This window comes from Streptomyces buecherae, from assembly GCF_014295035.1.
GTDB classification, from domain to species: Bacteria; Actinomycetota; Actinomycetes; order Streptomycetales; family Streptomycetaceae; genus Streptomyces; species Streptomyces youssoufiensis.
Genome location: NZ_CP060404.1, coordinates 5,969,610 through 6,084,952 on the forward strand (window position 1 = coordinate 5,969,610; position 115,343 = coordinate 6,084,952).

At 73.2% G+C, this 115,343-nt stretch carries 91 protein-coding genes, 1 tRNA gene and 3 pseudogenes (2 of these 95 cut by a window edge); 55 read left to right on the forward strand and 40 right to left on the reverse strand.

The genetic code is table 11. The features are described 5' to 3' along the window. The 4 genes from H7H31_RS23640 to H7H31_RS23655 form a co-directional block, all read left to right on the forward strand. Nucleotides 1–1,172, forward strand: partial view of a CocE/NonD family hydrolase gene (locus tag H7H31_RS23640; protein ID WP_187063632.1) — the 3' portion only. It extends 973 nt beyond the left edge of the window; the window shows 1,172 of its 2,145 coding nt (coding positions 974–2,145); its start codon lies beyond the left edge, outside the window; the stop codon is at nucleotides 1,170–1,172. A 271-nt stretch (nucleotides 1,173–1,443) separates the two neighbouring features. Continuing rightward, entirely contained in the window at nucleotides 1,444–1,863 is a 420-nt protein-coding gene (locus tag H7H31_RS23645) for a phage holin family protein (protein ID WP_187063633.1), read from the forward strand. Further along, nucleotides 1,860–2,399: a DUF3618 domain-containing protein gene (locus H7H31_RS23650; RefSeq protein ID WP_187063634.1), complete on the forward strand. Its 540-nt coding sequence runs from the start codon at nucleotides 1,860–1,862 to the stop codon at nucleotides 2,397–2,399. Before H7H31_RS23645 ends, H7H31_RS23650 begins: the two co-directional genes overlap by 4 nt. Next, entirely contained in the window at nucleotides 2,396–2,662 is a 267-nt protein-coding gene (locus tag H7H31_RS23655; RefSeq protein ID WP_187063635.1) for a DUF4235 domain-containing protein, read from the forward strand. Before H7H31_RS23650 ends, H7H31_RS23655 begins: the two co-directional genes overlap by 4 nt. 300 nt (nucleotides 2,663–2,962) lie before the next feature. On the opposite strand, the gene H7H31_RS23660 is transcribed toward H7H31_RS23655, so the two are convergent. The 4 genes from H7H31_RS23660 to H7H31_RS23675 form a co-directional block, all read right to left on the reverse strand. Further along, complete coding sequence (locus H7H31_RS23660; protein ID WP_187063636.1) at nucleotides 2,963–3,415, reverse strand: hypothetical protein; 453 nt, start codon at nucleotides 3,413–3,415, stop codon at nucleotides 2,963–2,965. 7 nt (nucleotides 3,416–3,422) lie between these two features. Next, complete coding sequence (locus H7H31_RS23665) at nucleotides 3,423–5,093, reverse strand: restriction endonuclease fold toxin-2 domain-containing protein (protein WP_232110046.1); 1,671 nt, start codon at nucleotides 5,091–5,093, stop codon at nucleotides 3,423–3,425. Nucleotides 5,094–5,397: 304 nt separating this feature from the next. Beyond that, on the reverse strand, nucleotides 5,398–5,616 hold the full coding sequence (locus H7H31_RS23670) for a DUF397 domain-containing protein (RefSeq protein ID WP_187063637.1): 219 nt from the start codon (nucleotides 5,614–5,616) through the stop codon (nucleotides 5,398–5,400). Further along, on the reverse strand, nucleotides 5,613–6,440 hold the full coding sequence (locus H7H31_RS23675; RefSeq protein WP_187063638.1) for a helix-turn-helix domain-containing protein: 828 nt from the start codon (nucleotides 6,438–6,440) through the stop codon (nucleotides 5,613–5,615). Before H7H31_RS23675 ends, H7H31_RS23670 begins: the two co-directional genes overlap by 4 nt. 145 nt (nucleotides 6,441–6,585) lie before the next feature. On the opposite strand from H7H31_RS23675, the gene H7H31_RS23680 reads away from it, so the two are divergent. From H7H31_RS23680 to H7H31_RS23715, 8 genes are all read left to right on the forward strand, one after another. Further along, nucleotides 6,586–6,777, forward strand: coding sequence for a hypothetical protein (locus H7H31_RS23680; protein WP_187063639.1), 192 nt, complete (start codon nucleotides 6,586–6,588; stop codon nucleotides 6,775–6,777). Beyond that, nucleotides 6,770–7,153: a hypothetical protein gene (locus H7H31_RS23685; RefSeq protein ID WP_187063640.1), complete on the forward strand. Its 384-nt coding sequence runs from the start codon at nucleotides 6,770–6,772 to the stop codon at nucleotides 7,151–7,153. The genes H7H31_RS23680 and H7H31_RS23685 overlap by 8 nt, the downstream gene beginning before the upstream one ends. Continuing rightward, nucleotides 7,150–7,611, forward strand: a complete 462-nt coding sequence (locus H7H31_RS23690) for an NUDIX hydrolase (protein ID WP_187063641.1) — start codon at nucleotides 7,150–7,152, stop codon at nucleotides 7,609–7,611. The genes H7H31_RS23685 and H7H31_RS23690 overlap by 4 nt, the downstream gene beginning before the upstream one ends. 568 nt (nucleotides 7,612–8,179) lie before the next feature. Further along, complete coding sequence (locus H7H31_RS23695; protein ID WP_187063642.1) at nucleotides 8,180–8,596, forward strand: peptidase inhibitor family I36 protein; 417 nt, start codon at nucleotides 8,180–8,182, stop codon at nucleotides 8,594–8,596. A gap of 69 nt (nucleotides 8,597–8,665) precedes the next feature. Further along, nucleotides 8,666–9,616 (forward strand): hypothetical protein, encoded by a 951-nt coding sequence (locus H7H31_RS23700; protein WP_187118074.1) that lies wholly within the window; start codon nucleotides 8,666–8,668, stop codon nucleotides 9,614–9,616. Nucleotides 9,617–10,008: 392 nt separating this feature from the next. Further along, a complete protein-coding gene (locus tag H7H31_RS23705; RefSeq protein ID WP_187063644.1) occupies nucleotides 10,009–10,422 on the forward strand; it encodes a cupredoxin domain-containing protein in 414 nt (137 codons plus the stop codon). A gap of 215 nt (nucleotides 10,423–10,637) precedes the next feature. Further along, on the forward strand, nucleotides 10,638–11,162 hold the full coding sequence (locus H7H31_RS23710) for a hypothetical protein (RefSeq protein WP_187063645.1): 525 nt from the start codon (nucleotides 10,638–10,640) through the stop codon (nucleotides 11,160–11,162). Nucleotides 11,163–11,906: 744 nt separating this feature from the next. After that, on the forward strand, nucleotides 11,907–14,129 hold the full coding sequence (locus H7H31_RS23715) for an FUSC family protein (RefSeq protein WP_187063646.1): 2,223 nt from the start codon (nucleotides 11,907–11,909) through the stop codon (nucleotides 14,127–14,129). Between the two features lie 42 nt (nucleotides 14,130–14,171). On the opposite strand, the gene H7H31_RS23720 is transcribed toward H7H31_RS23715, so the two are convergent. The 4 genes from H7H31_RS23720 to H7H31_RS23735 all read right to left on the reverse strand — a co-directional run bounded on the left by H7H31_RS23720 (nucleotide 14,172) and on the right by H7H31_RS23735 (nucleotide 18,439). Next, nucleotides 14,172–14,678: a GNAT family N-acetyltransferase gene (locus H7H31_RS23720; protein ID WP_187063647.1), complete on the reverse strand. Its 507-nt coding sequence runs from the start codon at nucleotides 14,676–14,678 to the stop codon at nucleotides 14,172–14,174. A 250-nt stretch (nucleotides 14,679–14,928) separates the two neighbouring features. Then, nucleotides 14,929–15,687 (reverse strand): succinate dehydrogenase/fumarate reductase iron-sulfur subunit, encoded by a 759-nt coding sequence (locus H7H31_RS23725; protein WP_187063648.1) that lies wholly within the window; start codon nucleotides 15,685–15,687, stop codon nucleotides 14,929–14,931. Then, nucleotides 15,684–17,732, reverse strand: a complete 2,049-nt coding sequence (locus H7H31_RS23730) for a fumarate reductase/succinate dehydrogenase flavoprotein subunit (RefSeq protein WP_232110047.1) — start codon at nucleotides 17,730–17,732, stop codon at nucleotides 15,684–15,686. Before H7H31_RS23730 ends, H7H31_RS23725 begins: the two co-directional genes overlap by 4 nt. Before the next feature lie 2 nt (nucleotides 17,733–17,734). Further along, on the reverse strand, nucleotides 17,735–18,439 hold the full coding sequence (locus H7H31_RS23735; protein WP_187063649.1) for a succinate dehydrogenase cytochrome b subunit: 705 nt from the start codon (nucleotides 18,437–18,439) through the stop codon (nucleotides 17,735–17,737). An 84-nt stretch (nucleotides 18,440–18,523) separates the two neighbouring features. Between H7H31_RS23735 and H7H31_RS23740 the strand changes: the two genes are divergently transcribed. Next, the gene (locus H7H31_RS23740; protein WP_187063650.1) at nucleotides 18,524–19,456 is read left to right on the forward strand and encodes a LysR family transcriptional regulator; all 933 of its coding nucleotides are present in this window, start codon (nucleotides 18,524–18,526) and stop codon (nucleotides 19,454–19,456) included. Nucleotides 19,457–19,585: 129 nt separating this feature from the next. On the opposite strand, the gene H7H31_RS23745 is transcribed toward H7H31_RS23740, so the two are convergent. Continuing rightward, nucleotides 19,586–20,014, reverse strand: coding sequence for a GNAT family N-acetyltransferase (locus H7H31_RS23745; RefSeq protein WP_187060602.1), 429 nt, complete (start codon nucleotides 20,012–20,014; stop codon nucleotides 19,586–19,588). 378 nt (nucleotides 20,015–20,392) lie between these two features. Here H7H31_RS23745 and H7H31_RS23750 point away from each other — a divergent pair, with 378 nt between their 5' ends. Then, nucleotides 20,393–21,001, forward strand: a complete 609-nt coding sequence (locus tag H7H31_RS23750) for a flavin reductase family protein (protein WP_187060603.1) — start codon at nucleotides 20,393–20,395, stop codon at nucleotides 20,999–21,001. A gap of 128 nt (nucleotides 21,002–21,129) precedes the next feature. Here the strand turns inward: H7H31_RS23750 and H7H31_RS23755 are convergent, their stop codons facing one another. Continuing rightward, entirely contained in the window at nucleotides 21,130–22,551 is a 1,422-nt protein-coding gene (locus tag H7H31_RS23755) for a PKD domain-containing protein (protein ID WP_187060604.1), read from the reverse strand. A gap of 574 nt (nucleotides 22,552–23,125) precedes the next feature. On the opposite strand from H7H31_RS23755, the gene H7H31_RS23760 reads away from it, so the two are divergent. From H7H31_RS23760 to H7H31_RS23780, 5 genes are all read left to right on the forward strand, one after another. Next, nucleotides 23,126–26,185, forward strand: a complete 3,060-nt coding sequence (locus tag H7H31_RS23760; protein WP_187118075.1) for a helix-turn-helix transcriptional regulator — start codon at nucleotides 23,126–23,128, stop codon at nucleotides 26,183–26,185. 374 nt (nucleotides 26,186–26,559) lie between these two features. Then, on the forward strand, nucleotides 26,560–28,341 hold the full coding sequence (locus H7H31_RS23765; protein WP_187062055.1) for a S8 family serine peptidase: 1,782 nt from the start codon (nucleotides 26,560–26,562) through the stop codon (nucleotides 28,339–28,341). A 378-nt stretch (nucleotides 28,342–28,719) separates the two neighbouring features. Beyond that, complete coding sequence (locus H7H31_RS23770) at nucleotides 28,720–30,525, forward strand: S8 family serine peptidase (protein ID WP_187062056.1); 1,806 nt, start codon at nucleotides 28,720–28,722, stop codon at nucleotides 30,523–30,525. A 400-nt stretch (nucleotides 30,526–30,925) separates the two neighbouring features. Next, nucleotides 30,926–32,548 (forward strand): FAD-dependent oxidoreductase, encoded by a 1,623-nt coding sequence (locus H7H31_RS23775; RefSeq protein WP_187062057.1) that lies wholly within the window; start codon nucleotides 30,926–30,928, stop codon nucleotides 32,546–32,548. A gap of 27 nt (nucleotides 32,549–32,575) precedes the next feature. After that, a complete protein-coding gene (locus H7H31_RS23780) occupies nucleotides 32,576–32,956 on the forward strand; it encodes a hypothetical protein (RefSeq protein ID WP_187062058.1) in 381 nt (126 codons plus the stop codon). 69 nt (nucleotides 32,957–33,025) lie between these two features. Here the strand turns inward: H7H31_RS23780 and H7H31_RS23785 are convergent, their stop codons facing one another. Further along, nucleotides 33,026–34,000 (reverse strand): hypothetical protein, encoded by a 975-nt coding sequence (locus H7H31_RS23785; RefSeq protein ID WP_187062059.1) that lies wholly within the window; start codon nucleotides 33,998–34,000, stop codon nucleotides 33,026–33,028. A 150-nt stretch (nucleotides 34,001–34,150) separates the two neighbouring features. Then, nucleotides 34,151–35,533 carry a cytochrome P450 gene (locus H7H31_RS23790; protein ID WP_187062060.1) on the reverse strand — a complete coding sequence of 461 codons (1,383 nt, stop codon included), beginning with the start codon at nucleotides 35,531–35,533 and terminating at the stop codon, nucleotides 34,151–34,153. 1,034 nt (nucleotides 35,534–36,567) lie between these two features. On the opposite strand from H7H31_RS23790, the gene H7H31_RS23795 reads away from it, so the two are divergent. The 7 genes from H7H31_RS23795 to H7H31_RS23825 all read left to right on the forward strand — a co-directional run bounded on the left by H7H31_RS23795 (nucleotide 36,568) and on the right by H7H31_RS23825 (nucleotide 43,005). Next, the gene (locus tag H7H31_RS23795; RefSeq protein WP_187062061.1) at nucleotides 36,568–37,617 is read left to right on the forward strand and encodes a UbiA family prenyltransferase; all 1,050 of its coding nucleotides are present in this window, start codon (nucleotides 36,568–36,570) and stop codon (nucleotides 37,615–37,617) included. Then, a complete protein-coding gene (locus tag H7H31_RS23800; RefSeq protein ID WP_197995969.1) occupies nucleotides 37,604–37,846 on the forward strand; it encodes an acyl carrier protein in 243 nt (80 codons plus the stop codon). Before H7H31_RS23795 ends, H7H31_RS23800 begins: the two co-directional genes overlap by 14 nt. Beyond that, the gene (locus tag H7H31_RS23805; RefSeq protein WP_187062062.1) at nucleotides 37,836–39,092 is read left to right on the forward strand and encodes a beta-ketoacyl-[acyl-carrier-protein] synthase family protein; all 1,257 of its coding nucleotides are present in this window, start codon (nucleotides 37,836–37,838) and stop codon (nucleotides 39,090–39,092) included. Before H7H31_RS23800 ends, H7H31_RS23805 begins: the two co-directional genes overlap by 11 nt. 133 nt (nucleotides 39,093–39,225) lie before the next feature. Next, complete coding sequence (locus H7H31_RS23810) at nucleotides 39,226–40,695, forward strand: beta-ketoacyl synthase N-terminal-like domain-containing protein (protein WP_187118076.1); 1,470 nt, start codon at nucleotides 39,226–39,228, stop codon at nucleotides 40,693–40,695. Next, on the forward strand, nucleotides 40,692–41,519 hold the full coding sequence (locus H7H31_RS23815) for a thioesterase II family protein (RefSeq protein ID WP_187118077.1): 828 nt from the start codon (nucleotides 40,692–40,694) through the stop codon (nucleotides 41,517–41,519). The genes H7H31_RS23810 and H7H31_RS23815 overlap by 4 nt, the downstream gene beginning before the upstream one ends. A 94-nt stretch (nucleotides 41,520–41,613) precedes the next feature. Then, on the forward strand, nucleotides 41,614–41,973 hold the full coding sequence (locus tag H7H31_RS23820) for an ArsR/SmtB family transcription factor (RefSeq protein ID WP_187059571.1): 360 nt from the start codon (nucleotides 41,614–41,616) through the stop codon (nucleotides 41,971–41,973). A 108-nt stretch (nucleotides 41,974–42,081) separates the two neighbouring features. Continuing rightward, a complete protein-coding gene (locus H7H31_RS23825) occupies nucleotides 42,082–43,005 on the forward strand; it encodes an MOSC domain-containing protein (protein WP_187118078.1) in 924 nt (307 codons plus the stop codon). 13 nt (nucleotides 43,006–43,018) lie between these two features. On the opposite strand, the gene H7H31_RS23830 is transcribed toward H7H31_RS23825, so the two are convergent. From H7H31_RS23830 to H7H31_RS23840, 3 genes are all read right to left on the reverse strand, one after another. Further along, nucleotides 43,019–43,213 carry a DUF7848 domain-containing protein gene (locus H7H31_RS23830; RefSeq protein WP_187059498.1) on the reverse strand — a complete coding sequence of 65 codons (195 nt, stop codon included), beginning with the start codon at nucleotides 43,211–43,213 and terminating at the stop codon, nucleotides 43,019–43,021. A gap of 151 nt (nucleotides 43,214–43,364) precedes the next feature. Continuing rightward, nucleotides 43,365–44,483 carry an alkene reductase gene (locus H7H31_RS23835; RefSeq protein ID WP_232110048.1) on the reverse strand — a complete coding sequence of 373 codons (1,119 nt, stop codon included), beginning with the start codon at nucleotides 44,481–44,483 and terminating at the stop codon, nucleotides 43,365–43,367. A 38-nt stretch (nucleotides 44,484–44,521) separates the two neighbouring features. Beyond that, the gene (locus H7H31_RS23840) at nucleotides 44,522–44,950 is read right to left on the reverse strand and encodes a RidA family protein (RefSeq protein WP_187059940.1); all 429 of its coding nucleotides are present in this window, start codon (nucleotides 44,948–44,950) and stop codon (nucleotides 44,522–44,524) included. Between the two features lie 141 nt (nucleotides 44,951–45,091). On the opposite strand from H7H31_RS23840, the gene H7H31_RS23845 reads away from it, so the two are divergent. Continuing rightward, nucleotides 45,092–45,688: a TetR/AcrR family transcriptional regulator gene (locus H7H31_RS23845; RefSeq protein ID WP_187059941.1), complete on the forward strand. Its 597-nt coding sequence runs from the start codon at nucleotides 45,092–45,094 to the stop codon at nucleotides 45,686–45,688. A gap of 127 nt (nucleotides 45,689–45,815) precedes the next feature. Here H7H31_RS23845 and narI read toward each other — a convergent pair whose 3' ends face one another. The 5 genes from narI to H7H31_RS23870 form a co-directional block, all read right to left on the reverse strand. Then, entirely contained in the window at nucleotides 45,816–46,607 is a 792-nt protein-coding gene (gene narI, locus H7H31_RS23850; RefSeq protein ID WP_187059942.1) for a respiratory nitrate reductase subunit gamma, read from the reverse strand. A gap of 144 nt (nucleotides 46,608–46,751) precedes the next feature. After that, nucleotides 46,752–47,351 (reverse strand): nitrate reductase molybdenum cofactor assembly chaperone, encoded by a 600-nt coding sequence (gene narJ, locus H7H31_RS23855; protein WP_187060830.1) that lies wholly within the window; start codon nucleotides 47,349–47,351, stop codon nucleotides 46,752–46,754. Nucleotides 47,352–47,520: 169 nt separating this feature from the next. Next, on the reverse strand, nucleotides 47,521–49,140 hold the full coding sequence (gene narH, locus H7H31_RS23860) for a nitrate reductase subunit beta (protein ID WP_232110049.1): 1,620 nt from the start codon (nucleotides 49,138–49,140) through the stop codon (nucleotides 47,521–47,523). Then, nucleotides 49,140–52,742, reverse strand: coding sequence for a nitrate reductase subunit alpha (locus H7H31_RS23865; protein ID WP_187060833.1), 3,603 nt, complete (start codon nucleotides 52,740–52,742; stop codon nucleotides 49,140–49,142). Before H7H31_RS23865 ends, narH begins: the two co-directional genes overlap by 1 nt. 188 nt (nucleotides 52,743–52,930) lie before the next feature. Next, on the reverse strand, nucleotides 52,931–53,977 hold the full coding sequence (locus H7H31_RS23870) for a tellurite resistance/C4-dicarboxylate transporter family protein (protein ID WP_187060831.1): 1,047 nt from the start codon (nucleotides 53,975–53,977) through the stop codon (nucleotides 52,931–52,933). 598 nt (nucleotides 53,978–54,575) lie between these two features. Here H7H31_RS23870 and H7H31_RS23875 point away from each other — a divergent pair. After that, a complete protein-coding gene (locus H7H31_RS23875) occupies nucleotides 54,576–55,031 on the forward strand; it encodes a tellurite resistance TerB family protein (RefSeq protein ID WP_187064574.1) in 456 nt (151 codons plus the stop codon). Nucleotides 55,032–55,357: 326 nt separating this feature from the next. Here the strand turns inward: H7H31_RS23875 and H7H31_RS23880 are convergent, their stop codons facing one another. After that, nucleotides 55,358–55,933: a snapalysin family zinc-dependent metalloprotease gene (locus H7H31_RS23880; protein ID WP_187064575.1), complete on the reverse strand. Its 576-nt coding sequence runs from the start codon at nucleotides 55,931–55,933 to the stop codon at nucleotides 55,358–55,360. A 422-nt stretch (nucleotides 55,934–56,355) separates the two neighbouring features. Next, nucleotides 56,356–57,735: a GlxA family transcriptional regulator gene (locus tag H7H31_RS23885; RefSeq protein WP_187064576.1), complete on the reverse strand. Its 1,380-nt coding sequence runs from the start codon at nucleotides 57,733–57,735 to the stop codon at nucleotides 56,356–56,358. 142 nt (nucleotides 57,736–57,877) lie between these two features. Between H7H31_RS23885 and H7H31_RS23890 the strand changes: the two genes are divergently transcribed. The 4 genes from H7H31_RS23890 (at nucleotide 57,878) to H7H31_RS23905 (ending at nucleotide 61,542) form a co-directional block, all read left to right on the forward strand. Continuing rightward, a complete protein-coding gene (locus H7H31_RS23890) occupies nucleotides 57,878–58,753 on the forward strand; it encodes a S1 family peptidase (protein WP_187064577.1) in 876 nt (291 codons plus the stop codon). A gap of 95 nt (nucleotides 58,754–58,848) precedes the next feature. Continuing rightward, nucleotides 58,849–59,826: a GlxA family transcriptional regulator gene (locus tag H7H31_RS23895; RefSeq protein WP_187064578.1), complete on the forward strand. Its 978-nt coding sequence runs from the start codon at nucleotides 58,849–58,851 to the stop codon at nucleotides 59,824–59,826. 41 nt (nucleotides 59,827–59,867) lie between these two features. Then, nucleotides 59,868–60,635 (forward strand): GNAT family N-acetyltransferase, encoded by a 768-nt coding sequence (locus tag H7H31_RS23900; protein WP_187064579.1) that lies wholly within the window; start codon nucleotides 59,868–59,870, stop codon nucleotides 60,633–60,635. Between the two features lie 466 nt (nucleotides 60,636–61,101). After that, on the forward strand, nucleotides 61,102–61,542 hold the full coding sequence (locus H7H31_RS23905) for an antibiotic biosynthesis monooxygenase family protein (RefSeq protein ID WP_372455048.1): 441 nt from the start codon (nucleotides 61,102–61,104) through the stop codon (nucleotides 61,540–61,542). Between the two features lie 141 nt (nucleotides 61,543–61,683). Here H7H31_RS23905 and H7H31_RS23910 read toward each other — a convergent pair whose 3' ends face one another. Further along, nucleotides 61,684–63,291 carry a S8 family peptidase gene (locus H7H31_RS23910; RefSeq protein WP_187064580.1) on the reverse strand — a complete coding sequence of 536 codons (1,608 nt, stop codon included), beginning with the start codon at nucleotides 63,289–63,291 and terminating at the stop codon, nucleotides 61,684–61,686. 524 nt (nucleotides 63,292–63,815) lie between these two features. Between H7H31_RS23910 and H7H31_RS23915 the strand changes: the two genes are divergently transcribed. After that, on the forward strand, nucleotides 63,816–66,980 hold the full coding sequence (locus H7H31_RS23915; RefSeq protein ID WP_232110050.1) for an ATP-binding protein: 3,165 nt from the start codon (nucleotides 63,816–63,818) through the stop codon (nucleotides 66,978–66,980). 261 nt (nucleotides 66,981–67,241) lie between these two features. Further along, nucleotides 67,242–67,576, forward strand: a pseudogene (locus H7H31_RS23920) (alcohol dehydrogenase catalytic domain-containing protein); the annotation flags it as partial. 443 nt (nucleotides 67,577–68,019) lie between these two features. Here H7H31_RS23920 and H7H31_RS23925 read toward each other — a convergent pair. Beyond that, the gene (locus H7H31_RS23925) at nucleotides 68,020–68,556 is read right to left on the reverse strand and encodes a flavoprotein (RefSeq protein ID WP_187064581.1); all 537 of its coding nucleotides are present in this window, start codon (nucleotides 68,554–68,556) and stop codon (nucleotides 68,020–68,022) included. Nucleotides 68,557–68,676: 120 nt separating this feature from the next. Here H7H31_RS23925 and H7H31_RS23930 point away from each other — a divergent pair, with 120 nt between their 5' ends. From H7H31_RS23930 to H7H31_RS23950, 5 genes are all read left to right on the forward strand, one after another. Then, nucleotides 68,677–69,852: a helix-turn-helix domain-containing protein gene (locus tag H7H31_RS23930; protein WP_232110051.1), complete on the forward strand. Its 1,176-nt coding sequence runs from the start codon at nucleotides 68,677–68,679 to the stop codon at nucleotides 69,850–69,852. Between the two features lie 114 nt (nucleotides 69,853–69,966). Continuing rightward, complete coding sequence (locus tag H7H31_RS23935) at nucleotides 69,967–70,380, forward strand: hypothetical protein (protein WP_187064582.1); 414 nt, start codon at nucleotides 69,967–69,969, stop codon at nucleotides 70,378–70,380. Further along, nucleotides 70,377–70,802: a hypothetical protein gene (locus tag H7H31_RS23940; protein WP_187064583.1), complete on the forward strand. Its 426-nt coding sequence runs from the start codon at nucleotides 70,377–70,379 to the stop codon at nucleotides 70,800–70,802. The genes H7H31_RS23935 and H7H31_RS23940 overlap by 4 nt, the downstream gene beginning before the upstream one ends. Nucleotides 70,803–70,807: 5 nt before the next feature. Beyond that, nucleotides 70,808–71,089, forward strand: coding sequence for a DUF7848 domain-containing protein (locus H7H31_RS23945; protein ID WP_187064584.1), 282 nt, complete (start codon nucleotides 70,808–70,810; stop codon nucleotides 71,087–71,089). Between the two features lie 607 nt (nucleotides 71,090–71,696). Further along, nucleotides 71,697–72,359, forward strand: coding sequence for an HAD family hydrolase (locus tag H7H31_RS23950; RefSeq protein ID WP_187064585.1), 663 nt, complete (start codon nucleotides 71,697–71,699; stop codon nucleotides 72,357–72,359). Here the strand turns inward: H7H31_RS23950 and H7H31_RS34320 are convergent. Next, nucleotides 72,340–72,534, reverse strand: a pseudogene (locus H7H31_RS34320) (transcriptional regulator); the annotation flags it as partial. The gene H7H31_RS23950 and the pseudogene H7H31_RS34320 overlap by 20 nt on opposite strands. 632 nt (nucleotides 72,535–73,166) lie before the next feature. After that, nucleotides 73,167–74,000 carry a helix-turn-helix transcriptional regulator gene (locus H7H31_RS23955; RefSeq protein WP_187064586.1) on the reverse strand — a complete coding sequence of 278 codons (834 nt, stop codon included), beginning with the start codon at nucleotides 73,998–74,000 and terminating at the stop codon, nucleotides 73,167–73,169. A 141-nt stretch (nucleotides 74,001–74,141) separates the two neighbouring features. Between H7H31_RS23955 and H7H31_RS23960 the strand changes: the two genes are divergently transcribed. Further along, nucleotides 74,142–74,408 (forward strand): Atu4866 domain-containing protein, encoded by a 267-nt coding sequence (locus H7H31_RS23960; RefSeq protein ID WP_187064587.1) that lies wholly within the window; start codon nucleotides 74,142–74,144, stop codon nucleotides 74,406–74,408. Further along, the gene (locus tag H7H31_RS23965) at nucleotides 74,405–75,139 is read left to right on the forward strand and encodes an SDR family oxidoreductase (protein ID WP_187064588.1); all 735 of its coding nucleotides are present in this window, start codon (nucleotides 74,405–74,407) and stop codon (nucleotides 75,137–75,139) included. The genes H7H31_RS23960 and H7H31_RS23965 overlap by 4 nt, the downstream gene beginning before the upstream one ends. Nucleotides 75,140–75,790: 651 nt before the next feature. Here H7H31_RS23965 and H7H31_RS23970 read toward each other — a convergent pair. After that, nucleotides 75,791–76,666, reverse strand: coding sequence for a GNAT family N-acetyltransferase (locus H7H31_RS23970; protein WP_187064589.1), 876 nt, complete (start codon nucleotides 76,664–76,666; stop codon nucleotides 75,791–75,793). A gap of 103 nt (nucleotides 76,667–76,769) precedes the next feature. Then, nucleotides 76,770–77,945 carry a Dyp-type peroxidase gene (locus H7H31_RS23975; RefSeq protein WP_187064590.1) on the reverse strand — a complete coding sequence of 392 codons (1,176 nt, stop codon included), beginning with the start codon at nucleotides 77,943–77,945 and terminating at the stop codon, nucleotides 76,770–76,772. Nucleotides 77,946–78,034: 89 nt separating this feature from the next. On the opposite strand from H7H31_RS23975, the gene H7H31_RS23980 reads away from it, so the two are divergent. Next, nucleotides 78,035–79,387 (forward strand): right-handed parallel beta-helix repeat-containing protein, encoded by a 1,353-nt coding sequence (locus tag H7H31_RS23980; RefSeq protein ID WP_187064591.1) that lies wholly within the window; start codon nucleotides 78,035–78,037, stop codon nucleotides 79,385–79,387. 7 nt (nucleotides 79,388–79,394) lie between these two features. Here H7H31_RS23980 and H7H31_RS23985 read toward each other — a convergent pair whose 3' ends face one another. The 3 genes from H7H31_RS23985 to H7H31_RS23995 form a co-directional block, all read right to left on the reverse strand. Next, nucleotides 79,395–80,075, reverse strand: a complete 681-nt coding sequence (locus H7H31_RS23985; protein ID WP_187064607.1) for a hypothetical protein — start codon at nucleotides 80,073–80,075, stop codon at nucleotides 79,395–79,397. Nucleotides 80,076–80,452: 377 nt separating this feature from the next. After that, nucleotides 80,453–82,987 (reverse strand): SdrD B-like domain-containing protein, encoded by a 2,535-nt coding sequence (locus H7H31_RS23990; protein ID WP_232110052.1) that lies wholly within the window; start codon nucleotides 82,985–82,987, stop codon nucleotides 80,453–80,455. A gap of 1,068 nt (nucleotides 82,988–84,055) precedes the next feature. Further along, nucleotides 84,056–84,733 (reverse strand): HAD family hydrolase, encoded by a 678-nt coding sequence (locus H7H31_RS23995; protein WP_187064593.1) that lies wholly within the window; start codon nucleotides 84,731–84,733, stop codon nucleotides 84,056–84,058. Between the two features lie 67 nt (nucleotides 84,734–84,800). Between H7H31_RS23995 and H7H31_RS24000 the strand changes: the two genes are divergently transcribed. The 4 genes from H7H31_RS24000 (at nucleotide 84,801) to H7H31_RS24015 (ending at nucleotide 87,405) form a co-directional block, all read left to right on the forward strand. Beyond that, nucleotides 84,801–85,982 carry a helix-turn-helix domain-containing protein gene (locus H7H31_RS24000; protein ID WP_187064594.1) on the forward strand — a complete coding sequence of 394 codons (1,182 nt, stop codon included), beginning with the start codon at nucleotides 84,801–84,803 and terminating at the stop codon, nucleotides 85,980–85,982. 111 nt (nucleotides 85,983–86,093) lie between these two features. Then, nucleotides 86,094–86,546: a hypothetical protein gene (locus H7H31_RS24005; RefSeq protein WP_187064595.1), complete on the forward strand. Its 453-nt coding sequence runs from the start codon at nucleotides 86,094–86,096 to the stop codon at nucleotides 86,544–86,546. After that, nucleotides 86,543–87,133 (forward strand): hypothetical protein, encoded by a 591-nt coding sequence (locus tag H7H31_RS24010; RefSeq protein WP_187064596.1) that lies wholly within the window; start codon nucleotides 86,543–86,545, stop codon nucleotides 87,131–87,133. Before H7H31_RS24005 ends, H7H31_RS24010 begins: the two co-directional genes overlap by 4 nt. Beyond that, nucleotides 87,130–87,405: a DUF7848 domain-containing protein gene (locus H7H31_RS24015; protein ID WP_187064597.1), complete on the forward strand. Its 276-nt coding sequence runs from the start codon at nucleotides 87,130–87,132 to the stop codon at nucleotides 87,403–87,405. Before H7H31_RS24010 ends, H7H31_RS24015 begins: the two co-directional genes overlap by 4 nt. A 66-nt stretch (nucleotides 87,406–87,471) precedes the next feature. On the opposite strand, the gene H7H31_RS24020 is transcribed toward H7H31_RS24015, so the two are convergent. Together H7H31_RS24020 and H7H31_RS24025 are read right to left on the reverse strand one after the other, a co-directional pair. Continuing rightward, nucleotides 87,472–88,062 carry an allene oxide cyclase barrel-like domain-containing protein gene (locus H7H31_RS24020; RefSeq protein WP_187064598.1) on the reverse strand — a complete coding sequence of 197 codons (591 nt, stop codon included), beginning with the start codon at nucleotides 88,060–88,062 and terminating at the stop codon, nucleotides 87,472–87,474. Between the two features lie 249 nt (nucleotides 88,063–88,311). Next, entirely contained in the window at nucleotides 88,312–89,709 is a 1,398-nt protein-coding gene (locus tag H7H31_RS24025; RefSeq protein ID WP_197995970.1) for an MFS transporter, read from the reverse strand. Between the two features lie 1,210 nt (nucleotides 89,710–90,919). Here H7H31_RS24025 and H7H31_RS24030 point away from each other — a divergent pair. The 4 genes from H7H31_RS24030 (at nucleotide 90,920) to H7H31_RS24045 (ending at nucleotide 94,588) form a co-directional block, all read left to right on the forward strand. Then, complete coding sequence (locus tag H7H31_RS24030; protein WP_187064599.1) at nucleotides 90,920–91,120, forward strand: MbtH family protein; 201 nt, start codon at nucleotides 90,920–90,922, stop codon at nucleotides 91,118–91,120. A 227-nt stretch (nucleotides 91,121–91,347) separates the two neighbouring features. Beyond that, on the forward strand, nucleotides 91,348–92,283 hold the full coding sequence (locus H7H31_RS24035) for an ornithine carbamoyltransferase (protein ID WP_372455996.1): 936 nt from the start codon (nucleotides 91,348–91,350) through the stop codon (nucleotides 92,281–92,283). 71 nt (nucleotides 92,284–92,354) lie between these two features. After that, on the forward strand, nucleotides 92,355–93,356 hold the full coding sequence (sbnB, locus tag H7H31_RS24040; protein WP_187064601.1) for a 2,3-diaminopropionate biosynthesis protein SbnB: 1,002 nt from the start codon (nucleotides 92,355–92,357) through the stop codon (nucleotides 93,354–93,356). Between the two features lie 26 nt (nucleotides 93,357–93,382). Continuing rightward, the gene (locus tag H7H31_RS24045) at nucleotides 93,383–94,588 is read left to right on the forward strand and encodes a LuxR C-terminal-related transcriptional regulator (RefSeq protein WP_187064602.1); all 1,206 of its coding nucleotides are present in this window, start codon (nucleotides 93,383–93,385) and stop codon (nucleotides 94,586–94,588) included. 37 nt (nucleotides 94,589–94,625) lie between these two features. Here the strand turns inward: H7H31_RS24045 and H7H31_RS24050 are convergent, their stop codons facing one another. The 6 genes and pseudogenes from H7H31_RS24050 to H7H31_RS24075 form a co-directional block, all read right to left on the reverse strand. Further along, nucleotides 94,626–95,648 (reverse strand): aliphatic amidase, encoded by a 1,023-nt coding sequence (locus H7H31_RS24050; protein ID WP_187064603.1) that lies wholly within the window; start codon nucleotides 95,646–95,648, stop codon nucleotides 94,626–94,628. A gap of 328 nt (nucleotides 95,649–95,976) precedes the next feature. Further along, the gene (locus H7H31_RS24055; protein WP_187059868.1) at nucleotides 95,977–96,447 is read right to left on the reverse strand and encodes a hypothetical protein; all 471 of its coding nucleotides are present in this window, start codon (nucleotides 96,445–96,447) and stop codon (nucleotides 95,977–95,979) included. A 113-nt stretch (nucleotides 96,448–96,560) separates the two neighbouring features. Next, nucleotides 96,561–99,659 (reverse strand): tetratricopeptide repeat protein, encoded by a 3,099-nt coding sequence (locus tag H7H31_RS24060; protein WP_187118079.1) that lies wholly within the window; start codon nucleotides 99,657–99,659, stop codon nucleotides 96,561–96,563. Then, nucleotides 99,649–100,089, reverse strand: coding sequence for a hypothetical protein (locus H7H31_RS24065; protein WP_187059577.1), 441 nt, complete (start codon nucleotides 100,087–100,089; stop codon nucleotides 99,649–99,651). Before H7H31_RS24065 ends, H7H31_RS24060 begins: the two co-directional genes overlap by 11 nt. A gap of 1,653 nt (nucleotides 100,090–101,742) precedes the next feature. After that, nucleotides 101,743–102,798: pseudogene (locus H7H31_RS34325) on the reverse strand (GTPase); the annotation flags it as partial. Nucleotides 102,799–103,865: 1,067 nt separating this feature from the next. Next, nucleotides 103,866–105,881 carry a GTPase domain-containing protein gene (locus H7H31_RS24075; protein WP_187118080.1) on the reverse strand — a complete coding sequence of 672 codons (2,016 nt, stop codon included), beginning with the start codon at nucleotides 105,879–105,881 and terminating at the stop codon, nucleotides 103,866–103,868. Nucleotides 105,882–106,258: 377 nt separating this feature from the next. On the opposite strand from H7H31_RS24075, the gene H7H31_RS24080 reads away from it, so the two are divergent. Beyond that, a tRNA-Arg gene (locus H7H31_RS24080) sits at nucleotides 106,259–106,331 on the forward strand. A 321-nt stretch (nucleotides 106,332–106,652) separates the two neighbouring features. Here the strand turns inward: H7H31_RS24080 and H7H31_RS24085 are convergent. Then, nucleotides 106,653–109,496 carry a BTAD domain-containing putative transcriptional regulator gene (locus tag H7H31_RS24085; RefSeq protein WP_187061913.1) on the reverse strand — a complete coding sequence of 948 codons (2,844 nt, stop codon included), beginning with the start codon at nucleotides 109,494–109,496 and terminating at the stop codon, nucleotides 106,653–106,655. A 229-nt stretch (nucleotides 109,497–109,725) separates the two neighbouring features. Here H7H31_RS24085 and H7H31_RS24090 point away from each other — a divergent pair, with 229 nt between their 5' ends. The 4 genes from H7H31_RS24090 to ettA form a co-directional block, all read left to right on the forward strand. Beyond that, the gene (locus H7H31_RS24090; RefSeq protein ID WP_187061914.1) at nucleotides 109,726–111,303 is read left to right on the forward strand and encodes an MFS transporter; all 1,578 of its coding nucleotides are present in this window, start codon (nucleotides 109,726–109,728) and stop codon (nucleotides 111,301–111,303) included. A 372-nt stretch (nucleotides 111,304–111,675) separates the two neighbouring features. Beyond that, the gene (locus H7H31_RS24095; protein ID WP_187061915.1) at nucleotides 111,676–112,179 is read left to right on the forward strand and encodes a single-stranded DNA-binding protein; all 504 of its coding nucleotides are present in this window, start codon (nucleotides 111,676–111,678) and stop codon (nucleotides 112,177–112,179) included. Nucleotides 112,180–112,394: 215 nt separating this feature from the next. Further along, nucleotides 112,395–113,852 (forward strand): thioester domain-containing protein, encoded by a 1,458-nt coding sequence (locus H7H31_RS24100; protein ID WP_187061916.1) that lies wholly within the window; start codon nucleotides 112,395–112,397, stop codon nucleotides 113,850–113,852. Nucleotides 113,853–114,351: 499 nt separating this feature from the next. Then, nucleotides 114,352–115,343, forward strand: the 5' portion of a protein-coding gene (gene ettA, locus H7H31_RS24105) for an energy-dependent translational throttle protein EttA (protein ID WP_176161649.1). It continues 673 nt past the right edge of the window; the window shows 992 of its 1,665 coding nt (coding positions 1–992); its start codon is at nucleotides 114,352–114,354; its stop codon lies beyond the right edge, outside the window.

Sequence of the window (115,343 nt, forward strand, 5' to 3'; positions counted from 1 at the left end):
ACGCGGAGCGCCCCGGCCGCTGGGTCGCCGAGCCGGGCTGGCCCTCGCCGCACATCCGCCAGGTCACCCACCCCCTCACCCGACACCGCATCGGCACCCCCGAGGAGGCCCCCGGTGGCATCGGCCGGCCCGGCGCGGCCGGCTCGGCGCCGGGGCCCGCCGCCGACGCCAGCGTGAGCGCGGACGCCGAGGCCAGCCCCCCGGTGGCGGCGGACGACGCGGACCGGCGCGGGGAGCCGGGCGAGGCGATGACGGTGCGCTCGCCGCTGTCCGTGGGCCAGTTCGCCGGAAAGTGGGCCTCCTACAACGCGCCCCCCGACCTGCCGTACGACCAGCGCGAGGAGGACGGCGGCTCGCTGGTCTTCGACACCGACCAGCTCACCGAGCGGGTGGAGATCCTCGGCTCGCCCACCGTGGAACTCGACCTCGCCGTCTCGGAGCCGGTCGCCCAGGTCGCCGCCCGGATCTCCGACGTGGCGCCGGACGGCAGCGCGACGCGGGTGACGTACGGCATCCTCAACATCGGCCGCGGCGACGGCACCGCGGACCCCACCCCGTTGGAGCCCGGACGCCGCTACCGCGCGGTCATCCAACTCAACGGCGTCGCCCAGGCGTTCCCACCCGGCCACCGCATCCGGCTCTCCCTGTCCACCTCGTACTGGCCGCTGGCCTGGCCGCCCCCGCGCCCCGTGCTGCTCAGCGTGTACGAGGGGACGAGCACCCTGACACTGCCGGTGCGCCCGGCGGACCGGGACGAGGAGCCGGCGCGGCCGTTCGGGGAACCGGAGGGAGCCCCGCCGCTGCGCACCACCCGGCTCAGCCCGGTCGAGGAGCGCTGGGACGTCAGGCGTGACCTGGTCGACTACAAGGCCGAGTTGGAGATCGTGAAGGACCGGGGCCTGGTGCGCTACGAGGACATCAACCTGGACGTGGGCAGCCGTGCCTACGAGCGCTACACGTCCGTCGCCGACGACTTCACCTCACCCAGCGGCGAGTCGGCCTGGACCATGCGCTTCCGACGTGACGACTGGGACGTCCGCGTGGAGACCCGCACGGTGCTGCGCTGCGACGAGCACGAGTTCCAGGTCGACGCCACGCTGGACGGATACGAGGGCGACCGGCGGGTCTTCTCCCGCAGTTGGAACGAGACGGTGCCCCGCGACGGCCTGTGACCCACCCGGGGCGGCTGCCCGACCGCGCGCGGCCTCGGCCCCGCCCGCAGCCCCACCCCACGCGGGCCGCCGCGCGAACCGTACGGCGACACATGTCACCCGCGCGTCGTAAGACGGCCCGACCGGGGTACCCGAAGCACCTACCGACAGCCGCACACCCAGCACACCCAGGGAGAGACGCCACATGGCCGCCGCCAAGGGGTACCCGTCGAACACGACGACCGACCCCAAGCCGCCGCCCGGACCGCCGAGGAAGGATGGGCGTACGCCGATGACCACAGCCGACTCCCCGCACCCGCACGACCGCACCACGGAACCCGTGGGCGAGTTGGTCCAGCGGGCCTCCCAGCAGTTGTCCCAACTCGTACGCGACGAGATGCGCCTGGCGCAGGCGGAGATGGCCCAGAAGGGCAAGCGCTTCGGCAAGGGCGGCGGCCTGTTCGGCGGCGCCGGCCTGGTGGGCGTCCTCGCCCTGCAGGCACTGGTCGCCACCGCGATCGCCGCCCTGGCCCTCGTGCTCGACGTGTGGGCCGCCGCGCTGATCGTCACCGCCGTGCTGGCCGGTGTCGCCGCGCTCCTCGCGGCCCTCGGCAAGCAGCAGATCAGGCGGGCGGCCCCGCCCGTGCCGGAACAGACGGTGGACAGCGTCAAGGCCGACGTGGCCGAAATCAAGGAGAGGGCACACCGATGACCAAGAGCAAGCCGCAGACGAACGAGTCCAGTCCCACCACCGAGACCACGAAGACCACCGGCGAGTCCACCGCCGAGTCAAACGCCGAGACCAACGCCAAGCCCACCACCGAGGCGTTGCGCGCCAAGGCCGAGGAGACGCGCCAGGAACTGGGCGAGACGGTCCAGTCCCTCGCCGAGAAGGCCGACGTCAAGGCCCGCGCACAGGAGAAGGCCATGGCCGCCAAGCAGCAGCTCGACGAGAAGACCGCGCAGGCCAGGACCCAGTTGCAGGACAAGGCGACGCACGCCGCCCACCTGGTGCGGGAGAAGACGCCGGAGCCCGTACGCGCCAAGGCGGTCGCCGCCTCCGAGCAGATCCGCGACAAGGCCACCCAGGTCGGCCAGCTCGCCCGGGACAAGGCGCCCGAGCCGGTGCTGGAGAAGGCCAGCCAGGGCGTCAACCTGGCCCGAGCCAACCGCACCCCGCTGTTCGCGGTGACCGGCGTGCTGGTCGTCACGCTGCTCGTCGCCCGCCGGGTCCGGCGGTCCCGATGAAGCCGGTCGCACTCGCCTACAAGCCCGTGGGCTTCGCCCTGGGCGCTGCCAGCGGCATCCTCGCCGGCATGGTGTTCGACCAGGTCTGGAAGCGGCTCGGGCACGAGGACGACGCGCCTGACGCCACCGACGAGCACCGCGCCTGGGGCGAGGTGCTGGCGGCGGCCGTCGTGCGCGGCGCGATCTTCGCCGGCGTCAAGACCGCCGTGGACCGGGCCGGCGCCATCGCCACCCGCCGCCTGACCGGCACCTGGCCCGACTGACCCCCACCTGGAACCTGGCCGGCGCCGGGCCCGCCCTCACCGAGGGCGGGCCCGCCGTGCGTTCGGGGTGGCGCGGATCAGTTCGGGTGGCGCGGGGGTGGGGGTGGGCCAGTCGGTGGGGCGTGCCGCTCGCACCCTGACCTCACGCGCTTTGGCCTCACGGTCACGCGGGACGGGCAGCGGGTGTGGCTGGATGCCCGGAGAAATCTCTTCCGGTGTGAGCAGCGAGGCCACACACGAGGCACTCCGAGCCAGCGAGGCTATGGCTGTCGGGGCACCTTGCCCGGTGAATCGCCGCGCTCAGGCGTCCACGGTGTTGAGATGCTCCTGAAGGACGGCGGCGATCTCCTCTAGTGAGCCTTGCGCGGGCAGAGGATCAGGGCCATGCCCGATCTCCACCCCAAGGTCGCTGTAGAACTCGATGAGGTTGGAGGCTGGGACGAAGTTGTCGCGCAGCGAGACGGCGAGTACGGCCGCCTCGCGGGCGGTGGCGTCCATGACCGACACCGCGCCGGAGTCGGCGCGAACCTGGGTAGCCAGGCCGCGCAGCCAGGTGCCATCCGGCAGTTGGATCTCGAAGGAGAGCCCGTTCGCGCGACCCGGACCCAACTGCTGTTCTGGCTTTGTCCACGCCCCTGGGAACTCGCGTTTCAGGTGAGCTGCCAGGGTATCCAGCTTGAAAGCCCAAGCGGTCGCGTCATCTGACGGTGGGGTGAACGCGAAGGTGGTGCGGCGGTCGGTCCAGGTGGTCATAGCGCTCCTACGGTACGTAGCGGGCGTCGCCCTTGACGCCGCTCGTGCTCATCATGAACTGCCAGTAAGCAGCCGAGTTTTTGTCGTTGGTGATGATCTCAAGGCCCTTTAGCTGGCTATTTTGCGGATTCCCTAAAGCGGCCCGATAGCGGGCCAACTCCGCGCCTTCCTTGGGGTAGGTGAACTCTAGGTGGAAGTCAAATTTCATCTTCCCGTCAGCGGCGATCTTCGGTGGTTTCGCTAACGCCTTATCCACTGCCTGTAGGCTGCGAAACGTCTTCGGGTTTTCACAGTTCGGCTCCTTGACATATTTGGAGTCGATTACGTATCCATCAGCCGGACGCAGTCCATCGGCCATCATGCCCTTGCCGCTGGGTCCGGTTGCCCTCTCCGGTAGCGGGAGCTCTCGTTCCGGATATCCGGCAACGCGTAACTGGTAGGCATTGGCTGGCGTGGCTGTGTCTCCTCCTCCGGCGAAGCCTCCCGGGGTAAGAGAGTTCATCCAGGTGCGGAACTGGGTCTGTTCGGACGAAGTGAGATAGCGGTGCCCTGAAGCTGGGTCTGGGGCAATCGGGTCTTTGGTGGGGACCGACGGATCGATGGGAGAGGAGGCCAGCACGAAGGGAACTCGCAATGGCACCGGCACGGGTATCGGAAACGCGGGCAGACCCCAGCCCGGGTCGTTGTCGGTGCCGGGCAGCTTCACCCGAGCCTGGGAGGTGTCCAGAGCATGTGCGACGCTGCCCAGCGCGGCGATGTGTGGGTCGCCGTTGACGGCGCTGTTGAGGCCGCCGTCATTGCCGTTGCCTCCAAACATCGGTGGGGAGGATATCTCGATTCCGAAGAGGTCGATCCTGTCCAGCTCGATTTGGCGGATGGCATCGTCGATGTGCTCGGCGTACTTGTCACATGCCTTGGCTAGTTGGCTGCAAGCCGCAACCAGGTTTGCCATCAACGTTTCACTCTCGTTCGCTGTCTCCGGTGGTGATGCGAAACCGACGCTGCGACGAAAGTAACGGTCGAATGCCTGGGAAGCTTCTCCGCCGTGAGCGTTGTTCGCAGTCAAGGCGTAAGTTTGAGCGTCGCTCAGCATTCGTTCCAGAATGCTGGCGGCATGCCGCCAAGAGCCGGCTACGTCCCGCACTTTGTTGGCGTCGCCGCGGTATCGTTCGCCACCGCCGGGTGCGTACTGGCGATACCAGGCGGTGTCGCCCACCACTTCTGGCAAGTCTTGCCCCAAGCCAAGGTACGAGGAGCTACAGTCCTCTCCAGGGTCGCCCATACCGGATATGAGGTCCTGCTGCTGGCCCATTAACTGGGCTGCTCTCCGGCTGTCCTCAGCGAGCAACTCGCGGGCGGTGCGCATCAGCCCGCGGCCAGTCTCGCCGAGGAAATACGTGCTTTCACCCATCTGGTCCAAAGTGGTGGTTGCCGCGGGTTTGTACACCTTGCGGAAGGCGCGCCCGGCGTCGTCGTCCCCAGCCATACCCTTCTGCTTCTCAAGCTCCGAGCCTAGGGCGATGGCCGTGTCGCGTACGCCTCTCATGACCTCGATCAGGCCGAGCGAACTGAGGACCATATCGTGCTTCGAGATATGAAGATCCGGTGTCGCGCTGCCGGGAGGGCGCCCGATGGGGCCACGTCCCCCGGTTCCGTCGTCCAGGCTGTTGATGCGCACGGACGCCGACTCCTTCGCCGCGGACATGCACTGCGCCCATTCCCTGTCGAACGACATTCGTCCCCCCAACTAGGCCGCCGTCAAAGAGATTTGACACTAGCGGCCATGTCGCGGCTGCGTCTATCGCGTCAGCGGTTGTGACTATTCCTGTCGTTGAGTGGCTGGTGGAACGAGGAACGGGCGTGGCTGGATGCTCCGGGGAACTCCTGGCCGGTGTGAGGAGCGACACTACGCACGAGGCGCCCCGAGCGAGCCAGCCGGCCAGGCTGTGGCTGTCGGGGCGCCTTGCGCACTGGCTGGCCGGTTAGCCGGTGAAGTCGCCAGCCTTGACGGCGGTGATGAACGCGCTCCAGGCGGCCGGCTCGAAGGTGAGGGCTGGGCCGTGGGGGTCCTTGCTGTCGCGGACGGGGACGGCCCCGGTGGTGGCCGCCTGTGTGGGGGCCCATTCGACGCAGGCGTTCGCCTCGACGCCGCTGTACGAGGACTTCGCCCAGCCATCGAGCTGGGAGGAGTTGGAGATCATCGTTCGTACTCCTTCAAGTAGGTGCGGATCAGTGCCAAGGACGCGGGCTGAGGTAGCGCCTGAGCGCGTGCTTTGTCGAAACGCTGCTCCAGGTCGACGAGGTCGCGAGGTGTGTCGATCACTACCCCGGTACCAAAGCTTTCCACGAGGCTGGTCTTCCGAGAGCCGTCCTTCATGGTGAGCAGGGTCACGCTGCCTCCGGGGAAGGGATGCAACCCCCCGTCAAATGGCAGTACCTGGACCTCCGTGTACGGCTCCTGCGCGTATTGCAGGAGCCGTTTCATTTGGTTCGCCATTACGCTTTTGCTGGCGACCGACCGGCGAAGTGCCGCTTCATCGAAGATGGCCCAGAAGAAGGGTGGAGCGTCGCGTTCGAACATTTTCTGTCTTTCGAGCCGTGACTGAACACGTAGGTCGACCTCGTTAGCGAGGTCGGTAGGCAAGCTGGTCCTGAGTAGTTCCCGCGCGTAATCCTTTGTTTGCAGGAGCCCCGGGATGATCGAGCTTGTGAAGACCTCGATGCGCGCTGCACGCGACTCTTGGTCGATGAAGTTCTGTGAGTAGGCGGCGACCAAGGCTTCTTCGGCCATCGACCGCAGGTCCGCAAACAGCCCGAGCGTCCCAAAGTGTTCGTCCAAGGCGCGCGCGAGGGCTTCGGACGGCAACTGCTCATCGCGTTCGACGCGCGAGATGTACGAGCCCGGGTAGCCGATCGCATCGGCGAGTGCTCGCTGCGACAGGTTTCCGGCTGTCCGTCGTCGTCTGAGCTGCCGGCCGATCAGTGCTCTAGGGGTCGTCTTGTGGTCGTCCTCGTGCAACTCCACCCCTCGGCCCACCCTTCGTCTCTTTAGCCCCATACCAAGCGGCAGTTGGTCTCATGTCCAGCGTGGACCTTAAGGCATGACGCGGCAACGCTGTAAGCGAACGATCGCAATCCGTGATCGTCTGGTATGGCAGCAAGGACCGCGCATGAAACACACCATGACCATCAAGGTCTACCGCCAACGCCCCGGCGAAGAGCCGGTCCCCCTCGCCGCGCCGACGACCATCCGTGTGGACCCCGAGGCCATGACGCAAGGCGAGTGGGAGGCGCGGTTCTGCTCCACCGCCTGGGGGCCGTGCCGTTGCCCGCGCCACCGCGCGGCGGTGGCCGATGGGTGAGGTCGATCCGCGAGTCCGGGTGCTGACCGGGCAGCACACCGTACGGACCGTCTCCGGTGCCGTGTTGCGGTTCTTCCTCGCCGACGCGGTGCCGCTCGATCCCGCTGCGGCGCGGTGGAAGCCTGTCGCGGACGTCGAGTTCCAACTCGCGTACGAGGCGTCGCTGTTCGCGAAGGAGTCGAACGGCTCTGCCGCGCTCCGTCCCAACACCCAGCGCGTGCAGCTCACGCTCGACGCCCTCGCCGGGCCCGGCAGTTTCTTCTGGTCGGACGGGGACGCCGAGGCCGGCGTCATGACCACCAACGGCAAGACGCCCGACGCGTGCGGGATCGTGCCCGCCGCCCTGCCCGCGCACGCCTCGGGAGGTGCCTCGTGAGCACGCACGGCGTACGCGTCACCCTGCTGGTGTGGAAGCCGGTCAACGCCGACGCGCCCGGCGATGTGGCGGCCGGCTGGCCGCAGGTGCTCCAGGTGCGGGACGGGGCGGGCCCGTGGCAGGCGCCGAGCGTCGTACTGCGGGGCGGGGAGTTGGTGATGGGCGCGGCCGAGCGGGTGGCGCACGCCCTCGGCCTCACCCTGCCGAACGTGCACCGGGTGCTCGCCGTCGACCAGCGGCTCGCCACGCGCGGGCGGCCCGGCGAAGTGGTGCTGGTCGTGGACGGGGGATGGGTGGCGGGCGAGGACGCGGAGGTGACCGGCGGCGCCAACTCCTGTGCGCATCCGGGGCGGCATCGGCGGCGTTGGGCGGATGCGGACGCGCTGGCCGACGACCGGGAACTGGTCGTCGCCCTCGGCGCGGCCGTGGCCAAGCTCCCGCCGTTCGTCCTGGGCTAGGAAGCGCCGCCGAGGTGTGGCGAGCCGGCGCGGGCGGGTGCCTGCCCGTGCCGGGTAGGGGTGGTGTCGCAATGCATGAGGACATATGCGCCAACAAGCATGCATGGCGCGATAGTTCGTAGGCGGGCGCTCAGGCTCCGTGATTCGATGCGACGGCGCGACAGGAAGTCCCCATAAATGGCGATCTCTACGGGGTGCCCGAAAGCGGCCCGGGGCGAATGCGGCGACGTGCGTGGGGCATCCGCCCACACTCTGTGCCCCTCTATCTGTTCCGGGGCCGCCGCACCTCTCGATTGAACGGCGCGTTCCGTACCTGAGGCGAAGACTGGCGTGCGTTCCGCATTCCTCTCCAGCCATCGGCGTCACTTCCCGCTTTCGGCGAGCACGCGCAGTATCCGCCGTTTTCCCGCGTGGTGAGCGTCGAGGCGAGGAGAGCACAACCGGTCAGTGCGCCCACCTCTGTGGCCGTACGCCGTACCTCGGCGAGCCGATCAGTGTGGTGAACGACAGCACGTGCGCGGAAATGCAGGAAGCAGGAATTCAGGCATACGAACGGAATGAGACGGACATGAAGAAGAAGCTTCGCCTGCTCGCTCTGGGGATCTCCGGTATGACTGCCATGGGTATGACGTTGGCCGGGGTTCCCGCCTCGGCCGCTCCCAAGGCGGTAACGACGGGGGGATGCCAGGACAAGCACATCTGCCTGTACTACAACTCGGACCTCAAGGGAGCAATGTTCCAGCACCGCTACAACATCAGCAATTACGCGGGGTACGTGTTCACGGCCAGCGACGCCGGCAGTGCCGGCGCCGGTCAGCCCGTGAAGAACAACGTGGCTTCAGCGGATAACGCGGATGCGGGAAACGGGATCAGGATCTACGTGAACAGTAACTACGTGGGGGACTGGGACGGCGTCCCGCCTTGGACCTGGAGGAATCTCGACGTGGCCAAGAACAACAACGCGTCAGGCAAGTGGGACCACTGATTTCGAGTGTGGCTTTGTGCCCTGCCCGTCCGTCGGGCGGGGCACCTTCTATTGCTCTGAGAGATCGAGGTGGTCGCCCACATGCGAGCCCATATCCGGACAGCCTCCGCGCTGTTCCTGACGGCAACCGTGGCGACGGTCGGGTGTTCCGTCGATGCCACTCCTTCTGTCGATTCGCCCCCCTCCGTCAACAGCTCCGCGATTCCCGTGATCACGAAACCCGAGGACCGCCCCCTGCCCGCGGAGGCGTATGTGCTGACCAACCGGGAGGAGGACACTTTCGCGCGGGCCCGACATGTTCTGATCACACGGTGCATGGCTGGCTTCGGGTTCCGTTACGACCCTCCGCCCAAGCCCGGCTTTCGCCCACGTAACCGGACGCAGTACCGCTACGGCGTCAGCGATCCGAAAGTGACCGCGATGCACGGTTTCGCCCCACCGGGAAGCCCCCGTGGTGGAAAGCCGGAGCGCGAGACGCCGTCTCTTCCGGCTCGCATGTCCCTCGTGCTCAGCGGTACCGATGACCCCAAGGTCATGCCGGGTTCCGTCGAGGCGAAGGGTGGCCAGCGGATCAACGGGCGCACCGTTCCCAACGGTGGCTGCTTCGGGCGGGCGATGGACGCGCTCAAGGCTCGGGACGGTGACGGAGGCGGCGACGCCGAGTTGGCCAGACGCATCACCGCCAGGAGTTTCGACCGCTCGCGGCGCGACCCCCGGGTGCAGGAGGTCTTCACGCGCTGGTCCCGTTGCATGCGCGACCGGGGGTTCTCGTACGCCGATCCGGTCGCGGCCAGCAACGATCCCGCGTGGCGCACACCGACTCCGTCGGCGACGGAACGGCGCGCCGCGACGGCGGACGCGGTGTGCAAGCGGCAGGAGAACGTGATCGGCGTCTGGTGGACGGTCGAAGCCGCGTACCAGCAGCGCGAGATCGACCGACACCGCGGTGAACTGGCCGATATCCGAACGACGATCGACGAGCGCCAGCGCCTGGCCAAGGCGGCGGTGGCGGGCCGCTAGGGATCGCCACCGCTCCACTCCACTCCACTCCGCGCCTGACCGGGCCGGCGAGCGCCGGTCGGCCCGGGCGCCCGGCCCCGTGGCCCGGGCGGCGGCCCCCGTGCGCGCCCCGGCGCCGCTCTCGCGTGTCCCGTACAGACGGTGTGGTGCGACCCGTACGCGGTGCGGCGCGGCCCGCGCGACTGGTCGTGCCCGCCCCGTACGGCCCTACCGCGCACCCCCGCCGGTGCAGCGGTCGGACGCGGCGTTGCCGGTCAGGGGGGCTCGTCCGGGTGACGGCCCGTGTTGGCGGTCTCGCGCGCGGCGTTAGGGGAGTGCCACCGACGCCCGCGTGGGGTCGGTACCGGCGCGGAGGTCGGTCCCAGCGGACGGACTGTACGAAAGGCTGCCCCATGAAACGCCCCGCCGCTCCTCACCTCAGCCTCTACCGTCTCTTCACCGCCCTGGTGGCGGCGCTCTCGCTCGGCGTGCTCCTGCCGGGCCCGGCGACGGCCGTGGCCGGCGTACCCGTCGCGCCCGGCACAACCGCCGCGCCCGACGCGGCCCAGCGGTCCGCCGCCGAGGTGATCGTGATCATCGAGGACAACCGGTTCGTGCCGCAGACCGTCACCGTCAGACCCGGCGACACGGTGCGCTGGACCAACAACGACCGCTTCGGTCACACCGTCACCTCCGACGGCCCCGGCTGGGACAGCGGGGTCCTCACCCCCGGCCAGAGCTTCCGCCGGGTGTTCCCGGCGCGCGGCATGTTCCGCTACCACGACCGGCTCAACCCGATGATCACCGGCGTTGTCGTCGTCCGGTAATCCCCGACAGTCCCTTGGCCCTCGCTGCCCGGCCCGGTGCTCGCTGGGCCGAGCAGCGAGGTGATCGAGCACCGTCGCCGGGTGGGAGTGAAGATGTGGTCGGGCTCACAAACCGCTCAGCGAGCAGTGCAACCTTTCCGGCGACTTTCGTGTCTCTCCTAGTAACGCCACATAGGCGGGCTAATTGCCGCAAATCCGACACAGGGGTGATCGACATGTCGCACACTTCGCACACCGCGCACGGCTCGCGTACCTCGCACCGCACCAGGCGGCCGGCGCTGCTCGCCGCCACCTGCGTGACCGCCGTCGGGCTCGGGCTCGGCCTCGCCGCCGTGCCCGTGGCGGCTGCCGGACAGTCGGGCTCCGGTTCGGAAGCCGGCTCCGGGTCCGGGACGACCGGCCGCCAGTACGACGCCAAGGAGGTGCACCACTTCCTCAAGGGCTTCTACGGCAACCACGGCCCGAGCGCCTGGGAGCGGGAACACCTGGTGACCGAGGAACTCAAGGAGAAGGCCGCCCAGACGCCGGAGTACGACCTGCTGCTCTGCGCCCAGAACACCCCCGAGGCCATCGACATCGGACCGGTCACCACGGCCCAGTCGGCGGGCGTGGGGTGGGCGCCGGTGACGACCCACTGGGGCAAGGGGCAGGACACCCAGGTCTTCACCGCGTACGTCGGGCTCGACGCCAGCAAGCCGATGAAGCTGATGGACATCAGTTGCGAAGCCCCCAACGGGTGATCGCCTGCGGCGCGCCTCGGGTGGGTGGCTCGCCCTGTGGTGGGCCACCTGCCTGTGGGGGGCATCCCCGCGCGCGCGGGGACCAGATCGTCTCGCCCGGTGCCACGACCACTTCACCGGGACCATCCCCGCGCGCGGGGGACCAGAACTTGACGCTGGTGTCGGTGAAGCCACCGAGGGGACCATCCCCGCACGCGCGGCCGACCAGGTGCCGCCGGCGTGTTCCAGCACGCGGGCGAAGGGACCATCCCCGCGCGCGCGGGGACCAGAGCTGTCCGGGCAGCACGGAGGTCGTAACGCAGGGACCATCCCCGCGCGCGCGGGGACCAGAGCAATTGACCTGCGGGTTTAGCGCGGGCACACCCGGTTTTCTGCAACTTCTTGCGATCGCGACATAACGCACATCCCGCGCCTCCCTCCAACGCCCCATACCGCCAAGTCGCCCGGCGGCCAGCCCCCACCGTAGCGGCCGACCCCCGCACCGCGCGGCCCGCACCGCGCGCGGTTGCCCTCCCACCCGCGTACTCCGCGACTCGCGGACGCCGCGCGGACGGAGGCCGCACACGGGAGGCGGCGCGTGACAATGCGCCCGCTCCAGCCCGGCCCGAACTGCCCAGGGGGGCCGGCGCCGCCCGACCCGCCCCGGCCCAGTACGCGCAGGGCGCGTCGTCCCGACTGGCCCGCCGCCCAGGCGCCCCGTGGGCCCCAACACGTTTGCCGTGATCAGCGCCGTATTCTCGCCGTATGACCTGGTTGCGCGCCCTCAAGGAGACTGCCCGCACCGGACTGACCATCGAACGCACCAGACTTGAGCCGCTGGTGGCGCTGCGGGGCGCGTGTGGGGTCGCCATCGTCATCGGGCTGATCCTGTGGTGGGAGTCGCCGCCGCTGGCGGTGGCCTCCGCGTTCGGGGCGTTCGCCTCCGGCATCGCCACCTTCCAACGCAGTTGGCGGCCCCGCCCGGTGCTCGCGCTCGCCGCGGCGGGTGGCCTCGCGGTCAGTACCTTCCTCGGGTACGTGGCCGCGGCGCACCCGCTCGCCTTCGTCATCCTGCTCGGCGCGTGGTCGCTGCTGGCCGGCATGGCCTGGGCCGTGGGGCCGGTCTCGGGTCTGGTGGCCACCCAGATGGTGGCCGTCATGCTGGTCACGGTCACGCTGCCGACCTCGGTGCTCGGCGCCGTGCACCACGCCGCGCTCATCGCGTTCGGCGGCCTCGTACAGGCCGCGCTCATCGTGCTCGTACCGATCCGGCCGTGGGGCGCGCAGCGCGACGCGCTGGCCGACGCGTTCGCCGCCGAGGCCGACTTCGCGCGCCGGTTGCGCGAGGACCCGGTGGCGCCGTTCGACCCGCAACCGCTGATGGACGCCCGGCACGCCGCGTCCATGACGCCGCGCCAGGCCCGGCGCAGGCCGCGCCAGCTCCGCGGCTACCGGGCGCTGGCCGAGCGGATTCGCCCCGTACTCGCCTCGCTCGCCGACCCGGTGGTGGGCGCCCCGGCCACCGGGCCCGAACGCGAGCGGGTGCGCGACCTGCTCCAGGCGGCGGGCACGGTGCTGGACGCGGTCGCGCACGCGATCCGCTGGGGGAAACCGGTGCGGCTGCCCGTCGAGGCGATGGCGGTCCTGGAGGTGCCGGCGTCGGGGCCCATGTTGCACGGCGCGGCCCGCCGCTCCGCGCTGCGGCTGATGGCGCTCCTCGCGGAGGTGGTGGAGTCGGCCGACGAGCCGCTGGAGACCGTCGCACCGGCCCACCCCACGCCACCCCCCGCCGCGTCCGCGGCGGAGAGTCCGGCGGAGGATACGGCCGCCGCCCGGCCGGCCGACCGGGAGGCCGACCGGCCCGGCGAGCCGACCGGCGGCCAGCCGGTCGCCCAGGTCGCCCCCGCCCGGCACACGCTGCTGCGGCCCACCGTGCCGCGCCTGGTGCCCCTCGCACTGCGCGCGATCCACCGCGAGCTGCGCTGGGGATCACCGGTGCTGCGGCACGCCATGCGGCTGGCGGCCGTCGCCTGCGGCGGCTACCTGCTCGGCTCGCTGCTACCGCTCGGCCACGGCTACTGGGCGCCCATGGCGTCCGTGATGGTGATGCGGCCCGACTTCGAGCAGACGTACGCGCGCGGCGTGGCCCGGTTCACCGGCACGCTGGTCGGGGTGGTGCTCGGCGGCGCGGTGATGGCGCTGGCCCGTCCCGGTGAGTGGGTGAGCGCGGGCCTCGCGGTGGTGTGCGTGGGGCTGATGTACCTGCTGATGCGCACCGGCTTCACCGTCGCCTCGGCGTGCATCAGCGCGTACGTCGTCTTCCTGCTGGGCATCGCGGGGGAGGGCTGGTCGCAGACGGTGCAGGACCGGGTGGGGCTCACCCTGCTCGGCGGGTTGCTCGCGATGGCCGCGTACGCGCTGTTCCCGGCCTGGGAGACGCCGAAGCTACGGGATCGGCTCGCGGACTGGCTCCAGGCCAACGGCCGGTACGCGGTGGCCGTCTTCGGCGGCCACGCCCACCCGCTGGAACGCCGGCCCCGGCACGTACGCGACGCGCTCCTTGACGCCCGGGCGGCCCGGCTGGCCTGGGAACAGAGCGAGGCCCGCGCGCAGGCGGAGCCCGTACGCCACCGGGGGATCTCGCGCCGCTCGGCGGGCGCCGCCCAGACGGCGCTGTCCACGATGGGGCGGGTCACCATGCTCCTGGAGGCCCACCCGCCGGACCGGAGCGCGCCCGCCTCGCCGGCGGCCGAGGAGTTCGCGGCGGCGCTCCGGGTCGCGCTGCCGGACGCCGCCGACGCGGTCCGCGCGCGGCAGCCGCTGGACTGGACGGCGGTGCACGCCGCGCTGGACGCCTGGCGGACCCGCGAGGGCACCGAAGCGCTCCCGGTGCGCTGCGCCGAACTGCTGGTGGACGCGCTGGACGAACTCGCGGGCGCCCTCTCCCGAGGCCCCGGCGGCAAGAACCGGGCGCGGCGGCGGGTGTGAGCGCCGACCCGTCAGACCCGACCCCCGCGAGGTGCGGCCCCGTCAGGCTCCGGCGCCCGCGCCGGCGCGCGGTCGCACCCCCGTGCTGCGGTAGAAGAGTTCGGGGTCTCCCTCGTCGAGGCCGTGCAGCAGCCCGGCCGGCAGCCAGCCGGAGCGGCGCAGAAGGAGCTGCATGGGGTGGTTGGAGGCGTTGGTCGAGGTGAACAGCTTCTCCGTCGCGCACGCGGCTTCGACGGCCGCCAGGAGACGCGCTCCCACACCGCGTCGGCGGGCGCCGGGGGCGACCATCAGCATCGTGACGAAGCCCTGCTCGAAGAAGCCGTACTCCAGCACGGCGTAACCCAGCGGCTCGGAAGCGTCCCGCGCCACCAGCACCGTTTCCTCGGCGCACCAGCGCTGGACGCTGTCCCGTCGCGCGGTGTCGCCCGCCGCCGCGACGGAGTCGATGTCGGCCAACGCGGCCCAGTCGGACGGGTCCGCACGCCCCACCCGGAGCCCGTCGGGGTGCCGGGCACCCAGGTCCTCGCCGTCTCGGTTCGCTGCGTTCATGGGGGCAGCGTGGCAGGGCGAGGGCGGTGGGAGCTTCTTCTTTTTACGAGTTTTATGGGTTTTACGGGGCGGCGCCTTCGGTCGCCACCCGCGTACGGAAACAGCCCGGGGTCAGTACCCATGACCCCGGGCCGCGTGGGGGCCCGTGCCTCGCCCGCAGGGGCCGCCCACGTTCTCCGGTTGCCGCGACGGTGGCGGCGGGGGTGGTTCGGTCGTACGGGGCCGGGGGCCGGCCCGGCCGGTCGGCCCGTCAGCCGGTGCGGCGTTTGCCGCCCTTGACCGTGGCGCGCAGGTACTCGCGGTTCATGGCCGCGATCGTCGGCAGCGGGATGCCCTTCGGGCAGGCCGTGGCGCACTCGCCGGTGTTGGTGCAGCCGCCGAAGCCCTCCGCGTCCATCGTGCCGACCATGTCGAGCACCCGGCTCTCGCGCTCCGGGGCGCCCTGCGGCAGGACGTTGAGGTGGACCACCTTCGCCGAGGTGAACAACATCGCCGAGCCGTTCGGGCAGGCCGCCACGCACGCGCCGCAGCCGATGCACTCGGCGTTCTCGAAGGCGAGGTCGGCGGCGGCCTTGGGCACCGGCGTGGCGTGCGCGTCGGGGGCGCTGCCGGTGGGGGCCGAGATGAAGCCGCCGGAGCCGATGATCCGGTCGAACGCCGAGCGGTCCACCACCAGGTCCTTGACGACCGGGAACGCCGAGGCCCGCCAGGGCTCGATGTCGATGGTGTCGCCGTCGTTGAAGTGCCGCATGTGCAACTGGCAGGTGGTGGTGCGCTCCGGGCCGTGCGCCTGGCCGTTGATGACCATGCCGCACGCGCCGCAGATGCCCTCGCGGCAGTCGTGGTCGAAGGCGACCGGCTCGTCACCGCCGAGGATCAGCTCCTCGTTGAGGTGGTCGAGCATTTCGAGGAACGACATGTCCTCGCTGATGCCGTCCACCTCGTAGGTGGTCATGGCCCCCGGCTCGTCGGGGCCTGTCTGGCGCCAGATGCGCAGGGTGAGCCTCATGCGTAACTCCGCTGGGTGGGGTGGACGTACTCGAATTCCAGGGCCTCGCGGTGCAGCACCGGGGCGTTGCCGGGGCCGGTGAACTCCCAGGCCGCGGCGTACGCGTACGACTCGTCGAGCCGCTTGGCCTCGCCGCCCTCGGTCTGGCTCTCCTCGCGGAAGTGGCCGCCGCAGGACTCCTTGCGGTGCAGGGCGTCCAGGCACATCAGCTCGGCCAGCTCCAGGTAGTCCGCGATGCGGTTGGCCTTCTCCAGCGACTGGTTCAGCTCCTCGCCGGAGCCCGGCACCTTGATCCGGCGCCAGAACTCCTCGCGCAGCGAGGGGATGCGCTCAAGGGCCTTGCGCAGGCCGGTCTCGGTGCGGGCCATGCCGCACTCGTCCCAGAGCAGTTCGCCCAGTTCCCGGTGGAAGGAGTCGGGGGTGCGGTCGCCGTTGTTGGACAGCAGCGCGTACAGCCGGTCGGTGACGGTGGTGACCGCCTCGTGCACGGCCGGGTGGTCGCGGTCGACCTCGTCGTGCGGGTGCCGGGCCAGGTAGTCGTTGATGGTGGCCGGCAGCACGAAGTACCCGTCGGCCAGGCCCTGCATGAGCGCGGAGGCGCCGAGCCGGTTGGCGCCGTGGTCGGAGAAGTTGGCCTCGCCGATCGCGAACAGGCCCGGCACGGTGGTCTGCAGGTCGTAGTCCACCCACAGGCCGCCCATCGTGTAGTGGATGGCCGGGTAGATGCGCATCGGCACCTCGTACGGGTTCTCCGCGGTGATGCGCTCGTACATCTCGAAGAGGTTGCCGTACTTCTCCTCCACCGCCTTGCGGCCCATCCGGGCGATCGCGTCGGCGAAGTCGAGGTAGACGCCCTGCCCGCCGGGGCCGACGCCGCGGCCCTCGTCGCAGACGTTCTTCGCGGCGCGCGAGGCGATGTCGCGGGGGACCAGGTTGCCGAAGGCCGGGTAGATGCGCTCCAGGTAGTAGTCCCGCTCGTCCTCGGGGATCTGCGCCGGCGGGCGCGTGTCGCCCTTGGCCTTGGGCACCCAGATCCGCCCGTCGTTGCGCAGCGACTCGCTCATCAGCGTCAGCTTCGACTGGTGGTCGCCCGAGCGCGGGATGCAGGTCGGGTGGATCTGCGTGAAGCAGGGGTTGGCGAAGTACGCGCCCCGCCGGTGGGCCCGCCAGATCGCGGTGGCGTTGGAGTTCTTCGCGTTGGTCGACAGGTAGAAGACGTTGCCGTAGCCGCCGGAGGCCAGCACCACCGCGTCCGCCAGGTACGTGGAGACCTTGCCGGTGATCAGGTCGCGGGCCACGATGCCACGGGCCCGGCCGTCGATGACGATCAGGTCGAGCATCTCGGTGCGCGGGTGCATCTCGACGTGACCGGCGGCGATCTCCTTCGACAGCGCCTGGTAGGCACCGAGGAGGAGTTGCTGCCCCGTCTGGCCACGGGCGTAGAACGTACGGGAGACCTGCACGCCGCCGAACGAGCGGGTGTCGAGCAGTCCGCCGTACTCGCGGGCGAACGGCACGCCCTGCGCCACGCACTGGTCGATGATCTCCACCGACACCTCGGCGAGCCGGTGCACGTTGGACTCGCGGGCGCGGAAGTCGCCGCCCTTGACGGTGTCGTAGAAGAGTCGGCGCACCGAGTCGCCGTCGTTGCGGTAGTTCTTGGCGGCGTTGATGCCGCCCTGCGCGGCGATGGAGTGGGCGCGGCGCGGCGAGTCCTGGTAGCAGAACTGCACGACGTGGTAGCCCTGTTCGGCCAGCGTCGCGCCGGCCGCGCCGCCGGCGAGGCCGGTGCCGACCACGATGACGGTGTACTTGCGCCGGTTGGCCGGGTTGACCAGCTTGGCCTCGAAGCGGCGGGTCTTCCAGCGCTCCTCGATCGGACCCTTGGGCGCCTTGGTGTCCACCAGCGGCACGCCCACGCCGTACGCGGTGTAGTCGCCGCCGGGGGCCCGCTCGCCGGAGGTGGAGGAGTCGGCGGAGTCGGCGGTGGGGGAGTCGGCGGCGGGGGCGGTCCCGGTCCGCGTCGTAGCGGTCGTGTCAGTCATGATCAGTCCACCAATCCGAGCATCACGCTCACCGGGATGGAGATGAAGCCGCAGGTCAGCACCAGCGCCAGGCCGTTCGACGCGATCTTCAGGGCCCGGGTGCGGCGGGCGCTGGCCACGCCGAGGGTCTGCGCGGCGCTCCACAGCCCGTGCCGGACGTGCAGCCCGACGGCGAGCATCGCGGTGATGTAGATCGTGTTGCCGTACCAGGTGCTGAAGGAGGCCACGAGGTTCTCGTACGGGTGGCCCTCCTCGGCCCGCTCGTTCACGGTCAGCGTCGTGAGGTCGAGAATGTGCCAGATGATGAACAGGGTGAGGATGATCCCGCCCCACCGCATGGTGCGGGTCGCGTAGGACTGCTCCTTGCGCTGGTGCGCGTACTTCTGCGGGCGCGCGGCCAGGTCGCGGCGGCTGAGCTGGTACGCGGTGATGCCGTGCAGGATCACGGCGGCCAGCAGCACCGGCCGTACGAGCCACAGGAACCAGCCGTGGTGCAGGATCGGCTCGCCGATGGTGCGCAGCCAGTGCGCGTAACCGTTGAAGTCGTCGGCACCGAAGAAGACCTTGAGGTTGCCGATGAGGTGCGAGACGAGGTAGCCGAGCATGATCAGGCCCGAGACGGCCATGATCGTCTTCTTGCCGACGGTCGACCGCCATACGGAGCCGATGAGGGAAGGGGGACGGGGCGTCCGGGTCGCCAGTGCCATGACACACGACGCTAGAGACACCCCGTGCCATCAGTCCAAGACATGAAGGAGCTTGTTTCCATAGCGTCCGACTATCATCCGAGCATGCAGCTACAACAGCTTCGCTATTTCGCGGCCGTAGCCGATCTACGGCACTTCACGCGGGCCGCCGAAGCGCTGCACGTGGCCCAGCCGTCCCTCTCGCAACAGATCCGTGCGCTGGAACGGGAGCTGGGCGCCGACCTCTTCTACCGGGCCCGCGGCAACATCACCCTCACCGACGCCGGCGCCGCCCTGCTGCCGCTGGCCCGCCAGATCCTCGCCGACGCCGAGACCGCCCGCCGCGAGGTGCAGGAGGTGGCGCAACTGCGCCGTGGCCGGGTCCGTCTCGGCGCCCCGCCCAGCCTGTGCGCGAGCCTGGTGCCCGACGTGCTGCGCCGCTTCCACGACGAGTTCCCCGGCGTGGACCTGCTCGTGGACGAGGACGGCTCGCAGGACCTGGTGCGTACGCTCGGCGCCGGCGAACTGGACCTCGCGCTGATCATCAGCCCGCAACCCAGCCAGGGCCCGGCCCTGGCCACCACCGAGCTGCTGCACGAGGAACTGGTCGTCGTCTCCTCGCCCAGCTCGCTGCCCCCGGCCGGCGCCCGCCCCCGGATACGGGTCGCGGACCTGCGCGGCAAGCCCCTCGCGATGTTCCGGCGCGGCTACGACCTGCGCGAGTTCACGATGGCCGCCTGCCGCGCGGCCGGCTTCGAGCCGACCCTGACCGTGGAGGGCGGCGAGATGGACGCCGTACTCGGCTTCGTCCGCGCGGGCCTGGGCATCGCCGTCGTGCCCGGCATGGTGGCGGCCCGCTCCGGCCTGCGCGTCACGCCCTTCGCCGGCGCGACCATGACCCGCACCGTCGCGGTCGCCCACCGCAAGGACGTGGCCCCACCCCGCGCGGCCCGCGAGCTGCGCCGGGTGCTGCTCGAATACCTGCGGACGGCCGACCTGGGCGACGCGGCCATGCTGGCGGGCGACCGGGCGCGGTGAGGGGCGGCCGGGGGTGGTGAGGGGGCGGCGTCGGCCACGGGGCGTCGGCTGTGCGGCTTTGACCGTACGGCTTTGACCGTGGGGCGTCGATCACGCGGCTCTGACCACGCGGTGGAGGCTCGGGCGGGGTCAGGGACGGGGTAGCGGTTTCACCCAGCGCCGCCAGTGGTCCTCGCGGTGGTAGCCGGCGGCCCGCCAGGTGGGGTGGGCCCGCTCGTTCGCCTCCAGCACCATGGCGTCGGCGCGCCGGCCGCCCAACTCCACGAACCGTCGCTCGGCCGCCGCGAGCAGGGCGGTCGCGATGCCGCGCCGCCGGTGGGTCGGGAGGACGGCCAGCCGGTACAGGCTGCACCGCCACCCGTCGAAGCCGGCTATGACGGTGCCCACGAGCAGGCCCCCGGACTCGGCCAGCAACAGCGCTCCCGGGTCGCGGGCCACGAGCCCGCGCACCCCCGCCTCGTCGTCGCTGACGCTCGTCCCCTCGGCCGCCGCCCGCCAGAAGGCCAGCACGGCGGCGGCGTCGGACGGCTCGGCGGTACGGATCTCCAGATCTCTCATGATCGCAAGCGAAGCATCCGGCGACCGACTCCGGCCACGGTGTTTCGCTCCTCGACACGTGGCGGACGCGGCGGGGCGCGTAGCCGGCGCGCGAACCGGCCGCGTGGTCACACCACCGCACGGCCGCACCACCGCACGGGCACGCGTCCGCACCGACACAGGCGCGCGCCCGCCTGACCACGCGCCCGCGCGCGCCCGGGGAGCCTGTCCGCTTCCTGCCAGCCGGCGCACCGCCACGCCCGCCTCCCCTTCCGCAAGCGGCACTTTGGGCCATGTTGGCGCCGCCCCGACCTCGCGGTGGCGGCTCGGGCGCACAGTGGGTCGGGCACGCGCCGCCGGCGGTCCCCGATCGGCGGGGTCCGAGGGGGAACGCGACAGATGACCGAAGCAGCTACGGAAGCGGCTACGGAGCGGCACCAGGCCACGGTCGGCCCGGACGTATACCGGCGCCTGATGGGCGCCTTCCCGACCGGCGTCGCCGTCGTCACCACGCTGAGCGGCGGCATCCCGTACGGCTTCACCTGCACCTCGCTGTGCAGCGTGGCCCTCGACCCGCCGATGCTGCTGGTCTGCGTCAGCGACCGGGGGCGTACGGCCGGGCCCATCGCGGACAGCGGCCGGTTCGCCGTGAACCTGTTGCACCACCGGGCCAGGTCCGCCGCCCGTCTCTTCGCGGCCGAGGAACGCGAGCGCTTCGCGCGCGTGCGCTGGGCGCCCGCCGGGGTCGACGGGCTGCCGATGCTCACGGACGACGCCCTGGCCTTCGCCGCCTGCCGGGTCACGCACACGGTCCCGGCCGGCGATCACCGGGTGATCTTCGGTGCCGTGACCGAGGTGCGGTTCACCGCCCCCGGAGCCGGCGCCAGCACGGCGCCCCCCGGCGACGACACCGCTATTCGGCCGGCGGCGCACCCCGCCCCGCCGCCCTCGCCCCTCCTGTACGGCTTCCGCCGCTTCACGGCCTGGCCGGAGGCGACGGACGACTGAGTCGGCGGCGGCGGGGGCCGGGCTGGCGGCGCCTCGGGCAGACGGCCGCGCGCCGCGCGCGGGACCCTGCGGTCAGGCCCCGCACGCGGCGCGCCGTCGTGCCCGTGCTGGTGGTGCTGGTGGTTGGCTCAGCCGTTGAAGCAGAAGGCCCGGCCGCCCATGTCCCAGCACTGGATCTTGCGGGTGGCCGTGCCCGCGTTGCCTGCCCGGTCGGTCACCGTCAGCTCGGCCGTGTAGGTCTTCTGCCCGGCCGGGTAGGTGTGCTTGGCCGTCACCCCGGTACCGGTCTGCCCGTCACCGAACTTCCACGCGTACGAGGCGATGTCACCGTCCTTGTCACTGGACTGCCCCGCGTTGAAGTCACAGGCGTCGTACCAGCACGAGACCGAGAACTGCGCCACCGGCGGCTCACCCACCGGAGCGCCCACCGACACCTTCTTGCTCACCGTGCCGGTCTTCCCGCTGTCATCGGTGACCGTCAGCCTGACCTCGTACGAACCCGCCTTGGCATACGTGTGAGAAGGCTTGACCCCCTCACCCGTCTTCCCGTCACCAAAGTCCCACGCGTACGAGGCGATCGACCCGTCCGCGTCCCGCGAAGCCGACCCGTCAAACCCACACGAGAGCGCCGACTCCGAACACGAGGCCACGAACTCCGCCGTCGGGGCGCCCGGTTCGACGTTCGGGAGCTGGGTCTTCACCCAGGCGCCCATCTCACCGGTGAGCCGGCCCCAGGCGCCGTAGCTGCCGCAGCCGGTCTTGACCCACGAGGCGACGCCGACCACGACGTTGTCCACGACCAGCGGGCCGCCGCTGTCGCCCTGGCAGATGCCGTCGTGGCCGTCCGCGTAGCCGGCGCAGACCATGAACGCGTCGTTGAAGCCGCCGAACGAGCCGCACGTGTTGCGTCCGTCCACGATCGGCAGGTTGGCCTTCTTGAGCTGCGCGTACTGGTTCTCGCCGTCGCGGGTGCGGCCGTAGCCGATCGCGGTGCCGGTCTTGCCCGGCTTGGACAGCTCGCTGTCCGCCGAGGTCGCGAACCTGGCGTACTGCCCGCCCTTGACCGGGATCGTCTGCTTGGTCTGGACGACGGCCACGTCGTAGCCGGTCTGCCAGCCGTTCGGGGGCTCGTACTTGGGGTGTTGGGTGTACGACTCGACGTCGATGCGGACGCCGCCCTCGGGCTTGTTGAGGTCGTCGGCGCCGTAGTAGAAGGACTTGGCCCCGTCGCCGTCCTTGCAGTGCGCGGCGATCAGGATCGTCTTCGGGCCGATCACCGACCCGGTACACGTCTGCCCCATCGGACGCGGGCCGCCCTCGCGGAGCGCGGCGATGAGGTAGGGGTAGGCGGCGACGGTGGTGGGCTCGCCGCCGATGATCCGGGTGCTCGGTCCGCTGGGCCCGGGTGCCGTGTCGGTCGGGTTGACGGCCTGCGTGCGCTCGGTGGCCGTGGTGGGCACCGCCTGCGCGCCCCCGGCGAACAGGGGCGTGAACGCGAGAGCCGCCACCGCGAGACTGGCCGCCGTGGCCAGCCGGCTGGTTCCTTTCATGCCTTCCCTTTCCAGGTAGGAGCCCGCCGTGGGGCGGGCGGCTCCCGTCCGGACGACAGGCACGCGCCCTGATGGACGAGTGCATGACAGGTTGGGAGATGGGGCGACCGTAGGGGCGTGGGGGGAGGGGAACAATCCGCGTTTCGATCCGTAGGCGTCGCGTGGTTCTGGCCAAAGTCGGTACGGGGGGCCGAACTTGTCTCGGGCTGGCGATCCCACCGCCCGGCTGGCCGACGGAAGGCGGCCCGTCCGTCGAGCTGCCACCGAGAGCCCCGTGCGGCGCGCGCGGCGGCCGGCTTGGTCCGGACCGGAGTTCTCCGTTCCCGCCGTTGTCGCCGGTCATGGTGTGCGTTCCCTTGCCGCGACGGCCCGTGGAACGTAGCTTCACGGTCACCGCGGTGACCGAATGGCGATGTGCGCGCCACGCGTGACGGCAGGCTGACGAGGGGTCGGGCTCGGAGCAGCCCGGGAGGCCGGCAGCGGGCCGGCCGTCGGGCTCGGCCGGGTGACGAGGGCGCGCCCGGGTCGGCCGGCCACCACGGCCTCGGCCTTCCCTCGGGCACGGAGTTCCCTCATGACCAGTTCCGTCCTACGTCGCCTCGGCGCCCCGGTCCTCGTCGGGCGCACCGACGAGTTCCGTACGCTGCTCGACGCGCTGACCCGCCCGCCCTCGGTCGCCCTCGTCGAGGGGGAGGCCGGGATCGGCAAGACCCGGCTGATCCGCGAGACGCTGGAGGCGCCGGCCATGCGGGGCCGGCACGTGCTGCTCGGCGCCTGCCACCCGCTGCGCGAGCCGTTTCCGTACGGGCCGTTCTTCGACCTGTTGCGGCAGCTCGAAGGGCGGGTGCCGGGCCGGCTCGGCGCGGTGTGCGGCGCGCTGCGGCCCTACCTCCCCGAGTTGGCCGACGCCCTGCCGCCCGCACCGGAGCCCCTCCAGGACCACCGGGCCCGCCAGCACCGGCTGTTCCGCGCCGTGCGCGCGCTGCTCGCCTCGCTCGGGCAGGTGGTCGTGGTCGTGGAGGACCTGCACTGGGCAGACGACGGCACCCGCGACCTGGTCCGCTTCCTCATCGACGAGCCGCCGCCCGGGATGGCGACGGTGCTCAGCTACCGCCGCGAGGACCTGCCGGGCGCCGGCCTCCCGCTGGGCCGCGCCTACCGGCATCCGCCCGGCACCACCTCCGTCCTCATCCCGCTCCGGCCGCTGGACGTGTCGGCCGTGGGCAGCCTCACCGCCGCCATCACCGGGAGCACGGCCGTTCCCGCCCAACTCGCCGCCGAACTGCACGAACGCACCGCGGGCATCCCGTTCGTACTGGAGGAGGTGGTCCGTGGCCTGGCCGCCAGCGGCTTCCCGGCCGGCTGGAACGCCGGGCGCGACACGCTCGACGCGATGGAGGTCCCCACGCTGCTGCGTGAGGCGATGGCGGACCGGATGGCGGCCCTGACGCCGCCGGCGGTGGCGGTGGTGCGCGCGGCGGCCGTACTCCGCATCCCCGCCACGGAGGACCTGATCGCCGCCGTCGCGGCGGGCGAGCCCGGCCTCGACGGCGCCTCGGGTGACACGCCGTACGCCGACGGGGCCGGGCCCGGGGGCGAGGGCGGCGCCGACGCGGGCGGCGGGCCCCTCGCGGGTCGGGCCGACGCGGGCGGCGGGATCAGGGAGGCGGTGCTCGCGGGCGTGCTCTACGACGTCGGCGACGACCGCTACGGCTTTCGCCACCCGCTCGCCCAACAGGCGGTCTACGGCTCCCTGCCGGGCGTGGACCGGCGGCGGCTGCACCGGCGCGCGATGGCCCGACTGGCCGCCGCCGAGCCGCCGCCGCTCGTCCAACTCGCCTACCACGCGCGGCGGGCCGGCGACCTCGAAGCCTGGCTGCGGCACGGCTCGGCGGCGGCCGAGGCTGCCAGGGAACTGGGTGACACCGCCGTCGCCGTGGAGATCCTGGAGGGCCTGCTGTCCGACCCGGAGCTGCGCGCCGGCGACCGGGCCCGCCTCGCCACCCAGCTCAGCCGCGCCGCGGTGATCGGCCTCGCCTACCGCAGGGCCGTCGCCCTGCTGCGCCGTATCGTGCTCCACTGCGAGATGCCCGACACCGTGCGCGGCGAGATCCGGCTCAACCTCGGACTGCTGCTCTACAACCAGGCGGGCAACTACGAGCAGGGCCGCGTCGACACCGAGATCGCGGTCGAGGAGTTGCGCGAGCACCCGACGCTCGCCGCCCGCGGCATGGCCGCGCTGGCGCTGGCGAGTTGGGGCGAGCACCCGTACGCCGTCTACCAGCGGTGGATCGTCCGGGCCGAGCGGCTGCTCACCGACCGGTCGGACCCGGCCCTGCGGCTGGCGGTCCGTGGCAACCACGTCACCCTGCGCATGATGGCGGGCTACCCCGCGGCCTGGGCCGAGGCGGAGGAGTTGGTGGGCGCCGGACGGACCGTCGCCGAACGGCTCCAGGTCGCCCGGTTGTCCGGCAACCTCGCCGAGGCCGCCACCTGGCTCGGGCACTACGCGGCGGCGGAGCGCTTCCGGCACCAGGGGCAGCGGCTGGCCGCCGAGTGCGGCTCGCCGTGGCTCCAGGGGATCATCGACGGCACCTCGCTGCGCCTCGCGTGGAGCGTCGGCGACTGGCAGGGGCTGGCCGAGCGGGCGCGCCGGCTGATCGACATGGTGCAGGGCGTCTCGGGCATCTCCGCCGACGCGCACCTGGTGCTGGGGCTGCTCGCCATGGCGCGCGGCGAATGGGAGGAGGCCACCGAGGAGTTGGACGCCGCCGCGCTCGGCGATCCCGCCAACGCTCCCAGCCCCATCCTGGCCGCCGCCTCCGGCGCGATGATCCGGGTGTGGGTGGCCCGTGGCGAACTGGAGGCGGCCCGCGCCGAGGCGGACCGGGCCATCGCCCGGGTCCGGCGCAAGGACATCTGGGTGTGGGGCGCCGACCTCATGCCCATGGCGGTGGCCGCGCTCGTACGCTGCGGCCGGGTGGCCGACGCCGAGGCGGCGGTCGCCGAGTACGCCGCCGGCATCGCCGACCGCGACGCGCCGCTGGCCGCCGCCGCGCTGGCGGCGTGCCACGGCGTCCTGGCGTACGCGCGGGGCCGGTGCGCGGAGGCCGTCGCCGCCTTCGAGGCGGCGAGCGCGCGGTACGCCGCGCTGCCCAGGCCCTATTCGGCGGCCCGCGCGGCCGAGGCCGCCGTCCGCTGCCGGCTCGGCGCGCCGGGTCCCGGCCGGGCGGGCGCTGGCGGGGCGGGCGCTGGCGGGGCGGGCCCCACCGGGCTGGGTGACGCGGCCGACGGGGGCGGGGTGGGCGCCGCCGGTGGGGCGGGCCTGGCGGGTGAGTTGGCAGCGTTGGCCGAACAGTTCGCGGCCCTGGGGGCCACCCGCGACGCGGCCCGCTGTCGCCGGGTGCTGCGTGGCAACGGTGTCAGCACCCCGTCCCGGCGCGGCCGGCGCGGCTACGGTGACCAACTCTCCCCGCGCGAACAGGAGGTGGCCCGCCTCGTCGCGCTCGGGCACACGAACCGGGAGATCGCCGACGTCCTGTTCCTGTCCCCGCGCACGGTCGAGCAGCACGTGGCGAAGGTGCTCCGCAAGCTGAACGTCACCTCACGCGGCGAGGTATCCGGCGCGAGCTGACCCCCGGGCCGGGCGCGGGTCCGGGCCACGGGGCCGGGCTTCGGGTCAGGGCCCCCGGGCCCGGCCGGTCGGAGCGGCGGCGGCCCGCGCCCGCCACGGGCCCGGGGCCGCCCGCGGCTCTGCGTGCGCGCGTGCGCCGCGTGCGCGCGTACGCGGGGAACGCGGGCCCGGGCGGGGCGTGTCGGCCGAGCGAGGATACGTACCCCCTACCTACCGCACCACGGATTGTTTGCCGCCCCGTGCGCAACGAGGGTGGGCCCGTCACACGGCGTCGTGCTCTCTCCCAGCCAACCCCCCACGCCGGCGCCGGACCCCGGCGCCCGGCCCGACCGCACATCGGGCCGGGCGCCGTCTCCCCCTCAGAAGGAGCAGAGATGTCAGCACGACAGAGACGGTGGAGCGCGCTGTGTCTCGGCGCGGCCACCGCGACGCTCTTCGCGACGGTCGGCACGGGCCCGGCCGGCGCCGCCGAAGCCGCCGTCGGTGGCGACGCGCGGGGCACGGTCATCGGCGCGGGGCAGCCGGACGCGATCAAGGGCCAGTACATCGTCGCCCTCAGGGGCGCCCCCTCGGTCGCCGCCGAGACCCGCGCCGCCGTCGCGGCGCGGGCCGACGAACTGACCGACGCGCACGGCGGCACCGTCCGCACGGTGTACGCGGCGGCCTTCCGCGGCTTCTCGCTCCAGGCCACCGAGGCTCAGGCGGCGCGCCTGGCGGCCAGCCCCGACGTGCGCTACGTCCAGACGAACAACATCGTGCGGGCCGTGGGCACCCAGCCGAACCCGCCGTCCTGGGGCCTGGACGCGGTCGACGGCAAGCAGGACAAGACGTACACCTACCCGAACCAGGGCGACGGCGTCACCGCGTACGTCGTGGACACCGGCACCGACCTGCGGCACAGCAACTTCGAGGGGCGGGCCAGCAGCGGATACGACTTCATCGACAACGACGCGGACGCCAGTGACTGTCAGGGACATGGCACGCACGTCGCCGGGACCATCGGCAGCAAGGACTACGGCGTCGCCAAGCAGGCCAAGCTCGTCGCGGTCCGAGTGCTGGACTGCTCGGGCAACGGCTCCACCGAACAGGTCGTTGGCGGCCTGGAGTGGGTGACCAAGAACGCGGCCAAGCCCGCCGTCGCCAACATGAGCCTGGGCGGCCCCAGCGACCAGGCCCTGGACGACGCCACGCAGGGCACGATCGACGCGGGCGTCCCGGTCGCCGTCGCCGCGGGCAACGACTACGGCCAGGACGCCTGCGGCACCAGCCCCGCCCGGCTGCCCGCCGCCATCACGCTGGGCTCCACGGACCAGAACGGCAGCCGCTCCGGCTTCTCCAACGTCGGCCGCTGCCTGGACCTGTTCGCCCCCGGCGGCAACATCACCTCCACCAAGAACGGTGGCGGCTCGACGGGCATGAGCGGCACCTCGATGGCCACGCCACACGCCGCGGGCGCCGCCGCGCTCTACCTCTCCAGCAACAAGAACGCCACCCCGCAGCAGGTGCGCGACGCCCTGGTCAACAGCGCCGACTCCGGCGTCGTCACCAACCCGGGCAGCGGCTCGCCCAACAAGCTGCTCAACGTCAGCAAGCTCGGCACCCCGGCCGAACCGGGCGCCCCGACGGCGGAGTTCGCGGCCTCGTGTTCGGAGTCGGCGCTCTCGTGTGAGTTCGACGGGTCGGCGTCGCGGGACGCTGACGGGTCGATCGCGGGGTACGTCTGGGACTTCGGCGACGGCACGGCGGCCAAGGGTGTGAAGCCCGCGCATACGTATGCCAAGGCGGGTTCGTACGAGGTCAGGCTGACGGTCACGGATGACAGTGGGAAGACCGGGACGGTGTCGAAGAAGGTGTCGGTGGGTGCGCCTGCGGGTGAGCCGCCGGTGGCGCAGTTCTCGGTCTCGTGTTGGTACGACGCCTGTGACTTCAACGCGGGGCAGAGCACCGACAAGGAAGGTGACATCGCCTCGTACGCGTGGAAGTTCGGCGACGGGCAGACCGGTACCGGAGTCACGGCCAAGCACACCTACCCGGCCGGGCAGAAGACGTACACCGCTGAGCTGACGGTCACCGACCGGGCCGGCAACGCGGGTACGGCGACCCGGCAGATCCAGTGCTGGGACATGGGCGGCCGGGCCTTCTGCTTCAACGGCTGAGCCGGCGACAGGCCCAGCCGGTGCGAGTCCAACCCTGCGACCGGCGGCGGGGCGCACCCGGGGCGCGTCCGCCGCACCTCGGGCGCGCCACCTCCCACCGGTTGCGCCCGCCCCGCCGGCCGCGAGCGGCCCACCCCACGCCCGGGCCCGGGCACGCGCGCCACCCCGACGCGCCGCCCGGGCCCGGGGCACAGCCCGCGACACACAGCCTGAAACACCCCTGGCGCACACCCTTAGCGCACAGCCCGAGACACAGCCTGGGTCACAGCCCGGAACACAGCCCGGGTCACGCAGGCACCGAGGAGCACCACCCCCACCGGAGCGATCGGCTCACCGGAGCGATCGACCCACCGAGTCGGAGAGGCAGAGGCACACAGGATGCGAACCGCGAGGAAGACCTACCGCTGGTTGACGGCGTGTTGCACGGGGCTCGCCGCCACCGCCGCGCTGGCCATGGCCGGCGCACCCGCCCAGGCGACCCCGGACGGCGGCGCGGCCACCGAGGGCCGCGTCATCAACGCCGGGGCGCCGGGCGCCATCGACGGCAAGTACATCGTCTCGCTCAAGGGCGCGACCTCGCTCTCGGCCACGGCCGAGGCCCAGGTCACGTCCGAGGCGAACCGGCTCACCGACCGCTACGGCGGCACCACCGAGCGGATCTACAGCGCCGCCCTGCGCGGCTTCTCCGCCGAACTGACCGCCGCCCAGGCCAAGCGCCTGGCGGCTGACCCGGCGGTGGAGTACGTCCAGCAGTCCCTGATGGTGCGCGCGTCCGAGGGCGGCAGCCAGCCGAGCCCGCCGTCCTGGGGCCTGGACGCGATCGACGGCAAGCAGGACAAGACGTACGCCTACCCGGGCACCGGCGCGGGCGTGACCGCGTACGTCATCGACACCGGCGCCCGTTTCTCGCACAAGACCTTCGAGGGCCGCGCCTCGTCGGGCTACGACTTCATCGACGACGACACCGACGCCGCCGACTGCAGTGGTCACGGCACGCACGTGGCCGGCACGGTCGCCGGCAAGGAGTACGGCGTCGCCAAGCAGGCGAAGGTCGTGGCCGTGCGGGTGCTCGACTGCTCGGGCAACGGGCCCGACGCGGACACCATCGCGGGCATCGACTGGGTCATCAAGAACGGCAAGAAGCCCGGCGTCATCAACATGAGCCTCGGCTCCGGCGGTGCGAACGCCGACCCGCAGGGCATGCGGGACGCGACCAAACGGGCCGTGCAGGCCGGGTTCCCGGCGGCGGTCGCGGCCGGCAACGCCGGCACCGACGCCTGCGGCACCTCGCCCGCCGACACGCCCGAGGCGCTGTCGGCCGGCTCCACCGACAGCAACGGCGGCCGGTCCAGCTTCTCCAACTACGGCCGCTGCATGGACCTCTTCGCACCCGGCGGCAACATCACCTCGGCCAGCCACAGCTCGGACACCGGCAACGCCAACATGAGCGGCACCTCCATGGCCTCGCCGCACGCCGCCGGCGCGCTCGCCCTCTACCTGGAGGCCAACCCGGGCGCGTCCGCCACCCAGGCCACCGACGCGGTGATCGCCGCCGCGCGCGACGGCGTGGTCACCAACCCGGGCAGCGGCTCGCCCAACAAGTTCCTCGACGTGAACAAGCTCGGCGCCCCCGCCGACCCCGGCAAGCCCACGGCGGAGTTCGTGGCCTCGTGTTCGGAGTCGGCGCTCTCGTGTGGGTTTGACGGGTCGGCGTCGCGGGACGCGGACGGGTCGATCGCCTCGTACGCGTGGGACTTTGGTGACGGGAAGACGGGTGAGGGGGTCAAGCCTTCTCACACGTATGCCAAGGCGGGTTCGTACGAGGTCAGGCTGACGGTCACCGATGACAGCGGGAAGACCGGCACGGTGAGCAAGAAGGTGTCGGTGGGCGCTCCGGTGGGTGAGCCGCCGGTGGCGCAGTTCTCGGTCTCGTGCTGGTACGACGCCTGTGACTTCAACGCGGGGCAGTCCAGTGACAAGGACGGTGACATCGCCTCGTACGCGTGGAAGTTCGGTGACGGGCAGACCGGTACCGGGGTGACGGCCAAGCACACCTACCCGGCCGGGCAGAAGACCTACACGGCCGAGCTGACGGTGACCGACCGGGCCGGCAACGCGGGCACGGCCACCCGGCAGATCCAGTGCTGGGACATGGGCGGCCGGGCGTTCTGCTTCAACGGCTGAGCCACCACCAGCACCACCAGCACCACCAGAAGCATCAGCAGACCGGCGCGTCCCGCACGGAGTCCACGAGCCCGTGCGGGGCGCGCCCCGGCCGCCGGGCCGGTCGCCCGGAGCGGTCGGCCCGGCGCGGTGGCCGGGCGCGTGACCGCGTGGATGGTCGGCCGCTTTCCGGCGGTGGGCGGCGCTCCGTCGCTCGCCGCCGCGACGCCACCCGCGCACGGTGCGGGACCCTCCCCCAGGGGTCCCGCACCTTCGCGCGTCCGCTCGTACGCAGGTGGGCGCGCGTTTGTGATCGCGGGGCACGGGTACTCGGGTCGGCACCGCGCGAGCCCGGCCGGGCCGCGGGTGGCGGTGCCGTGCGGGTCCGGCCCGCGCACGGACCGGACCCGAAGGAGCGCCCATGACCGCCATGACGCCGCTGCCCGGCACCGACGCCTCGTACTGGATGGCCAGCACCCCCGACACCGACTACCCGGGCGCGCCCGAGGAGGCCAGCGCCGACGTCGTCGTGATCGGCGGCGGTATGGCGGGCCTGTGCACCGCGTGGGAGCTGGTGCGCCGCGGCCGGTCGGTGGTCGTCCTGGAGGCGGGGCGTATCGCCGCCGGCGTGACCGGCCACACCACGGCCAAGGTCTCCGCCCTGCACACGCTGCGTTACGCCTCGCTCCGCGACACCCAGGGCCGGCGCGCCGCCGCCCAGTACGCCACCTCGCAGCAGGAGGCCGTGCGCGGCATCGAGCGGCTGGCGGTGGAACTGGGCGTCGACTGCCAGTGGGAGCGGACCGACGCCTACACCTACGCCACCGACCCCGGTCGCGTCGGCACGCTGCGCGCGGAGGCCACGGCCGCGGCCGACGCCGGGCTCGACGCCACGTTCGTCACCGAGACGGACCTGCCGTTCCCGGTCGCCGGCGCGGTGCGGGTCGGCGGCCAGGCACAGTTCCACCCGCGCCGGTTCCTGCTCGCGCTGGCCGCCGGCATCGTCGCGCGGGGCGGCCGGGTGTACGAGCGCAGCCGGGTCACCGGGCTGCACGACGGCTCGCCGTGCCGGGTGACGACCGAGGACGGGGCCGTCGTACGGGCCCGGCACGTGGTCGTGGCCACCCACTACCCCGTCTTCGACCGGGCCCTGATGTTCGCCCGCCTCGAAACGACCCGCGAGCTGGTGCTGGCCGCCACCCTCCCCGCCGAGCAGGCGCCGCGCGGCACGTACATCACGCCGGACGAGGGCACCCGCTCGGTGCGCACCGCGCCCTGGCCCGACGGGCGGCGGCTGCTCATCGTGACGGGCGAGAAGTTCACCCCGGGCACCGGCGACGGGAACGGGGGCGCGCCCGACGCCGCGTCCGAGCGGTTCCGCCGGCTCGCCGTCTGGCTGCACCAGCACTTCCCCGCCGCGGAGATCACCCACCGGTGGGCGGCGCAGGACAACACCAGCACCGACGGCCTGCCCTACATCGGCCCCTTCCACCCGGGAACCCGGAACGTCTACGTGGCCACCGGCTTCGGCGGCTGGGGCATGAGCAGCGGCGCGCTCGCCGGAACGCTGCTCGCCGACCTGATCTGCGGCGAGCGCCCCGAACACGCCGCCCTGTACGACCCGCGCCGACTGCACCCGTTGCGCGAGGCGGGCCCGCTGCTGTCCCAGCAGGCGACGGTGGCCCGGCACTTCGTCGGCGACCGGCTGCGCCTCGCGTCCGCCGACGACGTGGCCGCCGTCGCGCCGGGCACGGGCGCGCTGGTCCGGGTGGGGGCCGGCCGGTGCGCGGTCTACCGCGCCCAGGACGGCACCGTGCACGCCGTCTCGGCCCGCTGCACCCACCTGGGCTGCCTGGTCCGCTTCAACGACGCGGAGCACACCTGGGAGTGCCCCTGCCACGGCTCCCGGTTCGCCGTGGACGGCTCGGTCCTCCAGGGGCCCGCGGTGCGCCCGCTGGAGCCGCGCCAGGTGCCGGGCGCCCCGGACGCCGACGCGCCCGGGACGGACGGAGACGACGCGCCCGAGGAGGGTGGTCGGTTTTGAGTCGGCCGCAGCGGCTACCCGACTCCCATGAGCACTGAGCAGAGTTCGGCCGGAGTGGGTGTACACGTCAGCGGTTGCGACTGGGACGACGCGGACGCGGTGTTCCGCGTGCTGCGCGCGGCGTTCCCGGCGACCGCCGCCGACGAGTGGCCCGACGCGGGCCGGCCGGTGGAGACCGAGACCGAGCGCCCCGTGGTCTGGTCGATGACCGTGGACACCCGCGAGCCCGGCGGCTCCACTCCCGACTCCGGCCTGGCCCAGTCGGTCAGCGTGGACCTCTACGGCACCGAGCCGCCCGTCCACCAGGTACGCGACGTCCTCCAGCGCCACTTCGCGGTGAGCGAGGAGAAGGCCGTACCCGGCGACCAGGAGATGGAGGTCCGGCTGCGCCTCGACCCGACGGCCTGAGCCCCGCCGCGTCCGCGACCTCGCCCGCTCGGCCACCCGGCCGTCACGGTGCGAGGCGGGCGCGCGCGCTCAGTTCGCCGAACGACGTACAGGAGAGATGGCGGGCCACGAGCGCGACGACTCCGTTCGGGTACGCACGAGCGCACGCAGCATCGCGGCGCCCGCCCCCACTGCGGCGAGGTGCAGGACCACCGCGACAGCGAGGTTTTCCGGCAGGGACGCGTCGGCCGGTCGGGCGATCGCCAGGTACAGGGTGAACGGGAGCTTCCAGCCGCTCCAGGCGAACAAGGAGCCCGAACCGAGCCAGCCGAGTGCCATCGGAACCCAGCGCGGGAGGCGCGCGGGCCGGCCCCGGACGGTGGCCCAGGTGGCGAGGGACGCCGCGAGCGCCCAGAGCCCGAAGGTCGCGGCCAACGCGTACCAGGCGGTGCCGCGCTCGTCGCGGTGGGCGACACCCAGGGTGCCGCCCACCGCCCAGTACAGCCAGACGAGGCCGACGGCGGCGCCCACCACGGCCATCCACGGCAGCGCCCCCGGCGCGCCCTCCCCGCGGTCCCCGAGCCGGCCCGCGAACACGTCCGGCCAGCGCCGCCGCACGTACGCGGGCAGCGCGATGGCCAGCCCGAGCCCCATCCCGACAAACCCGATCTGGATCAGCACGGCCTCCCAGACCGGCATCGACGGGTCCGCGTCATCCCCGCTCTTCGGACCACCATCCGAGCCCAGCAGCGAACTGAGCACGGCGTACGGCAACACCGGGACGAGGAACCCCGCCCCCACCCAAGCGCAGAAGGCCAACGGCGCTCCCGGTATGCGCATGCCCCACGGCCGCACCAGGGCGAGCGCCACCGCGATCCCGATCCCCGCCATAGCGATCGTCGCGCTGTTGAGCACCACCCACTCCGCCATGCCGAACCCGGTGCCCACCGGCAGCAGTCCCACGAGCGAACCGACCACCCACGACACCTTGATCAGCACATAGGGCGTCAGCGCCAGCGCCGCCCCGTACGCCGCGACGCGCCCGGCCCGGTCCCATCGGTCCACCTGAACTCCCATTCGTGGCTACGGGTGTTCAAGTCTCTGTCAGCGCTGCCCGCGCGGTCGTCAACCGCTGGGCGCATTCCTGTCATCACTCAGGAGGAGCCGGCGTCAGACCGCGGGACCACGGGCGACCAGGGGTGAGGGGCCGGACGCCTACGCCCCCGCGTCGGCCCGGACGGTGAAGCGCAGGGCGAAGGGGTTGAACTCCGCGGGCAGGGTGCCGTCCTGGTGGGGGCGCGGGGCGTGGGCCGGCGGCTGGAAGGTGTGCCCCTCCAGCAGCGCCGCCAGCCAGGTGCTCACCGTGAGCAGCACGAGGTTGCGGCCGGGGCACTCGGCGGGGCCGGCGCTGAACGGCACCAGGGCCGGCTGGTTCTGGGCGCGCCCGTCGAGCCAGCGCTCGGGCACGTAGCGGTCGCCGTCGGGGCCCGCGGTGTCCGGGGAGCGGTGGAAGTACGGGGTGTAGATCAGGAACGCGGTGCGGGCCGGGACCGACTGGCCCCGCCACTGCGTCGGCTCGGTGCTCTCGCGCAGCAGCAGCGGGGTCGTGGGCCACAGCCGCAGCGTCTCCTGGGCGCACGCGCGCAGGAACGGCAGCGTGCGCGGCTGGTCCGATCCGTGGCCTCCGACGGCGACCTCGGCGCGGGCCCGCGCCTCGTGCTCCGGGTGCGAGGTGAGCATCGCAAGGGTGCGCAGCGTGGTGATGGCCGCCGCGTCGTAGGCGAACAGCCAGTGCGGGATCTGGCCCACCGTGTCGGCGCGCTCGCTCGCGGGCCGTGCGGTCAGCGCGCCGGCCAGCGTCGTGGGCCCGGCGGCGACCGCGTGCTGGCGCAGCCGGCGCAGGAAGTCGTCCCTGACCCGCCGCCGCCGGGGCAGCAGCACCGACCAGTTGCCGGCCGAACGCAGCCGGTTCAGCAGGTGGGTGAGCGTCTCGTCGTCGCGGGCGGCGTCGCCGAGGACCAGCCTGCGCACCGAGCGCCACCACGCGGCCCCGAACTCGTCCCAGGTCAGCTCCCCGGTCCGGTTGGTCTGCCGGAGCAGGGCCGCGGCCTCGTCGCGGACGGTGGCGACGATCGTCGGCGCGAGGTGGTGCAGCGGCTGCGGGGTGTCCAGGGCCGCCTCGTTCACCTGCCGCCGCTCCGCGCGCTCCGGCCCCTCGCTGATGAGGGACCCGTGCGGCTGGAACTGGCTGAGGGCGCCGCGCTTCTCCCAGGTGGCGGGCGAGAAGGGGGTCGGCGTCCGGTCGAGGATGTCGCCCACGTCCTCGGGGACCAGCGGCAGCGCGACGGTGCGACCGGCGACGCGCAGCAACAGCGGCCCGTCGCCGTACGTGGTGCGCAACCCGGCCATGGTCCGCAGTCCCCGCTGGTCCCAGTGCACCCGCTCGGTGAACGCCATGCCCCCGGGTCGGCGCCTGATGACACCCGCGACCACGGCGGGCAGCAGCAGCGCGCCGACCACCCGGGCCGTGTCCGTCGGGCTCGCCTTCGGCAGGGCGCGCGCGGGCTCGGGGCGTGCCGGGGTGGGGGACGAGGACATGCGGGTCTCCTTACGGGGTGCGCGTGGTGCTGACGCGGTGTGCGCGTGGTGCGGGGGCGCGGCGTGGTGCGGTAGGTGGTTCGGCTGGCGTTGGTGAGTGGGGTTGTTGGAGTGACTGGTGTGACGGGTGATGCGCCAACGCCGTCGGGTACCCGGACGTAGGGGACGAAAACGCTGGCCGGCCGGGGTCCGCCCGATCGGCGCACAGCGGCGCGGCGGCGGCCGTGCCAGCTTCCTGCCGCCCCGCGTCGCCGACCGCCACGGACGGAGCCGTACCGGCATGCGAGACGGCCGCCGCCGGCGCGCGCCGGACCGCCCTACCGCCGGGCGCCGCGCGTCTCGCGCCCGTCACCGGACGCCCGCGCGAACCCGCGTGCCGAAGCCGTCAACTCCGCCGTGACCAGGGCTGATACGCCCGCGCCCGAGGAGTGGCGAGCGGCCGGCGAGCGAGGTCGCGGGGCTCGGACGGCGGCGGTGCGCGCCGGGTGCGAGCCCCCGGAGCGCGCCCGCGCGCCATGGCAGGGGCCTGTCAGCGAGGCGGATCGCTATTGAACAAGGGCGACGATCCTTTGTAGTTTGCTCGCCACGCCCAGCCGGGCGGATCTGTCCGCGCGCGGGCCCACCAGCCGGTGTGCGCGGTCGTACGGCGATGCCGCGCGCGGCGCCGCCCCGTGACCGGGGCGCCCGCGGCGCGTACGGGGGACACGAACACGCATGACGACGACGTCGGCAGCGGCAGCGCCGTGCGGCGCTGCCGGCGGCCCGCGCCGGTGGGCCCGGCCCCGCGCGAGCGGTAGCGGCGTCCCCCGACGGACCGGCGGGCCGTCGCCCGGCGGGCGCGCCGGCCGTGGTGCCATCGCCAGGCACCGCTCGGCCCACCCCTGGCGCCCGCCGCCTCGGCCCGCCAACTCGCCCACCCCGCAGCGGACTTACCCGACCACGTACCCGCCGACCCGACCGCACGCGACCGCACCACCCCGAATACGGAGCGCTGAAGTGACCCCAGGCATACCGTCGCCGGCAGGGCCGCCGCCATGGACGTGAGCACCGCCCGTGGCGCGCCGGCACCCCTGCCGCTCCTGGTGCTGCGCAGTTGCAGTTGCCGGTTCGCCGCCTACTACTGGATGGGGTTCCTCGCCGGGCTCGCCGCCGTGGACCACCTCACCGTGGGCCGCGCGCTGGCGGCCGTGCCGATGTGGCTGGCCTTCTGCGTCGGCACCGAGTCCGTCAACCGGATCGCCGACCGCGAGGCCGACGTCGTCAACCGGCCCGAGCGCACCGCCCTGTGCGAGGCGATCGGCTGGCGCCGGCTCACCCGTATCGCCGTCGGCGCCTGGCTGGTCTTCGCGGCCAGCGGGGCCGCGCTGTTCGCGCTGGACCCCGAACCGGCCTTCGCCGCGATGATCGTCGTGGACATCGCCATCGCCATCGGCTACTCGATTGGCCCGGCCTTCAAGCGTCACCGCGTCCTCGCGCTGCTCGTCCTGGTCCTGCCGCTGATCCTGCCGATGGTCACCGGCTGGGCCACCGCCCCGGACGCCGACGCGCTCGGCTCGCCGGTGCTGCCGGCCGCCGCCGTGCTCGCCACCTTCAGCCTCGGACTCGCCGGCATCAAGGACATCACCGACGTGGCCGGCGACCGGCTGCTCGGCTACTCCAGCCTGTGGCTGACCGTCGCCGGGTTCGGCCGTGGCGCGGCCGTCTACGCCCTGGTCGTGGCGCCGTTCGCGCTGGACGCCGTCTTCGTCGTGCTGCACCTGCTGCCGGTCGCCAGCCTGGCCGTGACGCCGTGCGTCGTGGTCTCGGCGTACGTGGTGCGCGGCGCGAGCGCGGCCGAGTCGACCGAGGAGCGGTCGGTGGCGCGCGAGGTGATGCACTCGTACACCTTCCTGTTCCTGGCGGCGTACCTGCTCGCGGCGATGGCCTCGCCCGGCATGGCCGCCGTCGCCGCGCTCGGCGCCTGCCACTGGCTCCTCGCGTCCCGACGCCTGCACTGGGCGCCGGCCATCACCCGGGCCCAGCTCCACCGGTGGGCCAAGACCGTTGTTCCGTCGTCTCGCGGGGGCACCGTTGAACGAGTCTGACATCCGTACCGGCGTGCGCGAGGTCTTCGCGCGGGTCCTGGCCACCTCGCCGGAACAGGTCCCGGTCGACGCCGACCTCTACGACGACCTCGGCGCCGACTCGCTGAACAAGCTGGAGGTCATCGCGCACGTCGAGGCCCGCTTCGGCTGTCGGCTCACCGACGACGAGGCGGCCCTCGGCAACTCCGTCGACAGCCTCGCGCGGTACGTGGGCGGCCATGTCGGCTAGCGCCACACCGAAGGGGCGGGCGGCGCCGGTGGCGCCGGCCGTGGTGGAGTCGGAGCGGGTGGTCGTGACCGGCCTCGGCGTCGTCTCGCCGCTCGGCTGCGACGTGGACCGGTTCTGGCACGCGGTGACCTCGGGGACGGTGGCGACCGGGCCCGTCACCCGGTTCGCCGCCGACGCCTACCCCACGCACCTGGCCGCCGAGGTGGCCGCGCCCCACCTGACCGCGCCGTACGCCGACGACGGCACGCTCACCCCGCGCTCCCTGCGCTACGCCGAGCACGCCGTACGCGACGCCCTCGACGCCTCGAAGGTGCTGCCCGCCACCGACCCGCGCCGCGTCGGCCTGGTCATCGGCACCGTCATGGGCACCCGCCCGCACCTGGAGGAGCTGCGCCGCCGGGGCGCCGACACCGCGACCGACCGCCGCTGGGACGCGCCCGCCCTGCTCGCCTCCTGGCCCGCCGAGCGCTTCGGGCTGCGCGGCCCGCGACACGTCCTCGCGGCCGGCTGCGCCGGCGGCAACACCGCCATCGGCCTGGCGGCCGACCTGATCGCCAGCGGGCAGGCGGACTGCGTACTGGCGGGCGGCGTGGACGAGTTGGCCGAAGCCGTCTTCCAGCTCTTCACCACCCTGCGCGCCGTGGAGCCGGAGGTCGTACGGCCCTTCGACCGCGACCGGCGCGGCACGATGCCGTCCGAGGGCGCCGGCATCCTCACCCTGGAGTCGCTGGCCCACGCGCGGGCCCGGGGCGCCACCGTCATCGCCGAACTGCGCGGCCACGCCATGGCCGCCGACGCGCACCACATGACGGCCCCCCACCCGGCCGGCGACGCCCTGCTGCGCTGCATGGACGAGAGCCTGCGCCGGGCCGGGCTGACCCCCGGCGACGTGGACTACGTCAGCGCGCACGGCACCGGCACGCCGGTCAACGACGCCACCGAAGCGGCCTGCCTCGCCGGCTATTTCGGCGCCGCCGGGGCCCGCCCGGCCACCTCGTCCATCAAGGGCATGCTGGGTCACGCGCAGGGCGCGGCCAGCGCCCTGGAGGCGGTGGCCTGCGTGCTGGCCATCGCGCGCGGCCGGGTGCCGGGCAACCCGACGCTGCGCACCGTGGACGACCGCTGCCGCGACCTGGACCTGGTCCGTGGCCCGGCCCGGGACCTGCCGGTGCGCGTCGCGCTCAGCAACGCGTTCGGCTTCGGCGGCAACACGGCGACGGTGGTGTTCGGCGCCCCCACGGACTGACCCACCCCGCCGCCTGGCCCGGCCCTCCCGGCCCAGGCCCGCGCGCCGACCCGGCCCGACCCACCCCGCCCACCGACGCCGACCGCCCCACCCCGTGGGCCGCGCACCGCCGAAAGACCCCAAGGAGTACGACGTGCCAACGCAGGACACGACCCGGACGAGCCCGGTGCCGGTCACCGGGGTGGGGGTGGTGAGCGCGGCGGGGACCTCGGTCGCCGCGCTGTACGAGGCCCTGCTCGCCGGCGCCCGACCGGTCACGGTGCGGGACGTGCCGCTGGTCGCCGGCGCCATCCCGGCCGGCCCGAACTGGCGGCCCGACCAGGACAGCGCCCACGCCGTCGAGGCCGCGCACGTCACCGCGCCGCTCACCCTCCCGCCCCATATCGACGCCCGGGCCAGGCGCACCATCGGCCGCGACACGGGACTGCTGCTCAGCGCCGCGCAGGCGGCCCTGACCACCACTCCGGCCGCTACGGCCACCCCGGCCACCCCGGTCACCCCGGCGGCCGAGCCGGACCAGGCGCCCCCGGCCACGTCGTCGCGCGCCGGCGCGGCGGAGCCCGTACCGGCCTCGTCGCCGCCGCCCGCGCCGCCGGTCCCGCTGCGCGGCGCCGACCCGGCCCGGATCGGCGTCTTCGCCGGCACGCTGCACGCCGGGCGCAGCGAGTACGTGGCCATCCACAACCGGGCCGGCGCCGACGCGGGCCCGGTCAACCCCGTCTGGGGCCCGCAGTCCAGCTACAACGCCCCCGGCGCCGCCCTCTCCATCCACCTCGGCCTGCGCGGCCCCAACCTCACCCTGACCTCGGGCGCGGCCGTCGGCCTCGACGCCATCGCGCTAGGCGTCCAGCACGTGCGGACGGGCCGCTGCGACGCGGTCATCGCGGGCGGCGTGGACTCGCTGTCGGCCGCGTGCCCGCCACCGGCGGCGGGCGGGGCAGCGGCGGACGCGACAGCGGCGAGCGGGCTCGCGGAGGCACCGGCCGGGGAGGGCGCGGCCGTCGTCGTCCTGACCGCCCCGGACGGTCCCGCGCACGCCCCGGCCCTGGCCCACGTGTGCGCCACGGCCCGTGCGTACGCCGCCGGGGGCGGGGCGGCTGGCGAGCCGAGCGGCGGGCGGGCGGACACCGGGCCCGCGAACACCGGGGCCGGTGCCGGGGCCGTGCCGGACGCGCCGGACCTCGCCGAAGTGGGCGCCGAGGCCGCGCGCGCGGCGTTGCGGGACGCGGGCCGCGCCGCGCACGAGGTCGCCGTCGCGGTGACCACCGCCGACCCGCACACCCCGACCGGCGCCGCCGAACGCGCCGCCATCGCCGCCGTGTTCGGGCCCGCCCTACCCCACCTGACCGCCGCCGGCACCACCGGCACCACGGGCGGCGCCGACGGCGCGCTGGCCTTCGCCCTCGCGGTCGAGGCGCTGACGAGAACCACACCCCCGCCCCCGACCCCGCCGGACCCCGACCCCAACCCCGACCCCGACCCCAACTCCGCCGCCCCGCTCGCGCTCTGCCTCAGCCTCGACCCGGACGGCGCGGCCACCGCCCTCCTCCTCTCCGGACCCACCCCCACACCCACCATCACGCCGACGGGAGCCACCCGATGAGGACCGGACCCGACAGGCTGGTGCTGCGCGAGGGCGGACCGTACCGCCTGGTGTGCCTGCCGTACGCGGGCGGCTCGGCCAGGTCGTTCACGCGGCTGGTGCGCCAGGTCACCGGGGACTGGACGGTCGTCGCCGCCCAACCGCCCGCCGCGCACGCCCACGGCACGCCGCCCGACCTGGACGAACTGGCCGACTTCTACGCCGACCTGCTCGCCACCGACCTCGCCGGCCCCGGCATCGTTCTCGGGCACAGCCTGGGTGCCGCGGTGGCACACCGGATGGCCCAGCGGCACGCGGCGAACTGGCCCGCCGACCTGCGGCTGGTCCTCTCCGCCCCACCCCGCCCCGGGCCACCCGGCTACGCGCTGGCCGGCCTCGACGACCACTCGCTGCTCTCGGCGGCCCGCGCCCGGGGCATCGTCCCGGAACTGGAGCTGCCCGACGAGTTGGTGATCCGACTGCTGCTGCCCGGACTCCGCCGCGACCTGGCGGCGCTCGGCGGCGCCGGCTGGACCCCGGAGCCGGTGAGCCCCCCGGTCCACCTGCTGGGCGGCATCGACGACGTGGCCTGCCCGCCGGCCGTCCTGACGGAGCTGGCCGACCAGTTGGCCGCGCGCGGGACGCGCTGGGTGCCGGGCGGCCACCTGTTCGTGATGGACCAGCCCGAGGCCACCTACGCGGCCCTCCGCAAGATCGCGGGCTGCGCCCCGCCGGCCCGCCCACGCCCCACCGCCCTGCCCACGGCCGCCCCGCCCACGGCGGTGGCGGGCACCGCGGGCACGCCAGCTCCGGCCGGCGCCGGACCGATCCCGGGACCCGGCTGACCCGCGTCACCCTCCGCGCGGCGGGCCCGACCCCGGACCGGCCCCGCCCCGCACGCGCGGGGCCGTCCCGCGCGGCCCGCCGTACGATGGGCGCATGCCGGTCCGCGAAGAGCCCTCAGTTGCACACCCTGCGCACCAGCGCACCCCGGGTGAGCGGCAACTGGACGTCGCCTCCACGGTGTTCGCGCTGCTCGCCGACCCGACCCGGCTGCACCTGCTGTGGCTCCTCGCCCAGGGCGAGGCCGACGTCACGACCCTGACCACGGCCAGCGGCGCGACCCGCACGGCGGTCAGCCAACACCTGGCCAAGCTGCGCCTGGCCGGCCTGGTGCAGGCGCGCAAGGAGGGCCGGCACGCGGTGTACGCGCTGCGCGACGGACACCTGCGCCGGCTGGTGGTCGAGGCCCTCCAACACGCGGACCACCAGGTCACCGGCGCCCCCTGGCACGCGTAGCGCGGCGGGCCAACCGGCCGTCCAACCCTGGGACTTCCGTGATCGGGCGTTGGGTACGGTCGACGGGGCCCGCCCCGGCGCGCGGGGTGGCCGAGAGGAGCGGAAGCGATGCTGGGCACGGTACGTACGTTGCGGCGCTATCCCGTCAAGTCGATGCTCGGCGAGGAGTTGGCCGAGGCCGACGTCACGCGGCGCGGCCTACGCCACGACCGACGGATCGCCCTGGTGCACCGCGAGACCGGCAAGATCGCCAGCGCCAAGAACCCACGGCTCTGGCGCGACCTGCTCACCCTCTCGGCCACGGTGGGGGACGCGGGCGAGGCGGGCGCCACCGGCGCCGGTGAGCCGCCCGTGCGCATCGCCCTCCCCGACGGCCGCACCCTGCTGGCCACGGACGAGAAGGCCGACGCGATCCTCAGCGCACTGCTCGGCGCACCGGTCCGGGTGGCCCACACCCCACCACCCGGCGCCACCCTGGAGCGCTCGAAGCCGGAGGAGGTGTTGGCGGCCGGCATCGACGCCGAGGTGGGCCACGACGAGACCGAGATCGGCACGGGCGCGCCCGACGGCACCTTCTTCGACTTCGCCCCGCTCCACCTCATCACCTCCGCCACCCTGGCCCACATCGCCGAACTGAGCCCGCGCGGCACGGTAGAGGTCGAGCGCTACCGCCCCAACATCATCGTGTCCGTCCCCACCGAACCCCCGACGCCGGGCGCCCCCACCCCATCGCCCGCCTTCCCGGAGAACGCCTGGGTCGGCCGCCACCTGCACATCGGCGACGAACTGACGCTGCAGATCCTGTCCACCACTCCGCGCTGCGCCATCCCCACCCTGGCCCACGGCCCCCTGCCCCGCGACACCCACGCCCTGCGCGTCCCCGCCACCCACAACCGCGTCGAACCCCACCCGGGCATGGGCCCCCAACCGTGCGCGGGCGTCTACGCGCGCGTGGTCCGCCCCGGGCACGTACGCCAGGGCGACCCGGTCCGCCTGGGCGAGACGGCGCCGACCGACGGTGAACTCAACTAGCTGGATTAGAAGGCTAGTTGGCGCTCGTCCCGCGATCCGTCCGAGCCTCGCCGATCAGCCGGTACTCGGTGACGACGCGGCGGAACCGGTCGTGCCCCGGGTGTCGCTCGGCATGGTCCAGGCACCAGGCGTCCACCTCCTCCTGCCGCTCCACCCCGCCGGACGTCGCCCGACAGTCGGCCGCCACACAGAACGCTTCACGAGACACGGGCCCTCCGGGGGAGTGGGGCGAACGGAACACCGCGGGCAGCGTAGGCCGAACGGCCCGCCGGGGTGGTGGGATACGCCCGATCTGTGCGGTGGGGGAGGGGTGTGTGGTACGGCGGGAAGGCGTGGGGGCCGGGCCGCGCGCCGGGTGGCTAGGCGACCGCCGGAACCCGGGGCTCGTCCGTCGCGACCGGGTAGTCGGTGTAACCCTCCGCCCCGCCCCCGTACACGTTCTCCGTCGGTGGGCCGGCGAGCGGGGTGCCGTTGGCCAGCCGGGCGGGCAGGTCGGGATTGGTCATGAACAGGCGACCGAGGGCGATCACGTCCGCGTGGCCGTCCCGCACCAGCCGCGCCCCCGCGTCGGGGCTGCTCGGCGCCGGGCCGTTCGTGTTGGCGACGAGCGTTCCCGACCAACGCGTCCGCAGGTCCGCGATGGCCGCGTAGGCACCGTTGCGCAACACGTGCAGATAGGCCAGGCCCAGCGGGTCCAGCGCGTCGACCAGCGCACGGTACGTGGTGCGGGCGTCGGTCTCCGCGAGCTGGTTCTCGGCGTTGTCCGGCGAGATACGCAGCCCCACACGGTCCGCGCCGACCTCGGCCACGACCGCCTCGACGACCTCCACGGCGAACCGTAGACGGCCGGTGACCGAGCCGCCGTACGCGTCCGTGCGCAGGTTGGTGTTGTCGGCGATGAACTGCTGGATCAGGTAGCCGTTCGCGCCGTGGATCTCCACGCCGTCGAAGCCCGCCCCGATCGCGCGTCGGGCCGCGGACGCGAAGTCCCCCACCGTTCGGGCGATTTCGCCGACCGTCAGCGCGCGCGGGGTGACGTGGTCCAGCAGGCCGTCCCGGGTGAAGATCCGACTCCCCTCGATGGCGACGGCCGACGGGGCCACCGGCAGCTCGCCGTCCGGGAGCGTCAGCGGGTGGGTCATCCGGCCCACGTGCCACAACTGGGCGAAGATCGTGCCGCCCTCGGCGTGCACCGCGTCGGTCACCTCCCGCCAGCCACGTGCCTGCGCGTCGGTCACCAGGCCCGGGATGCCGGGGCCGCCCTTGGCGAGCGCGTTGACGTACACGCCCTCCGTGATCAGCAGCCCGGCCCCGGCGCGCTGCCGGTAGTACGTCGCCGCGTGCGGGCTCGGCACTCCCGTCACGTCGTCGGCCCGGCCCCGCGTCATCGGGGCCATCGCCAGCCGGTTCGCCAGCTCCAGTCGGCCCGCCCGGTACGGCGTCAGCAACTCCCGCACGTCCCCACTCTCTTCCGTCACTCCCGCCCCCTGTGCCCGTCCCGTCACGACCCCGGCCCTCACGCGGCGCTCCGGTCCAGCGCGATGACCTCGACCTCGATCTGCCAGTCGGGCTGGGCCAGCGAGACGACCTCGACGAGGGTGTCGGCGGGGTAGGGCTCGGCCAGGAACTCGCCGCGCAGCGTGATCACGTGCGGGAGGTTCGTCGCCATGTCCCGTACGAAGATGCCGACCTTGACGACGTCCGCGAAGGTCAGTCCGGCCGCCTCCAGCACCCGCCCGACGTTCCCGAACGCCTGCCGCCCCTGCGCCAGGAACCCGCCCGCGACGGTCGTCCCGTCCTCCGTGAAGCCCGCCTGCCCGGACACGTACACGAAGCCCCCGGCCCGGACGGCCTGGGATATCCGGTAGGGCGCGTACCAGTCCGGGGTGGTCGCGATCTTCTCGATGTGTCCCGTGGTGGCGGGCGCGCCTTCGTTGCTGGACATCTCTCTCCCCTGTGCTGGCGAGGCTCGGCGACCTCGCGGGCTGGCGTTACGAAACGTTCCGTAACGTCAACCGACGCTAGATCACTCCAGGGGCCTTGTCAAAACGAAACGTAACGTAACGCGAGCGGTAGGGTGAGGCTCATGATTTCCGATCCGAACAGCGAACGGCGCAGCGAGCGCGCCCGCCGGGCGATCCTCGACGCGGCGTTCGACCTGGTGAACCGCAAGGGCTTCGCGAAGTTGACCATCGAGGCCATCGCCGCCCAGGCGGGCGTGGGCAAGCCCACGATCTACCGCTGGTGGCGCTCCAAGGGCGCGGTGGTGCTGGAGGCGATGCGCGAGGAGTTGGGCGACGACTTCCGCTTCCCGGACACCGGTGACATCGCCGCCGACCTCGCGACCCAGATCACCGCCGTGAGCCAGCGGCTGGTCACCGGCCGGATCAGCGAAGCCTACAAAGGTGTCATGGGCGAGGCGCAGAACGACCCGGAGCTGATGAAGGCGTTCCGCGAGACGATCCTTGAGCCCAGCATCGCGGAGTGCCGGGCCCGCCTGGAGTCCGCCGTCGCCGCCGGACAGCTCCGTTCCGACGTGCCCACCGACGTGATGGTCGACCTCTTCTACGCGCCGATCCACTACCGGCACTTCCTGGGCTTCGGCGAGGACGCGGTCAGGCGCAGCGCCGAACTCGTCCAGGACGTCCTGCTCGGCCTGCGGCCCCGGCCGGAAGCGGAGTGAACGAACCGCTTCCGTCGGCCCGTTGAGGACGCTGTTGGTCGATCCCGGCCGTGTCGCCTCGCCTCGCCGGCGTGTGGCGGGGCGGCGTGCCGGGCCGGCTCCCGCCGCAACGAGCCGACCCAGCCCGTCAACGCCCCGCGTCGCGCCCCGTCCCCACCAGGGGAACAGGCCGTTCGCCGCCCCGGCCCCGGGCGCCGCGTGAGCGGTAGCCGTCGCGTGGGCCGTGGGGGCCGTGCGGGCGGTGGCCACGGGCGCGGTAGATGACGTAGGGGCGGAAGAGGTAGCCGACGGGGGCGGTGAAGGCGTGGATCAGGCGGCTGAACGGCCACAGGGCGAACAGGGCCATGGCCAGCACGGCGTGGAGCTGGAACTGGAGGGGGGCGTCCGCCATGTGGGAGATGTCGGGGTCGAGGGTGAAGAGGCTGCGCACCCAGACCGAGACGCCGAGCCGGTAGTCGTAGTCGCTGGTCGCGGGGGTGACCATGGTGTTCATCAGGCCGGCGACCAGCGTCGCGGCCAGTACCGGGTAGAGCACCCGGTCGCTGCGCGAGCTGGCCCGGCGTACGGCCCGTACCCGGGTGCGCCGCCACAGCAGGATGGCCAGGCCGCCGGTCGCCATCAGCCCGGCCAGGCTGCCGGCCACCAGGGCGCCCGCGCTGTACTGGGCCTCGGTGACGTGCAGCCACTCGGTGAAGCGCTCCGGGACGAGCAAGCCCACGATGTGGCCCAGCAGGATCAGCAGCAGGCCGAAGTGGAAGAGCGGCGAGCCGATGCGCAGCAGCCGGTTCTCGTGCAACTGGCTGGAGCGGGTGGTGAAGCCGAACCGGTCGTAGCGGTACCGCCAGGCGGTGCCCGTGACCAGACAGGCCAGGACCAGGTAGGGCAGCACGCCCCACAGCGCGGTGTGTAGGTGGTCCACCAGCGGGCTCCTTCGCGGCGGCGTCCCTGCGCGGGGCAGGGGAGAAGACGACGGGTCGGGCGGGTCCGGGGAGTTGGCGGGGGTGGGGGCTGGGGGAGGTGGGGGAGTCGGGGTCTGGGAGGGGCGGGGCGCCGTGGGCCCGGGTCAGGACGGGGGGCGGGCGGCGAAGGGTTCGAGGCCGACGTGTTCGGTGGGCGGCCCGGTGCGGGCCAGCCGGCGGGCCGCGGCGCGGTCGGCGGGGCGCGGGCCCGGCAGGGTGGCGCTGACGGCGTCGAGTACGTGGGCGTAGAGCGTGCCGTGGGCTTCGAGGGCCAGCCGGAGGAGTTCGACGCCGGCGCGGTGGCCGCGCAGCAACCGGGTGCCGGCGCGCGGGCAGCGGGCGGCGAACTCCAGCATCAGGGGCAGGTGGTCGGGCAGTTCGGCGGGGTCGGGCTCCCAGCCGGCGGCGCGGTAGACCTCCCGCAGCGCGACGAGCGCGCCGCCCCTGCGGCGGGTGTCGCCGTCGGTGTAGTACGTCAGGTGCAGGGTGCGCCGGTGGGTGCGGTCGAAGACGTCGGTGTAGTGCGCGGCGGCTTCGAGCACCGGGGCCCGCGCGGCCTCGGCACAGAACCGCAGCAGTGGCCCGGCGGCCGGGTGGCGGGTCGCGCGCAGTTGCGCGGCGACCGCGTCGAGCCGGCCGGGCCAGTCCTGGTCGGGGTAGTAGAGCAGCAGCGAGGCCGCCTGGTGGACGGCGGGCGCGCTCATGCGGCCGGTCCCGTTGGCGCGATGCGCGTGACCTGCGTGATCTGCGTGGTGTGCGCGATGCGTGTGTTCGGCGTGTGGGGCGCGGGCGGTGTGCCGGGTACGGACGGTGCGGCCGGTCCCGCTGGCGTGGTGCGTGGGCTTCGCGTGCCTGCCCCCGCCTGCCGGGCGCTCACGCGGTGGTCTCCGGGAACAGTCCGTCCGGGCGGCCGGCGCCGTCCCAGTTGAGGAGGTTGACCCGGCCGCGCAGGGCGAGCCCGGCGTGCTCGGGCTCGGGGCCCGCGCCGGGGGCGGTGTGGAACGCGTCGGCCTCGTACATGCCGGGCCCGCCCTCGCCGTCCAGGCTGCACCCGGTGTCCAGCGGGCTGCCGGGCTCGGCGACGTAGCTGGTGGGGATCACGTACCGCTCGTCGTACTTGGCCAGGGCCAGGAGGCGGTACATGGTCTCGATCGCCGTCGGGTCCATGCCCACGCTGGCCGCGATGGCGGGGTCGGGCTCCTCGCCGAGGTTGTGGTGGCGCATGTGGGCGCGCATGGCGCCGAGCCTGCGGAGCGCGGCGGCCACCGGCTCCACGTCGCCGGCGGTGAAGAGTTCGGCCAGGTAGGAGAGCGGGATGCGGAGCGTGTCGATGGCGCCGAACAGGTTGCCCGCGTCCTCGCCGTCGTGGCCGCCCTGGGACAGCGCGTCCACGATCGGCGACAGCGGCGGGACGTACCAGACCATCGGCATCGTGCGGTACTCCGGGTGCAGCGGCAGGGCCACCCGGTACTGGCTGATCAGGGCGTGTACGGGGGAGCGGCGGGCGGCGGTGAGCCAGTCGTGCGGGATGCCGGACGCCTCGGCCGCGCGGACCACCTCCGGGTCGCCCGGGTCGAGAAAGCACTCCAACTGGGCCTCGTAGAGGTCCTTCTCGTCCGGCACGGCCGCCGCCCGGTCCACCCGGTCGGCGTCGTAGAGGATGACGCCGAGGTAGCGCAGCCGGCCCACGCAGGTCTCGGAGCACACGGTGGGCTCGCCGGCCTCGATGCGCGGGTAGCAGAAGGTGCACTTCTCGGCCTTGCCGGAGGAGTGGTTGAAGTAGACCTTCTTGTACGGGCAGCCGCTGACGCACATCCGCCAGCCACGGCAGCGGTCCTGGTCGACCAGCACGATGCCGTCCTCGACGCGCTTGTACATCGCCCCGGACGGGCAGACGGCCACGCAGGACGGGTTCAGGCAGTGTTCGCAGATGCGCGGCAGGTAGAACATGAACGCGTCCTGGTACTCGAGCCGCACGGTCTCGCTGACGCGCTCCAGGAGCGGGTCCTTCGCGGTGTGCTCGGGGCCGCCGCCGAGGTCGTCGTCCCAGTTGGGGCCGGCGCCGATCGCCATGGGGCGGCCGTCGATGAGGGAGTGCGGCGGGGCGGTGGGCACGTCGTCACCCAGCGGCGCGTCGGTGAGGTTGGCGTAGTCGTACGTCCACGGCTCGTAGTAGTCGGACAGCGCGGGCAGCTCCGGGTTGGCGAAGATCCGCGAGAGCCGGCGCAGCCGGCCGCCCGAGCGCGGCACGAGCTTGCCGCGCCGCAGTTCCCAGCCGCCGCGCCAGGTCTCCTGGTCCTCGTAGCGGCGCGGGTAACCCTGTCCGGGGCGGGTCTCGACGTTGTTGAACCAGACGTACTCGGTGCCCTGCCGGTTGGTCCACGTCTGTTTGCAGGTGACCGAGCAGGTGTGGCAGCCGATGCACTTGTCGAGGTTCATGACCATGGCGACCTGGGCCATCACCCGGCCGATGGGCGCCTTGCGCGGGGGCATCAGTAGTCGACCTCCTGCGAGCGGCGGCGGATGACCGTGACCGCGTCGCGCTGGTTTCCGGTGGGGCCGTAGTAGTTGGGGGCGAAGGAGAGCTGGCCGTAGCCGCCGATGAGGTGGGTGGGCTTGATGAGCAGCCGGGTCAGGGCGTTGTGTACGCCGCCGCGCCGGCCCGTCGCCTGTGACCTGGGCACGTTCACCAGGCGTTCCTGCACGTGGTACATGAACACGGTGCCGGCCGGCATGCGGTGCGAGACGATCGCGCGGGCCACCACGACGCCGTTGGCGTTGACGGCCTCGATCCAGTCGTTGTCCGCCACGGCGATCGCCTCGGCGTCCTGCGGACTCATCCAGATGACCGGGCCGCCACGGGCCAGCGTCTGCATGAGCAGGTTCTCCTGGTACTCGGAGTGGATGGACCACTTCGAGTGCGGGGTGAGGTAGCGGACGGTCACCGAGCGCTCCCGGCCGCCGCCCTTGCGCGGGCGTTCGCCGAGCGCCGCCATGTTCAACGGCGGGCGGAACATGGGCAGTTGTTCGCCGAACTCGGCCATCCAGGCGTGGTCGAGGTAGAAGTGCTGGCGGCCGGTGAGGGTGTGCCAGGGCTTGGCGTGCTCGGTGTTGATGGTGAACGGCGCGTACCGGCGCTCGGCCCCCTCCTTGCCCGACCACTCGAAGCTCGCGCCGACCTGTACGGGGCGGGCCTGCGTGTCGGAGAAGACGATGCGCCGCTCGGCGACGGAGGCGGCCAGCTCGGCCAGGCCCGAGTCCGCGCCGACGCGTTCGGCCAGGGCGGTGAACCCCTCGGCGGCGAGGCGCCCGTTGGTGGTGCCGGACAGCGCGAGGATCGCCTCGCACATCTTGACGTCGGTGTCCAGCAGCGGGCGCCCGGCGGCCGGCCCCTCGGTCGCGGTGCCGCAGCGCTGGGCCAGCCAGCGGGCCTCCGGCTCCGGGCGCACCGTGATGCCCTTGACGACGATGCCGTCCCGCTCGGCCAGCGGCCCGAAGGCGGCCATCTTGTCGCCGATCGTGGTGTAGTCCCGCTCCACCAGGGCGAACTGCGGCAGCGTCTCGCCCGGTGGTGGCGCCTCGCCCGGTGTGTCGTGCTGGAGCGCGGTCGGCACCAGGTCGTACGCGACCTCCAGGCGGCCCCTGGCCAACTCGCTGAGCTTGCGGGCCAGGCCGTGGAAGATGTCGAAGTCGGTGCGGGCCTGCCAGGGCGGGTTGATCGCGGGCGAGAAGGCGTGCACGTAGGGGTGCATGTCGGTGCTGGACAGGTCGTGCTTCTCGTACCAGGTGGCGGCCGGCAGCACCAGGTCGGCGAAGAGCGTCGTGGACGTCATCCGGAAGTCGAGCGCCAGCAGCAGGTCGAGCTTGCCGCGCGGCGCCTCCGCGCGCCACCTGACCTCCTTCGGCCTGGCGCCCTGGGGCACCTCGTCGGCGTCCGCGTTGTCGGCGGCGCCGAGCAGGTGGCGCAGGAAGTACTCGTTGCCCTTGGCGGACGAGCCGATCAGGTTGGCCCGCCACACGGTCAGCACCCGCGGCCAGTTCTCCGGCGCGTCCGGGTCCTGGCAGGCGAAGCCGAGCCGGCCCGCGGCGATCTCGTCGGCGGCCCAGTCGGCGGGGGCGCGGCCCGAGGCGCGGGCGGCGGCCCCCAGGTCGAGCGGGTTGCCGGCGAACGTCGGGTAGGAGGGCATCCAGCCGCGCCGGGCCGACTCGGCCACCAGGTCGGCGGTGTGCCGCCCGGCGAACAGGCCCTGCCCGGCGGGCGAGGCGAGCGCGTCGGCGGGCGCGTTCTCGTACCGCCACTGGTCGGTGTGGACGTACCAGTACGGGGTGCCGGCCATCTGCCGCGAGGGGCGGGCCCAGTCGGCGGCGGTGGCCAACTGCTGCCAGCCGGCGTACGGACGCACCTTCTCCTGGCCGACGTAGTGCGCCCAGCCGCCGCCGTTGCGGCCCTGGCAGCCGGTGAGCAGCAGCAGCGAGAGGAACGAGCGGTAGATGGTGTCGGAGTGGAACCAGTGGTTGGTGCCGGCGCCCATCACGATCATGGACCGGCCGCGGGTCTGCTCGGCGGTGCGGGCGAACTCCCGCGCGGTACGGATGGCCGCCCGTGCCGGCACCGAGGTGATCGTCTCCTGCCAGGCCGGGGTGCAGGGCACCGACGCGTCCTCGTACCCCGTCGGCCACTGGCCCGACAGCCCCGCGCGGCGCACCCCGTACCGGGCCAGCAGCAGGTCGAAGACGGTGGTCACCAGGCGGTCGCCGATCCGGCGCACCGGGACCGCGCGGCTGAGCGAGCCGGCGTCCTCGGCGTCGAAGCGGGGCAGCACCACGCGGGCACTGGGCCCGTCGCCGTCCGCGCGGTGGAAGGTCAGCAGCGGGTCCACCTCGCCGAGGTCCAGGTTCCAGCGGCCCTCGCCGCCCTTGCCCCAGCGCTCGCCCAACGTGCCGTTCGGGACCACCACCTGGTCGGTGACCGCGTCCACCAGGACCGGCTTGTAGCGGCCGGTGCCGGGCCCGTCACCCTCGTCCAGGCCCAGGTCGGCGGCGGTCAGGAAGCTGCCGGGGGTGTGCCCGTCGGCGCCGTGCGGGGTCAGCTCCACCAGGAACGGCAGGTCGGTGAACCGCTTGCCGTAGTCGAGGAAGTACGGCACCTGCCGCTGGACGAAGAACTCGGTGAGGATCACGTGCCCCATCGCCATCGCGAGCGCCCCGTCGGTGCCCGGGTGCGGGTGCAGCCACTCGTCGGCGAACTTCGTCGCGTCGGCGTAGTCGGGCGAGACCACCACGACCTTCTGGCCCCGGTAGCGGGCCTCGGTCATGAAGTGCGCGTCCGGGGTGCGGGTGACGGGGACGTTGGAGCCCCACAGCATCAGGTACGCCGCGTCCCACCAGTCCCCGGACTCCGGCACGTCCGTCTGGTCGCCGAAGACCTGCGGGGAGGCGATCGGCAGGTCCGCGTACCAGTCGTAGAAGGAGAGCATCGGCGCGCCGATCAGCGCGTGGAAGCGCGCCCCGACCGCGTGCGAGGCCATCGACATGGCGGGGATGGGCGAGAAGCCGGCGATCCGGTCCGGGCCGTGCGCGCGCAGCGTGTGCAGGTGGGCCGCGGCGGCGATCTCCAGGGCCTCGTCCCAACCGACGCGCACCAGGCCGCCCTTGCCGCGCGCCGACTGGTAGCGGCGGCGCTTGTCGGGGTCGGTGGTGATCTCGGCCCAGGCGGCCACCGGGTCGCCGAGCCGCTGCCGGGCCTCCCGGTACAGCTCGACCAGCACCCCGCGCGCGTGCGGGTAGCGGACCCGGGTCGGCGAGTAGGTGTACCAGGAGAAGGAGGCGCCGCGCGGGCAGCCACGCGGCTCGTACTCGGGCCGGTCGGGGCCGGTCGTCGGGTAGTCGGTCGCCTGCGTCTCCCAGGTGATCAACCCGTCCTTGACGTAGACCTTCCAGGAGCACGAGCCCGTGCAGTTGACCCCGTGCGTGGAGCGCACCACCTTGTCGTGCGCCCAACGGTCCCGGTACGGGGCGTCGTTGACGCTCTGGTCCGTACGGAAGACCGCGCGGGAGTCGGGGCTGACCGGCGCCTTGTTCAGCATCTTCCCCATGGCCAGCAGGGCGCGCTCGGCGGCGTCAGCCGAACGCCCCACGCGCAGCCCGAACGTGTTCGAGGCCACCACGGGCCCCCTCTCAGCCGCTTGCCGATTGCTCAGCGCAGCGTGGACCAGCGCACGGAGCGTGCGGAAGCGGTCACTGCGGTTCTTGACGCGACCGCTCATCGAGCTTTGCTTGCCTTTTAAAACTGATTTTGGCCGGAACCCGGCGAGTTCGTTGGCGCGGACGGTGTACGACGCGTGAATCTCAGGGGGAGGCCCGCCATGGCCAGGGCGACCAACAGCCACGCGCCACCCGCCACCCAGGTCACACCGCCGCCCACCGCGCGCAGCGCGGCCACCCCGGACACCTCGGCCAGCGCGCGGCTGGCCACGGCGTACATGCCCAGCGGGAAGACGACGCACCACTGGGTGGGCTCGTAGCGCACGGGCACCCGATGCCGCCAGTGCCGCCAGTACCCGGCCGCGACCAGCACCGGAAGCAACAGCGTCGCCCAGCCCCACAGCACGAGCAGCGCCCCGACCAGCACCCGGCGCGGCCCGGCCGCCCAACCGAGCCCGACCACCTGCGCGCCCGCCAACACGCTGATCGCACAGGCACCCATAGCCACCCAGTACGCGGGCGTCAGGGCCGACGGCGGTACGGGATACCGGCGCAACCGCCAGCCGACGGCGCCGAGCACCGCCCCGTACAACGCGAGGCCGGCCACCCAACAGCCGAACAACACGCCCCGGACCCACGGCCCGTGCCCCAGCGCGGTACCGGCCACCACGACGGACTGGAGCCCGACGGCGCACAGGAACCAGGTGCCGTCGGCGGCCCGCGCGGCATGCGGCGAGCGACGCAGCGTGCGCGCCGCCCGCGCCGCGACACACCCCCAGACCACGGCCGCCACCAGGCACAACGCGAGCGCGACGGCCCGCGCGCCCGCGCCGGCCAGCCGCGCCGCGAGCACCTCGGAGCCGGCCACGAAGGTGAAGAAGCCGAACACCCTGGCCGGCGCGTCCGCGTCCGCCGCGAGCTGCGCGCGGTACGCGAGCAGCCGCCAGACAAGGGCCGCCGTCAGCAGGGCGAACCCCGCCAGGCCGAGCCCGAGCAGCGGCCACGAAAGGCGCCGCGCGCCGCTGGTCGCCACGGCGCGCGAGACGATCCCCGTGGCCATCACCGGCGCGAAACAGGCCGGCGCCAACCCGCGCACCCGCCCACTGACCCCCTGCGTCCCTGTCATGCCCGGCAGCGTCCCACCACCCCCGCACACCCCCACCCCACCGACCGCCCCGCGCCCCCCGCGCCCCATGAGAAACCGGCCACCCGGGAGGGGCCCCACGCGCCCCTCGGACATGGCCGACGCTTTACCGCCACGTGGGCAACGCTATTCCCGGGCCCGGGAGTTGGGCCCGCGTGTCGCCGCCGCCGCGCCCTCGGCGAACCGGACGACCGGCGCACGCGGGCGCGCACGGCCCGCCCCTGGCGGTCGGCTCGCGGTCTCCTGGGCGGGCCTGGTGTGGGCGGTTGGGGGCGCGTTGCCCGCGTTCGGCGGAGGGTCCGGCATCCGCTGCGTCACCGGCGCCGGGCGGCCTCGGTGCGGGCGTGCGCCCCCTGCTTCCGGGGGGCTGGATGTGGGCTGGTGTGGAGGTGGGGCGGGTGGCAGCCGGAGAGCGCTGGCGGCGCGGGCCGGTGGTGGGGTGGCGCGTCGCGGCGGGGAGGCGCCGGGCCCGGCCACGGACGGGAGCCGGGCCTGCTAGCTTCTACATCGTTGTAGATGGACCCATGGCGTCGCCGAGGGCGCCTCTGGCCGCCGCCGATGACACGAGGAGAAGTTACCGATGGCCCTGTGGGACAAACTCAAGGAGTCCGCGTCGTCGATGCAGACCCAGTTGATGGCGAAGAAGAACGACCTCAAGAGCGGCGCGTTCCGGGACGCCAGCATGGCCATGTGTGCCCTGGTCTCCGCCGCCGACGGGTCGGTCGACCCCTCCGAGCGACAGCGCGTCGCCTCGCTGATCGCCACCAACGACGTGCTCCAGAACTTCCCCGCCGACGATCTGCAGCGCCGCTTCAACGAGTACCTCGACAAGCTGGCCGCCGACTTCGAGTTCGGCAAGGTGTCCCTGATCCAGGACATCGGCAAGGTCAAGAAGAAGCCGGTCGAGGCGCGTGCCGTCATCCAGATCGGCATCGTCATCGGCGGCGCGGACGGCGACTTCGACCTGACCGAGCAGGCCGTCGTCCGCGAGGTCTGCTACGCGCTCGACATCGCGCCCGGCGAGTTCGACCTCTAGAGCCGAGCCGGCGGCCTCTGAGCGCGTTCGTGCGCTGAGAAGCCAGGCGCGCCGAGCGCTGAGACGGCAGGCGCGTACGAGCGGTGAGACGCCGGCGGTGGGGAAGCGGGTCAGCCCGCCTCCCCACCGCCGTCGTCCTTCCCCCAGGAAAGCCCGGGCGCGCGCGGGCGCGCCCGGACGGTTGGGTGTTCGGCCGCGCGCGGCCCGTGTGCCCCCGCCGAGGCCGGGCCGGCGTGCGGGCCGTGGTGGTCCGGCGGGGTCGCTCGCTCCGTACGACCCCGCCGGGTCACCGAGGGCCGCCCGGAGGGCGGCCCGCCCGCGCGGACCTAGTAGACGGTCAGCGCGAACTTCGGGGCCACGTCCCGCGCGTACACCTTGGCGCCGGCGAACTTCCGCTCCACCGAAGCCTTCTCCTGCGCGTTCGGGTACTGGTTGGTGCAGGACGTGCCGGCCGACGCGCCGGACATCAGGCTGGAGCACGGGCCCGGCTTCACGTCGGGCAGGCCGAGTATGTGGCCCAGCTCGTGCGAGGCGATGCGGACGGTGTTGTGGCCCTGGTTCACGGCCTGACGTCCCATCCACACCCGACCGTTGCCCAGCGAGGTGGGTTGGGCCCGTGGCCAGCCGTTGTCGGCGACGACGATGATGTTGGCGCGCTGCCCCGGCTGGACCGGCTTGAGCTGGACGTTCTTCACACTCTCGTTCCAGGCCGCGGCACCCTGGGTCACCGCGTCCTTGAACTCGGCGGCACCGCTGGAGTCGTACGTGACCACCCGGGCCGCGGCCTGCGCGCCGCGCTCGTCGGCCTGGCCGGTCGCGGACGCGACCTGCACGCCCGAGCCGAACAGCAGGCCCGTCGTGCAGAGCGCGAGCGATGCTCTCAGGATCTTCCGGGAATTCATACACATCTCCACTCGATGGATGGGACTCGACGGCGCCGCGAGCCGGCACGGCCAGGGGGGAGCCGACCGGTGAGCGGGTCGCTCGGGCGGTACGGGGAGACCGACCGTGGACCGGGTTCCGTAGGGGACCCGCCACGGGGGTCGTACGCCCCGCCATCGCGACCAGAACACGGGCGGACGCGGACCGTCGACGGCGAGCGCCGACGGTGCTCCGCCGCCCGGGGAGCCGGTGGATGTGGTGCTTCGTGAGGGCCGCCGTGTCCCGTGGGTGGGGGGTAGGGGGAGGGGCCGGGCGAGGCGATGGTGGCCCGGGGGTCACGGGTGGCAGCCGAATGCGACGGTACCGTTCCGCGTTGGCCGCGTGGAGATAGCAGTTATCTATAACACCGTGACGTGACGTGTCCGCTGGGCTTCTTCGCTGGTCAGGGGCTGTCTGGTGAGCCGAACGGGCCACCCGGCGCGACGTGCTCGCCCGCTTCCGCCGCCACCTCTGTTGCCGCCGGTTCCGCGTCCGTCCGGTCCGCCCGCGCCCCGTCCGGGCCCGCTCCGTCCGTGCCCGCCTCGTCCGGGTCCGCCCCGTCCGTCTCGGTGCCTACCGCGGCGGCGAACATGCCGGCCAGCGAGCGGTAGGCCGCGCGGTAGGTGCCGGGGGTCGTGCCGTTGTGGCGCTGGAAGTGGTGGCGGAGGTTGGCCGGGGTGCCGAGGCCGGTCTGCGTCGCGATCTGGCCGACCGGCAGGTCCGTACGCTCCAGCAGCCACTGCGCCCGGCGGACCCGGGCGCGCAGCAGGCACTGGAGCGGGGAGAGGCCGGTGTCCGCGCGGAAGCGCCGGTTGAGGCTCCGTACGCTCATGCCGGCGTGGTCGGCGATCTCCGCGAGGGTCAGCGGGCGGTCGAGCCGTGCCGCCATCCACCGCGCGACGGCCTCCACCTCGCCGGTCCCCTCGCTGCCTTGGGCGCGCTGAGCATCTCGGGTCCCATGGGCCCCATAGGACCCGTCGGCCCCCTGACCCCCCTGCGCCTCGATGTCCGCCCCGTAAGCCTCCTTCGCCCCGTACGCCCCACGCCCGGCGGCCCCCTCCGGCGCGGTCCGCCCGCGCGGCCCGGTGGCCGGTGGCGATCCGACGGCCGGTGGCGGTCCGGCGGCCGGTGGCGGTCCGGCGGCAGGTGGCGGTCCGGCGGCCGGTGATGGATCGGCGGGGTGGGGCAGGGCCAGGAACAGGTGCCGGTCCGCCTCGACGGCCGCCTCCTCACCGTGGTCCAGCCCGATGACGTGCAGGCACAGCTCCTTGCCGCCGAACACCCCGGCGGAGGTGAGGAAGGGCCCGTCGGCCACGAACGACTCCTCGGGGGTGACGGTGACGCGGGGGTGGCGGCGGGCCAGTTCCGCGGCGTGCCGCCACGGCGTCGTGGCCCGGCGCCCGTCGAGCAGCCCGGTGGCCGCCAGCAGGAAGACCCCGGTGCCGATCGCGCCGACGTGGCCGCCACGGTCGGCGGCGGCCCGTACCGCCTCCACCACCGCGGCCGACGGCTCCGCCCGGAACCCCGCGTGCCCCGTGACGATCACCGTCTCCGCGTCGGCCAGGCCGTCCAGCCCCCGGTCGACCGCGATCCGCACCGACCCCGGCCCCTCGGTCGCCACGCCGGCCGGGGCGCCGTCCGGGCTTTCGGACGCGGAGCACAACCGCAGGTCGTACGGCGCGTGCCGGTACGCGAGGGGGGAGGCGGAGCCGAAGACGATGCCGGCGGCGGTGACCTGGTGGGCGGGCACCCCGTCGAGGAGGAGCAGTGCGACCACGGGCATGGCCAGAATTTAACCAGGGGTGGCACCAGCGTCGGTTCTTCGGCCCTTGTCGTCTCGCGGAGGATGAGGAACGCGCCGCGGAACAGGGGAAACACCCCACCGCCCGGGCGCTCCACCAGCCCGCACGCGAAGGGACTTCGTCATGCCTCAGAACACCCCGCCGAGCCCCACCCCCCAGCCGACCCGCCGCTCCCGGCGGGCGCGCCGGCTGCTGACCAGCGCCGCGCTGGTCGGCGCGGCCACCGCGCTGTGCGCGACGACCGCCAGCACCAGCGCCCACGCCGTCATCAACGGCAAGAACTCCACCCAGGCGTACCCGTTCATGGCCTCGATCCCCATGGCCCTGGAGACGGGCGAGGGTGAGGGGAAGGACGTCGAGGGGGTGTGCGGAGCCGCGCTCGTCGCCCCGCAGTGGGTGGTCACCGCGGGACACTGCGCCCAGCAGCCGGGATCGGTGGGGGCGCACCCGGCGGGCACGGTGCGGATCGGCAGCGAGCACCGCACCTCCGGCGGCACGGTGCGCAAGATCGTCAAGAAGGTGGTGCACCCGGGCTACGACGCGACCAGCCCCGTGCGCTCGCACCACGACATCGCCCTCCTCAAGCTGGACCGCCCCGTCACCCAGCAGCCCATCCGGATGGCCGACCGCGAGGCGCGGGTGGGCGCGCCCACCCGCGTGCTCGGTTTCGGCACCGTCGTGGACGAACTGGACTTCAAGGACTGGGTGTTCCCCGAGCGGCTCCAGGAGCTGAACACCCGCCGCGCCCCCGCCTCAGCGTGCCAGGACATCGACGCCGCGACCGAGCTGTGCACCGCCAGCCGCGTCCCCGACGCCATGGCGTGTAAGGGCGACTCGGGCGGCCCGCAGATCCAGCGGGTGCACGGGCGCTGGCAGCTCGTCGGCACGACCTCCGGCGACGGCGACGCGGACCCGCACTGCGCGACCGGCCCGGGCGTGTACACCTCCGTGCCCGCGCACCGCGCGTGGCTGACCAAGGTGCTGGCCACCCACCGCTGACGCGACGACGCGACCACGCGACCGTGCGACGACCGCTGACCCGACGACCCGGCCCCGGCCGCGCGGCCAGCGCCGGCCGAGGCTAGGTTCGCGCCATGTCAGTGGTCGCGCTGCTCGCGCTCGACGGGATGCCCGCACACCAGCTCAGCACGCCGGGCATGGTGCTGGGCGCCGCCCGCGACAGCTCGGGGGTCGGCTACGAGCTGCGCGTGTGCGCCCCCGCGCGCACCTTCACCACCGGCGCCCCCGCCGCCATGACCGTCACCGCCCCCTGGGGCCTCGCGGGCCTCGCCGACGCCGCGGCCGTCATCGTGCCCGGCCGCGCGGACCCCCTCGGGGACCCGCCGGCGGAGGTGGTGGCCGCGCTGCGGGCGGCGGCCGAGCGGGGGAGCCGGCTCCTCGCGGTGGGCACGGGCACCTTCACCCTCGCGGCCACCGGCCTCCTCGACGGCCGCCGCGCCACCACCACCTGGCAGCACGCCGCCGAGCTGGCGGCGCGCCACCCCCGGGTGGTGGTGGACCCCGAGGGCGCCCCCGTGGCGGACGGCCCGTTCCTCACCGGCGCCGGCGTCCACGGCGGACTGGACCTGGTGTTGGCGCTCATCGAGCGGGACCACGGGCCCCGGGTCGTCGCCGCGACCCTCCGCCACCTCCTGCGGCCCCTGCTCGCGGAGGCCAGTTCCGCGCAGGAGGAGATCGATCGGGGCATCGCCGCGACCGCGGGCCTGGAGCCGACCGTACGGTGGCTGGAGGCGAACCTGCACCGCCCGCTGACCCTCACCGACATCGCCGCCCACGCCCGGCTGAGCGTGCGCAGCCTCAACCGGCGCTTCCGGGACCACACCGGGCACAGCCCCCTCCAGTACCTGCTGCACGCGAGGCTGGAGCGGGCCCGGCACCTGCTGGAGGACACGGACGAGCCCGTGGAGCGGGTCGCCGAACGCGCGGGGTTCAGCTCCCCCGAGAGCCTGCGCCGGCACTTCCGCCGCGCCACGGGCGCCGTGCCCCGCGCGTACCGCACGGCGTACCGGAAGGCGCGCCGTACCGCGAACCCCCGCCCCCACCAGCGCTAATTCCCGGGCGCCCGGCGCGCGTCGCCGCCTAACCTCCCCCCATGCCGACGACCTCAGAACTCCAGCGCAGCTACTCCTTCCTGGCCACCTTCGCCCGCCGCCAGGCCGCCCGTACCGTCGAACTCCCGGGCGGGTTCGCCGTGTACGACGACGCGTTCGCGCACTCCCGCGCGGACAACCAGGTCTTCGTCGACGCGGCCGTCGACCCCGATGCGCTGCCCGCCATCGCGGACGAGGCGCTGCGCCACCTGCCGCACCGGATGATCACCGTCCTGGACGACGCGACCGGCAGGGCCTGCGCCGAACCGCTGCTCCGGGCCGGGTACACGCACTCCCGCTACCTGGTCATGCTGCACACCGGCCCGGTGCCGCCCGCTGGCCGCGCGGAGGAGGTGGACCTCGACGCGCTGCGCGCCCCGCTCACCCGGCGCTGGCGGGGCTTCCTGCCGGACGCCGACGACGAGGTCGTACGCCACCTCGTGGAGCGCCGCGAGGCCCGCCGGCGCGGGGCCGACGTGGTGCGGTTCATCGGCGCCCGGACGCCGGAGGGGGAGGTCGCCTCCTGGGCCGACCTCTACCTGGACCCGGCCACGGCCCTGGCCCAGATCGAGGACCTGGTCACCTCGGAGGCCCACCTCCGACGCGGCCACGCCGACGCCGTCCTGGCCACGGCGCTGCACTGGGCCGCCGACGCCGACTGCGGCACCCGGTTCCTGATCGCGGACGCGGCGGACTGGCCGCGCGAGTGGTACGGGCGCCGCGGCTTCACCGACATCGGCCGCCTGCACTGCTTCGACCGCGACCGGTGAGGGGGCGGGCCGGGGCGGGTCAACTCCGGCGGCTGGACCTTCTGGGCGCACGGCGACGCCCCGGCCGGCACCCGCTTCTGTACCCACCTCAACGACCAGCCAGCCACCCCCTGGAACTGAGCCCGCCGCGCCGCCGCGTCCCCCTTCCCTCCGTTGCCGCGTCGCCGCGCGGCGGGGCAACGCGCGCGCCACGACGCCGAATCGACCCGCCGGCGCGGCCCGATCGACGGCCCTGACCAGGGGCGTGGCAGCGGCGGAACGTATCGTGTACCTCGTCGTGCAACGGGTGCGAGCCCCCACCTCCGGCGCGGCGTAAGGCTGCCCACGGGCCGCTGGCCGCCCCCGAGTTCGCCACCCGGCGGCTCCGTCGCGCGGCAGCGCGCCGCGACGGGACCTGACCCACCGGCTGCCCGGCCGGCGCCAGACGGAGCGGCCGGGGCCGCCCCGTCCGTTCTTGGAGTACGCCGTGACCACAGCCAGCCAGCAGCCCACGCCCGAGACGTCTCCCGCCTCCGCCTCCGACGCGCCCGACATGCCTGACACGTCCGTCACGCCTGACACGTCCGTCACCTTCATCAACGTCTTCGAGATCGACGCCGAGCACCTCGACGGCTTCCTCGCCCACTGGCAGGAGCGCGCCGCGCTGATGAGCACCAAGCCCGGCTTCCTCGACTCCCGCCTGCACCGCGCCCGTTCCTCGCAGACGCGCTTCCAGCTCGTCAACGTCTCCCACTGGGCGAGCGAGGAGGAGTACGCGGCGGCCGGCGCCGACCCCGAGTTCCAGCGGCGGACCAAGGCCGCCAGCGAGAGCACGCAGGCGCCGGTGGTGCCGAACCCGGGCCTGTACGACGTCGCCGTCGAGTTCGTCGGCCCGGCCGCGAGCCGTCCCGCCGCGAGCCAGGGCTGAACCCGGGCCCCGCGGGGCCGTGACGAGCGCACGGACGTTGGCCCGGCCCCGTGGAGAGGGGCCGGGCCAACGCCGTGTCGCTGGGCCCGGGTCGGTGCGTCAGCGGACCGGTGGGTCAGTCGCGCGGGGTGGGACGCGGGGTCAGAACTCCAGCTTCCAACCGTTGACGTAACCCGTGTCGTTGACCCAGTTGTCGCTCACCCGCAGCTTCCAGGTGCCGTCGGCCGCCTCGCTGGAGGCGTTGACGGTGAAGGTGCCCTGGACGTTGTCCGCGCCGTCGTCGCTGTTGTAGTCCTTGAGCAGGTAGGCGCTGCCGTCCGGGGAGACGAGTTCGACGCGCAGGTCACCGCGGAAGGTGTGCCGGATGTCGACCGTGACGGCCAGGTCGGCCGGGGCGTTGCCGCCGACGCCGGAGACCGTGACGGGGGACTCGACGGTGGCGTTGTCCTTGATCGTGACGTCAGCGGTGCTCTCGAACGTCTTGCCGGGGGGCGTGTTGTCGTTGCCGCCGGTGTGCAGCAGCTTGTTCGGCGAACCGGCGCGGGCGTCGGTGACCTTGTCCGGCGTCGCGTTGCTGACCAGCTTGTCGCGGACCTGCGCCGGGGTCCAGCTCGGGTTGGACTGGAGCAGCAGGGCCGCGGCGCCCGCCGTGTGCGGGGCGGCCATGGAGGTGCCGCTCATCGACTGCGATGCGGTGTCACCGGAGTTGGAGGTGGAGACGATGCTGTCGCCGGGGGCGAAGATGTCCAGGCAGCTCCCGTAGTTGGAGCCCTGCCCGTTGTTCCAGCCGGTGGCGCGCGCGTCCCGGCTGTTGGTGGCGCCCACGGTGACGGCGGCCGGGGTGGAGGAGGGGGAGTACGAGCAGGAGTCGGCGTTGTTGTTGCCGGCCGCGACGACCCAGGGGACGCCGGAGGATATGGAGGCGGCCACGGCGTCGTTGACCGACTGCGTCTTGCCGCCGCCGACGCTCATGTTGGCCACGGCGGGCCGGTCGCTCTTGGCCGCGTTCTTGGTGACCCAGTCGATGCCGGCGAGCACCGGCGCCCAGGTCTCACCCGAGTTGCCCTGGCAGTTGAGCACGCGGACGCCGATCAGCTTGACGTCCTTGGCGACGCCGTAGGCGCTGCCCCCGACGGTGCCGGCGACATGGGTGCCATGCCCATGACAGTCCGAGGCGTTGGAGTCGTTGTCGATGAAGTCGTAACCGCTCACCGCCCGCCCGACGAAGTCGCGGTGGCTCATCCGGATGCCGCTGTCCACGATGTACGCGTCAACGCCGGCGGCGGAGCCGTACGTGTATCTCTTGTCCACCGGCAGGTCGCGCTGGTCGACCCGGTCCAGGCCCCAGGACGGCGGGTTGGTCTGGGTCTCCACCGCGTACGCGGCGGCGTCCGCCTCGACCCGGGCGACGGACGGGTCGGCGGCCAGTTGCCTGGCCCGCTCCTCGCTCATCTTCACGGCGAAGCCGCGCAGCGCCGCCGTGTACGTGTAGCGCAGGTTGCCCGAGTGCCGCTTGGCCAGGGCCTTCGCCGAGGCGGGTATGTCGGCGCGGGCCACCGAGTCCTTGAGGGTGACGATGTACGAACCCTCGACCGACCCGGGGCGGTCGGCGCCCACGATGCGGCCTTCGCCGCCGGGCGGGGCGGGGGCCTGGGTGGTGGCGCCGGCGGTCGTGGCGGCCCCGACGAGCAGGGTGGCGCCGGCACCGATGACGAGCGCGTGCCGGATGGCACGGGCGTCGAACTTCATGGTTACTCCCTCGAAAGCTGTCCGGCCCGGCTCGGGTCCGGAAGGCGACACCCGCGGCTGTGTCGGGCGTTGCACCGCCGTGCGGTGGTCGGCGCGTCGCCGTGCGGTGGCTGGCGCGCCGAGGTGGCGGTCGCGGCCACCGCGGCGTGCCCGGGTCTCGGGGTCCGCGAGTGGTGGGGGGTGTGCCGCGCGTCGTGGGGTGACGCGCGGCACGGGTTCGACCCAGCCGGGCTGCGGGGAGCAGCCCCGTCGGTCGGTCCTGGGGTGTGAGGCCGTGGGGTACGGGATCGGCGAGTCGAACCGTCCGCAGCTTCGATCAGTCGCCCTGAGCGCAGCAATCCGTAGTGGCTACCCAAAGAGCGGGCGGCGGCGGAGGACCCGCTCCGCCCCACCCGTACCGGCGGTGAAAGCTATTTCTAGGTGGTCGCCCCCTATTGCTCCCGCGCACGCCGCCGGGTAGACCACCTGCTCACGGGCTCGAAAGCCCGCCCGGGTGGCAGGGCCCGTGGCGTGGAGGGGGAACTGTGAACGAGGGTGCCTTCGCCGCCGACGCGACCGGGACCGGGGCCGGGACCGGAACCGGGGCCGGGACCGAAACCGGGACTGGGACCGACGGGCCCCGCGCCGAGTCGGCCCGTACCAACGAACCCCGTAGCGACGAATCCCGCGCCGTCGCCACCCACGGCGATGACGCCGCTGCCACCACCGCCGGCGACGACAACCGGGCCGGCCCTGACGCCGCCCGGGCCGGGCTGGTCGGGCGGGGCGGCGAGCTGGCGCGGTTGCGCGCGGCGCTGCGGCGCGCGCCGTCCGTGGTGGTCGTGCGCGGCGAACCCGGCGTCGGTACCTCCCGGTTGGTGGCCGAGGCGCTGGCCGACCCCGCCGCCGGCGACCGGGTGCAACTCCGCGGCGCCTGCCCCGACCTGCGACAACCCGCTCCGCTCGGGCCGATCCTCGACGCGCTGGCCGGGTTGCCGTGCCGCCCGGACGTGCCGCTGCCGCCGGTGACCGGCGCGGTCGCCTGGGCGGTGCCCGAACTGGCGCAGTGGCTGCCCGAACCGCCCGCGCCCACGCCCCACCCGGCGGACCGTCCTGGCCTGCTGCGCCGCGCGATACGCGCCCTGCTGGCGGCACAGGGGCCCGTGGTCCTCGTCGTGGAGGACGTGCACGCGGCGGACGAGGCCACCCGCGACCTGCTCCACCACCTGCTGGCCGACCCGCCCCCACACCTGCGCCTGGTCCTCACCGAACACCACGCCCCCGGCCTGCCCCGCCTCGGGCTCCACGCGCCCGGACACGTCCCGGTCGAGGAGATCACCCTGCGCCCCTGGACGGTCGACGAGGTACGCGACGCCGCCGGGCGCTGGCTGGGGGAGCGGGCGGCCGAACCCGAACTCGTGGAGCTGCTGCACGCCCGCACCCGCGGGCTGCCCGGCGCGTTCGAGGCCCTGCTGCGCGGCGTCGGCGACCACGCCACGGCGCCGGACTCCCTCGTGGCCGCCGTACGCGAGGTCGGGGTGCCCGCGCGGCTGCGCCGCGAGCTGGCCCGACGGCGCGAGTGGCTCACCGACGACGCGCGACACCTGGTCGAGGCCGCGGCGGTGATAGGCCGGCCGGTGCCCGTCGACGTACTGGCCGAGGTGGCGGGCCTGACCCCCGACCGCGCGGAGCGGGCCGTCCACCTGGCGCTGCGGCGGTCGGTGCTGCGAGCGGAGGGCCCGTGTCCGGCGTTCCGGCACCCCCTGGACCGCCAGGCCGCCCTCGACGAGGTGCCCCCGCCCCGGCTGGCCCGGCTGAGCCTGCGCGCGGCCCGCGCCCTGCACCGCGACGGCCGCCTGGTGCCGCTCGCCGACCTGGCCGGCCTGTACCTGGCGGGCGGCAGGGCCCGCGAGGGGTTGCGCTACCTCACCGCCGCCGCCGACCGGGCCGCCGCCGACGGCGACTACGCCGCCGCCACGCACCTGTACACCCGCGCCATCGACCACGACCCGCGGCCCGCCGGCCGCATCCGCGCCGCCGCCAAGCTGGCCCGTACGGCCCAACTCGCCCGGGCCGACGAGCGGGTGGTGAACGCGGTGCGCCGGGTCCTTGACGAGGACGACCCGCCGCCCCAACTCCGCGGCGAGATCCGCCTCCACCTCGGTGTCCTGCTCCGCAACCAGAGCGGCGGCGCGCTCGACAGCCTGGCGGAGATCGCCCGCGCCATACCCGACCTGGAACAGACCGACCCGCAGACCGCCGCCCGCGCCATGCTGGTCGCCGCCATCCCCTCCATCAAGGGCTGGCCCATCGGCCGCCACCGGGCCTGGCTGGAGCGGGCCGAGACCTTCGCCGAGCAGGTCACGGACCCGGTGGCGCGCGCGGCGGTAGCCGCCAACCGCGCCACCGCGCTCATGCTGCTCGGCGACCACCGCGCGTGGGCCGCGGCCGACGTGCTGAGCCAACCGCCCGGCTCGGCCATGGAAGCCACCCAGTACGCCCGGGGTTGGACCAACCTCGCGCACGCCGCCACCGCCCTCGGCCACACCGCCCGGGCGTGGGAGTTCCTGGAGCGGGCCGCGGCCGGCCTCGCCGACTCCAGCAGCCCGTACGTGGAGGGCCTGACCCAGACCGCGCGGCTCGTGCTGTCCTGGCACGAGGGCCGCTGGGACGACCTGCACGCCGCCGCCGACCACACCACACGGCTCTACCGCGAGATCCCCGACCTGACCGCGGAGGCCATGCTGGTACGGGGGTTGGCCGCGCTGCACGTGCGCGGCGACGTCCCGCACGCCCGCCGCGACCTGGCCGACGCCGCCCGCATCACCTGCTTCGACACCGGCTTCATCCTCACCGCGTCGGCCGCCGCCCTGGCCCGCGTCCACTTGGAGGCCGGGCGCCCGGGCCAGGCGAGCGAGGCGGTCGAGGCCACCCTGCACCGACTGGAGCGGACGGGCGGCTGGGTGTGGGCCACCGAGGTCGTCCCCACCGCCGTGGAGGCCCTGCACGGCAGCGGCCAACCCGCCAGGGCCCGCCAACTGGTCGAGGACTTCGCGGCGGGCATCCACGACCGCGACGCCCCGGCCGCCCGCGCCGCCCTCACCGTCGCTCGGGCCCTGCTGGCGGAGGCCGACCACCGGTACGACGAGGCCGCCACCCTGCTGGCCCAGGCGGCGGATGACTGGCGCCGCCTCCACCGCCCCTTCGACGCCGCCCGGGCCACCGAGGCCAGGGGCCGCTGCCTGCTGCACGCGCGGCAGCCGCGCGAGGATCGGGAACGCTCCGCCGGACCCGGGCACGCCGACCAGGAGCGACAGGCCACGGGGCGGGCCACGGAGCGGGCCGCCGGGGAAGAGGCGGAGGGGCAGAAGGCGGCCGTCGGCATCATCCTCGGCGCCATCGAGGCGTACCGCGCACTCGGCGCCCGCTGGGACGTCGCCCGCTGCCACCGGCTGCTGCGCCGCCACGACATCGTCACCACCCACCGCCGCGGCCGACTCGGCTACGGCGACCAACTCTCCCCCCGCGAACAGGAGGTAGCCCGCCTCGTCGTCCAGGGCCGGGCCAACCGCGACATCGCCGAGAGCCTGGTCCTCTCGCCCCGTACCGTCGAACACCACGTGGCGAGCATCATGCGCAAGCTCAACGTCACGTCCCGTACGGGCATCGCCGCCGCCCACCTGGCCGCCCACGCCGCCCGGGAGGCGTGAGCGGCGGCCTGCCCGCCCGCGCCCCGGGATGCCGGGGCGCGCCTCCGGGAGCGGGTCCGGGCCGCTGGCTGGGCCCGCCGGCCGGACTCGTCGGCAGGACTCGCTGGGCCGACTTGCTGGTCTGACCTGCCGGTCGGGCTTGCCACTGACGCCAGTGCGAGCTTCTAGCGTGACGGGCGTCGGTGTCGGTCGGGGACGGCCGGCACCACCCCGATCTCACGCCCGGCCGGCCGAGACCGTCGCGTGGAAAGGCAGCACGTCATGCGCGCGGTCCGCTATCACGAGTACGGCGGTGCCGAGACCCTCGTGGTCGAGCAGGCGCCGACCCCCACCCCGGCCCCGGCGAGATCCGCGTCCGGGTGGCGGTGGCCATCGTCAACCCCGTCGACTGGAAGGTACGTTCCGGCGCGGTGCGCGACCTGCTCCCCGTGGACCTGCCCGCGATCCCCGGGCGCGACGCGGTGGGCGTGGTGGACGAGATCGGCGCGGCCGTACGGGGCGTGAGCATCGGCGACCGCGTCTTCGGCCTCGGCGGCGTCACCGGCGCCACCGCCGAACTGGCCGTCCTCTCCGCCTGGGCCCACGCCCCGGCCACCTCGAGGGCTGGGTGTCGTTGCGTGGCGGCTTCGCGCATGGGGGTGGGGATAGCCTGGGGAGTCTGGTGAGTGAGGGGGAGTGTTATGGGTGTTCTGCGGGACTTGGGTGGTAGGTCGAAGTTCGCGGAAGTTACAAGAAACCGGGGTGGCGCGCGGTAAAGGTGCAGGTCAGTTGCCCTGGTCCCCGCGCGTGCGGGGATGGACCCAACGCATGGTCGAACGACGGAACCCCCGCGCCCTGGTCCCCGCGCGTGCGGGGATGGACCCAGGAAGGACCCTCCCGCCGCCAGCGGGTGGAACTGGTCCCCGCGCGTGCGGGGGTAGACCCCTTGTCATGCCGACGGGTGCCCGCGTGGAACACTGGTTCCCCGCGCGCGGGGATGGGCATGCGAGAACCCGAGCCTGGCCTCCCGTATTCGCCCCCGTGCAGGCAGACCAGCGAACTACGAGCCCGAAACGAACGCCTTTGTCTCGGCAAGCGCCGCGTCCCACGGAAACGGACGCTTCTGGCCCGGCTCGTTGAGAACGAACCCGCCGTCCCCGTACAACACGCTGACCCCTACCGCACGCAGCTCCGCGACGGAGCGTGCGAACTGGGGATGCTGGGCGTACGCCGAGTTCACGCACGGCATCGTGATCAGCGGAATGCCCTTGCCGATGCCCTCGGCTACGACACCCACCGGAAATGACGAGGTCAACCCTAACGCCCAGGCGTTGATGCTGTTCATGGTGATCGGGGCGAACAGGATGGCATCGGCTCTGGGCCAGACATCAGCCTCACCCGGGCGCTTGTACCGAGACCGTACGGGGTAGCCGGTCAGCTCTTCCAGCTCCGCCGCCGCGTCCGCCAGCCAGTCCGCAGCGGTCGGCGTCAAGCCCGCGCACACGTCCCACCCGTCAGCCTGTGCGCGGTGCACGATCCGAGGGAACTCCGCTACGGGTGGGGCAGCCGCGCCGAACAGGTACAACACGCTCGTCATGCGGAGCAGTCCACCACGTACGCGCGCTCCCCGGCTCGCAGTTGGCGTAGGTGCCGCCCACGGGCTGGAGTACCGTTTCCGGTAGTAGCAGGTGCACGCGAGGAGTCGCGAGGAGTCGCAGTGACCGACAACGAATCCCTGCCCATCGGAGCACTGGTTCAGCGCGCTCGAAAGCAGCGCGGACTGTCGCAGCAAGGTCTGTCCGACGCGTCCGGCGTATCCCTCTCCCTCATCCGCAAGCTGGAGCAGGCAACAGTTACCGATACGCGCATGGAAACTGTGCGCCGTCTGGCCACTGCCTTGCGCATTTCCACCAACAGCCTGATCCCCCAGGAACCGCGCCCCTCGGAATCGACGTCAGAGCCCTGGCGTCCGCTCCAGCAGGCTATTGAATCGCCCCCCGCGCAGATCGATGAGGAGCCCTCGCTGTCGGGCATCACGGATTCTCTCGGCGAGGTCCGGGCAGCGTACTTCGGAAAGCAACTCGGGCAGTTGTCCACGCTTATCGGGCCGATTCTTCGGGACGCCGACGCGCTGGATGACACCGAGCACGAAGCGCGTGCGGCTCGGTCGTATCTCCTGCAGATCGCGGGATCAACGCTCACCCAGGCGCGGCAGTTCACGGCCGCGGAGACGGCACTTCGGCGAGCCCTTGACGACGCCCCCGACCGGCTGAGGGCCGCGTCGATCATCACCACCTGGGCCTGGTTGCTCGTACGACAGGGGCGCTTCACGGAATCCGCCGAGCTGGCGATTCGGTGGGCGGACGATATCGAGCCGCGCATGTCCCGGGCCACCCCGGACGAACTGGCGGCATGGGGCTGGCTGTTGGTGCAGGCGTCAGCCGCCAGCCTGCGGAACGCGCGCCCCGCCGACGCTCACGACACTATGCGACTCGCACGGTCAGCGGCCGTCCTGACCGGCCGAGAACTTCCGGCCGGCGATACGCGCCTCGCCACCTGGGGGCCATTCACCGTGGCCTACAAGAAGGCGGAAAAGGGAATCGTGACCGACAAGCCGGATGACGTACTCGCCACGGCTGAGCGTTTGGCCAAGGCGAATCCCCCCGCCGGGACCGAATACGACCGGCACCGGCTCGATGTCGCAAAAGCGCACCTCATGCTGCACCGTTTCGGCGAGGCATTCGATGTGCTGTCCGAGGTGCACCGACGGTCACCAGAATGGACCGCTGAACAACGGTACGCCCAGGACATCATGGTCGATGTCATCGACGGAAGGCGCACGCTCACGCCGGAGATGCGCACACTGGCCGTCGCCCTGCGCGTGCCGATGTAGCGCTCGTTGGCACATCGCTCGCGTGTTCTGAGGAGGTGACACTGAGTCACCTTCGCGTCGGGTCCTACGGTCGGTCATCACGCGATTACCCCTGATGACGCCGGAGGCTGCGCCATGCCCATCGGAGCCGAGTACACCTCTCCCTCGCCCTATGACTGGGTGCCGCCTGGGGGCGGGGTGCGGTGGACGCGGGTGGGTGAACTGGGTTGGCACGCGCTGTCGCTGCCGTGCTACCTGGGGAACCGAGTCTTGGCGGGGCTTGGGGAGGCGAGCGGGGCGGTCATCGAGGAGGACGTTCCGGCACGGCTGGTGTGGCTGATCGAGCCCAAGGCCCCGGCCGTGCAACACCTCGGCGACCACGAGGAGATCACGCTGGCCGGTGATGACGGGTCGTACCTGTTCGTGCCGGGCATGGCCCGTGCCCGCCTGGTCTGGTGGCGCATCCCCCCGAGCCCGAGCCGTCTCCTGACCGACGCCGGTCGGCTGGTCGAGGCCATCGCCGTACTGCGCCCGGGAGTTCGTCCGTGACCCACCCCGACTGGTCCCCGCCACCCAGCGACACCGTCTCGCTGCTGCCCGCCGGCCGGGACTGGGATGCCGTACGCGCCGACGCCGCCACCGCCCGCTGGGCCTTCCCCATCCTCAACGGACCGCACGAGAGCGCGGCCATCGTGGACCCCTACACCTGCTCCACCTACTGGCTCCTACCGCCGGGCGAGGCACACGACTTCATCCACTGGCAACGCCTACACCCCCACGTGGCCGTGCTCCCCGCCAGGCCGGGTGTGCATTACGTTGGCGTGCCGCCCGTGCATCGCCGTACGGGCCCGGGGTTGCACTGGCACGTCCCGCACAACTGGTCCGGCCGCTACCTCACCGAACCCGCCTACCTCGCCGCCGCCCTCACCCCCGCCGTCCACGCCGCCCACGGCCCCCACACCAACCGGTAACCGCCATGACCCACCGACGCCGCTACCGCTACGCCGAAATGAACCTGGCTCCCGATCCGGCAGCCGATCCGTACACCGCCCGCGCCACCTGCCTCACCTGCGCCGACCAGTCACCGCAACCCGAACCCTCGGAGTCCATCACCGGCCAACACCAGCGGGCTCAGCGCTGGTGTACCAGCCATGCGGCCCGCGATCACCCCGACGGACGCCACCTCCGCTACACCGCCCACGTGACCTTGCGGTGGCTGGTTACCCCCGCCGAGGACATCGGGCCTGTCGCACCGTAGGCGAGTGGAGGGGGCAGGTGATGAGGCGTGCAGGCGCGCGACTTGGTGAACCGTCCATCGATGGCCACGCTCCAAGAGGCTGCTGTTGGCGTCCGGCTCACGTGCGGAGCGGCTTGCGGATACGCTGCGAACACCGTCTTGCCGGGAGGTTGAGGTGGGCATTACGTCGAACTTGGGTGATAGGTCGGAGTTCGCGGAAGTTGCAAAAAACCGGGGTGCCGCGTGATAAAGCCGCAGGTCAATTGCTCTGGTCCCCGCGCGCGGGGATGGGCCCCGCATCAACCAGACGATCTTCGATCTCCTGGTCTGGTCCCCGTGCGCGGAGGTGGACCCCGCGCCGCGATCTCGCGTGGGCCTCTACAACCCTGGTCCCCGCGCGCGGGGTTGGACCCGTCGTCGCGACCACCTTGCCTTCGAGCCGCCCCTAGTCCCCGCGTACGCGGGGATGGGCCCAACTCCGCAGCATCATCCGAGACGGAGCCGACCTGGTCCCCGCGCGCGGGGGTGGGCCGCCCGCCGACGGTGGCGGCAGCAACAGGCACAGGAAGGCTGTCGATGGCCAGCCCGCGTGGGACGAGCCGACACACATGGCCGCTACCCTGCCCGCATGATTCGAGCGGTGGTCTTCGACGTCGGGGAATGCCTCGTCGATGAGACGCGGGAGTACGGCACCTGGGCCGACTGGATCGGCGTGCCTCGACACACCTTCGCGGCGACGTTCGGCGCGGTCATCGCCCAGGGCCGGGACTACCGGGAGACCTTCCGGGAGTTCCAGCCAGGCTTTGACCTCTACGCCGAGCGTGAGCGTCGTGCTCAGGCCGGCCAGCCGGAGCACTTCGGGGAAGAAGACCTCTACCCGGACGTACGGGTCACGCTGCGTCAACTACGCGCTTACGGCATGTGGTTGGGCATTGCGGGAAATCAAACCGTGCGAGCTGGCAAGATCCTGCGCCAGCTTTTCACCGATGACGTGGATCTCATCGGCACTTCGGACGACTGGGGTGTTTCAAAGCCCGCCCCGGCGTTCTTTCAGCGTGTCGGCGAAACCGTTCCCTTTGGCGCGGCGGAGATCCTGTACGTGGGTGATCGCGTCGACAACGACATCGCCCCCGCCCGGCTGAGCGGCATGCACACAGCCTTGGTGCGTCGCGGGCCCTGGGCCACCATCCAATGGATGAGCGAAGACGCGCGGAAACTCCCGACCCTTCGGGTCGAGAGCCTTCGCGAGCTACCAGGCGCGATCACCCGCTTCAACGCGCGAGAGCACTGACCGTCATGCCCCAGTCGTACAGGCGATCGTCAAGGGCGCGCACGCACGCCGCGTCCTTCCACGGCGCCAGCGCGCGGCGTGCTTCTTTGACGCGGTCCATGCCAGTCGCGTACCAGGCGAGCGCGAGTTGATCGAGCGCACGGCACGCCGCTTCGCACGCCTCGTCCGGGCGACCTGCCGTCGGAGTCCATCACCGGTCAGCATCAGCAGCTCAACGCTGGTGCACTAGCCACGCGGCCCGCGACCATCATGGCCGCCACCTGCGCTACACCGCCCACATCACCTTGCGGTGGTTGGCCACTCCCGGTGAGGGCATCGGGCCCATCGCGCCGTAGGCGGGCGAAGGCGGGGAACGTGAGGTGTCGTTCAGGCGCACGTCGCAGTGAACCGCCCATTGGTGGCGGGAAGTTGCGTGCCCCAAGAGGCTGGTGTTGGCGTCCGGCTCATGCGCGGAGCGGCCTGCGGATACGCTGCGAACACCGTCTTGCCGGGAGGTTGAGGTGAGCGTTATGCCGGGCTTGGGCGATAGGTCGGAGTTCGTGGAAGTTGCAAAAAACCGGGGTGCCGCGCGATAGACCCGCAGGTCAATTGCTCTGGTCCCCGCGCGCGCGGGGATGGTCCCCGCGCCCCGGCCGGGAAGCCGGGACGCGGGGCCGGTGCGGTTACTGGTCCCCGCGCGCGCGGGGATGGTCCCCCGCTCGATCAGCAGAGCCGTCCGCTCATCCTGCTGGTCCCCGCGCGCGCGGGGATGGCCCCCAGCCGCCGCCAAGCGCTGTCCAAGCCATCACACCCCCACCGCCCCCGCAGTTACATCGTGGCCCGGTCCGAGGTGGCATGCAGCGAACCAAGCAGACTGAGCGCCTGGGCGCTGGGGCTGGCGGGTTCGGCCTGGTAGACGACGAGTTGTTGGCCGGGGGCGTCGCGTACGTCGAAGGTCTGGTAGGTGAGGGTCAGGGCGCCGACATCGGGGTGGAGGAAGTGCTTGGCGTCCTGGGTCTTGCCGCGCACGGCGTGGGTGGTCCACAGGTGGGTGAAGTCCGTGCTGTGCTCGGTGAGGGTGTGGACGAGTTCCCGCAGCCGCGGGTTGTCCGGGTCGAGGCCGGCCGCCTGGCGCAGGTGGGCCACGGTGGCCTGCGCCGTGCTGTTCCACCGCGAGTAGACCTGTCGTCCCGCCGGGTCGAGGAAGACCATGCGGGCCAGGTTGTCCGCCCGCTCGAAGGGTGAGTGCAGGGCCTCGGCCAGGGTGTTGGTCGCCAGGATGTCCAGGGTCCGGTTGATGACGAACGCCGGGGCGCCCGGGTAGCCGTCCAGCAGTTGGCGTAGGGCCGGGGTGACCCGGTCCGTGGTGTGGGTGAACTGGTTGCTCGGCGTCGTCCCAGCCAACCGGTGCAGGTGCGCGTACGCGTCGGAGTCCAGCCGCAGCGCTCGGCCGAGCGCGTCGAGTACCTGGGCCGACGGGTGGCGTTCGCGGCCCTGTTCCAGGCGGGTGTAGTAGTCCGCGTTCACCCCGGCCAGGACGGCGACCTCCTCACGGCGCAACCCGGCGACTCTGCGGACGCCGTAACTCGCCATTTCGACATCCTCCGGCCGCAGTGCCGCTCTGCGTGCGCGAAGGAACTCTCCCAGGTGGTTGTCGGCCATGTGCTCAGGCTAGGCCGCAAGGGCGGTGTGTTGCCTGGGTGTGCCGCACCCAGGCAACACACAACCTGGTCGGCGCCCCTCGACCTGCCCAGACTCGGTCGAGCAGACAGGCCCACGGGCCATGGACGAGGGGAGTTCGTCATGACAGGGGACACGGCGGAGGGCGATGCCGACGTGGTCGGCATGTGGGTGACCGCCGATGGTCACATCCGCCAGGAGTTGCGGGCGGACGGCCGGTACGACGAGGCCCGAGGCGACCGCGACAGCGCGTACACGGGCCGCTACACGGTCACCAGCAGCCACATCGACTACGTCGACGACTCCGGGTTCACCGCGACGGGCGACATCCGTGACGGTGTGCTCTACCACGAGCACCTGGTGCTCTACCGAGGGGAATCACAGGCATGACACACGCAACCAAGGTCGTCGCGGTCACCGGGGCGAGCAGCGGAATCGGAGAGGCGACCGCCCGCCGGCTGGCCGCCGACGGGCACAACCTGTTCCTCGGCGCACGACGTACCGACCGACTCGAAGCCCTGACCAAGGAGATCACCGCCACGGGCGGCAGCGCGGCGTACCGGCGGCTGGACGTCACGGACGCCGCCGACGTACGGGCCTTCGTGTCCGCCACCCGCGAGCACTACGGCCGAGTGGACGTGGTGGTCAACAACGCCGGAGTGATGCCGCTCTCGCCGCTGGAAGCGTTGAAGACGGACGAGTGGGACCGGATGATCGACGTGAACGTGCGGGGAGTGCTGCACGGTATCGCCGCCGCCCTGCCCACGATGCGCGCCCAGGGTGGCGGGCACTTCGTGAACATCGCCTCTGTCGGCGCGTACGAGATTTCGCCCACTGCCGCCGTCTACTGCGCGACCAAGTTCGCCGTACGCGCGATCTCCGAGGGGCTACGCCAGGAGTCCACCGGCGACATCAGGGTCACTCTCGTCTCCCCGGGCGTGACCGAGTCCGAACTCGCCGACACCATCTCCGACCCCGTGGCCCGGGAGGCCATGCGGACCTACCGCGCCGTGGCCCTACCCGCCTCCGCCATTGCGGACGCCATCGCCTACGCCATCTCCCAGCCCCCACAGGTCGACGTCAACGAAATCATCGTCCGCCCGGCTGCGAGTGCACAGTGAGTCCCGGTGGTGGTGTTCGTGTCGCCCGTGGGCGATGTCGACCGCGCTGATGCTGGTCTGCACGGACTCGCCCCGGCCCGCCTTGTGACACGCGACTTTCTGAGGGACGGGAGCCTTGGCGCTACGTTGAGGCGGGTCCAGCCTCCTCGCCTCGGTCGCCGGTTCGTACGCCGTCCGGGTCTGCGTGCTGTGCCTGGCCTGACGCATGTCGCGTCAGCGGGCGGCCGAGTGAACCGGGCGCCATCGGCAAGCAGTTGTGTGCCTCTGGGGGCGCGGCTGGTGTCGGCAGTCGGGCTACTCGTGGGGTGGACTGCGGATAGGCTGCGAGGGTTGGCTCATCGAGAGATTGAGGTGAGCAATGTGCCGGACTTGGGCGATAGGTCGGAGTTCGTGGAAGTTGCAAAAAACCGGGGTGCCGCGCGATAAAGCCGCAGGTCAATTGCTCTGCTCCCCGCGCGCGCGGGGAGAGACCTTTCTGGCTCGGCGGCAAGGATCACTATCTCGCCTGGTCCCCGCGCGCGCGGGGATGGACCCCCGACTGGCCCCCGCACGAGGGCGCCTGACCCTGGTCCCCGCACGCGGGGATGACCCCAGGCCGGTGAGCCTCTGACCGTCGCCGACGCCCTGGTTCCCGCGCACGCGGGGCACCCCTCACCCATCCACCCCCTCCCGACACACATCCCGCACCTCGCCCAACGGCTGGAACCCGGCCGACGCGTACGTCGCCACCGCGCCGACGTTGGACGTCGGGGTGCTGACCAGTGCGCTGGAGGAGCCCAGCTCCCGCAGGGTGACCGCGGCGGCGAGGGTGATGGCCTTGCCGTAGCCGCGGCCTCGGTGTTCGTGGTGGACGCCCATCGGCTCCAGCACTCCGGGCTTGCCCGGGCCCGCCGACCAGACCGTCACCGTTGCCACCGCCTCGCCGTAGGCGTCGTACGCGAGCAGGCAACGGGCGTCGGCGTACGGCAGGCCGGCGGCCATCGCGCGCCAGCGGTCGGGCGTGAACGTCGACCCGCCGAACGACGCCCGCTGTACGTCGGCCCGTTCCCGCGCCCGTTCCGGGCCGACCACCTCGATCCGTACGCCCGGGTCCTCCACCGGCTCCGTGAGGTCGCGGCGCAGTGGTGTCCACGGCTCGTCGGGGTGCCAGTCCGCGTCGAGCAGCAGGTCCTGGAGCACCGCGTCCATCGGGGCCTCGACGCACACCCGTTCCGCCGGCAGGACGCCGCGTTCCGGCGTGGACAGGTCCGTGACCAACTGTCGCCCCAACTCCTCGTCGCCCCGTACGTCGGGCGCGGTCGTCATGCGCAACAGGGTGGGGCCGTCCAACAGGCCCACAGCGAGCAGCCGCCCGCCCCGTCGCCAGGTCCGTACGGCGGCGGCCGTGGCCTCGGCGCCGAACCGCCAGTACCAGCCCAGGTCCCCGGGGTGGAGTTGCATGGCCGCCCCGTCCTCCTGCCATTCCCGCAGCACGGCCACGGCCTCGCCCAGCCCGTCAACGTCCGGTGTGCCCAACTCGATCGCCATGGCGTCGATCCCACACCACCGCGCCGAGCGCGCGCACCTGGATATCGGCCGGCGAGTCTCGGTGCCGGCGTCACCATGGAACCGGCCCGACTTCCAGCCCGTGTCAGGCGGCCCGCGACCGGCCGAACAGTCGCGATCCGAGCGGGAGTTGGGTGTCGAAGCCGGGGAGGATGAGGAACGTCGCGCTGGCGGTCGTGGTGGTGAAGGGCAGCAGCGCGTCGGAGGTGTCCATGTGGGTGAGGGTGGCGGTGAAGGTCCGGAGTTCGTTCTGGAAGCTGATGAACAGCAACCCGGGGGCGGGGTCGTCGATGCCGTACGAGCGGCGGAGCATGAGGCCGACCCCGACCGCGGTGGCGTGCGCCCGGCGCGCGTGGGCGTTGGCGGGGACGAGGTAGCGCCCGTCCGGCGTCTTGGCCCCGAGGCGCGGGCCCGAGGCGGCGCTGCCGCCGGAGAGTGGGACGCCGCTGGCCCGGCGCCGGCCGAAGACCGCCTCCTGCTCGGCCACGGACAGGGCGGCGAACCGTGGCAGGTCCAGTTCCATCCGGCGCAGCACGGCGAGGGTGCCGCCGGCGACCTCGGGGGGCCCGGCCAGCCACAGGTCGCGTCGCCGCTCGGCGGCCGTGTGCGGGCCGATGATGCCGTCGACGAAGCCGAGCGGGTTGCGGGGCGCGGTGCGGCCCTCGCCGACAAGCACGTTCGCACCGCGGCGCGCGGACTGGCGCCAGCGCTCGCGGACGCGGTCACCGGCCTGGTCGGCGAGCGCGGCGGCGACGACCGGGAGGAGCGTCGGGTCGCTGGCGCAGATCTGGAGCAGCAGGTCGCCGCCGTCCGCCCCGGGGGCGATCCGCTCGCGGGAGAAGCGCGGCAGGTCGGTCGCGCCGGGCAGCGAGGCGCCGGCCGCGCGCACCAGCCGGGGGCCCACGCCGACGGTCACGGTGAGGTCGCCCGGCTCCAGGCCGAGGAGTCGCGGGTCGGTTCCCGTGGTGAGCGTGCGGATGGCCCGGCCGAGGTCGGCCAGGAGCGGGCCCGGAGCCGCGCCGGTGTCGAGGTCGGCGACCACGGCGAGGAGGTGGGGTTGGGCGGGCTCGGGGAGCGTGATGCCGGCCTGGTGGCGGCCCGTCGCCGAGACCGGCGCCGGCGTGGCCGCCGAGGTGGGGGCGTGCCGGCCCGGCTGGGCGGAGTCCGCCGTGCAGCCCACGGTCAGGCCGGCGGCCACCAGGGCGCCGGTGGCGTCGAGGAACGTACGGCGGGACGGCTGGCGGTCGGCTCGGCGGCGCATGGCGTGCACAGTGCCACACCCGGATCGCGCGCGCTGGTCAACCGGGCTTTTCCGGGGAGGAATTGGGGGCACCGTGCCAGACTGGGATCATGCCTCGATTAGCTTTTCGCGTGTGGGCGGCGGTAGTGGGCACGCTGACGCTGGTGGCCGGCTGTGGCGGTGGCGGTGACGGTGGTGGCGGCGACTCGGGCGAGGGCCGACGCCCGGCCGGCGCGCACGTGACGATCCGCGTACCGGCCGACGCCCCGACGATCTCGGCCGCGGTCTCCCTGGCCCGCCCCGGCGACCTGGTGCTGGTCGCCCCCGGCGTCTACCACGAGTCGGTGCGGATCGACCGGCCGCGCGTCACCCTGCGCGGCGTCTCGCGGGACAAGGTCGTCATCGACGGGCGGTTGCGGCAACCCAACGGCGTCCTCGTCTCCGCGCCCGGCGTGGCCGTGCAGAACCTGACCGTACGGAACAACACGCAGAACGGGGTCCTGATCACCGGCTCGGCGAAGGCCGCCGCCGGCCTGCCGGGTACGGGGGACGGCTACGACACCGGCGACGAGCCCGTCACCTTCCTGAAGTCGTTCCTGGTCTCGCACGTGACCGCGACCCGCAACGGCCTGTACGGCATCTACGCGTTCTCCGCCCAGAACGGCGTCATCGCGCACAGCTACGCGTCGGGCGGCGCCGACTCGGGGATCTACGTCGGCCAGTGCAAGCCCTGCAACATCGTGGTGCGGGACAACGTCGCCGAACTCAACGCGGTGGGTTACGAGGGCACCAACGCCAGCGAGGACATGTACGTGGTCCGCAACCGCCTGGTCGGCAACCGGGTCGGGCTCACCACCAACTCCAACCACCAGGAGAAGCTGCTCCCGCAGAAGGGTTCCGTCATCGCCGGCAACCTGATCGCCGCCAACCAGCAGGCGGCCACCCCCCAGCAGGCCGACGGCGGGTATGGCATCGGGATCGGCATCGACGGCGGCAGCGACAACCAGGTCGTCCGCAACCGCGTCGCCGGCCACCGCAACGCCGGGCTGGTGCTCACCGCGACCGCCGACATCCCCACGCTCGCCAACCGGATCGCGGACAACACGTTCACCGACAACGCCGTCGATGTCGGCTGGACGTTCCCCACCGCGACCCCGCGCCGGGGCAACTGCCTGCGCGGCAACGAGCTGCGCCGCACCGTGCCCGCCCGGCTCGCGACCACCGCGGCCTGCCCGGTGCCGGCCAGGACGTCCTCGCCGACCGGCACGTGGAGGGCGCCGACCGCGCCCGGCGGCATCCCGTTCACCGAGGTCGCGGCGCCCGCACCGCAGCCGCAGTTCCCCGACGCGACCACGGCGGGCGCCACCACCGTGCCGCCCGTCCCCGCCCTGCCGAAGACGGCGGACATCCCGCTGCCGCCGGTGTCCCTGCTCGCCGCCAACGCCCGGGTGCGACTGCCCTGACCGGCGGTTACCGGGTCGGGGCGGCCGTGGGCAGGGGCTTGACGGGCACGTACGGGTGGGTGTCGAAGTCGATGACGACCGGCTCCGGTTGCGACTCCACGGTGACCCGGACCCGGTGCGGGGTGCCGTCGGAGTCGATCCAGTAGCGCACGTTGCCCGCCGTGCCGGAGCGGTCGGGGGACGACGGCCCGGTCATGACGTCCACCCGTTCCCCGTTCACCCGCTCCCGCCCCCACCAGGCGGCCCCGTTCTGCGCCAGCAGTTCGGCGTTGTCGGGGCGGTCGCCGCCGAGGCCCAGCGCGATGGACAGGGCGGTGTCCAGCGCGCTGCCGGACGCCAGCGGCGGGCGGTCGTGCCAGCCCGAGCGGGGCGGCGACGCGGGGGCGTGCGCCGGGGCGTCCGCCATCGGGTGGACGCGCACCGAGGTGGGCGTCCACTGGATCAGCCCGTCACTGGACTCGTTGCGCCCGGTGCCGTGCACGACGCCGTAACCGACCTTGCGCCGGTAGTCGACGGCCCCGGTGACGGTCAGCTCGCCGGCGGCGCCCGGCACGGTGATCGTCACCGCGCGGCCCCGCGCCTCGTAGTTGCGGAACCGGGCCATCGCCAGCCGGCTCGCCTCCTCCGACGTCAGCGCGCGCGGGCCGTCGCCGCCGGAGTCGTCGTCGGCGAGCAGGAGAACGGCCACCGCGACCAGTGCGGCCACCCCCACCACCGCGACGCCGATGACGATCCAGGGCCGGCGCGACCACGGCCACCGACGCCGGCCGGCCGGACGCCCCGGAGAGACCCTGCGGGGGCGCGCGCTCCGCACGCGGTTCGACGCTGACACTTGCCCATTCACCCTTTCGATCACCCCACCGCCCTACCTCCGCGAGCACGCGGCGGGACGCGACGGTCAGGTGGCTGACGACATCGAGGCCGACCCTCGTGGACCGACGACATCGAGGCCGACCCTCGTGGGCCGACGACAACGAGGCCGGTCCTCGTGGGCCGGCCGGGACGTGAACCGCCCGCCCGCGCCTTTCGGATCGCGGACGGGCGGATCACTGATGCGTGGTGCGCTCAGTGCTGTCGGGTGCGCCGGTGCCGGGTCACGTACGCGATGACCAGGCCCGAGCCCACCAGCAGGCCGACGAGGCCGACCAGTTCCGGCACGCTGGACGCGCCGGTGTCGGCGAGCGAACCGCCGCCGCCGTCCTGGGCGCCGCCACCGCCACCGCTACCTCCGCCGCCCGGTCCGCCGCCGCCGTTCGGGCCCGGGTCGTTGCCGGGTGGCACGGGCGCGGGTGGCTTGGTGTCGGTGGGCGGAGTCGGGGTCGAGGTCGGGGGCGATGTCGGAGTCGAGGTGGGCTCCGGGGTCGGCGTGGGCGTCGGGGTCGGAGTGGGATCGGTCGGAGTGGGGGTCGGAGTCGGGGTCGGGGGCGGCGTGTCCTTCGGGATGTACACGCCGGCGTCGATCGTGTGGTCGACCCCGCCCGGCTTGTCCGGCGCCGTGACCGGCGCGTCGCCGGTGCACAACGGCCCGGTCTTCGGCGGGGTGACATTGGAGTCGTGCTTGCGGTTGGCCCCGGCGCGCGGGAGCGTGAACCTCAGCTCGTCGGCCGAGGGCTGCTCGGGCACCTCGCTGGTGTCCGCGGTGCACACGTCGAACCGCACCGTGTACTTGGCGCCCCGCGTGAGTTCGTACTCGGCCCCGACACCGCCGAAGTAGTACTCGCCGGCGTCGTTGGTCGTGGTCGTGGCGACCTGCTTGCCGTCCGCGTCCAGCAGGCTGACCGTCGCCCCCGGCAGCAGTACGTGCCCCGGGTCCTGGATGCCGTTGTGATCGCCGTCGAACCACACGACGTTGCCGATCTGGATCGGTGCGTTCGCCGCCGCGTACGCGATGTCACCGAGCCCGCCGGCCTTGCCGAAGCCGCCCTGCCTCCCGCTGACGAACTCGTACCCGTTGGCGTTCGGGGCGTTGCCCGGGCCTTGACCGGTCGTGATGTCGAAGTACCCGGTTCCGGAGGTCGCGACGTCGACGACCGGGTCGAACTCGGTGCTGGCCACCCACTGTTGCTGCGGGATGTAGGCCACCGAGCCCAGCGCCGTCTCCTGGTGGGCGGTGGTGTAGAAGTCGCCCGGGAAGTACTCGACCACGCCGGCCGCCTGACCGCCGCTGTTGGCGGCGGTGGCGTGGTTGGGGCAGCTTCCGGTGCCCTCCCACTGGTACTCACCGGTGGGCGTGGCGCAGACCATGGTGATGTCGCCACCGGACATGCCGTTCTCCGGCGTGTCGTCCCCCGGTCGGGGGTCGAGGCCGCCCCAGCCGAGTACGTCCATGAACCGGTCGCGGAAGCCCAGGATCATCGAGCCGTCACGGGCGAAGGCCATCGACGACAGCTCGGGCTGCGGGTCGATGAACACGTTGCCCTGCTTGCGGTCGTCCCAGGTGCCCAGGCTGGTGTTCCACGGGTTCCAGTGGGTGCCCTTGTCGTCGCCCGCGCCGAAGACACTGCCGCGTACGGCCGTGAGCGGGTGGCTCAGCACCGTGGAGAACCGCTTGCCGTCGTACGTGGCGACGACCGCCTTCAGGTCGGCGCGCTTCTGTGTGCTCTCCGCGCTGCACACGCCGCCGACGTACAACGTGTTGTTGTGCGTCTGGAGACCGAACGGCCGCCAGTCGTCGGCGCTCGCGCACCCGGGGTCCGGGATCGGGACCGTCGCCTTGGGCTTGTCGGCCGTCTCACCCGTCGCGTCGAAGCTCACCAGGCTGCGGGTGCGCAGGTTCACCGCGTACAGCGTCGAGCCGTCCTCCGACAGGGCCAGGCCGCCGATGCTCTCCTTGCCCGGCGCCTCGGTGAACCCGGGGTCCTTGATCATGTTGGCGCTGTCGTGCCGCGTCACCGCGGCGTCCGGTACCTCGGCGAAGAACTTCGGCGCGCCCGAGCCGTCGGCCGGCACCGTGTAGATCGCGCCGCCGCCCTTCGGCCCGTACGCGGCGTAGCGTCGCGCGAAGGCGCTCTGGAACAGCCGGCTCTTGTCCGTGTCGTACGCCAACCCGAACGTCGTGCCCACCTGGTCCTGCGTGGCCAGGGTGGTCGGGCAGGCCACGTTGGTGGGGCACGTGCCCCGGGACTTCGTCCCGAACGCCACCAACGCCCGGGTGTCCTTCCCGTTGGGCCCGTTGTGGACCGGCACGAAGTACCGTGAGTCCGGGAGCGCGTAGTCCGCCGGGTTCCACACCCCCGTCACCACCGAGGCGTCCTTGCCGCCCGACACGTTCACGAACGACGTGAAGCTGTCGAAGTGGTTCTCCGCCGTCGACGCGGGCGCCGCCCGCAGGTACTTGCTGTACGGGGCCGGAACGGTGACGTCGACGCGGTACCGACCGCCCTCCAGCTCCGTCGACCCCTCCACCACGACCTTCCCCGTGGCATCCGTGACGCCGTTGACGACGTGCCCGTCGCGGTCGGTGACCTGCACCTTCATGCCCCGCTGCGGCACGTCCATCGTCGCGTTGACCACGCCGGTGCCGAAGAAGTCGCGCAGCACCTGGACCGTGAGCGTGCCGTCGTCGGCCGAAGCGGCGGCGGGCCCCGTCGTCGCTCCCACGGCGCCGCCGGCCAGGAGGAGAACGGACAGACCGATGCGCGCCGATGGCTCTCTGAGCCTTCGGGCTAACCGGCGTGAGTCTCTGCCGACTCGGTTCATGGCATCACACTCCACACTTCTCTTGTCACTTCTCTTGACGTGACACTTCTGTCGTGAAAACGAAGCGCCCGCTTCTCGCTACGCATCCACTTCATGACCTCAGGCGCGGACGCCGGCCGCGAACATCAGGGCAGAAAAAAGGGCCCACTGACGTTGCGTGGACCGCTTTGTGATGACTGTCCGGGTGTATTGCGGACGGGATGTCAGCGTGGCAGACCCGGAAAAGCAAAACGCGCGTTCACGACCCCGGGCCGACCCGTCCTGGGTTGAGTCTTCCTGCAGCTCAGCCACGGTGCCCCCACCCCGCCCCCACCCTCACTGACCGCCATCGCGAGCAGCGCGCGACAGCTTATCCCCGGTTTACTGCCGCCACCAGCGAAACTCCTCTTTTCCGTCGGCCTCTTCGACGCTCTTGTGGGGGCGGAGAATGCCGCCCGGAAGAATGTGCGACGGTGCGGTGATGGCCGAATGTGAACCGGTCGGTCCGCGCCGCCCGACAGGCGCACTGAAAGCCCGCGCGCCACGCGAACACGGGCCCGGAGCCGTCTCCCCCGGAGGTTCGGCGACCGGCCGGCCAGCGGTTTTCCGCGTTACCCGCTCGACCGCGGGCGATGGATCGCCCGCGGGGTGGGCCTGTCGCGGCCGGCTGGTGGTGCCGCCATCCCGTACACGGACTTGCTGATTGTCGTGCGACGGCCGCCAACTTACCTCGTACCACCGGGCGTTGTGGCCGACTTTCGGACACGCTGTGCGGTGTGCATGCACGTTTCTTCAGTCGGGGCGATCGTTTCCGGGGGCGGTTGGGCGTGACGGCCCACACCGGAGGAGTGAGTGGTGAGGCGAGGCGCAGTCGAGGCAACATCCAGGGCGGCCACCGCCGACGTTGATCGGATCTCGTCCGGTCGACCAGGTTCGGTACGGCGGTGAGCGTCGGCCGTGGCGTTCTGGCCCGCCGTCCAGGGGGTCGCGTCAGCCCGCGATCAGGCGCAGTGCCCGCTCCGTGTCGGCGAGGTTCGGCAGCGTCTGCGTCGCGCCCGCCGCTGCCAGGTCGGCCGCGCTCGTGCGGCCGGTCGCTACGCCGATGACTCGTACGCCGTGGGCGAGTCCGCCGCGTACGTCGGCCGGGGTGTCCCCGAGGAGGACCGCGTGCTCGGCCGGGGTGTCGGAGCGCCGCAAGGCGACGCGTACCAGGCCCGGTCGTTCGTCGGCGTCCTCACCGAACGACCCGATGTCCAGGTCCAGTTCGCGCTGCAGGTCGAACGCCGACAGTTTCACCTCGGCGGCCGTGCGGATGTTGCCGGTCACGACCGTCTGCCGAACCCCCGGGCGCTGGGCCAGGGCGTTGAGGAGCTGGCGGGCGCCGGGCAGGGCCTGGCCGCGTACGCGCAGTTCGGCCGCGTGTCGTACGTGCGCCGCGCCCAAGGCGTGCGCGAACCTCTCGAACAACTCCCGGCTGTCACGCACTCCATGGAGCCGGGCTGTCTCGCGGAGGATGACGGGCTCGGTCAGTCCCTCGATGCTTGCCCGCTCGCGCAGTTCGACGCCTGTGACCTCGTGGAACGCGGTGGCCCACAGTTCGCGCCCCATGCCACGCGTGTCCACGAGAGTGTGGTCGATGTCCCAGAGCACCAGCAGTCCTGCGGGCATCGCCGCGTCACCGCCACGTCGTCGCGTCGGAGTACCGTTTTGGTGTCGAGTCAGAACGGAGCTCAGTATGCCCGAGGCCCCTGGCACCATCGGCCAACGACTGCGAATCGCCCGGAAAAGGCGCGGCCTTTCCCAGAGCGAACTGGCCAATGCCGCTGACCTATCCGTCTCCACCGTGCGCAAGCTGGAGCAGGGTGAGCGGACCGACGTGCGGTTGGAGACCGCTCACCAACTCGCTCGCGCGCTCGGCGTCACCACGACGCATCTGCTCACCGAGGCGCCGACACCCTGGCAGCCGGCGATCCCTGAAGACATCTGGCGCCCTACCGTCGCGGCGCTGGCGGCGCCACCCGCTCAACCACCCGAGCCGCCGACAACAGCGGGGGTCTCCGGTGCCCTGGCAGGCGGGCGGGCGCTGTTCGCGACAGAGCGGTACGACTCTCTCGGCGGAATGCTCCCCGCTCTCATTCGCGATGCTGGCGCACTCGACGATTCCCAGCCAGCGCGCCGGTTGCGATACCAGGTCATGCAGCTCGTCACGTCATTCCTCGCTCAACTGCGGCATGAGGTGGCGGCCGATGCCGCGCAACGCGCGCTGGAGCTCGCCACGGACGAACTCGACGGTGGCGCGGCGGTCGTCGCTGAGTGTGCGCCGATGCTACGACGGGGCCGGCTCGCCGACGTGGCCGAGTTGGCCACTCGATGGGCCGACGACATCGAGCCGCGGATCTCCCGTGCGAGGCCGGAGGAGTGGGCGGTCTGGGGCGGTCTCCAACTGCGCATCGGCGCCGCATCCGTACGTGACAACCGCAAGCAGGAGGCCGCCGACGCCCTGCAAATGGCGCACATCGCGGCGGTCGGGCTCGGTCGTGAGGTGATCAGCGCCCCGGACTACCTGCGGCACTTCGGGCCAGTGACGGTGACCCACCAACGGGCCGAGCACGCCGCCATCCAGCGACGGCCCGATCGCGTACTGCGGCTGCACAGCGCCGTACGGGAGTGGGTTCCCGCACAAGGTGGCGGGAAGAGCGGCAGGTGCCGGCATCTGCTGGACGTGGCCGACGCTCACCTCCGGCTGCGCGACGAGGCACGCTGCGTACGGGTACTCCAGCAGGTGCGGGCCGAGGCGCCACAGTGGATCGTCGCGCAGCGCTACGCGCAGGACATCATGGGGCGCGTCATCGAGCGACGGCGGACGCTCACTCCCGAAATGCGCGGACTCGCCGATGCGTTGGGAGTGCCGCTGTAACGCTCCGTGGCACAACGCGGTAGCACCTCGTCAGATTGCCCTTGAGGCCCCGGCCGCCGACTCCTTACGGTCAGTCATCAATCGATCACCGATGACACCGGAGGCCGCGCCATGTCCACCGAGCCGACCACACCCACCCCGCCCCACGACTGGATTCCTCCCGGCGGTGGCGTGCGCTGGACGCGGGTTGGGGAGCTGGGGTGGCACGCGTTCACGTTGCCCATCCATCGCGGTGACCGCGTCCTCGCCGAGTTGGGTGAGGACAGCGGTGCGGTGATCCAAATGGACGGCGAGCAGCAGCTCACCTGGCTCATCGAACCGTGGGCCGAGGCCGTACGTCACCTGCGGGAGCGGGAGGGCGTGACGCTGGCCGGGGACGACGGGAGCTACCTCTTCGTGCCCGGCATGGCCCGGGCCCGGCTGTGCTGGTGGCGGGTCGCGCCGGAGCCGGGGCGGTTGCTGACCGACGCGGGGCGGCTGGCCGAGGCGTACGCCGTCGTCCGGCGCCCCGGTGGGCGTACGGCGGAGCGTCAGGCCGACCGGGTTCGCGGAGGCGTCTGGTGAGGGAGCGTGCCTGGGTTCCGCCGGCGGGCGGGACGGTGACGCTGCTGCCCACGGGGGAGCGGTGGGACGCCGTACGCACCCACACCGCCATCGCCGCCCGCGCCTTCGACGTCCTGGACGGCATCGAGGGCAGCGCCGCGATCATCGATCCCCACACCTGCACCGCGTACTGGCTGCTCCCGCCGCGCGAGGCGGCCCGCGCGCCGTGGGAACAGTGGGAGCGGTTGCGGCCGTACGTCACCGTGCTCCCGGCCCGTACCGACACCAGCGCCACCTACCTCGGCGTACCGCCCGCCGGCCGGCACAACAGTCCTGGCCTGCACTGGCGGGTGCCGGGTGGGTGGTCGGGGCAGTACCTGAGCCGGCCCGCCATCCTCGCGGCGGCCCTGGCCCCGGCCGTGCTCGCCGTGCACGGGGCGGAGGCCCTCCCGTTGCGGTGTCAGGTCTGTGACCGTGCCGTTGAGCGGGATCGAGCCGTTACCGCCGTGGGCCGTCGGCATCCGGACGATCCCGTACGCCGACGGCTCACCGCGCACCGCGCGTGCGCCCGCCACGCCCACCTGACCATCAAAGGCCCAGCCCAGTGACCCGCAGCCACTACCGCTTCGTCGCCATGACCGTCGACATGGACCCGAGCCAGCCGCCCCCGCTCACCCGGGCGGTGTGCCGGACCTGCGGCGACCGTTCCCCCGAGGCCGACCCCGCGCACGACCTCGACGCCCAGTGCGCCCAGGCCCAGCGCTGGTGCAGCGCCCACACGGCGCGCGACCACCCGGGCGGCCGGCACTTCGACTACACCGCCACCATCACCTGGCACTGGACCGTCACGCCGGAGGAGGACATCGGGCCGTCGGCGTGACGGTGGGCATCGCCGTGTCGTGAGCGGTGGGCCGGTAGCGGTCGCCGCCCGGTCGCGCCTCGTGGATCACCGCAGGAGGCGAACCCGCATGCACTCGTCCGGCGTTCCGATGGCCCAGTAGTGTGCGGTACCCCGTGCACCCGCGTAGGCGCCCGTACCGCCGGTGATGGCCATGTCGAGCGAACTCCCTCCCTTTGGCGCGAGCGACTGCATGGTCACCGAGCCGCGCCCGATCTCCACCGTGATTACGCACTGCGTCGTGGCCTTGTCGCCCTCGATATGAACCGTCTTGCACGAACCGGCGCCAAGTCCGACCTCGCGGCCGTCCCTTATGGCCCGGCCGGAAAAGGAGTTGTAGTCACCCAGGCTCGGACCCGCCGGGCCGAGGTCCGTCACCGCGTGCTGTTCGTTCTTCAGCTTGATATCGACGACATCGACGCGGGCCTTTTCCGAGGCGGTGGTGCTGGTGTTGGTGCTGGTGCTCTGGCCGGTGCTGGTGTTGGCGTCCGCGCTGCCCACGGCGCAGACGCCCACGGCCGCGGCGGCCAGCGACACCCCGAGGAACTTCTTCAGCTTCGCCCGCCTCCCGCTGGCGTTCCGCCGGTTCCCCAGCCCCTGGCGATATGCGTCAGCGGTCCTCAGATTGCCGATGCCCATGGTGAATTCCCCTCGCTGTGATCTCCCCCTGCGGACACCCTTGACGCTATGACGGCGCGTTCGTCGCGTCTAAGGCCAATATCGCTATGGCGTCATGTTCGCGGAGGCATGGTGAATTCCTCCGCCCGCGCCCGCCCCTACGCCCGCGCCCCCGGATTCGCGGGCGGCCGTCGGTCGTGTTCGGCCGTGGGAGAGCGCGGGGGCGCGGGCGGGGTGCGCGCGGCTGTGCGCGGGCGCGGGGGCCGGCCGCTACACCAGGTCGTCCACCGCCTCGCCACGGTGGTCCGTGGCCGGCTTGGCCACCGGAGCCGGAGCCGGGTCCGGAGTCGAGACCGCCGGAGTCGGAACCAGGGACTCCGCCCCATCCGGGGGCCCGGCCGCCCCGACCGCCTCGGCCGGCGCCAGCGACTCCCGCTCCAGTCGCTCGTTCTCGTCCCGGACCCGGCCGCCCCAGCGGATCACGGGGGCCATCGCGGCCGAGACCGCGACGAACAGTCCGCCCAGCAGAATCCAGCCGGGGGCGCCCCAGTAGACGACGAGGCCGGTGAGCACCAGCGGGCCGAGCATCTCGGCGACGGTGATGCCGTTGCCGAAGAACGCCTGGTACTGGCCCGTCTTGCCCTTGGGGGCCAGCCCGAAGCTGACCTCCCACTCGCCGGCGGCCTGCATCATCTCACCGACGACCATCAGGCCCGCGGCGACGACGAGCAGGACGCCGGCCGTCCAGGCCGAGTCCCAGGTGCCGGAGAAGGCGAACGCGACGCACGCCGCGGCCAGCAGGAAGCTGCCGAGGAGGAGGAAGCGGATGGCGCTGGTGAGATCCTTGACGCCCTCGGAGACCCGGACCTGGAACAGCGCCACGACCACCGTGTTGAGCATCAGCATCACCGAAAGCAGCGACACCGGCGCCGAGGTGTGCTCGCTGATCCACAGCGGCAGGGCCACGGCGATCAGCGGTACGTACAGCAGCAGCACCGTGTTCAGGACGCTGATCACCACGTACGGGGCGTCCCGGAAGACCGACTTGTTGGCCGGCCTGCCGTCCGGGGAGGGCGGCGCCTTCGGGACCGGGGCCACGGCCGGCAGTCGGCGCAGGATGTACGCGGCGATCAGGAAGGCGATGCCGTTCAGCGCGAACGCGGCGTAGTACGCGCCCTGTCGGTCGAAGAGCAGCACGAGGCCGCCGAGGCCGGCGCCGATCGTCATGCCCGCGTTGTAGCTGGACTGGACGAACGCCCGCACCCGGGTCACCTGGTCCTTGGGCACCAGGCCGGCGAGCAGCGCCTGTTCGGCGGCCGAGCCGCCGCGCTGGCTCACCGCGTACGCGCACGAGGCGATGATGAACGGTACGAAAGCCGTGATGAAGATGAAGGAGGCCACGGAGAGGGCCGCGCAGACGAAGAGGGTGACTGCTGTTCCCCGCGGGCCCACCCGGTCGGCCAGGTGGCCCAGCGGGACGCTCAGTACGAGGGCGGCCGACCAGCCGATGGTCAGGCCCAGGCTCATCTGGAACGGGGACAGCCCGACGATGCGGGTGAAGTAGAGCGCGGCGCAGATGTGGTAGGCGCCGTCACCGAGGCGGCACACCAGTTGGGCGAGCGCCAGGCCGCGCGGCGGGCCCGGGGGCGGGATCAGATCCTTGAACACGTTGCTCCTTGAGACCTGGTTCGGGCGCGGACGCGTGGCGGCACGTCCGGAGTCCGACTCGGACGCGGTCGCGGCGGTCGGGCGCGGCCCGCGCCCCGCGACTCGCGGGTGCACGCGCGCACGACTGACCCGCGACCGGGAAGGCAGGGGGAGCGCCGCGGCGAGCGGTAGCCACGGCACGTCTTGGGCCGAGGGCGCGGCGCCCGCGCACAACGAAAGCCGGTGACCACGCCACCGGCACCGGACACCGGCGCGGCCCCCGCGACCCCGCCGAATTCTTCGGCTTCTGCCTGACCCACACCGGTCAGGCTCATCGGGCTGTGCGGTCGGCCTCGCTGCGGCCCACTAGACGGGCAGAAAGATATGCGCGGGCCACACGGCCACACAAGGGCGGCACACCCCGGGGTGTCGGCGCGGACACGTGGGCTGACCCGCGCGGGAAGGCCGGGACGCCCGGCGTGTCCTCGGCGCGAGGGCGGAGGCCGGCGTGTGGCGGCGGCCCGGGTTCACGTATGGGCGCGATCGGTACGCCCCGAAGGGCGTGGTCCCGGACATCGGGGACGCGGCAACTCGCCTGCGCGATTAGGCAAATGAGATCGCCGAGTCGGCCACGTACCCCGCGTGGCGTGGCCGATATGGCGTATCCGCCGCGCGGGATGGGGCGACCAAAGCCTCGTACCGGACAGTCGTTTCGAGCCGAATGACGGAAGCTGGGTCGCGGGGTGGCCGGAGCGGTCATCGGCCGGAAGGCGCCGACGACGGGCGGTGGAGGGGGGCGGGCTGGCCATCTGGCCGGTCGACGGGGGTGGGTAGGGGCGGCGAACTGGCCACCGGCGCGTGCCCGTGGTGCCACCGTACGTGCCCGAGTGTGATCGTGGTCATACTCGCCGCATGTCACTCGGTGGCAACCTGCGGCTGCGACGGCGGCGGCGTCGGGGTGGTACTCCCGCCTTTGCTCCGTCTTCTCCCCGGGCGTCAACTGCCGGCACTGCGTGGGGAGTAGCGAGGGGCCCCGGACCGTGGCAGAGTCCAACGCGAGCGGGGCGGCGAGGGGGTCGCCAAGCGATCGGGCGTCGGTCGGTGACGCCGGCCAGCCCCACCCAGCACAGGCACCAGAACCACCGCACGACCGGTGTTCGCAGATGACCGGGACATGACCGGAATTCCGTACGGCTCTCCGACGGAGGGCCGCCTTGGCTCGGGGGAGCCCATGAGTGACGACCAGCGCTTTCGCGTGGTGCTCAACGACGAGGAGCAGTTCTCCGTTTGGCCCGTGGGCGGCGAGCTTCCGCCGGGCTGGCGCGCCGAGGGGTTCGAGGGCGCCAAGCAGGAGTGCCTGACGCATATCGACGGGGTGTGGACCGACATGCGGCCGGCCAGCCTGCGCCGCGCGACGCCCCGCGCCTCCTGACCTCGGGCGCCGCCCCGTTCCGGGCCCGCCCCGCCGCCGTCCGACCGTCGTTCGCGACCGCGAGCGGCCGGACCCCGGTGCGGCGTCGGCCGCGATGCGAGGGCCGCCGTGTGCGCCAGCGGGGTTTCTCCACGGTGCGCACGCGCGGTGTCAACTTGCCATGTGTGAGCCCGAGTTGAGTCGCGCTCTACACCCAACCGGTGCGTCGTGAAAGGCAGGGGTAGACAGTGAGCAACGCCACGGTGCGACATCTGATTTCCACCAGGGACCTGACCGACGCGGACCTGCGCGCCCTGGTCGAGCGGGGCGCCGAGTTCTCCCGAGGCTCCGTCCGCTCCGGTGGCCAACTGGCCGGCCTGGTCGCCGGCATCCACTTCCTGAAGACCTCCACCCGTACCCGTACGTCCTTCTCGTCCGCCGCCCTGCGACTCGGCGCGCAGCTCGTCTCGTTCGGGCCCGGCGACCTCCAGACGAACACGGGCGAGACGCTGGAGGACACCGCCGAGGTGCTCTCGCGGATGCTGGACCTGCTGGTGGTGCGGACCGCGGGCGACCCGGCCGAGCTGCGGGCCTTCGCCCGGCAGGACCGGATGGCGGTGATCAACGCGATGACGGCCGACGAGCACCCCACGCAGGCCATCGCCGACCTGACCACGATGCTCACCCACTTCGGCCGCGTCGAGGGGCTGCGCGTGTGCTACGTGGGGGAGGGCAACAACTCGGCCGCCGCGCTCGCGCTCACGCTCAGCCGCTACCCGGACGTCCAGTTGGAGCTGCGGACGCCACCCGGCTACGGCCTGGACCCGGGGACGCTGCGCCAGGCCCAGCACAACGCGCGGGCCAGCGGCGCGCGCGTGAGCGAGACGCACTCCATGGCGAGCCCGCCGCAGGGCGTCGACGTCATCTACACCACCCGGTGGCAGACGACGGGCACCAGCAAGCCCGACCCGGGGTGGCGTGACGTTTTCGCGCCGTTCCAGGTGACGACCGCGCTCTGGGACCGCAGCCCGGACGCGGTCTTCCTGCACGACCTGCCGGCCCACCGCGGCGAAGACGTCACCGCCGAGGTGCTCGACGGCCCGCACAGCCTGGCCTTCGACCAGTCGGAGAACAAGATGTACGCGGCCATGGCCGTCCTCGAATGGTGCGTGGCGAGGCGGTGAACCACACCGTTCGCTGACTGCCCGGCGCCGAGCCGCCCGCACATCCCCACCCACCCCAGAAGGAAGAGTCGATGTCCCACTTCTTCGTCGTGCCCGGCGCGGCCGTCTCCACCGTCCTGGCCGGCGCGCACAAGGACGTCCTGCGCATCGTCGCCGACACCTACATCGCCCACGAGCGGGGGCTCTCGGTCAACCCCGACAGCTACTTCCTGCGCTTCCCGGACAAGCCCAACGCCCGCGTCATCGCCCTGCCCTCCTACCTCGGCGGCGACGTGGACACCATCGGCATGAAGTGGATCGCGAGCTTCCCCGACAACACCAAGCAGGGCCTGCCACGCGCCTCGGCGACGCTGCTGCTCAACGACTACGCCACCGGTTACCCGCTGGCCTGCCTGGAGGCCGCGACCATCAGCGCCGTACGGACCGCGGCATCGGCCGCCGTCGCCGCCTCCCGCCTGGTCACCTCGGCCGAACCGGTGCGGCTCGCGGTCGTCGGCGCCGGCGTCATCGCCCGCACCATCCTCGACTACCTGCACGCGGCCGGCGTGGCCGTGGCCGACGTGCTCGTCCACGACCTCGACCCCACCAGCGCCGGCCACCTGAGCGAGCACGCCACCACGCGCTTCGGCGTCCCGGTCGCCATCGGCACCCTGGACGACGCCCTCGACCGGGACCTGGTGGTCTTCGCCACCACCGCGGCCACCCCCTACGTCAGCGCGGACACCACCCTGCGCCCCAGCCAGGTGCTGCTGAACATCTCGCTGCGCGACATCGCCCCCGAGGTGCTGCTGCGCAGCAACAACGTGGTGGACGACGTCGACCACTGCCTCAAGGCGCAGACATCGCCGCACCTGGCCGAACAGCTCACCGGGGGACGGGACTTCATCACCGGCACGCTCGGTTCCCTGCTCCAGGGCAACGTCACCCTCGACCCCGCCAAGCCCACCGTCTTCTCCCCGTTCGGCCTCGGCATCCTCGACCTCGCCGTCGGCCACCACGTGCTGGGCGAGGCGCGCCGCCAGGGCACCGCCATCGAGATCCCGGACTTCATCGGCGAGACCAAGCGCTGGTAAGGCGCCACCGGCAGGAGGCACAGGCGGTGACGACCTCCCCGCACGACATCGACGCGACGGCCCTCGGGCCGGACGCGGCGCCGCACCCGCGCGCACCGCGCCCGGCCCCCTCCGCCGGCGCCGCGCCCCGGCGCGGGCGCCAGCCGGCACCCCAGGCGGCGTCGGCGGAGGCCGAGATCGAACAGTTGGCGTCCCTGACGCCGCTGGAACCCGCCGCACTCGAGGTCTACGCGCACGCGAGCCGTACCGCCAGCATCGGCCTGCCCGACCTCGTACGCCTCACCGGCCGCCCCGAGGAGGAGCTGACCCGCTGCCTCCAGGCGCTGCTGCGGCCGCGCCTGCTGCGGCCGGCGCGGGCGGAGCCGGGCCGGCTGACGGCCGTCTCGCCGGACTACGCGGAACCGCACCTCGTCGAGCCCGCCGCGCGCCGGATCACCGAGCTCCAGGAGACGCTCGGGCACGTGCGCGGCGAGCTGGCCGCCCTCGCCGACCGCTACCAGGAGGGCGTCGCGCACCGGCTGCGCGGGCAGGGCACCGAGGCGGTCACCGGCGCCCTGCCGGTCCGCCGCCGCGTGGCCGAGCCGCTCGCGCACGCCACGCGCGAGGTGCTCGCGGCCCAACCGGGCGCCGGCGGACCGCGGGAGGCGCCGTGGGAGCCGCTGGAACTCGCCGAGCCGGCGCGCGCCCACGGGCTGCGCGTCCGCGCGCTGAACCAGCACACGGCGCAGTTCCACCACGCCACCCTCGCCCAGGCCGAGCACCTGGCCGACCTCGGCTGCCCGGTCAGGACGCTGGGCGACCGGTTCGCCCGCGCGCTCGTCGTCGACCGCCAGGTCGCGGTCCTCGCGCTGCGCGGCGACCCGCGCGGCGCGGTCGTCGTCCGCGACCCCAGCACGGTCGACTTCGTGGCCGCCACCTTCGACCGGCTGTGGGACCAGGCCACGCCCTTTCCGGCCAAGCTGGGCCGCCAGCAGGCCATCGCCGCGTCCGACGCCGTCAAGTCCGACATCGTGCGGCTGTTCGTCGCCGGCGAGGACGACAAGGCCATCGCCCGCCGCATGGGCATGTCCGTCCGCACCTGCCAGCGCCACATCAACGAGATCCTGCGCCGCCTCGGCGCCCGCAACCGCACGCGCGCCGGCTACCTCATCCACCCGTACGAGACGGAGCACGGCACCACCTTCGACCCGCGCGCCGGACACGGCCCGGCGGGTCGGGAGCGGGCGGGTTAGCCCGCACGACCACCGGCCCGCCGCCACCCGCGTCGGCTCAGGCCGCACCGCCTCCACCCGGCGGCACCGGCGGCACCGCGGCCGTGCTCCGGGTGATGGCCTCCGCGTGCTCGGCCGCCTTCCGGGGGTCGCTCGCCCACAGCCGGTAGAAGTCGAACGGGCACTCCGCCAGGCCCGCCGCGCCCTCGCCGGCCGCCTCGGTGCCGGTGTAGCCCCGGTGCACGAGCTTGAACAGGTGGTTCTGCGACTGGTCGTAGGTCCGCGCGTCCCGGATGGCCGACACCGAGAGCTGCGCGTACTGGATGCCGTACGGCTCCTCGCCGGTCTCGCCCAGCGTGCGGCCGTCGAACCCGATGATCGCGGAGTGCCCGAAGTACGCGTACACGCCGTCGAACCCGGCGGCGTTGGCCACCGCCACGTAGCAGTTGTTGGCCCACGCCATCGCCTTGGACATCAGCACCTGCTGGTCCTTGGCCGGATACATGTAGCCCTGGCACCGCACGATGAGTTCGGCGCCCTTCATGGCGCAGTCCCGCCAGATCTCCGGGTAGTTGCCGTCGTCGCAGATGATCAGCGAGATCCTCAGGCCCTTCGGCCCGTCCGAGACGTAGGTGGACTCGCCCGGATACCAGGGTTCGACCGGACACCACGGGAGGACCTTGCGGTACTTCTGCACGATCTCGCCCTGGTCGTCGATGAGCACCAGCGTGTTGTACGGCGGCTTGTGCGGATGCTCCTCGTGCCGCTCGCCCGCCAACGAGAACACGCCCCACACCCGCGCCTCGCGGCACGCGGCGGCGAAGACGTCGGTCTCGTCCCCCGGTACGGACGCCGCGGTGGCCAGCATCTCGGACCGGTCGTACATGATCCCCTGGGTGGAGTACTCGGGAAAGACCACCAGGTCCAGGCCGGGCAGCCCGCTCTTCACGCCCACCACCATGTCGGCGATCGCGCGGGCGTTCTCCCGCACCTCTTCCCTGGTGTGCAGGCGGGGCATCTTGTAGTTGACGACCGCGACGCCGACCGTGTCCGGGCTCGACGAGATGTCACCGTGCCGCATCGCTCGCTCCTCCTCGTCCTCGTGTGGTGCGGGAACCACGCCGGACGCCCCGACGCGGTCGCGGCGCGCGGGTCCCGCGCGCCGGACGGGGCCCGGAGGCGTCGTACGGCGCGTGCTGAGTGAGGCCGGGGGAGGTGAGGGGACAGGGAGCGGCACACAGGACGCTCGCGTTCCGCGGGACTTCCAGCAAAGCGCGGACCCGCCCCACCCGCTACCCCCGCGGCGCGATCGCCGGCCTGTGGGGGACGCCTGGGGTGTGGGGGATGAGGGCGGGGGATGAGGGGCGCCTGGTGTCGGTGGGGGGGCGGGCGGTGGTGGAGGGGTCGGCTCAGCAGGCGTCCCAGCGCCAGGTGCCGTCCTCACGTGACCACGGTTGCGCCGTGCGCTCGAACTGCGGCACCCCGACGCCGTAGCTCACCCGCGCCATGTCGCCGCTGATCTGGTCCACTTCGAAGGTCTTGATCGTGAGCGCCCCGTAGTCGTGTCGTGCCTGCTGCGCCATGGCCGTGAACTGGTCCTGCGGCATCTCGCTCTGGCACCGCTTGGAGAGCAGGTCGTGCCCCTTCGGGTCGCCGCCGAACAGGGCTTTCGTGTACGCCCGCACGCTGTGTTCCAGCGCGGCCTTCCCATCGTCGCCGTTGGCGTCGGTGGAGTCGGTCACTCCGGTGGGCTCGGGAGCGTCGCTGTGCTGGCCAGGGCCCGTCGGCTTGGCATCGCTGTCGCTGTCGCCGCCACAGGCCGTGAGCGACAAGCCGAGCACCATGGCGGCGGCGACGGTGGCGGCGGTACGGATGTGCATGGGTCCCCCGAAGCGGATCACGTACGGACTGGTGGGCGTGGGGGGACCGGCATCGTAACTGGTCAGCCGACGAGACCAGGACGGAAGCACAGTCCGCGCCGGCCCCCGCCCGCTCAGTCCACGATGATGCCCGGGTAGCAGTGGTCGTGCTGCCAGTCCGGGGCGATGGGGTACCCGCAGTGGCACAGCGCGGGCTTGGCCGGCTTGCCGTCGGCGCGGCGGCGTAGGGCCACCAGGAGGGGCTGCCGGCGCAGCCACTGGGCGGCGCTTTCGTCTGGGCCGCGGTCCAGGGTGTCGGGCGCGACGCGCAGGGTGCGTACGAGCAGGTCGTAGACGGCGTCGGCCTGGCTCAGGATGAACCGTTCGACGTTGCGGCAGTAGCGCGGCGTCATGGTGTCGAGCAGGTAGCGGTGGTCCTGGGCGTCCTGCCAGACCTCGTCCTGGCCGAGGAGGGTGACCCAGTGCTCCTCGGCGGTCCAGTTGCGGTGCGGCTCGGGTGGGATGCCCTGGAGCTTGTCCCGTACCTCCCGCTGGGCCTCGCGCGCGTCCCGTAGCGGGCTGGCGAAGTCGGCGTGGGCCGCCGTGAGGTGCTCGTAGTGGGTGATGGCCTCCGCCACCTCGTGCTCGGCCTGGTGCACGTCGAGCCCGGAGCGCACGCGGCCTCGCGCGCACTGCACGAGCAGCCGGGCCAGCCGGGCCCGGGCCGCGTGGTCGTCCGCCGCGCGCTCGCGGGCGATGCCCATCGCCTCGTCGGCCACGGCCAGCCCCTCGCGCCACCGCTCGCCGCGGAACAGGAAGCCGCGCAGGTCGTTCAGGACCCGGACCAGCTCGGGCTCGAAGGCGGCCGGGTTGGCGCGCGCCACGCGCCGGTAGATGTTGGCCGCCTCCCGGGCGGCGGCCAGCGCCCGGGGGCGGTCCCGCGCGCTCCAGTACATGACCCCCAGGTTGCTCAGCGCCAGCGCGAGGTCGCTCTCGTCCACCGTCACCGCCCGGCCGAGCCCGGGCCCGCTCTCCGCGCCACCGGCGTCCGCGTCCCGGGCGTCTGCCTTCCGGACATCCGCGCCCCCGGCGTCCGGGTCTGCGTCGGCCGGTGGCCCCGCGTCCGCCGCCGGCGCCCCGCCGCCGGGTGTGACCAGGCGCCGGAACAGGGCGACGGCCCGCTCGGTGGCCTCCCGCGCCGCGTCCCACCGGCGGTGGCTCCACAGCAGCGAGCCCTGGTTGGCCAGAGCCATCGCGAGCCCCGGCTCGTACGCCACCGGGTTGGCGTCGACCAGCCGTCGGAAGATCTCGGTCGCCCGGTCCATGGCCCGCAGCGCCTCGCGGCCCCGCTGTTCGGTGAGGAGCCCCTGTCCGAGGTGGGACAGCGACACGGCGAGCCCCGGCTCGTGGGTCGCCGGGTCGCTCTGGGCCAGCCGGCGGTAGAGGTCCACGGCCTCCTGCGCCGCGACCCGGCTCCGCGTGCGGTTGCCCACCCGCCTGGCGTACTCACTCGCCTGCGCGAGCGCCGCCGCCAACTCCGTCTCCTGGTCGGACCGCCGAAAATCCGTGACCGCCCGCTCCGTCGCCGCGAGCGCGTCGTCCGGCTGGCCGGCCCGCCACAGCCGGAACCCGAGGTCGAGGTGGAGCCGCGCCCGCTCCAGCGGAGTACGGCTGGCGGCCAGCCGCAGCGCGCTCAGCCGCTCGGCGAACGGCGCGATGCCCGCGTCCAGGTCGAGCTGGCCGAGTTCCGGCAGGTGACCGTCGATGGCCTCCAACAGGGCGCGGTCCAGGTCGAGTTCGGCCAGCGCGCTCAGCGCGGCGCCCCCGGCGTCCACGGCGAGCGCCGGGTCGGCGCGCAGCACGCCCGCGAGCCCGTCCGTCAGGTGCGGCCAGCGGTGCGGCGCCGCCGCCGAGGCGAGGAAGGTCACCGCCCGGGCCGCGTACGCCGGCGGCTCGCCCCGCTCGTCGCGGGCCAGCAGCGCTCGGGCGGCCTCCGCGGCCCACGGCACGCTGCCGAACTCCGTGACTCCGTGCCCGGGGAAGCTCAACGCGAGGAAGTCCTCGGCCAGCCGGTCGGGGTAGAGCGGCTCCAGGACGGTGTCGCCCCCGGGTGAGGGGTAACAGGTGGCGTGGTCGGCGAGCAGCCGGTGCGGCTCGGCCACCTCCAGACGGCGCAGCACGGCGGTGCCCGCCCCGTGCCCGGTGGCGCCGGTGAGCGCCGCGGCGAACACCGCCTGCCGCATCTCCTCGGTGGGCGTCGCGTACTCCAGGCCCTCCACCCGGTTTTCGTACAGCCGGTTCCAGTGCTCGCGCTCGCGACGCAGCAGGTACGCGGCGAGTTCGGGCAACCCGCGCGGTACGCCGCCGCCGCGCGCGTGCGCGTCCACGGCCACCAGGGCGGCCATGTGCAGGGCCAGGGTGAGGCCGAACTCGGGCCGGTCCAGGTAGTCGGGCGGGGCGACGGCGTCCGGGTCGATCCGGTAGTAGGCGGCGAAGGAGTCGCGGGCCGTACGGAACATCTTCGCGCGCGCCCCCGGGCCCCGCGCGCCGCCGGCCCCACCCCCGCCCGACGGCGCGCCGGCCTCCGCGTCGAGCGGGCCGAGCGGCAGGTCGGCCGTCTCGGCTCCCAGGTCCGCCCGCTCCACCGCCCCGCACAGCGCCGGCCACGCCGAAACCCCGCGGGCCAGCAGCAACACCCGGGTGGGCACGTCGTGGTGCAGCAGTTGGTTGCTCAGCAGCAGGGTGAGGTGGGAGACCGGCCACCGGTCGGCGTAGTCCACGAGCAGCAGCACGCCGGCCGCCCCGGCCACGCTCAGATCATCGCCGCCCACCCCGGCCACCACCGCGCCCGCCCCGTGCGTCGCGGTCACCACCCGCCAGTTCGCCGCCGCGCTCTCGGCGGCGAACTGTGCGGCCAGCCGGGACTTGCCCTGCCCGCCCGGACCGTGCAGCCAGGCCAGGGCGAGCCGGGCGTCCGCACCGTCGCGCCAGTCGGCCAGCTTCGCCAACTCCCGCTGCCGTCCGGTGAACGCGACGACCTCGTACCGCGCGTTGAGCAGCCGGCTGGGCTGGGAGATCGGAACCTGCTCGGGCGCCACCGCGCGCGAGCGGTACGGCGCGAGCACGTAGACGGGCCCGCGGTCCCGGTAGACGTGCAGGTCGGCGCCGATGGCGCCGTAGACATGCCCGCTGGTGACGTGGAAGACCTGCTGCGGCGGCAGGTCACGGCTCACCGGTGATCTCCGTCGCCCGCTCCGCCGGGGTCCCGTGGTGCACGATGACGTTGCCGTTGATGGTGTTGTACTGCTGGCTGTTGTCCCTGGCGTAGTTGTGCTGGCTGACGCGCGGCTCGGCCTGCGGCGTGGCCGCCCTGATCTCGTCGATGAGCGCCTGCAACTCCTGCTCGAGCTCCGGGTGGCGGCGCACCAACGTCTCCAACTCCTCGGCCCACAACACCAGCAGCCGGTTCCGTACGCGCTCCGCGTCCTCGGCCCGCGCGACCCGCTCGGCGTCGCTGTCCAACTGGCGCTCGATGCCCGCGGCCTCCTCGTCGCTGCCGCGCCTGAACAGCCGCGTCACGCCGGTACGGGCCACCTGCCAACCGTCGGTGGCCATCGCCCCCACCACGGCGCCCCCGCCCGCCAGCACCAAGTCCTCCAACACCCCGACTCCCTCCGTCCGTATCCCACCCTGACGCCCGACAGCACCGCATCGGTTCCACGGCGTCGCCTGCGCGGTGGCGAGGTACGCCCCGCGCCCCGCTCCGGGTCGCGGTGCGCCCCGTGCGGGGGCGCGCCGTGCCCCTGCCACCGTCTCATGTCGAACGGGACGCGCGGCGTGGGCGGCGGTGGGGAGGTGGGGGAGTGAGGGGGCGGTCACGCCGGGCGGCTGGGGGTCCTGTGCTCGATTTCCGCGCGGGGCCCGCGCCCGCTCTCCTACGCGGCCCCGGGCCTGTCCCCCGGCCCCGCGCCCGCCCCCCGGCCCCGCACCCCCCCCGGCCCGGGGCCCGTCGTCACCGCGTCGGTCCCGGGGCCCGCCTCACATCCCGCCGGCGGCCACCACGTACCGCTCGCGCACCTGTCGGTAGCGCGCCAGCTCCGCCAACACCGCCTCCAGGACGCGCTCGCGCCCGCACTCCGCCACCCGCTCCCGCAACTGCCGCTCGGCCTCCTCGCCGTGCTGGCGGGCCGGGCCGCGCGCCGCCCACGCGCACACGTATGCAAGGGCCGGGCCGGTGACCCAGCCGGCCACCAACAGCGCCGTCGGCACCCACCACGCCCCGCCGACCAGCCCCGCGATGGCGGCCACCAACCAGCACAGGCCACCCAGTTGGGCCACCAGACACGCCTTCTGGGCCAGCTCCGCCACGGCCCACCAGCGCGGCCGGCGCAACGGCGAACCACCCCGCCCCGGGGTGTTCACCGCGCGGTCGGCGACCTCCTCCACAACCTCGTCCAACGCCTCCGCCAACCCCGTCGCCGCGCTCTGCGCCACCTCGCGCACGGCCCGGGCCCAGGGCCGGGGCAGGCCGGCCGCGGCATCGTCGGCCATGGCCCGTACGGCGTGCTCGACGGCGGGCCGCGCCACCGACGGAGGTGCCACCCGCTCCGCCCGTACGGGGGCGGGCTCGCCGGGCGCGGGGACGGCGTGCTGGGCCGGTACGGAAGTGGCGGGCTCGGCCGACAGAGGCGTGCCGGGCGCCGGCGCGGCGAGCCGGCCCCGGGGCACGGCGGCGGGGAACGCCTCGGGGCCAGCCGCCGGCGAACCGCTGCCCGAAGGGGCGGCGTCGGTGGCCGGTCCGCGCTGGGTGGCCGCGAGGTCGCTCGGGGCGATTCGGAACTCGGGACCGCCGCCTTCCGCCGCCGGGGGCCCGCCGCCTTCCGCCGTGGGGGAGGGGACACCCCGGGCCCCCACCAACTCCCCGGCCCCCGCGGCCTCGCTCCGCGCGCGCCGCTCCCACGCCTCACCTCGCCCCGCGATCCACCGGTCCGCGTCCGGCGCGTTCGGTGCGCCCGGCGCGAGGGTCGAGTCCGTCGCGAATGTCGGGTCCGTCGCGAACGGCGCGTCCACCGAACCGGTGAAGCGTGCGGAGCCCGCGAGGCCCGGTGCGACCATCGCGGCCACGGCACCGACCGCGCCTGCCGACTCCGCCGCAACGCTGGTGTTGCTGCGGGTGTCGCCCCCTGTGCTGCTGCGGATGTTGGCGCTGTTGGTGTCTCTGGTGCCCCTGGTATCTCTGGTGCCGCTGGCGCCGGACGAGCGAGCCGTCGCGGGCTCCACGGGCGCGGGGCGCGGGCCCGAGGCGCGGCGTTCGGCCAGCCGGGCCCAGGGCGAGCCGCAGGCGTGCGCCGCCGCGCGCAACCACGCGCGCTCGGCCGCCTGACCGAGCGCCACCACGCCCGCCGCGTCCGCGAGCCCGTCCTCGAACTCCTCACAGGCCCGTTCGCTCAGCCCGGCATGGTGCTCGGCCAGGTAGGTGGGGCGCAGCCGCAGGGTGGCCCCGTCGACGTCCGCGGTCAGCCGCCGCTCCGCCGCCGCGCAGTCGACCGCGAACCGCCCCAGCGTCTCCCGCAGCTCACCCACGCCCTCGCCGGTCAGTGCCGACAGGGCCAGCACCGTCGCGCCGGGCTCGCCGTGTTCGCCGAGCGCGACCCCGTCCTCGTCGAGCAGCCGCCGCAGATCGTCCACCACCTGTCCGGCGGCGTTCCCCGGCAGCCGGTCGACCTGGTTGAGCGCGACGACCATCACCTCGGCGTACCCGGCCAGCGGGCGCAGATAGCGCTCGTGCAACACCGCGTCGGCGTACTTCTCCGGGTCGACCACCCACACGATCACGTCCACGAGTCCCAGCAGCCGCTCCACCCGCGCCCGGTGCCCCACGCTGACCGAGTCGTGGTCGGGCAGGTCGATGAGGACGAGCCCGGCGAACGCGGGGTCGTACGGTCGGGCCGGGCGGTGGCGGTCGGCGACGAGGACGCCGAGCCGGTCGAGCAGCCCCTCGGCGTCCTCGCTCCACGAGCAGGCCAGCGGCGCGCAGGTGGTGGGCCGCTGCGTGCCGGCCGCCGCGAGCGGCGCTCCGACCAGCGCGTTGAACAGCGTGGACTTCCCGCTGCCGGTCGAGCCGGCGAGGGCGACGACGGTGTGGCCGTGCGAGTAGCGGTCCCGGGCCGCCGCCTGGTCGAGCACCTTCTCGGCCTCGGCGAGCGTCCGCCCGTCCACCCGGCTACGGGACAGCGCGACCACCTCGCGCAGCGCCGCCAGCCGGTTCCGCAACACCGCCGCCCCCAGGGTGCCGCTCGCCACGCCGTACCCCAGCGCCCCCCGCCGGTACCCGCCCCCGCCCCCGTACGCCGACGAGGCCCCGCTCCCCATGCCGTACGCCGACAAGTTCCCGTCTCTTCCGTGGCTCGGGAGGCTCACGGCGCGAGCGAGGGCGTACGCGTCAGCGTCGGCGCCCTCCCCGAGCGCCCCGTCGGCTACCAGCCCCCCGCCGGCACTCCCCGCGCCCCCGCGCACGGAAGCACCGTCCGCGACAGCGGCACCCCCACCCGCCCCCAGGTTCTGGCCCACTCCCGAGCCACCGGAGCCCCCCGAGTCGACGGCGCCCGTCCTGCCAGCGGTTTCCGCCCTGTCCGTAGGTGCCTCCGCATCCTCCGAGCCCGTTGCCGCGCCCCCCGAGCCCGCCGAGCCCTCCGCGCTCCCCGACCCCTCGCCGCCGCCCGCGCCCTCCGCACCCCCGCCGCCGTCGAGCGCGGCCGGCGCCTCCTGCACCTCCGTCTCCACGGGCTTGGGGGCCCGACGCGCGATCAACCCGTCGTCCCAGGAATGCCGCGGCGGGACCGCCCGAGCCCGGCCCGGAACGCTCAACTCCGGCGCACCGGACACCGCCTCCGCCGGCCCCCCGGCCGCCCCATCCGCCACCCCACCGCTCTCGGTCCCGCCGCGCCGCGACGCGTCACCGAAGCCACCATCGACGGCCTCAACGCCCGCCACCTCCGCCGCCGGAACGTTCGCCACCCGGAGGCCACCACCCGCAACCTCACCCTGTTCCGTCGCGTGGAGTCCCTCCGCCCCCTCCACGCCACCGACCACAGAAGTCACATCGCCACCGACACGGTCACCGTCACCGCCCTGAGCATCGCCACCGCTCGCGACACCGCCACCACCCTCACCAACGGCACCGACATCGCCATCGGAAGCGAGGCCGGGAACGGGAAGGGAGGCAGGCTCGGACGTGGGAACAAAGACAGGAACGGGCGCGGCGACAGACGTGGCGACGGGCGGAGGGGCGGGGACGACGACGGCCGCCTCGCCCCCGCCCGCAGGGCCAGCCCCAGGTCCCACCCCGGGCCCCTCTCCGTCGCCCGCCCCGGCGCCGCTCGTCGTGGTCGCGCGGTCGCCCTCGGACTCCGGGCCCGGCTCCATGGCCGTCATCTCGGTCACCTCTCTCTCCGCTCCGATGCGTGCCGTGCCGGCGGCCATGCCGCCGCGTGGGGGTGTTCCTTCCGCAGTACGGAAAGGGCGGCGATCAGGTCGGCCTGTTGCTCCGCCGTGATGTCAAGCGCGTCCAACGGTGCGAGCAACCGATCCTGCTCGGCGTCCAGGACGCGCCGTACGCACTCCTCAAGAAGCCGCCCGCCGCGCTCCCGCAACCGGAGCGCGCCGTGCACGCCGAGCAGGTCCGCGAGCGCCTCGCCGGCGGTGCGGGCCCGGCGCCCGCCGAGCAGCCCCGTGACCGCCAGGGCCGCGACCGCGTCCGGGTCGGGCAGCGTGGCCCGCTCGGCGACGCTCGCCTCCTCCTCGGCCAGTTCCTCGACGCAACGCCGCCAGTGCCGCGCGGCCACCCCTGCCCGGCCCGCGACCCCGGCCGCGTCCGGCGCCGGAAGCGTCGCCTCCGCCGCCGGGTCGCGCTGGCTCGCCAGGTCGATCTCCGCGTCGGCGGCGCTGACGACGCAGGTCAACAGGGTTGCCAGAGACGAGGCGAGGGCGTCCAGGAGCGCGTCGGGGGGCACGTCCCGTGGATAGCAGTGCCAGTGCGTGAGCGCGTCGCCGGCGAGCGGGGCACCCTGCGCGATCTCCCGCAGGGCCCGCTCCTCGGCCCGCGCGTACGCGTCGACCACCCGCTGGGCGACCCGTACGGCGGCGGAGTGCTGGGCCGCGGCGGCGGAGGCCAGCGCGGGAACCTGGGTACGCAGCGCGGCGACGGCGCCCTCGGCGGTGCGCGCGGCAGCCGCCGCGCGGGCCACCGGGTCCTCGGCGCGCCGCGCCAGCCAGTCCCGGAGCGCCGCCACCGCCGAGGCCGGCAACAGCCCGCTGCCGCCGCCCGCTGACTCGGGCAGCTCCGGAATGGTGAACCTCGGCACCCCGTCGAGCCCGGCCTCGTCCAACAGCGTGGCGTACTTGCGGGCGACCTCGACGGCGACCTGGTGCGGCACCCGGTCGAGCACGGTGATGAGCGTCACGTCGTACTCCTTGGCGGTCCGCAACAGGTGCCAGGGCACCGCGTCGGCGTACCGCGTCGCGGTCGTGACGAGCACCCAGATGTCGGCGGCGCAGATGAGCCGGGCGGCGAGTTCGCGGTTCTCGGTGACGAGGGAATCGATGTCCGGCGCGTCCAGCAGGGCCAACCCGCGCGGCAGCGCCGGGTCCGTCTCCAGCCGCAACGAGTCCACCAGCGCGTCGTACGGTTCGTCGGGCACGTAGTCGGCCGCCCGCGTCCCGGTGGCGCCGAGCCCGCCGAGCGCCGGGTAGTCGTCGTAGTCCGCGTAGCCGTCCGCGTACCTCCCGTGGCCCGCGCCGTCCGCGTAGCCGCCGTACTCCCCGTGGAACCCCCGGGCCGGGTACCCCCCGGCCACCCCGCCGCCCCCGAGCCCGAGCCCGGACCCGCGTCCCGGCCCGCCCCGTGGGCCGGGACGCGGCCCGAGCCCGAGCCCGGACCCGCGTCCCGGCCCGCCCCGTGGGCCGGGACGCGGCCCGAGCCCGGTCCCGCCCCCGACCCGCCCGCCCCCCATGCCGTACGGGCCGTCGTACGGCACGTCGTACGCCTCGTGGCCCGACCCCTGCGGGCCGTCCTGCACCGGCATCCACACGCGGGTCAGGTGCGGAAGCACGCGCCGGCCGGAGAACCAGTGGCGGTCCTCGGGGTGGCAGACCAGGACCGGGGTACGCGTCGTGGGCCGCAGCACGCCCGCCTCGGTGACCCGCCGCCCCACGAGCGAATTGACCAGCGTGGACTTCCCGGCCCCCGTGGAGCCGCCGATCACCGCGAGCAGCGGCGCTTCGGGAGCGCTCAGGCGGGGCACGACGTAGTCGTCGAGCTGAGCGAGGAGTTCGGCACGGCTGCGCCGGGCGCGTGCCGCGCCGGGGAGCGGGAGCGGGAAGCGAGTGGCGTCAACACGGTCACGCAGTGCGGACAGCGCGTCAAGCAGTCGGGGCCGTACGTCCAAGGTCGCCACATGGGAACAATGCCCAATTTTGCTTAGCTTTTGAAGCGTATACCCCCCTCTGCGCGCCGATGAGACCCGCCCGGATCACCGCAGAAGGGACAGGCGGGCGGCGTGGTGGCTGAGGCGCAGGCATAACGAGTGCACAACACCCGCCCGCTGTTGCGTGAAAACCCGTGCAGGATTCGCACCTGCCTGCGATTATCGGCATCGCTTCACGGAACCTCCACAACGTGCCACGGAGGTGAAGCAACCGGGATGAGGCGTACGGAGCCCTATCCTTGTCCCGGCAACGTCACGGTTCCGCCCCGCTCGGCCGTCGGCACAACGGCCCAACGGTCGGAGACGCAGGCGCCCGGGGCTTCACCAGCCGTTCGCGGCCACAACCGGCCCCCGTAGCTCAGTGGATAGAGCAGGCGCCTTCTAAGCGCTTGGCCGCAGGTTCGAGTCCTGCCGGGGGCGCACACGGCCTCTCACCTGCGCAAACGCGTGAGGGGCCTTTTCGGTGTCGCGCGCACATCGCTTGTAGGCCAAGCGCCTTGCCCCAGCCCTGCCCCACGGCCGTCGGCAGCCACCGTCGCGCCCCGGCCCCGCATCGCCCGCCGCGGCCTAGCCCGCCCGTCCCCGGAGAGGACCGGCTCGCCGACCACGGGCACGCTAACGAGCCGTGCGTAGTGCCGGCGTAAGCGGAAGCTGTGTCGGCTGCGTGGCGGGTGGTGAGCGGTGCCGGGCGGTGGGCCGGGTGAGGAGGGGGAGGGGCGGATTCCGTGCGGGGCGACGTGCTCAGGGACGGGGGACGAGCCGCAGCTCCGCCTGGGCCGCCGTGACGCCGGCGGGGTGGTCCGAGGAATGGCTCCGGGCCAGGGCGCGGTTCAGGTGGCGCTGGGCGGCGTCCCGGTCGTCGCGGAGGCGCGCGGCGCGGCCCAGGCCGATATCGGCGCCGATCTCGCCGCGGCTGTAGGCCCGTTCGGTCGAGACGGTCAGCGCGCGCTCGTACAGTTCCGTCGCCTGTCGGGCATGGCCGCCGGCCAGGGCGGTATGGCCGAGCCAGATCAACGTCTCGATCACCTCCGTCCACAGCCCGAGTTCCTCGGCCACCAGCAGGGCTTCGCGGTGCAGCCGCTCCGCTCGCGCGGGGTCTCCGTCGCGTTCGGCCGCGAGCGCCAGGGAGCGGGTGGCGCGAAGCTGCCCCCAGCGGTCGCCGGCCTCGTGGAACAGGGCGGCGGCCAGTTCCGCGGACGCCTGGCCATGATCGTGGGCGCCCTCGTGACTGGCCAGCTCGACCAGCGCCGCGGCCTCGCCCCAACGGTCCCGGGCGGCGCGCGCGCCGGTCAGGCTCGCCAGCAGCAGGCGTCGGCCCGCGTGGTGCTGGCCCTGGCCGGTCAGACCGGCGCCGACGAACCACCGCAACCGGGCCCGCAGCACCGGGTCGGCCAGGCCAGCGGTCGGGTCGTCGTCGGCCGGGAGCGGGACCGTGTCGGCCGACGAGGTGCGTAGTTCGATGCCGGTCAGCCAGGCCCGCGCCGCCAGGCGCGCGGACGGGGCACCGTCGCCCCCCGTGGCCAGCGCCGCCCGGAGCGCCCTGCGGGCCTCGGTGAGCCGGCCGCGCAGGAACCAGTACCACGTCAACGCGTTCACCAGCCGCAACGCGTCCTCGGCGGCAGCCCCGGCCACCGCCAGGTCGAGCGCACGGCGCAGGTTGACCGTCTCGGCGTCCAAGCGCTCCAGGCAGTGCCGCTGATCCGGGCCGCGCAGTCGCTCGTTCGCCCGCTCGGCCAACTCGACGTGACACCGTACGAACCGGGCGCGGACGGCGGTCACCTCGCCCGCCTCCGCGAGCCGCTCGGCCCCGTAGGCGGCCACCGATTCGAGCAGCCGGAACCGGTCCGCCGTGCGGACCACCAGCGACCGGTCCACCAGCCGCGACAGCAGGTCGGCCACCCACTCGGCCGGCAGTTCTCCATCGGAGCAGACGGCCTCGGCGGATGACAGGGTGCAACCGTCGGCGTGCACGGTCAGCCGGCGCAGCACGGTCTGCTCGTCGGCGCTCAGGAGCCGCCAGCTCCAGTCGAGCATGCCGCGCAGCGTCTGCTGCCGGGCGGGCAACCCGCGCGCCCGCACCTCGGGCAGGGGGAACTGGCTGGCCAGGCAGGTGGCCAGCTCGTCCGGGCTCAGCGTGCGCAGTCGCGGAGCCACGAGTTCCAGAGCGAGCGGAATGCCGTCGAGGCGGCGGCAGATGGCGGAGACGGCCGCTGCGTTGGCCGCGTCCAGGGCGAAGCCGGGCGCCGCTGCCGCCGCCCGCTCCACGAACAGCCTCGCCGCGCTGGACCGGCCGACGGCGCCCGGGTCGGTGTGCTCCGGCAACGTCAACGGCGGCACCGGGTGCACCACCTCGCCGGGGATGCCGAGGACTTCCTGGCTGGTGACCAGGAGATGCCCATCGGACACCGTGGTCAGGACGGCGCTGGCGAGCGCGGCGACCGGCTCGACCAGGTGCTCGCAGTTGTCGAGGAGGATCAGCAGCCGCTTGGCGGCCACCGCCTGGCACAGCCAGCCCACCAGGTCGTCGAGGTTCGGTTCGGTCGCCGCGGTGTCGCACAGCCCCAGCGTCGTGATGATCCGTTCGGCGATGTCGTCCGGGGTCGACGTGGCCCGCAGACCGGCCAGCTCGACCAGCCACACCCCGTCGGGGAACCGGTCGGCCACCTCGCGCGCCGCGGCGGTCGCCAGCCGCGTCTTGCCGACGCCGCCGAGGCCGGTGAGCGTGACCAGCCGGGTGTCCGCTCCCGAACCCAGCCATGCCCGCACCTGACCGACCGCCTCGCTCCGTCCGATCAGCGGCGTCAGCGGCGCGGGCAGATTCGTACGGCACGACAGCGACGCGACGGTCGGCGGCGCCAGGTGCGCGTCCTGGCGCAGGATCGCCTCGTGCAGGGCGCAGGCCGCCGGCCCGGGCGCCACTCCCAACTCCTCGTCCAACTGGCACCGCAACTCCTCGAAGCCGCGCAGCGCGTCGCCCTGCCGCCCGGACCGGTACAGCGCGCGCATGTGGGCCATGCGCAGTCGCTCGCGCAGCGGGTGCCGTGCCACCAGGTCGCCCAGCTCCGTGGCCAGCGCCGTGTGCTCGCCGAGCGTGAGTCGTACCTCGGCCTGATCCTCCAGGACGGTCAGCCGCAACTCCTCCAGCCGCGAGATCTCGCCACGGGCGAACAACGACTCGGCGACATCGGCGTAGGCCGGGCCCCGCCACAACGCGAGCGCGTCGGCGAACAGCTCCCCCTTGACCGCCAACTCCTCGTGCGCGCGGGCATCCTGGGTCAGTTCCTGAAACCGCAGGGCGTCGACCGTGTCGTCGGCCAGCAACAGTCGATAACCCGCGGGCTCGCGGACCACCTGTTCCCGGCCCAGCACGCGGCGCAACTGGGAGATCTTGGTCTGCAGCGCGTTGGCCGACCCACCCGGCGGGTTGCCCGTCCACAGGTCCTCGATGAGCCGGTCCGCCGGCACCGGGCCGCCCCCGTGGATCAGCAGATTCGCCAGCAGGGCGCGCACCTTCGCCTCGGGGACCTTGACCTGCCGCCCCTCCGCGTCCCAGACGGCCAGCGGGCCGAGCACCCCGTAGCGCATGGTCACAGCCTAGCTCCGGCGAACCATCAGGAAACCGTGCGCGCTCGTCGGCAGGGTGACGTCGCACGTCCTCGCAGCCTTCCCGCCACCTCGGCGGACGGTGACGAGAGCCGACGCGCGTCTCTCGACCGATCTCCACAGATCTCCGTCGACCTCCCTTGATCTCTACCCCCATGTCGTGCGGCGTCCCGGTACATCGCGCGGCGCACACGGAACGCAGGAGAGCACCATGAGCACACCGACCGCACGCAGAGCCGGCCCTCGGGAGTGGGGAGGGCTGGCCGTCCTCTCGCTGCCCACCGTGCTGCTCGGCCTCGACGTCACCGTGCTGTACCTCGCCCTTCCCTCGCTCGCGGAGGATCTGCACCCGAGCGCCACCCAAGAGCTGTGGATCATGGACGCGTACGGCTTCCTGATCGCCGGCTTCCTGATCACCATGGGCACGCTGGGTGACCGGATCGGCCGTCGCAAGCTGCTGATGATCGGGGCAGCCGCCTTCGGGGTCGTCTCGGTCGTGGCCGCGTACTCCGACAGCGTCAACGTGCTCATCGCCGCGCGCGGGGCGCTGGGCATCGCCGGCGCCACGCTGATGCCGTCCACGCTGGCGCTGATCAGCAACATGTTCGCTGACCCACGCCAGCGGTCGCTGGCCATCGGTGTCTGGGCGACGAGCTTCGCGCTCGGCATGGCGCTCGGGCCGGTGGTGGGTGGCGCGATGCTGGACCGGTTCTGGTGGGGTTCGGCATTCCTCCTCGCGGTCCCGGTCGCGGTCGTCCTCCTGGTGGCCGCACCGGTGTTGATACCCGAGTACCGGGCGCCGCACAGCGGCTGGTTCGACCTGCTCAGCGTGGCGCTGTCGCTGGTCGCGATCCTGCCGGTCATCTACGCGGTGAAGCGGGTCGCCGCAGACGGCTTCCAGCCCCCCACCGTCGGCGCCACGGTGATCGGCCTGGCGGGCGCACTGCTGTTCGTCCGCCGGCAGGGCAGGTTGGCGAGCCCGCTGCTGGACGTACGCCTCTTCGCCAATCGCACGTTCAGCGCCGCGCTGAGTGTCCTGCTCGTCGGGCTGGTCGGCGTGGGCGGCGCGATGCTGTTGATCACGCAGCAACTCCAACTCGTCGCGGAACTGCCGCCGATCGAAGCTGGCCTGTGGATGGGGCCGCCCGCGCTGATGATGCTCGTGGCCGCGATCGGGTCGCCGCTGGTCGCGCGCCACGTCCCGGCGGGGATCGTGGTGGCCACCGCGCTGGGTCTCGCGACGTTCGGATACGTCCTGCTCACCCAGGTCACGGCCACGAGCGGTGTCGCCCTGCTCGTGTCGGGCTTCGGGCTGGTCTACCTGGGGCTCGGGTCGATCGCGGCCCTGGGCACGGACCTGGTGGTGGGAGCCGCGCCTCCGGAGAAGGCCGGCTCCGCGTCGGCGATGTCGGAGACCGTGCAGGAACTCGGCCTCGCCCTGGGCGTGGCGACCCTGGGCAGCCTGGCCACCGCCGTCTACCGCGCCCGCGTCGACGACCAGCTCCCGGCCGGTACGCCGTCCGAGGTCGCCGACACGGCGGGTGGCAGCCTCGCCGGCGCGTCCTCGATGGCGGACCGGCTGCCCGCCGGCTGGCTCGACCAGGCGAAGGAGGCCGCGACCTCGGGGCTGCACGTCGCCATGCTGGTCGCCGCGGTGAGCACCCTGGTGCTCGCGTTCCTGTCGGCCGTTGTGTTGCGGCACGTCGGCACCATCGGCGCCGATGAGCCGGAGGGCGACGAGGCAGATACGGCGGAACCCGTTGGGCAGGAGGCCGAGCGGGGAGCCTGAGCGCGATGAGTCATCGTTCGTCTTCACGCTTTCGACGCTAGGGCTCCAGAGAGGCGAACAGCCTGTTCGAGGCGGCGAACAGCCCTTACGTGTGAGCGAGTTATCCACAGGCGTCGGTCTGTCCACATGCCCCAGCGAGATTCCCGGGCCGAGCGCACGATGGGACCACTCGCGGCGGCTGCGACCGACGAAGCACACAGAGCAGGCGGTAGCGCAGGAGCGGCGAGTGGCGGGGCGGCCCCGTTGTGCCACCGGGCGCGACGGGGCCGGCCCGGACAGCCGACCACCCAGCGGCGCGGGTCACACGCGCTGCCCGGGTGAGTGACTGACGGATGCGGGCCCGGCCGGGTGGCCAAGAGAGCGAGGAGCGAGATGAACGAGACCGAAGTGACGGTGGTGGGTAACGCGGCGACGCGGCCGGAGTACAAGGAGACGGCGGCGGGGGTCGCGGTGGTGCGGTTCCGGCTCGCCGTGACCGCGCGCCGCTGGGACCGTGAGCGCACGCAGTGGGAGGACGGCGGGACGAGTTTCTACACGGTGCGGGCCTGGCGGGCCCTGGCGGGGAACGTGGCCGCGTCGGTGACGCTCGGCGAACCCCTCATCGTGCGGGGCCGGTTGCGCATCCAGGAGCGAGAGCGGGACGGTAAGTGGTGGTTCTCGGCCGACCTCGACGCGTTCGCCATCGGCCACGATCTGGCGCGCGGCACGTCGGCGTTCCGGCGGGTGACCCAGGTGAGGCAGCCGGCATCCGGAACGCTTGAATCCTCCTCTTCGGGCGTGCCAACGGGAGTTGAACCATTCGTGGCGGCGGCGACCGGCGGGGGAGCCCGGGAAGCGGTGTCGGAAATCTCGGCTATGGGGGCAACGCCCCCATGAATCCACGGGGGATTTATCGATAATCGTGACCCGTGAACCGCGATGCGGATAACGATTCCGAGTCGGATCGGTGGCCAAGGCTGGCTACCAGGGGGTCAGGGTCTGGCCCGTACTTAGGATCGCCGTCCGTAGTAACGAGGGCTCCCGGGTTTTGAGTTCGCTGTCAGGGCGACGCAGGTCGGTGACCGCTCGCGCCTGCCCTGGAAGGGAAATCCATGCTTTCTGTCACGAGGCGGAGTACCGGCCGCCTTGCCGTCGCGGCCCTGACCTTCGGGCTGGTCGCCGCGGGTGCGATCGGCGTGGCGGGGCCGGCCGCGGCGGACGAGGTGCCCATGCACCGCGGGGGCGCGACGGCGACGCTCGGCGGCCTCAAGACCTTCGACCAGGCGGTCATTCGCGAGGGCGGCAAGACGGAAAAGATCGGCGCCGGCCTTTTCGAGATGTCCGTCGACAACGGCGGCACGCTGCAGAGCTACTGCATCGACATCCACAACCCGACCCAGGACCAGGCGAAGTACCAGGAAGTCCCCTGGAAGTCCTCGTCGCTCCACGACAACCCCGACGCGGGAAAGATTCGCTGGATTCTCCAGCACTCCTATCCGCAGATAAACGACCTCGACCGACTGGCCGAAGTGGCCGGCACGGGCACATTGAGTGAGAAGACCGCCGCAGCCGGTACGCAGGTGGCGATCTGGCGTTACTCCGATCACATCCGGGTGGACGCCGTGGACCCGCAGGCGGAGAAACTCGCCGACTATCTGTACAAGGCGGCGCGGAGCGTCGCGGAGCCCAGGGCGTCACTCACGCTCGACCCGCCCGCGATCGCCGGAAAGACCGGCAAGCGGCTGGGCCCGGTGACGGTGCGGACGAACGCCAGCAGCGTCACCGTCGCGCCGCCCACGACCACCGTGCCCTCCGGGGTGAAGGTCGTCGGCGGCAACGGCAAGCCGATCACGCGGGCGGTCAACGGCACCAAGCTCTTCCTCGACGTGCCCGCGGGATCGCCGGACGGCACGGCCGGGCTGACGGTGGAGGCGTCCGCCAAGGTGCCCGTCGGCCGGGCCTTCACCGGCGTCGGGCAGCACACCAAGAGCCAGACGCAGATCCTGGCGGGCTCCAGCGAGAGCACCGTCTCGGCCAAGGCCACGGCGGTCTGGGCCAGGAGCGGGGCCATACCGGCGGTCTCGGCCAGGCAGAACTGCGCCAAGGGCGGCGTGGACGTCACGGTGGCCAACAAGGGCGACGCGCCGTTCACCTACACACTGGCGGGGCGCGAGCACACGGTCGCGTCGTCCGCGACCAAGACGATCACCGTGCCGGCGCGGGAGGACCAGGCGTACCGCTTCACGCTCGTCGGCCCGGACGGCCTGGAGAAGACCTTCACCGGGGCGCTGGACTGCCAGACCGTGACCGAAGGTGGTCGCGCCGACGACGCCTTCACCGTCGCCGGCGGCGGGGCCCCACCGACCGCGCGGCCGAGCCCCGCCGCGGCGGACGGCCCCACCGGGGACGATGTGGCGGCGCCCGAGAGCGGTGACCTGGCCGACACGGGGAGCAGCAGTCCGGTCGCCCTGATCGCGGGCATAGCGGGTGGGCTGCTGGTCGTCGGCGGCGGTGCGCTGTTCCTCGTCCGCAGGAAGAGGACGACGCCGTCGAGCGAGCCGGGCGAGTAGGGGCCCGCGACCTGCGACCCACGGCCACGGAGCGGCCCTGCGTCGGCGGCGCGTACGGGGGGGCGAGTGCCGCTCGGTGTCTGGCAGCCGGTGGCCGTTGGCCCACAGGTGGCCCGTGGCCGCCCGGCAGCCGGCCGGGTGACCGAACGTGTGCGGTCGCGTACCGGCGCCGACTGTGGGGCCCGTCACTACCGCCGCCGCGTCGTAGGGGGCGGCCCGGGCCCAGCCGGCTTGGGCCGGGACGGCCCGCCCCGGGTAAGGAGCGAGCCCCCGAGGTGGTGGCGGGTGCGCCCGGAGCGGGGGAGGTGAGCGTGCGGCGGCGGGCTGGCGGGGCGCTCGACCGGATGACGTGTACAGCTCGTGCGCGGCCTACCGACAGGGTCGCGCGATGCCGGAGGAGACGGCTGGCGACCGGGGACCTTACTCGTTTTCGCCCAGCTCTACCCGTACGGCAAGATGGTTCTATCTGCCCACTCTCATGATTGCCGGACGGTTTCTCTTGGCTGAGTACATCTACACCATGCGCAAGGCCCGAAAGGCCCATGGCGACAAGGTGATCCTCGACGACGTCAACCTGAACTTCCTGCCGGGCGCGAAGATCGGTGTCGTCGGCCCGAACGGCGCGGGTAAGTCGACCGTTCTCAAGATCATGGCCGGTCTTGAGCAGCCGTCCAACGGTGATGCCTTCCTCGCGCCCGGGTTCAGCGTCGGCATGCTCCTCCAGGAGCCGCCGCTGGACGAGTCCAAGACCGTCCTGCAGAACGTGCAGGACGGCGCCGCGGAGCTCATGGGCAAGCTCAAGCGCTTCAACGAGGTCGCCGAGCTGATGGCGACCGACTACTCCGACGCGTTGATGGAGGAGATGGGCAAGCTCCAGGAGGATCTTGACCACGCCAACGCCTGGGACCTCGACACCCAGCTCGAGCAGGCCATGGACGCCCTGGGCTGCCCGCCGGGTGACTGGCCGGTCACCAACCTCTCCGGTGGTGAGCGCCGTCGCGTGGCGCTCTGCAAGCTGCTGCTTGAGGCCCCTGACCTGCTGCTCCTCGACGAGCCCACCAACCACCTGGACGCCGAGTCCGTGCAGTGGCTGGAGCAGCACCTCGCCAAGTACGCCGGCACCGTCGTCGCCGTCACCCACGACCGGTACTTCCTCGACAACGTCGCCGAGTGGATTCTGGAGCTCGACCGCGGCCGGGCCCACCCGTACGAGGGCAACTACTCGACCTACCTCGACAAGAAGGCCACCCGCCTCAAGGTGGAGGGGCAGAAGGACGCCAAGCGCGCCAAGCGCCTCAAGGAAGAACTGGAGTGGGTGCGCTCCAACGCCAAGGGCCGACAGGCCAAGTCGAAGGCGCGCCTGACCCGTTACGAGGAGATGGCCGCCGAGGCGGAGAAGACCAGGAAGCTGGACTTCGAGGAGATCCAGATCCCGCCGGGCCCGCGCCTGGGCAACGTCGTGGTCGAGGTGGAGAACCTCTCCAAGGCGTT

Coding starts and splice junctions, on each gene's coding strand:
- H7H31_RS23910 (WP_187064580.1), bottom strand. CDS start 63,291: ATGAAGTTCGACGCCCGTGCCATCCGGCACGCGCTCGTCATCGGTGCC.
- H7H31_RS23870 (WP_187060831.1), bottom strand. CDS start 53,977: ATGACAGGGACGCAGGGGGTCAGTGGGCGGGTGCGCGGGTTGGCGCCG.
- H7H31_RS24100 (WP_187061916.1), top strand. CDS start 112,395: ATGCTTTCTGTCACGAGGCGGAGTACCGGCCGCCTTGCCGTCGCGGCC.
- H7H31_RS23645 (WP_187063633.1), top strand. CDS start 1,444: ATGACCACAGCCGACTCCCCGCACCCGCACGACCGCACCACGGAACCC.
- H7H31_RS23815 (WP_187118077.1), top strand. CDS start 40,692: ATGAGGACCGGACCCGACAGGCTGGTGCTGCGCGAGGGCGGACCGTAC.
- H7H31_RS23935 (WP_187064582.1), top strand. CDS start 69,967: ATGCCCATCGGAGCCGAGTACACCTCTCCCTCGCCCTATGACTGGGTG.
- H7H31_RS24050 (WP_187064603.1), bottom strand. CDS start 95,648: ATGCGGCACGGTGACATCTCGTCGAGCCCGGACACGGTCGGCGTCGCG.
- H7H31_RS23950 (WP_187064585.1), top strand. CDS start 71,697: ATGATTCGAGCGGTGGTCTTCGACGTCGGGGAATGCCTCGTCGATGAG.
- H7H31_RS23925 (WP_187064581.1), bottom strand. CDS start 68,556: ATGACGAGCGTGTTGTACCTGTTCGGCGCGGCTGCCCCACCCGTAGCG.
- H7H31_RS23890 (WP_187064577.1), top strand. CDS start 57,878: ATGCCTCAGAACACCCCGCCGAGCCCCACCCCCCAGCCGACCCGCCGC.
- H7H31_RS23780 (WP_187062058.1), top strand. CDS start 32,576: ATGAGCACTGAGCAGAGTTCGGCCGGAGTGGGTGTACACGTCAGCGGT.
- narH (WP_232110049.1), bottom strand. CDS start 49,140: ATGCCCCCGCGCAAGGCGCCCATCGGCCGGGTGATGGCCCAGGTCGCC.
- H7H31_RS23875 (WP_187064574.1), top strand. CDS start 54,576: ATGGCCCTGTGGGACAAACTCAAGGAGTCCGCGTCGTCGATGCAGACC.
- H7H31_RS24020 (WP_187064598.1), bottom strand. CDS start 88,062: ATGGGCATCGGCAATCTGAGGACCGCTGACGCATATCGCCAGGGGCTG.
- H7H31_RS23670 (WP_187063637.1), bottom strand. CDS start 5,616: ATGATCTCCAACTCCTCCCAGCTCGATGGCTGGGCGAAGTCCTCGTAC.
- narJ (WP_187060830.1), bottom strand. CDS start 47,351: ATGAGCGCGCCCGCCGTCCACCAGGCGGCCTCGCTGCTGCTCTACTAC.
- H7H31_RS23705 (WP_187063644.1), top strand. CDS start 10,009: ATGAAACGCCCCGCCGCTCCTCACCTCAGCCTCTACCGTCTCTTCACC.
- H7H31_RS23680 (WP_187063639.1), top strand. CDS start 6,586: ATGAAACACACCATGACCATCAAGGTCTACCGCCAACGCCCCGGCGAA.
- H7H31_RS23725 (WP_187063648.1), bottom strand. CDS start 15,687: ATGAGGCTCACCCTGCGCATCTGGCGCCAGACAGGCCCCGACGAGCCG.
- H7H31_RS23750 (WP_187060603.1), top strand. CDS start 20,393: ATGACCGAAGCAGCTACGGAAGCGGCTACGGAGCGGCACCAGGCCACG.
- H7H31_RS23655 (WP_187063635.1), top strand. CDS start 2,396: ATGAAGCCGGTCGCACTCGCCTACAAGCCCGTGGGCTTCGCCCTGGGC.
- H7H31_RS24055 (WP_187059868.1), bottom strand. CDS start 96,447: ATGCACATCCGTACCGCCGCCACCGTCGCCGCCGCCATGGTGCTCGGC.
- H7H31_RS23770 (WP_187062056.1), top strand. CDS start 28,720: ATGCGAACCGCGAGGAAGACCTACCGCTGGTTGACGGCGTGTTGCACG.
- sbnB (WP_187064601.1), top strand. CDS start 92,355: ATGTCCCACTTCTTCGTCGTGCCCGGCGCGGCCGTCTCCACCGTCCTG.
- H7H31_RS23955 (WP_187064586.1), bottom strand. CDS start 74,000: ATGGCCGACAACCACCTGGGAGAGTTCCTTCGCGCACGCAGAGCGGCA.
- H7H31_RS23840 (WP_187059940.1), bottom strand. CDS start 44,950: ATGTCCAGCAACGAAGGCGCGCCCGCCACCACGGGACACATCGAGAAG.
- H7H31_RS23895 (WP_187064578.1), top strand. CDS start 58,849: ATGTCAGTGGTCGCGCTGCTCGCGCTCGACGGGATGCCCGCACACCAG.
- H7H31_RS23975 (WP_187064590.1), bottom strand. CDS start 77,945: ATGCGCCGCCGAGCCGACCGCCAGCCGTCCCGCCGTACGTTCCTCGAC.
- H7H31_RS23660 (WP_187063636.1), bottom strand. CDS start 3,415: ATGACCACCTGGACCGACCGCCGCACCACCTTCGCGTTCACCCCACCG.
- H7H31_RS23825 (WP_187118078.1), top strand. CDS start 42,082: ATGCTGGGCACGGTACGTACGTTGCGGCGCTATCCCGTCAAGTCGATG.
- H7H31_RS23745 (WP_187060602.1), bottom strand. CDS start 20,014: ATGAGAGATCTGGAGATCCGTACCGCCGAGCCGTCCGACGCCGCCGCC.
- H7H31_RS23710 (WP_187063645.1), top strand. CDS start 10,638: ATGTCGCACACTTCGCACACCGCGCACGGCTCGCGTACCTCGCACCGC.
- H7H31_RS23760 (WP_187118075.1), top strand. CDS start 23,126: ATGACCAGTTCCGTCCTACGTCGCCTCGGCGCCCCGGTCCTCGTCGGG.
- H7H31_RS23740 (WP_187063650.1), top strand. CDS start 18,524: ATGCAGCTACAACAGCTTCGCTATTTCGCGGCCGTAGCCGATCTACGG.
- H7H31_RS24005 (WP_187064595.1), top strand. CDS start 86,094: ATGTCCACCGAGCCGACCACACCCACCCCGCCCCACGACTGGATTCCT.
- H7H31_RS23730 (WP_232110047.1), bottom strand. CDS start 17,732: ATGACTGACACGACCGCTACGACGCGGACCGGGACCGCCCCCGCCGCC.
- H7H31_RS24000 (WP_187064594.1), top strand. CDS start 84,801: ATGCCCGAGGCCCCTGGCACCATCGGCCAACGACTGCGAATCGCCCGG.
- H7H31_RS23790 (WP_187062060.1), bottom strand. CDS start 35,533: ATGTCCTCGTCCCCCACCCCGGCACGCCCCGAGCCCGCGCGCGCCCTG.
- H7H31_RS23735 (WP_187063649.1), bottom strand. CDS start 18,439: ATGGCACTGGCGACCCGGACGCCCCGTCCCCCTTCCCTCATCGGCTCC.
- H7H31_RS23775 (WP_187062057.1), top strand. CDS start 30,926: ATGACCGCCATGACGCCGCTGCCCGGCACCGACGCCTCGTACTGGATG.
- H7H31_RS23865 (WP_187060833.1), bottom strand. CDS start 52,742: ATGGGGAAGATGCTGAACAAGGCGCCGGTCAGCCCCGACTCCCGCGCG.
- H7H31_RS23885 (WP_187064576.1), bottom strand. CDS start 57,735: ATGCCCGTGGTCGCACTGCTCCTCCTCGACGGGGTGCCCGCCCACCAG.
- H7H31_RS24090 (WP_187061914.1), top strand. CDS start 109,726: ATGAGCACACCGACCGCACGCAGAGCCGGCCCTCGGGAGTGGGGAGGG.
- H7H31_RS23685 (WP_187063640.1), top strand. CDS start 6,770: ATGGGTGAGGTCGATCCGCGAGTCCGGGTGCTGACCGGGCAGCACACC.
- H7H31_RS23995 (WP_187064593.1), bottom strand. CDS start 84,733: ATGCCCGCAGGACTGCTGGTGCTCTGGGACATCGACCACACTCTCGTG.
- H7H31_RS23845 (WP_187059941.1), top strand. CDS start 45,092: ATGATTTCCGATCCGAACAGCGAACGGCGCAGCGAGCGCGCCCGCCGG.
- H7H31_RS23715 (WP_187063646.1), top strand. CDS start 11,907: ATGACCTGGTTGCGCGCCCTCAAGGAGACTGCCCGCACCGGACTGACC.
- H7H31_RS23880 (WP_187064575.1), bottom strand. CDS start 55,933: ATGAATTCCCGGAAGATCCTGAGAGCATCGCTCGCGCTCTGCACGACG.
- H7H31_RS23970 (WP_187064589.1), bottom strand. CDS start 76,666: ATGGCGATCGAGTTGGGCACACCGGACGTTGACGGGCTGGGCGAGGCC.
- H7H31_RS23765 (WP_187062055.1), top strand. CDS start 26,560: ATGTCAGCACGACAGAGACGGTGGAGCGCGCTGTGTCTCGGCGCGGCC.
- H7H31_RS23650 (WP_187063634.1), top strand. CDS start 1,860: ATGACCAAGAGCAAGCCGCAGACGAACGAGTCCAGTCCCACCACCGAG.
- H7H31_RS23755 (WP_187060604.1), bottom strand. CDS start 22,551: ATGAAAGGAACCAGCCGGCTGGCCACGGCGGCCAGTCTCGCGGTGGCG.
- H7H31_RS23720 (WP_187063647.1), bottom strand. CDS start 14,678: ATGAACGCAGCGAACCGAGACGGCGAGGACCTGGGTGCCCGGCACCCC.
- H7H31_RS23795 (WP_187062061.1), top strand. CDS start 36,568: ATGGACGTGAGCACCGCCCGTGGCGCGCCGGCACCCCTGCCGCTCCTG.
- H7H31_RS23980 (WP_187064591.1), top strand. CDS start 78,035: ATGCCTCGATTAGCTTTTCGCGTGTGGGCGGCGGTAGTGGGCACGCTG.
- H7H31_RS23965 (WP_187064588.1), top strand. CDS start 74,405: ATGACACACGCAACCAAGGTCGTCGCGGTCACCGGGGCGAGCAGCGGA.
- H7H31_RS23960 (WP_187064587.1), top strand. CDS start 74,142: ATGACAGGGGACACGGCGGAGGGCGATGCCGACGTGGTCGGCATGTGG.
- H7H31_RS23805 (WP_187062062.1), top strand. CDS start 37,836: ATGTCGGCTAGCGCCACACCGAAGGGGCGGGCGGCGCCGGTGGCGCCG.
- H7H31_RS23945 (WP_187064584.1), top strand. CDS start 70,808: ATGACCCACCGACGCCGCTACCGCTACGCCGAAATGAACCTGGCTCCC.
- H7H31_RS23695 (WP_187063642.1), top strand. CDS start 8,180: ATGAAGAAGAAGCTTCGCCTGCTCGCTCTGGGGATCTCCGGTATGACT.
- H7H31_RS24030 (WP_187064599.1), top strand. CDS start 90,920: ATGAGTGACGACCAGCGCTTTCGCGTGGTGCTCAACGACGAGGAGCAG.
- H7H31_RS23820 (WP_187059571.1), top strand. CDS start 41,614: ATGCCGGTCCGCGAAGAGCCCTCAGTTGCACACCCTGCGCACCAGCGC.
- H7H31_RS24085 (WP_187061913.1), bottom strand. CDS start 109,496: ATGCGCTACGGGGTGCTCGGCCCGCTGGCCGTCTGGGACGCGGAGGGG.
- H7H31_RS24095 (WP_187061915.1), top strand. CDS start 111,676: ATGAACGAGACCGAAGTGACGGTGGTGGGTAACGCGGCGACGCGGCCG.
- H7H31_RS23900 (WP_187064579.1), top strand. CDS start 59,868: ATGCCGACGACCTCAGAACTCCAGCGCAGCTACTCCTTCCTGGCCACC.